Origin of the sequence: Polaribacter sp. ALD11 (assembly GCF_002831685.1) — a bacterium.
Taxonomy (GTDB): domain Bacteria; phylum Bacteroidota; class Bacteroidia; order Flavobacteriales; family Flavobacteriaceae; genus Polaribacter.
The window spans coordinates 669,386-784,728 of the sequence record NZ_CP025119.1 but is presented as its reverse complement, the minus strand read 5'-3'; the positions used below and the strand labels follow the sequence as shown (position 1 = coordinate 784,728).

Sequence of the window (115,343 nt, the reverse complement as noted above, 5' to 3'; positions counted from 1 at the left end):
CTAAATTAAATATTCTTTTAATAACTTTATTATCAGAAGCTAAGATTTTTTCGTTCATTTTAGAACGGTAATCGTTAAACTCTTGGACTTTTTTGTGCATCTTTTTGTTGTTTTTTGATCACCATTTTAGAGACTTTAATACTTATTTCATATAAAATAAGTATTGGTATTGCTACAATAACTTGACTAGCAATATCTGGAGGCGTAATAATTGCTGCTAAAATTAAGACAACTACTAACGCATGTTTTCTGTATTTTTTTAAAAATTCTGGAGTTACCAAACCAATTTTTGTTAGAAAATAGATTAATACTGGCAATTCGAAAAGAATAGAAACTCCTAATAACATATTTGTAACCAGACCAATATGAGAATCTAATGTAAAGTTGTTCTGTATTAAATCTGAAATTTGATAATTGTATAAGAAATGTATGGATATGGGTGCGATTACATAAAAGCTGAAAGCGATTCCACAGAAAAATAAAAAAGACGCAATAAAAATAAAGCCTTTAGAATTCTTCACCTCTTTACTTGTTAATCCTGGCGAAATAAAACGCCAAAGTTCCCACAATAAATAAGGAAATGATAAAATAATACCTAAAATAAATGAAGACCAAATAGCATTCATTAATTGCTGTGTAGGTTTTAAACTGATTAAATTATCGTTAAACTCTACATTACAAAAAGTACTGTCCATTCCTATTAAATTGAAGAAATCACAAAAGAATTGGTATGTGATAAAATCTGGCTTTCTATGTGCTAACAAAAAGTGCTCATAGACTTCTTTTTGAAAAACAAATAATAAAATACCAATAATAAATATTGCAGCTGCACTTCTTACTAAGTGCCATCTTAATTCTTCTAAATGCCCTAAAAAGGACATTTCTTTTTGTTTTTCTGCCATTAGAAAATTCCTTCTTTAATTAAATCATGTAAATGAACTACACCAGCGTATTTTTCTTGTTCATCAACTACTAATATTTGAGTAATACTATTGTTCTCTAATTTTTCTAAAGCTTCAATAGCCATTGCATCTTGTTGTACTGTTTTTGGGTTTTTACCCATAATGTCTTTTGCGGTAACGTGATTAATATCTGTTGTTTTGCTCAACATCCTTCTAATATCACCATCTGTAATAATACCAATTAAATTTTCATTTTCTAAAACAGCCGTAACTCCTAATCTTTTTTCAGAAATTTCTACAATTACTTTTGCTACAGAATCATTTACGTCAACTTTAGGAGTTTGATTGTTCTTTATTAAGTCTGAAACTCTCAAATACAAACGTTTTCCTAACGCTCCTCCAGGATGATATTTAGCAAAATCTTTACTAGTGAAGCCTCTTAAATCTTGCAAACAAACAGCCAAAGCATCTCCCATAACTAATTGGGCAGTTGTGCTGGATGTTGGAGCCAAATTATTAGGGCATGCTTCTTTTTCTACAAATGTATTTAAAGGGAAATCTGAATTTTTTCCTAAAAAAGAATCTACATTACCGGTAATTGCAATTATCTTATTTCCATAATTTCTAATTAACGGAACTAGCACTTTAATTTCTGGTGTATTTCCACTTTTAGATAGGCAAATAACAACATCATTTTCTTGCACATTTCCTAAATCTCCATGAATAGCATCTGCTGCATGCATAAAAATTGCAGGCGTTCCTGTAGAATTAAAAGTAGCAACCATTTTTGTTGCAATGTTGGCACTTTTCCCGATTCCGGTTACAATAACTCTTCCGTTAGAATTTAAAATAAAATTAACTGCATTTTCGAAGTTTTCATCTAATAAATTTGCTAAATTCGCAATAGCACCGCTTTCCAATAAAATGGTTTCTTTTGCTGTTTGTAATATAGGATTTGAGTTTTTCAATAGTTTGGTATTTTATCAGAATAAAAAAAAGTTATATCTTTAGATTAAGAAACAAGCAAATTTACTACAAAAAAAAGTTACAACCAATATTATAGAAGGTTTGTGCGTTGTTTTTAATGTTAAACGAATATTTGATAAGATGGATTTACATGGTCCTCTAAAAAAGTTCTTTGGATTTAATAAATTTAAAGGCTTACAAGAGCAAGTTATTAAGAGTATAGTAGACAGAAATAATACCTTTGTTATTATGCCAACAGGAGGTGGTAAATCTCTTTGTTATCAGTTACCTGCATTAATGCAAGAAGGTACAGCAATTGTAGTTTCGCCATTAATCGCTTTAATGAAAAATCAAGTAGATGCCATAAGAGGTATTTCAGAACATAACGGTGTCGCTCACGTTTTAAATTCTTCTCTTAATAAAACTGAAATTGCTCAGGTTAAAGAAGATATTACAAACGGTATTACAAAACTCTTATATGTTGCGCCAGAATCTTTAATAAAAGAAGAATATGTGCTTTTTTTAAGAACACAAAAAATATCTTTTGTTGCTATAGACGAAGCGCATTGTATTTCTGAATGGGGACACGATTTTAGACCTGAATACAGAAATTTAAAGCACATTATTAAGGCCATTGATGATGTACCGGTTATCTGTTTAACAGCAACCGCTACAGAAAAAGTACAAGAAGATATTTTAAAAACGTTAGGTATTACAGATGCAAATAGGTTTAAAGCTTCTTTTAATAGGCCTAATTTATTTTATGAAATAAGACCAAAAACCAAAGAAGTAGAAAAAGATATTATTCGTTTTGTAAAACAACGAATAGGAAAATCTGGAATTATTTACTGCTTAAGTAGAAAAAAGGTAGAAGAAGTTGCTCAGATTTTACAAGTAAACGGATTAAATGCCGTTCCTTATCATGCTGGTTTAGATGCTAAAACACGTGTAAAACATCAAGATATGTTTTTAATGGAAGATTGTGATATTGTTGTTGCAACCATTGCATTTGGTATGGGAATTGATAAACCAGATGTTCGTTTTGTAATTCATCATGATATTCCTAAAAGTTTAGAAAGTTATTATCAAGAAACAGGTAGAGCTGGTCGTGATGATGGAGAAGGTTATTGTTTGGCTTTTTACGCTTATAAAGATATAGAGAAGTTAGAAAAATTTATGTCTAGTAAGCCTATTGCAGAACAAGAAATAGGGCATGCGTTGTTACAGGAAGTTGTTGGTTATGCAGAAACCTCTATGAACAGACGTAAATATTTGTTGCATTATTTTGGTGAAGAGTTTGATGAAGTAAATGGAGATGGTGCAGATATGGATGATAATTCTAGAAACCCGAAGAAAAAACATGAAGCAAAAGAAGATGTTGTAAAATTACTAACTGTAATTAAAAAAACGCTTCAAAAATATAAATCTAAAGAAGTTGTAAATACTTTAATTGGTAAAGAAAATGCTTTATTAACGTCACATAAAACACATTTACAACCATTTTTCGGAATTGGAAAAGATAAATCTGCCGCATATTGGATGGCGTTAATTCGTCAGATTTTGGTTGTTTATTTTATTAAAAAAGAAATAGAACAATATGGTGTTGTTAAACTGACAGATGAAGGTAGAAGATTTATAGCTGAACCAGCTTCTTTTATGATGACAGAAGACCACTCGTATTCAGAAGAAAATGACAATGCAATTATAACAAATGCTAGGTCTGCTGGTGGGGTTTCTGATGTAGTTTTGGTAAAACTATTAAAAGATTTACGTAAAAAGGTTGCTATAAAACAAGGAGTTCCTCCATTTGCTGTTTTTCAAGATCCATCTTTAGATGATATGGCTTTAAAATATCCTATAAACTTAGATGAAATGTCTAAAGTTCATGGAGTTGGAGAGGGTAAGGCAAGAAAGTTTGGTAAAGATTTTGTTTCACTAATTACTACGTATGTTGCTGAAAATGATATTTTAAGACCAGATGATTTAATTGTAAAAAGTACTGGAGTTAATTCTGGTTTAAAATTATACATCATTCAGAATACAGATAGAAAATTGCCTTTAGAAGATATTGCTAAGTCTAAAGGGAAAGAAATGAATGATTTAATTAAAGAAATGGAAGCGATTATCTATTCTGGTACGAAACTGAATATAGATTATGCTTTAGATGACTTGTTAGATGAAGACCAGCAAGAAGAGATACATGAATATTTTATGGAAGCTGAAACAGATAATATACAAGAAGCTTTAGATGAATTTGATGGAGATTATGATGAAGATGAGTTGCGTTTAATGCGTATTAAATTTATAAATGAAGTGGGAAATTAAAAATAATGATTTTGGTACAAAATTGTTCCTAAAAATAAATATTACATTTTTTTATTTGAAAAATAGTCCATTAGAAAAATGTAATATTTGTTATAAATAAGCTTTAAAAGTGTACTCTTTTTTGAAAAAACAATATAACAAACTACAAAATAAATTTTCAATATTATCTAGCTAAACACCATTTGCTAATACCTTGTATTGTTTCACCCTGTTTTTATGGATATAATTTTATCTAAAAACTATTAGTCTAATCAGTTGCTTAAAGTGAAATATATAACTTACAAAGTAAAAACAGTAAGTAAAACTCCTAAAAGAATAGCCATAAATTTCTGCAAGTTAAAGGTGTGATTCTCTGAGCTTTCAAAAAGAATAATCGTAGAAATATGTAAGAAAACACCAATAATAAGTGCCGTAATTTCTGTGTAATAGTTGGTGAAAAAATCAATTTTATCTCCTAGTAAAACTCCTAACGGACTCATAAATCCGAAGAAAAAGAGAAAACCAAAAACTATTTTTTTAGAATATTTTGTTTGTATTAAAAAGGTAGTTAATACAATAGCAATCGGAATTTTATGAACAATAATTGCCCATAACAAATTATCGCCTGCATGGTGAATGGGCAAACCTTCAGAAAAAGCATGCAAGCACAAACTCACAAAAAGTAAAGAAGGAAACTTTTTACCATCTGAATGAATGTGAATATGACCATGTTCTGCACCTTTAGAAAAAGATTCTAAAACCGATTGTAAAATAATACCAATAAGAATAAAGATGCCCACTCTTTTTGAATCTGTAGTCTCTGTATATACTTCTGGTAAAAGGTGTAGAATAGTTACAGATAAAAGATAAGCGCCACTAAAAGCCAATAGTAAACGCACAATTTTATTACTAGGTTTTATAATAAAAACTAGTAATGCACCTAAGATTACAGAAGCAATTAGTAAGATGTAATTCATTTCGCAACTATAATTAATCTATTAGAATTTTTAGGATTGAAGGTATTTAAATGATAATCACCAAAAGTATGTTCAATTTTAAAACCAACTTCCTCTAAAAATAAAGTCATTTTTTCTAAATCTAAATATTTCACACGCTCCGTGTAAGAATGTTCTTCATCATCAGCAAAAAAAGAAATATGTTTTAAAATAAAACCATTTGTAATCTCTCTTTTTATATTAAAAGTAATGTTATCTACAACTTTAACTTCTTCTTCAACCAAGTTTTCTTTTACTAATACCGCATTTAAAAAATCGAACACGAAAAAACCATCTTTTGTCAATCCGTTTTTAATATTCTGTAAAATTAAAATATCCTCCTTGTCATCTTCAAAATAACCAAAGCTTGTAAACAAGTTAAAAACAGCGTTGTACTTATTGTTGAAAGTAGCACGCATGTCATGAACTTCAAATTTTAGAGTATCATTTTCAAACTTTTTAGCTGCATTAATACTATTTTTAGATAAATCTGCACCTGTAACATTATAACCCAAAGAATTCAAAAACACAGAATGACGACCTTTACCACAAGGTAAATCTAAAATGTGAGAAGTTTTTTTTAAACCAAGAAACTCAGTAATATTTTTCATAAATAACTGAGCTTCAAAGTCATTTCTTTCTTTATAAAGAATGTGATAATACTTTGTGTTAAACCAATCTGTAAACCAATCTGTTGTTTTCATAAGTGCTTTCAGTCTGTAAAAGTAACCAAATCTTACGTTCTGTAAAATGAAATTATAACAAACTATTTTTTTTATAAAAAACAGAAGATTTCTTAAAGTCATAAAAATAAATAAGTACAATTTTATTGTATTATTTTAAGTGAAAACTTCCTAGTCCTAACTTCATCATTTTAAACAATAAAACGTATTTTTGCAACCAATTTTATACGTATGGAAAAAGATTTTAAAATGACGGCAACAACACTTTTCGGTTTAGAAGGTGTTCTAGCAGAAGAACTAAAAAACTTAGGAGCTCAAGATGTAAAGGAAGCTGTAAGAAGCGTTTCTTTTAGAGGAGATAAAGGTTTTATGTACAAAGCAAATATTGCTTTAAGAACTGCTGTTCGAATTTTAAAACCTATAAAAGTTTGTAAAATTTACGATGAAGAAGATCTTTACGATTCTATTCAGAAAATAAAATGGGAAAATTATTTAGAAGTAGAAGGCACGTTTGCAATTGGTGCAGTTGTAAACTCTAAGAATTTTACAACCAACTCGCATTACATTTCTTTAAAATCTAAGGATGCCGTTGCAGATTATTTTCGTCATAAATATAGTAAAAGACCAAATGTAGATTTAAAATATCCAGACGTTAAAATCCATATTCATATTCAGAAAGATGTATTAACCGTTTCTATCGATTCTTCAGGAGACTCTTTGCACAAAAGAGGGTATAGAACTGCTACAAACATTGCGCCAATTAATGAGGTTTTGGCTGCAGGTATGGTCTTATTATCTGGTTATACTGGTGAAGAAAACTTTATAGATCCAATGTGTGGTTCTGGTACCATTTTAATTGAAGCAGCAATGATTGCCAATAATATTCCGGCAAACATCAATAGAAAACTCTTTGCTTTTGAACACTGGAAAGATTATGATGAAGATTTGTATTTTACAATTCAAGAATCTTTATTAAAGAAAATTCGTTCTTCTCATTTTAAAATAATGGGATTTGATAAAGCACCTTCTGCAGTTGAAAAAGCAATTGCCAATGTAGAAAATGCAAATTTAGACGAATTTATTGGCGTGCATCATGTTAACTTTTTTAACTCTAAAAAAGAAGTTTTTGGTAACACAACTATTTTATTTAATCCGCCTTATGGCGAGCGTTTAAATATCGATACAGAAGAATTTTATAAGAAAATTGGCGATACACTAAAAAATAATTATCCAGGTTCTACGGCATGGTTAATTACGTCAGATTCAGACGCTTTAAAAAGTGTAGGTTTAAGAACCTCTAAAAGAATTGCATTAAAAAATGCCGATTTAGACTGTAAGTTTGTAAGATATGATTTGTATGAAGGAACTCGTAAGTTTAAAGAACGTAAAGAAGAAACAACTTCAGAAATAGAAAACGATTTAGAAGATTAGTTTTTTTAGAAGCTATTTCCTGCTTTACGCACTCGCTTTTTTTCGTACCTCAAAAAGAGCTCAAACAATTGCTACAATCAGGGCTAAACATATTAACCAGCAAAAATTAGAATTAAAAAAAGGAATTGCTTTCTTATTTTTAGTTCTAATTTTTATTAGTTTTGATTTTACTATAAATAGTAAAACCTATATTATTAGTTAATTAGCGAATTCTAAATAAAAAATGCACTTTATAGACGTCATATTACCAATCCCAATTCAGAGAACGTTTACGTATGCTGTAACAGAAGGAGAAGCAAATTTCTTACAAAAAGGAATGCGAGTAGCGGTTTCTTTTGGTAAATCTAAGATGTACACAGGCTTGGTCCTTAACATTCATACAAATGCACCAACATTATATGAAGCCAAAGAAATTCACCAAATATTAGATGAAATACCATTAGTAAATGAAAGGCAATTGCAACATTGGCAGTGGATTGCTAATTATTACATGTGTTCTTTAGGTGATGTTTACAGAGCATCTTTACCATCGGCTTTTTTATTGGAAAGCGAAACGGTCATTTTTAAAAATGATGCTTTTTTAGACGATGCTATTTTAGCAGATGACGAATTCTTAATTTTTGAAGCCTTACAGCATCAATCTCAGTTAACAATTCATCAAGTTATTGCAATTTTAGGCAAGAAAAAAGTAATGCCCATTGTAAATGCGCTTATTAAAAAAGAGGCAATTACTATTAAAGAAGAAATTTACGAACAATACAAACCAAAATTGGTAAAATATGTTCGTTTACAATCAAAATATAGCTCAGATGATTCTTTAGGAAAATTATTAGAAGAATTATCAAGAGCAAAAAAACAACGAGATGCTGTTTTAACTTTCTTTCAATTATCATCTACCAAAAAACCAATAAAAGCTAAAGATTTAGAAGAAAAAGCAAAGGTTTCTGCTACTATTTTAAAATCTTTGGTAGACAAAGAAATTTTCGAATTTTATCATATTCAAATTGATCGAGTTCAATTTAAAGGTGACACTAACGACTTAAAAAAATTGAATGAATTTCAGGAAAAAGCACTTTTTGAAATTAAAGAAACGTTTAAAGAAAAAGACGTTACACTTTTACATGGAGTTACAAGTTCTGGGAAAACAGAAGTGTATACAAAACTGATTCAAGAAGTTCTAGACGAAGGTAAACAGGTTTTATTTTTATTGCCAGAGATCGCTTTAACCACACAAATAATTACACGTTTGCAGTTTTATTTTGGAGAACAAATTGCTGTTTTTCATTCAAAATACTCGGTTAATGAAAGGGTAGAAGTATGGAACAATGTTTTAGAAAACAAGCCAAAAGCACGTATTGTTTTAGGGGCAAGATCTGCTGTTTTTTTACCTTTTTCTAATTTAGGATTAATTGTGGTTGATGAAGAACATGAAACTTCTTACAAACAATTTGAACCTTCACCAAGATACAATGCAAGAGATTGTGCTATTGTTTTAGCTAAAATTCACAAAGCAAAAATAGTATTAGGTTCTGCAACGCCTTCTTTAGAAACGTATTTTAATGCACAAGAAAACAAATACGGATTCGTGGCATTAAATAGGCGTCATGGAAACGTACTATTGCCAAAAATTGAACTAATTGACGTTAAAGAAAAGCAGAAGAAAAAGGAAATGAAAGGCCATTTTTCTGACAGATTGCTAAAATTAATTCAAGAAGCTTTAGATTTAAAAGAACAAGTTATTTTATTTCAAAATAGGCGTGGTTATTCTCCTGTAGTAGAGTGTAAAACTTGCGGAGTTTCACCAGAATGCCCAAATTGTGACGTTACTTTAACGTATCATAAATTTAGGAATGAACTGCGTTGTCATTATTGTAATTACCAGCGTGCAATGCCAAATAGTTGTGGTGCTTGTGGCAGTAATACTCTAGATACAAAAGGTTTTGGTACAGAACAAATAGAATTAGAATTAACAACTTTATTTCCCGATTTTAAAATCGGTAGAATGGATTTAGATACTACGCGTGGAAAATACGGGTATCAGAAAATAATTGGTGCTTTCGAAGCCAAAGAAATAGATGTTTTGGTGGGTACGCAAATGTTATCTAAAGGTCTAGATTTCGAAAATGTTTCTTTAGTAGGAATTTTAAATGCCGATACCATGCTCAATTTTCCCGATTTTAGAGCGCATGAACGTGGTTATGATATGATGGTACAAGTTTCTGGTAGAGCAGGAAGAAGTAAGAAACAAGGGCGTGTAGCTATTCAAACCTATAATCCTTACCATCAAATATTGCAACAAGTTTCTACTACAAATTATGCGGAAATGTATAAGGAGCAAATGCAAGAACGTTGGCAATATAAATATCCGCCGTATTATAGAGTGATAAAAATCACGTTAAAACACAAAGATTATAACAAAGTTGATAGCGGTGTAAATTGGTTATTTAAGGCATTACAGACTTCTTTTGGAGAAAATGTTTTAGGCCCAACAGCGCCATCTGTTTCTAGAGTTAGAAACCAATATATTAAGAATATTGTAATTAAAATTCCGCCAAAACAAAGTTTAGCAAACACTAAAAGTCAGATTACAAAAATTAGAAATACGTTTGAAGCTGTAAAAGATTTTAGACCAATAAGGTTTATTATTGATGTTGATGCGTATTAGACAAGTTGGTAGTTTTTAGTTTGCTTGTTTGTAAGAAAAACAGACAAAAGTTCATCAGTACTTAAATAAATAAAAACATGAGTTTCAAAAAAGAATACGATTTAATCTGTGTTGGTGGTGGAATTATGAGTGCAACTTTAGCACTTATTACCAAGTTATTAAAACCAGAAATGAATATTCTAATTTTAGAAAGATTAGATAAAGTTGCACAAGAAAGTTCTGCGGCTTGGAACAATGCAGGAACAGGCCATTCTGCTTTGTGTGAGCTGAATTATTGTCCGGAAGAAGATGGGGAAATTTCAATAAAAAAAGCCATTGATATTTGTACACAATATGAAACTTCGAAACAGTTTTGGTCTTATTTAGTAAATAAAGGCTTACTTAAAAATCCTAATGAATTTATTGCCACCGTAAAACATCATAGTTGGGTTTTAGGAAAAGAAAATGCCACTTATTTAGAAAATAGATTTCATGCAATGAAAGATCATTTTATGTTCGATTCTATTAAGTTTACAAGAGAAATTAACAAAATGAAAGCGTGGTTTCCTTTAATTGCAAATGATAGAACGGAAGACGAAATTATGGCAGCCTCTAGAATTGATAGAGGAACAGAAATGAATTACGGTAGCTTAACTGAAAAATTATTTTCAATCTTAGAAAATGAATTCGATACGCCAGTGCATTGCAATATGGAAGTGTTGGATATTGATCCGGATACCGATTTAGATTGGACAGTAGAAGTTAGAAATTTAAAAACGAAAGAAGAATATCAATTAGAAGCGGAGCATGTTTTTATTGGTGCTGGAGGAGGAAGTTTATTACTACTTCAGAAAGTAGAAATTGAAGAAAAAGAGGGGTATGGAGGTTTTCCTGTAAGTGGAGAATGGCTGGTTTGTACGAATGAAGATATTATAAAACAACATGACGCAAAAGTATATAGCAAAGCCGGACTTGGAGATCCACCAATGTCTACACCACATTTAGACACCCGTTATATTGATGGAAAACGTCAACTGATGTTTGGACCTTTTGCAGGTTTTAGTCCGAAATTTTTAAAAGAAGGGTCTAATTTAGATTTGTTTAAATCTATTCAATTTGATAATATTCCCGCTATGTTTGGCGCTTTTTGGCACAATTTACCCTTAACTAAATATCTCATTGAGCAAGTTTTAATGAGTAAAGAAGACAGAATGAATTCTTTACGCAAATTTGTAAAGAATGCGAATGCAGAAGATTGGGAAATTATGGTTGCAGGTCAAAGAGTTCAGATTATTAAAAAGGATGAATTTGAAGGCGGAATATTGCAATTTGGTACAGAAGTAATTTCTAGTAAAGATGGCAGTATTACGTGTTTATTAGGCGCATCTCCAGGAGCTTCCACAGCAACTTCTATTATGTTAGAAGTAATTGAAAAAGCATTTCCTGAGTTAACAAATTCTATTAAAGGAAAACAACTTTTAAAAGAAATGGTACCTTTTTATAAAACAAATGTAACTAAAGAATTGTTTGATGAGCAGTTGGAGAAGAGTAAGGTTTCTTTGAGGTTGTAATTATCCTTCCACAGGAAAGGAATACTCTAGTATTCATCTATAATATATTTTTTATTAATTTTCTTTATATAAATATGTTCTTTTAAAAGAAGATTAAATTTTTAAATAGTTTTTAGAATCTTAAGAATTAACCCAGAATTTAAAGCTTCAATAATTGCTCCATCATAAAACCTATCATTTCTAACAATTGCAGTTAATAATTTACATTTAGTTTCAAAATTAATAGTAGAATAATTAAAATTTTTGTTTCTAGAAATTATTTTTCCTTCATCCCATATAGTCCAATCAAAAATAATTTGCCAATTATGTTTTCTATATAAGGTTATAAAATTATTTCTTATTTTATCATCAGCTCTATATAAATTAGGGAAAACTCCATTCTCAATTTTAGTTTTTTCTATAGCTTCAATAAGATTAATTTTCATAGTTGTTTTTCGAATAAAGATAAAACTAAAAACCAATCACTTAAAATTATTAACTAAAAAAAAGTTCAAAAACTTTTTTTCCTCCAAGCAACCTTTTTAAAACTTCTGTAGTCTATATATTTGTAAGGCAGTAAAAACAGAAAAGAGAGGCTTGAAAATTATACCATTACATAACAAACAAAAATTGTTAATTAAAAAAGCGATTGCCAACAATAGGGAAGCACAACAACAATTGTTCGAGCAGCATTCACCTAAAATGTTGGGCGTTTGTAGACAATATGTAAAAGACTTACATCATGCAGAAGATTTAATGTTGCAAGGTTTTCTAAAGGTTTTTACCAACTTAGACAAGTTTAAAGACGAAGGTAGTTTCGAAGGTTGGATTCGTAGAATTATGGTAAATACTTGTATTTCTTATCTCCGTAAAAAGAACTTGGTAGATTTATCTGACAAAGATTATGTTTTTAATGATGCTGCTACAGAAAGTTTAGAAAACACTTCTGTTGAAGATATTCAAAAATTGATTGACAAATTACCAGAAGGTTACAAAATGGTGTTTAATTTATTCGCCATAGAAGGATTTAAACATTCAGAAATAGCAGCCAAACTAGGCGTTTCTGAGAGTACATCGAAATCGCAATTATTTAAGGCGCGTAAATTATTGCAAGCAAATTATTACAAAATGAATAAGACAATTCATGAAAACAAATAAGTTAGACAACAGCATAAAAGAAAAGTTAGCTAATAGATCTATAGAACCATCGGTTTCTGCCTGGGAACGTTTGTCTGCACAATTAGACGAACAACCAAAGCAAAAAAAGAAAGGTTGGTTTTTTTATATAGGCTATGCAGCAAGTATTTTGGCATTAGTTTCAATAGGAATCTATACTTTTTCTAATGAAAAAAAAATAGAGAGTCCGAAACAGATTATTGTAGAAGGAGTAATAGATACAATAACAATATTAAACAAGATTGATAAACATTTTAATGAAATACCTGTTGAAAAAGCAATTGTATTAACAGAAAAAGTAGAAGAGCAGCAAGAAAATAAAAAGAAGATTAATAAGAACTTCATTATAAATAAAAGCAAAAATACCCGTTCGAGTGCTGTTAAGAACTTAAAAAATGAACTAATTATTAAAACTCAAAATAAAACAATCATTTCAAAAGTTGAAGAGAATGATAAAAATAATATTCCTAAAGTCGAGGACATAGCAAAAACTAAGCGAACGGAAAAAACAAGAATTAAAGTAAGTGCAGACGATTTGTTATTCGCGGTAACAAATACATCCAAAGAAATAAAAGAAAAAGACATAAAAAACACAATGAGTAGAGAGGTTCTTTTGCAGACGATTAAAATTGAACTTAAAAAATCGAACTTAAAAGTGAATCCTGAAACCATTTTAGCGGAAGTAGAACGAACTATAAATGATGATGCTTTTCAAAATAATTTCTTAAAATCATTAAAGAAAAAAATATCTAATATTGCTACAGCAATTGCTAGTAGAAATGATTAATTCTAATTAAAACACAAAACAATTCAAAATTATAAAAACATGAAAAAAGTTACCATATTATTACTCTTGTTTGTTACTATAGCTGTTACAGCACAAGAAAAAAGAACTTTTGAAAAAGAAGTGATTAAGATTTCTGAAAAGATAGAAATGATTACAAAGACTCAGAAAGATTCTTTGAAGATGGAAGTGATTGTTATTGATGGAAAACTTAAAAAAGGAGAAATTACAAAAAGTACAGCAGAGCTATTAAAGAAAGAAATTGCTAATTATCATGCAAAGCAAATAGAAACTAAAGTTAGTGAACAAGAACACTTGTTACAGGTTTTAGTGCAAGAAAAAACAGATGGTAAAATTTTAAGTTCTAAAGAAAGTAATCTTAATGATGATGAAGTTAATACCTTTAAAGTAGGGAGTAAAACTTTTAGCTTTACTGTAAGTAATAATGATACTATTGATAAAAGTAAGCAAGAAAAAAGATGGAGACGAAATGGAAAAAGCAATAGAAGAACTACCACCCAGTTTGTTTTTGCGTTAGGAGTAAACAATGTTTTAAAAGATCATAAGTTAGGTTCTTTAAGTGATTCGGAATACAAAGTATGGGCTTCTCATTTTTATGAATTGGGTTTTACTTGGAAAACTAGGGTTAAAAGAGAAGCTTCTGAATTATATTTTAAATATGGATTGTCTTTCCTTTGGAATAATCTAAGATTAGATGACAATCAGCATCATGTGAAAAATGGAGACAAGACAGAATTAGAAATATATACTCATAACCTAATAGAAAGTAGGTTGCGTCATGTGCAAATGAATTTACCTTTACATTTAGAATGGGATTTTTCTAAAAATAAAAAATACAAAGATGGTTTTATTTACGACAGAACAAACAGGTCTTTAAGAGTTGGTGTTGGTGGGTTTGTAGGTATTAAGTTAGGTACAAGACAATATTTAGAATATGAAGATACTAGAAGAGTAGAAGTTAAAGAAGTACAATTTAATAACTTTAATATGAATACTATAAATTATGGTTTAAGTGCTTATGTTGGTTATCAGTCTACAAGTTTATACATAAAGTATGATTTGAATCCTCTTTTTAAAGATACTGAAATTAGAAATATTTCAATGGGTATTCGTTTAGATTTAAATTAAAAGCACCTATTTTATATAAAGTCGATTGGAACTAAAATTCTTAATTCCAATCGATTTTGCATTTCTATAAACTAGTTTTGTCTTTCCACTCTTTTCTTAAGTGTGATGATAAAATACTTGTTCCGTCATGTTTCCAACCTGGAGGTTTTATTAGATATTTAAATCTATTTTTTAAAGAAATTTTTGAAGTAGAAAAATCAGTAAACATTGCATGCCATTCTATAAAAGCAACTTTTACAGGATTGTAAGTTTCAATGTTTTTTACCAAACCATAAATAGGTCTTTCTGCTTCTGGTTCGAAAGTACCAAATAATTTATCCCAAATAATAAAAATTCCTGCATGATTTCTATCTAAATATTGTGGGTTGGTGGCATGATGTACTCTATGATGACTTGGCGTATTAAAGATCGCTTCAAACCATTTTGGCATTTTGGTAATAAGTTCTGTGTGAATCCAATATTGATATAACAAACTAATAGACATTTGTACGAACACCATAATAGGGTGGAAACCTATTAAAATTAGTGGAATCCAGAAAATAAAAGTATAAAAACTACCTGTCCAAGTTTGTCTTAAAGCTGTACTTAAATTATATTTTTTAGAAGAATGATGCACAACATGGCTTGCCCAAAAAAATCTACTTTCATGTGCAATTCTATGGTTCCAATAGTAGGCAAGATCTTCTGCAAATAAAAGAATAACCCAAGCCCACCAAGAAAATGGAATTTCAAATAAATGATAAAAGTTATAAATGAAGAAAAATAAACCTAAAACGACTCCTTTGGTAAGTAAACCAATAGCCACGTTGCCTAACCCCATTAAAATAGAAGTTCCTGCGTCTTTAAATTCATAATCTTCTAACTTTACTTTTACTGTTAAAATAACTTCAATAAGAACTGTTATTATAAAAAAGGGAATAGCGTAATGAATTAAATTCGGTATTTCTGGTATTTGCATAAGAGTATTTTTAATTGGTTGAAATCCATAATAATAGTTTTAAATTTATAATCTAAAAAATGTGCTTTTAAATCTAAAAAAGTTATTATATTTGCAGCCTTAAAAATAAACAATAAATATTTAATTTATGAATCATTACGAAACTGTTTTCATTTTGAATCCCGTTTTATCTGATACTCAGATAAAGGAGACAGTACAAAAGTTTAATGACTATTTGGTTTCTAGAGGTGCCGAAATGATTTCTAAAGAAGATTGGGGCTTAAAAAAATTAGCGTATCCAATTCAAAAAAAGAAAAGTGGTTTTTATCACTTATTTGAGTACAAAGTTGCTGGAGAAGAAATTTCTGCATTTGAGTTAGAGTTTAGAAGAGATGATAGCGTTATGCGTTACCTTTCTGTTAGATTAGACAAACATGCTGCTGCTTGGGCAAAAGTTAGAACTGAACGTGTTAAATCTACTAAAAAATAAGAAATGGCATCAATAGAACAACAAGCAAAAGGTGGTAAATCTGCTGACGTTAGATATTTAACGCCATTAGATATAGACACAAAGAAAGAAGCAAAATACTGTAGATTTAAGAAGAAAGGTATCAAGTATATCGATTATAAAGATGCAGACTTCTTAATGTATTTAGTAAACGAACAAGGTAAAATTTTACCAAGACGTTTAACAGGAACTTCATTAAAATATCAACGTAAAGTTGCGCAAGCAATTAAAAGATGTCGTCATTTGGCATTAATGCCTTACGTTGGAGATTTGTTAAAATAATAAAGACGTAGAACATGGAACTTATATTAAGACAAGACGTAGAAAATTTAGGATTTAAAGATGACATCGTAGACGTAAAAAACGGTTATGGTAGAAACTTTTTAATCCCTACAGGAAAAGCATCTTTGGCTACTTCATCTGCAAGGAAAGTTTTAGCAGAGAATTTAAAACAAAGAGCTTATAAAGAAGCTAAATTAATTGAAGATGCTAGTAAAATAGCAGAAACAGTTAAAGGATATGAAATTAAAATTGCATCTAAAGTTGGTTCAGGAGACAAATTATTTGGTTCTGTAAACAACATCGATTTAGCTGCAGCATTAGCAAAAGCAGGAACAGATTTAGATAAGAAATTTATTAAAGTTGTTGGTGGTTCTGTTAAAAGATTAGGTAAATACGAAGCTGCTGTAAGGTTACACAGAGCTGTAGTTGCTGATATTACTTTTGAAGTTGTTGCTGAATAGTAATTTACTTTAATACTTTACAAAAAGCTCGTTAGAAATAACGAGCTTTTTTTTTATTTTTGACTTTGAATTTATAAAAATGAAATACAGACAACTTACCAAAGAACAATTTGAAAGTTTACACGAAGACTTTGCGCGATTTTTAGCAACCCAAAGTATCGATGCTAAAGAATGGAATCAAATTAAAAAAGAAACACCCAATGTTGCAGAAGATGAAATGAATGTTTTTTCTGATGTTGTTTGGGATGATGTTTTAACAAAAACCGCTTACGTAGAACACTTTTCTAAAACATCTGTAAATTTATTTAAATGCGATGCAGAAGAAATTCATAGAATTGCAATAAAAATAACTTGGGATATTAATCTATTAGAACAAGAAGGATTTGAATGGTTAATGCAAAATCCTATGGATAATTCTGTTGAAATTTTTAAAGGAACAAAACCTTATAATAAAGATGAAAGAAATGTAGAAATTTTTGATTTGATAGAAAAAGGAAGTTCAATTTCTAAAGGAGAAATTTTCGAGTATTTTAATCAGTTAGTTTCTTAATTTTTTTAGAAGCTATTTCCTGCTTTCCGTTATATCTTTTTTAAGAAAAATAAAAAAGGATACCACTTCAATCAGGGCTAGAGTTGTTTGCTAATGACATTCAAAATACAAAAAAAAAATAAATTTTAAAAAAGGCACTCAACCAAAGAATGAGTAAAAAGCTCTTAATTGTATTTTTTTTATCTCAATTCAAAATGACATTTTGAGAGAAATAATTGATGGATTAAAAAGTTAACTCAATAAACGAATCAATTTATTAGTGCCAGAACTGGCTACATCTTCAATAATTGTTAAGTTGTTGTAATTATTTTCTGAAACAGATGGTTTTGGATCAATAAAATAAATGGGTGTATTTGGTTTTACATAATCAATTAAACTTGCTGCCGGATATACTTGCATAGAAGTCCCAATAATTACTAGAATGTCTGCTTTTTGAGTAATTTCAACGGCTTGTTCTAACATTGGCACCATTTCTCCAAACCAAACAATATGTGGTCTTAATTGACTATTTCTTCTACATAAATCCCCTAAAACCAACTCCTTTTTCCATTCTAAAATATCATTTTCGTCAATAGAACTTCTTACCTTTAAAAGTTCGCCGTGTAAATGTGTCACTTTAGCGCTTCCTGCACGTTCGTGCAAATCGTCTACATTCTGGGTGATAATTTCAACATCAAAATCAGTTTCTAATTTTAATAAATTAAAGTGTGCTTTGTTAGGAGAAACTTCCAATAGTTGTTTTCTGCGTTTGTTATAAAAACCTAAAACTAAGGTAGGATTTGCTTTATAACCTTCGGGAGAAGCAACTTCCATTACATCGTGACCTTCCCACAAACCGTTAGCATCTCTAAATGTTTGTATACCACTTTCTGCCGAAATTCCTGCTCCTGTTAAAACAACTAGTTTTTTCATTTAATTGAAGATTTGAGTATTTTTGTGAATATATTTCAAGGAAGACAAAAATAATAATTTTAAATTTGTATTTATGATTGATGAAAATTTATTAAATTATTTTGAAGGCTTTCTTACTGATAAAAGAAAAAATCTATTTAAAAAAGTACTAGAAGAAAGAACACGCCATTTTACAGTAGTTTTAGAAGATATTTTTCAACCACACAATGCTAGTGCTGTGGTTAGAACTTGCGATATTTTTGGCGTACAAGATGTACATGCAATCGAAAATAAATATAATAATAAAGTTTCTAGACATGTTGCTAAGGGCTCTCAGAAATGGTTAAATCAATATAGATATCGAAAAGATGGTGATAATTCGAAACCTTGTTTAGATGAATTAAAAGCAAAAGGATATCAAATTATAGCAACTACACCTCACAACGATTCTTGTTTGCTACAAGACTTTGATATTACAAAAAAATCTGCTTTTGTATTCGGTGTAGAAGCAGAGGGTGTTTCTGATACTGTGATAGAAAATGCAGACGGCTTTCTTAAAATACCTATGGTTGGTTTTACAGAAAGTTTAAACATCTCTGTTGCCGCAGCTATTATTTTGCAAGATGTTACTACAAAGCTTAGAAATTCAGATATTGAGTGGCAATTATCTGAAGAAGAAAAAGAGATCTTGTATTTTGATTGGGTAAAGAAAACGATAAAAAATGTAGCTAAAATTGAAGAGCATTATCATCAAAATTTAAAAACTGATTGATCTTATAATTTTAAATAAAACCGAAACTTTGTTTAGGAATAAGTGATATCTGTTTAAAATATAAATTGTTTCGTTACTCTTTTTAGTAAAGAAGTTATACTTTATTCAATAATAATTTTTTCAATTGTAGCAGTCGAATCACAACGCTTTACTAATAAACTAACGTTTTTTAGCTCTTTTTTTCCTGTAACATAATATTTAGCACAAGGCTTTTCTCTAGGACTTCCTTTTCCAAAATCTACATCACCCGTCGTTAAAATCGTCGATATTTTTAAAGTATCAATTTCAAATTTTTGCATTGCAGTTTTTGCATCGTCAGAAAATAATCGTTTCTTAATTCGAATGGTTTTTAGCGTTCTTGAGTCCATTCCATAATCAAAAGTCGCATTTTTCTTTTGCCAGAAGAAATAAACGGCAATGGAACCTAGTGATAATCCTACTAAATAATAAAAAATTCTCTTTACTAACATGTTCAAATTTTGAAATGCAAATTTATGGAAATTGAGTTGTTTCTAAAGCTATTATTGAAAGTTATTTATAGAATAATCTAAAGGAATTTTAGTGATCTAAACCCATTTTATTTTTCAATATTTGTTAATGAAAATTGTGCTAAATTTAAAGAATCAATAAGTTAATATCTCTAAAAGGCAAATCGAACCAGTCTGCAACGGTTTTGTTGGTTAAAATTCCGTGATAGAAATACATTCCGTTGCGCAAACTTTTATCAAATCTTGCCGTATTTTCAAAACCACCTTCTTCTGCAATGTTTAATAAATACGGTGTAAAAATATTACTAATAGAAACCGAAGCTGTTCTTGCGTAACGTGCAGGAATATTAGGCACACAATAATGAATTACACCATGTTTTACAAAAGTGGGCGATTTGTGAGTGGTTACATTCGAACTTTCGAAACAACCACCTCTATCTATACTTACGTCTACTATAATAGCGCCTTCTTTCATTTTTTCAATCATTTCTTCGGTAGCACAAATTGGAGATCTATTCTTACCACGAATTGCACCAATAGCAACATCACATCGCATTAATGCTTTTAAAATAGATTTAGGTTGTAATGTAGATGTATAGATTGGTGCGTGTAAACAATCTTGTAGTTTTCTTAATTTACTAATAGAATTATCAAAAACTTTTACTCTTGCACCTAAACCTATAGCAGTTCTTGCGGCATATTCACCAACGGTTCCTGCACCAAAAATAACAACACTTGTTGGTGGAACTCCGCCAATATTACCAAATAATAATCCGTTACCTTTATTAACACCACTCATTAATTCGCCGGCAATTAAAATAGAGGCGGTTCCAGCAATTTCACTTAAAGATTTTACAATTGGGTAGGTTTCTTGCTCATCTTTTATATAGTCGAACGCAATTGCTGTAATTTTCTTTTTAGCTAGACATTCAAAGTATTTTTTGTTTTGTGTTTTTAATTGCAATGAAGAAATTAAAATTGCTTGCGGACTAATGTATTCAATTTCATCTTCTGTTGGTGGCGCAACTTTTAAAATAATATTACATTTAAAAGCTTCTTCTACGTTATAAGAAATTTTTGCACCAGCTTCAGAATATTCTTTGTCTGTGAAATTTGCGCCATCTCCAGCGCCTGTTTCAACAACAAGACGATGACCATTTGCGGTTAAAGCGCCAACAGCATCTGGAGTTAAACAAACACGTTTTTCACTTAAATAAGTTTCTTTTGGTAGACCTATAAACAATTCTCCTTTCTGTTTTTTTATCTCTAACATTTCTTCTTGAGGAAGCAACTCTTCTTTACTAAACGGAGAAAATGAACTCATAACTTGGTTATTTTAATTGCATATTACGTTGTCCGTTTTCTAAAGTAGATAAATGGATTTCAACAGACTCTAAAGGTAGTAAATTTTCGACATTTTGTGGCCATTCGATAAGGCACCAATCGTTATTATACAGATACTCTTCAATTCCCATGTCTAAAGCTTCTTCTTCGTCTGTAATTCTATAAAAATCGAAGTGAAAAATCTTTTCTTTTTTTGAAGTTTCATATTCATTTACCAACGAAAAAGTAGGAGAGGAGATAGTATCTAAAACACCTAATTGTTTACATATTTCTTTGATTAAAGTTGTTTTACCAACGCCCATTTCTCCATAAAACAATAATGTTTTATTTTTTACTGATGTAATAATTACAGTTGCAATTTCAGAAAGGTTTTCTAAAGAATAGTTTGTATTCATGTTGCAAAAATAACAAATCTGACAAGTTATTTAGACTTGTCAGATTTTTTTATTTTAAATGTCGTTAGCATGCAAGTTTAGCCCTGATTGAACGGTATGTTTGAGTTCTTTTGAGGTACGAAAAAAGCGAGTAGTGAAAGCAGGAAATAGCTTCTTATTATTTTACTTCGGACTATAAACCGCACAAGGAATAATCATTTCTTCTAAAGAAACACCGCCATGTTGATACGTGTTTTTAAAGTATTTTACAAAATGATTAAAGTTGTTTGGGTATGCAAAAAACAAATCTTCTTTAGCAAAAATAAACGGACTATTCATAGCCACTGTTGGTAAGAATATGTCTTTTGGGTTTCTTACTGCATACACATCTTTTTCTTCGTAAGACAAGCTTTTACCCGTTTTGTAACGTAAGTTAGAACTAATGTTTTTATCACCAATAACTTTTGTTGGGTGTTTACAATTAATGGTTCCGTGATCTGTAGTGATAATTAATTTCTGACCTAAAACTTGTGCTTTTTGAATAATTTCAAACAAAGCAGAATTCTTAAACCAACTTAAAGTTAAGCTTCTATATGCTTTATCATCTCCGGCCAATTCTTTAATTACTTCCATTTCTGTTTTCGAATGTGAAAGCATATCTACAAAATTATAAACTACAGCAGTTAAATCGTTTTGTTTGGTTCCATTATAATTGTCTGCCAATTCTTTTCCGCTTTTTAGCGAAGTAATTTTATAGTATTCATATTTAATATTTAAACTTAAACGTTTAATTTGTGCTGATAAAAACTCGTTTTCAAACAAGTTCATTCCACCTTCATCTGTGTCGTTTTTCCATAAATCAGGATGTCTTTTTTCCATTTCAGAAGGCATCAATCCAGAAAAAATAGCATTTCTAGCATACTGAGTTGCTGTAGGTAAGATAGAGAAATAAGAATATTCTTCATCCTTCTTATAATGATTATTAATTAATGGCTCTAAGATTCTATATTGATCGTACCGCAAATTATCAATCACAACCCATAAAACAGGTTGGTTTTTTTTTAATTCTGGTACCACATAATCTTTAAACAATGTATGAGAAAAAGTAGGTTTGTCATGGGCTGTTAAAAAATCTTCATAATTTTTTTTAATAAATTTAAAAAATTGCGTGTTTGCTTCTTGTTTCTGACTTTCAAGAATACCTAACATTCCAGGATCGCTAATATTTTCTAATTCTAATTCCCAATGCACTAGTTTTTTATAAAGCTCGATCCATTCTTCATAAGAATTTACCATCGCTAAATCCATAGAAATTTTTCTAAACTCTTGCTGATAACTCGAAGTGGTTTTTTCTGAAACCAAACGAGAATGATCTAAATTCTTCTTTAAGCTCAATAAAATCTGATTCGGGTTTACGGGTTTTATTAAATAATCTGCAATTTTAGAACCAATTGCTTCTTCCATAATATATTCCTCTTCACTTTTAGTAATCATAACTACCGGTAAATTGGCTTGTTTTTGTTTGATTTCTGAAAGTGTTTCTAAACCAGTTAAACCCGGCATATTTTCGTCTAAAAAAACAATATCAAAGTTTTTTTCATCTACTAAATTAATTGCATCTGCGCCATTGGTACAAGTAGTAACTTTATAATCTTTACGCTCTAAAAATATAATGTGCGGTTTTAATAATTCAATTTCATCATCTACCCATAGAATTTGTATGCTCATATATTTTGTTTTATTTCTTTAACGTTAAAATTAGGGTTTTGTTATTTTTTTTGCTCCGCTAAAATGATAAAATATTGCCAATTTTACAAATTAAATGGACTACTTGTAAATTTCTGAATTAAATTTATAATTTTACGCTTATAAATATTGTATTTTGCAGGTATACATTGAAAAACTTTTACCTTTTGAAGAAAAAAGCAGCAAACAAACTTAAGATTTTAAATGATCCTATTTACGGATTTATACAAATACCAAACTCTTTAATTTTTGATATTATAGAACATCCTTATTTTCAGCGCTTAAGAAGAATTGCACAAATGGGCTTTTCTAATTTAGTGTATCCTGGAGCTAATCACACTCGTTTTCATCATGCTATTGGTTGCATGCATTTAATGCAAAAAGCCATACGTGTTTTGCGTTTTAAACAAGTTGAAATCTCCAATGAGGAAGAAAATGCTTTGTGCATTGCTATTTTATTGCATGATATTGGTCATGGTGCATTTTCACATGCCTTAGAACATAGTATTGTAAGTGGAGTTAGCCATGAAGAAATTTCTTTAAAATTTATGAAGAAATTAAATGAGGAGTTTAATGGAGAATTAACGTTAGCAATCGAAATTTTTGAAGATAAAAATCCACGTAAATTTTTAGGGCAATTAATTTCTAGTCAGTTAGATATAGACCGCTTAGATTATTTAAAAAGAGATAGTTTTTATACAGGTGTTACAGAAGGAAATATTTCATCAGACAGATTAATTGCCATGATGAATGTTAAGAATGACGAATTGGTTATTGAGCAAAAAGGGATTTATTCCGTAGAAAATTTCTTAATAGCTAGAAGATTAATGTATTGGCAAGTATATTTACATAAAACAGGTTTAGTAGCAGAAAATATTTTAGTAAATATTTTAAAAAGAGCCAAAGAGTTGGCAGAAAAAGGAGTGGAGTTGTATTGTAGTTCTGCTTTAAGATATTTTTTATTTAATCAGATTTCTACCACTAATTTTACAGATGAAACGTTAGAAATGTTTGCTAAATTAGATGATTATGATGTATTGTCTGCCATAAAAGAATGGGTAAATCATGATGATAAGGTGCTCTCATTAATAGCAAAAATGATTGTTGATAGAAAATTATTAAGAATTGAAATTCAACAAGAAGGTTTTAAAGAAGGCTACATCAATAAAAAGAGAGATAAAGCAATTAAAAAATTAAATATTACAGAGAAAGAAGCTAGTTATTTTGTTTTTCATCAAGAAATTAGCAATCAAGCTTACAATTTAAAGTCTCCAATTTATATATTAAATAAAAAGGGTAAAATAAAAGATATTGCAAAAGCATCTGACCAATTAAACTTGCAGGCGCTAACAATACCCGTAGTAAAACACTTTATTTGTTATCCAAAGTAAGATGAGATTAGAGAAAACGGTATAATTTTTATATTTTTGCGCTTGATGAAATTTAAAGCACAACAAATAGCAGATATTTTAGAAGGTGATGTAGTAGGTAATCCTGAAGAAGAAGTATCTAAACTTTCTAAGATTGAAGAAGGAGAAAAAGGATCTCTAACTTTTCTATCGAACCCTAAATATAATTCTTATTTATACACAACAAATGCTTCTGTAGCTATTGTTAATAAGAGTTTTGTTCCAGAAAAGGAAGTGAAAACAACATTGATTAAAGTAGCCGATGCTTACAAAGCTTTTTCTAAGTTATTAGAATTTTATAACGAAGTCAAAAATAATAAAACAGGCAGAGAACAACCTCATTATATTGCTGAATCTTCTAAAATAGGAGAAAACGGATATATTGGTGCGTTTACTTATATAGGAGAAAATGTAGAAATTGGTGATAATGTTAAAATTTATCCAAATTCTTATATTGGAGATAATAGCAAAATTGATGATAATACCGTTATTTTTGCTGGCGTAAAAATATATTCAGATACTCAAATTGGTAAAAACTGTAAAATTCATTCTGGTGCCGTTATTGGTGCAGATGGTTTTGGTTTTGCACCTGATGAAAATGGAGAGTACAAAGCAATTCCGCAAATAGGAAATGTTATTATAGAGGATAATGTAGATATTGGTGCTGCTTCTACAATAGATAGAGCTACTTTAGGGTCTACTATTATTAGAAAAGGTGTTAAATTAGACAATCAAATACAAATAGCTCACAATGTAGAAGTAGGCAGAAACACTGTAATTGCTTCTCAAACAGGTATTTCTGGGTCTACTAAAATTGGTGAAAACTGTATGATTGGTGGTCAAGTAGGTGTTGCAGGCCACATTAAAATAGGAAATAATGTAAAGATTTTAGGTCAAACTGGTATAACGAAAAGCTTAAAGGACGATGAAATGGTCTATGGAACACCAGCTTTTAAAGTACAAGATTTTAATAGAAGTTATGTGCACTTTAAAAATTTACCGAAAATAATATCAAAGATCAATCAACTAGAGAAAGAGTTGAAGGCTCAAATAAAAGAATAATGAGTAAGAAACAAAAAACAATACAAAAAGAAATTAGTTTATCGGGTGTAGGTCTACATACTGGTAAAACTGTAAAAATGACTTTGAAACCTGCACCTATAAATCATGGTTTTGCGTTTAGCAGAGTAGATTTAGAAGGCTCGCCAATAATAGCGGCAAAAGCAGAATATGTTGTAAACACACAGAGAGGTACTAATTTAGAGAAAAACGGAGTACAAATTCAAACTTCAGAGCACGTTTTGGCTGCAGCTGTTGGTTTAGATATAGACAATCTATTAATTGAAATTGATTCTTCTGAACCACCAATAATGGATGGTTCTTCTAAATTTTTTGTGGAAGCTTTAGAGAAAGCAGGAATCGAGGAACAAGATGCCGATATTGAAGAGTATGTAGTAAAAGAAATAATTTCTTACAGAGATGAAGCTACCGGAAGTGAAATCATTTTAATGCCTTCAGAAGAATATCAAATAACAACTATGGTAGATTTTGGTACTAAAATATTAGGTACACAAAATGCTACTTTAGATAAAATGTCTGACTTTAAAGAGGAAATTGCAGATGCTAGAACATTCAGCTTTTTACATGAAATTGAAATGTTACTCGAGAATGATTTAATAAAAGGTGGCGATTTAAATAATGCAATTGTATATGTAGACAAAGAATTGTCTGAAAATACGATGCAAAAATTAAAAGAGGCTTTTAATAAAGAAAATATAGCAGTAAAACCAAACGGAATTTTAGATAACCTAACTTTACATTGGGCAAATGAAGCTGCAAGACATAAATTATTAGATGTTATTGGAGATTTAGCTTTGGTGGGGATTCGAATTAAAGGAAAAGTAATTGCTAATAAACCAGGTCATTTAATTAACACATTATTTGCAAAGAAACTTGCAAAAATTATTAAGGCAGAAAAAAGAAATAATGTTCCTTCTTATGATTTGAATTTACCTCCATTATTAGATATTCATCAAATTATGGAAATTCTTCCTCATAGACCACCATTTTTATTGATTGATAGAATTATAGAACTTTCAGATACACATGTTGTTGGTATGAAGAATGTTACAATGAATGAAAACTTCTTTGTTGGACATTTCCCCGGAGCACCAGTAATGCCAGGTGTTTTACAAGTGGAGGCAATGGCACAATGTGGTGGTGTTTTAGTTTTAAATACAGTTCCAGACCCAGAAAATTATTTAACATATTTCATGAAAATGGACAATGTTAAATTTAAACAAAAAGTTTTACCAGGAGATACTATTATTTTTAAATGTGAGTTAATTTCACCTATAAGAAGAGGAATTTGTCACATGCAAGCGTATGCTTACGCAAACGGAAAACTAGTTGCTGAAGCAGAATTAATGGCTCAAATTGCTAGAAAAAAATAAAATATGAATCAACCATTAGCGTATGTACATCCGCAAGCAAAAATAGCAAGAAATGTAGTAATAGAACCTTTTACTACAATTCATAACAATGTAACCATTGGTTCTGGAACTTGGATTGGTTCTAATGTTACTATTATGGAAGGTGCTAGAATTGGTAAAAATTGTAGAATTTTTCCAGGAGCAGTAATTTCAGGAATTCCACAAGATTTAAAATTTGATGATGAAGAAACTACGGTAGAAATTGGAGATAATGTTACTATACGAGAATGTGTTACTATCAATAGAGGTACTTCAGATAGAATGAAAACTAAAATTGGTGACAATTGTTTGATTATGGCATATTGTCATATTGCACACGATTCTTTTGTTGGTGATAATTGTATTTTTTCAAATAACACAACACTTGCTGGTCATGTAACTATTGGAGACAATGTAGTTTTGGCTGGTATGGTTGCAATACATCAATTTGCATCTGTAGGTAAACACGCATTTGTAACTGGTGGTTCTTTAGTTAGAAAAGATGTTCCGCCTTATGTAAAAGCGGCACGTGAGCCTTTGTCTTATGTTGGTATAAACTCCGTTGGTTTAAGAAGACGAGGATATACCACCGAAAAAATCAGAGAAATTCAGAATATCTACAGAATATTATTTCAAAAAAATTACAACTATACCCAAGCAATAGATATAATTGAAGCTGAAATGGAAGCAACTCCAGAAAGAGATGAGATTATTCAATTCATAAAAGATTCTCATAGAGGAATTATGAAAGGGTATTTTAACTCTAACTAAATTTCAAACAAAATAAATAGAAGTAAAAATTACAATAATTTTATTAAAATTATTAATTTAATATAAAAACTACAAATGGCAACAACATCAGATATTAGAAACGGATTGTGTATAAAATATAACAACGACATATATAAAGTCGTAGAATTTTTACACGTGAAACCAGGAAAAGGACCTGCTTTTGTAAGAACAAAATTAAAAAGTGTTACCAATGGTAAAGTAATTGATAATACATTTCCTGCTGGAAGAAAGATAGATGACGTAAGAGTAGAAACACATAAGTTTCAGTTTTTGTATCATGATGGTGAGTTCTACCATTTTATGAATGAAGCAGATTACACTCAAATTCGTTTATTGGAGGCTGCTTTAGATAATCCTGGATTGATGAAAGAGGGAGAAATTGTTACGATTATTATTAATTCTGAAGACAATATGCCCCTTTCTGTAGATTTACCAGCAAGTGTAATTTTAGAAGTAACACATGCAGAACCAGGTGTTAAAGGAAATACAGCAACAAATGCAACAAAGCCTGCTACTGTAGAAACAGGAGCATCTGTAAATGTACCTTTGTTTATTAACGAAGGAGATAAAATAAAAGTAGAAACTACAAAAGGAACATATCAAGAACGTATTAAGGAATAATTTCTAATGTCTAAAACTAGAAAAGAAATTAATGAGACTGAAAAGGATTACTGGAATGAAGGTAAATTAGACAGAACAAAAATTAAAAAACTAAGAAGGCATGCTTTTTTTTATTCTTATAAAAGGGAAAAGAAAATATTAAACACCCTTCTAGAAGATTTCAATGGACAAAATGTTCTAGAAATAGGCTCCTATGTTTGGGCAGCCTGGTTTAACGAAAATACGAAACCAGAAAAATTGTCTTGTATTAATATTTCTGAAGTAGAATTAGAAAGTGGTAAAAAGCATGCTGCAACAAAATCTTTTCCAATAGAACATTACCTAATGGATGCTAATGATTTAACCTTTAAAGATGAAACTTTTGATGTTGTTTTTGGTGGTGCAATATTACATCATTTAGATATAGAGAAATCTATCGGGCATATTCACAGAGTTTTAAAGCCAGGAGGAAAAGTTATTTTTCTTGAACCTTTAAATATGAATCCTTTTTATAAGATTTATAGAAAAATGAATCCACAAGAAAGAACACCAGATGAACATGCATTGGTTTCTTCAGATTTTAAAATTATTCGAGATAAATTTACTTTTGATCATTATTTTTTCGATTTTTTTAGTGTCATTTTTGGTTTTATTTCTCTAAAAATATTTGGTGATAAAAATTACGATAATTGGATTAACAAATTTGGTTATAATTTAGATGTTTTTTTCTCTAAAATCTCTTTTTTTCATCCACTTTTTGCAAGAGTAATTATCTACGGAAGTAAAAAATAAGCTTTTATGAAATTCAAAAAAATTCAAAGTCTTAAAGAAATTGCATTATTAATTAATGTTGATTTTATTGGTGACGAAAATTTTGAAATTTTAGGAATTAATGAAATTCACGTTGTAGAAAAAGGGGATATCGTTTTTGTAGATCATCCGAAATATTATGACAAAGCATTAAGTTCTGCAGCAACTACTATATTAATCAATAAAAAAGTAGCTTGTCCAGAAGGGAAATCTTTATTAATTTCTGAAGACCCTTTTCGAGATTTCAACAAAATAACAAAACATTTCAATCCGTTTATTGCATCAAAAGCTAGTATTGCTGTAAGTGCAATAATTGGAGAAGGAACAGTTATTCAGCCAAATGTTTTTATTGGAAATAATGTTATTATAGGTAAGAATTGTGTGGTTCACCCAAATGTTACTATTTATGATAATTCTGTAATAGGAAATAATGTTACCATTCATGCAAATACAGTTTTAGGAGCAGATGCGTTTTATTACAAAAATAGACCAGAAGGATTTGATAAATTGATTTCTGGTGGAAGAGTAGTATTAGAAGATAATGTAGATTTAGGTGCTTCTTGTACCATAGATAAAGGAGTTTCTGGAGATACAACGATCGGAGAAGGAACAAAAATTGACAATCAGGTTCATGTTGGGCATGATACAAAAATTGGAAAAAAGTGTTTAATAGCATCACAAACAGGTATTGCTGGTTGTGTAATTATTGAAGATGAAGTAACTATTTGGGGACAAGTAGGTACAAATAGCGGAATTACAATAGGTAAAGGAGCTGTAATTCTTGGGCAAACAGGTGTTACAAAGTCTGTAGTAGGAGGAAAAAGTTACTTTGGTACTCCGGTTTCAGAATCAAGAGAAAAATTAAAAGAAATGGCAGAAATAAAACGTTTTTTGAAAGAGAGAAAGAATTCTTAAAAAACTTTTTTAGAAAGAAGCAATAAACTATTTTTGCGTAACAAAATAAAATATTAAACCAATGAGTGTTTTAGTAAATAAGAATTCAAAAATTATAGTTCAAGGTTTTACAGGTAGTGAAGGTACTTTTCACGCAGGTCAAATGATTGATTATGGAACGAATGTTGTTGGAGGTGTAACTCCAGGTAAAGGAGGACAAGAGCATTTAGGAAAACCAGTTTTTAATACAGTTAAAGAATCTGTAGATAAAGTTGGCGCAGATACTTCAATTATTTTTGTACCACCAGCTTTTGCTGCAGATGCAATTATGGAAGCTGCAGATGCAGGAATCAAAGTAATTATTTGTATTACGGAAGGAATTCCTACTGCAGATATGGTAAAAGTGAAAGCTTATATTGATACTAGAGATTGTAGATTAGTTGGCCCTAACTGTCCAGGTGTAATTACGCCAGATGAAGCTAAAGTTGGTATTATGCCAGGTTTTATCTTCAAAAAAGGAAAAGTAGGTATTGTTTCTAAATCTGGTACTTTAACATACGAAGCAGCAGACCAAGTTGTAAAACAAGGATATGGAATTACGACTGCCATTGGTATTGGAGGAGATCCTATTATTGGAACTACAACAAAAGAAGCTGTAGAGTTATTAATGAATGATCCAGAAACGGAAGCAATTGTTATGATTGGTGAAATTGGAGGGAATTTAGAAGCTGAAGCTGCACAATGGATTAAAGCTGATGGAAACAGAAAGCCAGTTGTTGGTTTTATTGCAGGTCAAACTGCACCAGCAGGAAGAACAATGGGGCATGCAGGAGCTATTGTTGGTGGAGCTGATGATACAGCACAAGCAAAAATGAAGATTTTAGCAGAAAACGGAATTCACGTGGTGAGTTCACCAGCTAAAATTGGAGAAATGGTAGCGAAGGTTTTAGGTAAAAAATAAAGCATTGTTATTTATTTATAATGAGATAATCTTTTTATAAAATTGATTTTTTTGTTATAAAAACAATGGCAATAACATAAAATTCCCGTGAAAGCGGGAATTTCTTTTTTATATTTGAATATCAACTAAATACTATAATATGAAATTATTAGAAAATAAATCGGCAATAATTACTGGAGCAACAAGAGGAATCGGACGTGAAATTGCGTTAGAATTTGCAAGACAAGGCGCAAATGTTGCTTTCACCTATAGTTCTTCTGTAGATGCTGCAAACGTATTAGAAGAGGAATTAAAATCTTACGGAGTTTCAGCAAAAGGATATCAATCGAACGCAGCAAACTTTGATGCCGCGCAAGAATTAGCAAAAGAAGTTCACAAAGAATTTGGTGCTATTGATATTTTAGTAAATAACGCAGGAATTACAAAAGACAACTTGTTAATGCGTATTTCTGAAGATGATTTTGATAAAGTTATAGAAGTAAACTTAAAATCGGTTTTTAACTTAACAAAAGCAGTAATTAGACCAATGATGAAGCAGCGTTCTGGTTCTATTATTAACATGAGCTCTATTGTTGGTTTAAAAGGAAATGCTGGTCAATCTAATTATGCAGCATCCAAAGCTGGTATTGTTGGTTTTTCTAAATCTGTAGCTTTAGAATTAGGTTCTAGAAATATTAGAAGTAATGTAATTGCTCCTGGTTTTATAGAAACTGAAATGACGGCAAAATTAGATGAAGCAACAGTTCAGTCTTGGCGAGATGGTATTCCTTTAAAAAGAGGAGGGCAACCAATTGATATCGCAAATGCATGTGTATTTTTGGCTTCAGACATGAGTACTTATATTACTGGACAAACATTATCTGTAGATGGCGGAATGTTGACTTAAAAAATAATTACTAATGAAAAAATTGATTAAGTTCTTATTTTCTCCATTAGTGTTATTCTTTTTAATCTATGTATTTTTAATTCAAGGCCTATTTTTACCAGCAAAATTACAGTTTTACAGGTCTTCTGAAAATCATATCTATAGCTATGGAAATTTTATCTCTAGAAGTTTAGTTTATGTAGCTTTTGTATTGTCTTTTTTTTATCCTTTGATTATATGGCTAAAAGAGAAAGAGAATTTTAGAGGGAAATTACTCATCGTTTTTTTGGGAACTTTACCAGCATTATATTATTTTGTTCTTATTTTACTGACAATTCTGAAGAAAATATTAAAATGGAGTATTTAATAAATATATAAAACCTGTAACAATTTAACGTTACAGGTTTTCTTTTTTTAGATAGTTCTTTATATCTTTCACACAAATAAAAAATAATTGCAAACTACAACCATTTTATACATCATAATAGCGCTATTACTAAGTATTGCTGCTGCTTATTTTCAATATTTTTATAAGGCGAAAAGTAAAGCTAAAATCCATATTTTACTTTTTACTCTAAAAACATTTTCGTTGTTTTTATTGATACTTCTATTGATAAATCCGAAAATAAAAACAACGGAATTAGAAAATATAAAACCTACACTATCTGTTTTGGTTGATGATTCTAGTTCAATTCCTTTTTTTAACGAAGAAGAAAATGTTAAAGAATTTATATCTAAACTAAAGACTAATAATAAATTATCGGATAACTTTACTATTGAATTTTTTAATTTTAGTACTAATTTAGAAATTTCTGATAGTTTATCTTTCTTAGGAAATGAAACAAATATCTACAAAGCGCTTACAGCAGTAAATAAATTGAATGATAACAAGAATGCCCCAATTTTATTATTAACAGACGGCAATCAAACCATTGGTAATGATTACGAGTTTATCAACTCTAAACAAACAATTTATCCAGTAGTTTTTGGAGATACTACAAAATATAAAGATTTAAAAGTAAGTCAGGTAAACGTTAACAAATACAGTTATATTAAAAATAAATTTCCTGTAGAAGTCATATTAAATTATGATGGAAACGAAACTGTTCAAACGAGGTTTTCAATTTTTTGTAACCGAAAAATGATATTTTCTAAAAAAGTACAATTTTCGAAAGACGTAAACTCTCAAATAATTACGACAAATTTAACTTCAACAAAAGAAGGTGTTAACTATTATACAGCTTCTATTCAGAAAATAAAAGACGAGAAAAACATCAAAAATAATAGTAAAAATTTCTCTGTAGAAGTTATTGATGAGCAAACAAAGATATTAATTCTTACTGCTGTTTTGCACCCAGATATTGGTGTTTTTAAAAAGGCAATAGAGAGCAATAAACAACGCTCTGTAGAAATTATTATGATTGATAAATTTAAAAATCAATTATCTGATTTTCAGTTAATTATTTTATACCAACCAAATAATAAGTTTAGTGTTGCTTTAAATGAAGTTAAACAATCAAATTCTAATTATTTATTAGTTTCTGGTGCAAATACAGATTGGAGTTTTATAAACAAACAGCAACTCGATTTTTCTAAAAAAAGCATCAATCAGACAGAAAATTATAGTGCAATTTATAATGGATCTTTCTTAACTTTTTTACAAAAAGATATTGGCTTTAATCAATTTCCCCCCTTAAAAGATAAATTTGGAGAAATTGCTTTTTCAAGAGATCATCAAGATTTGTTGCTTCAAAATATAAACGGACTGCAAACACAGCAGCCACTAATTTCTGTATTAGAAAAAAATAATCAGAAAATAGGTGTAATTTTTGGTGAAGGAATCTGGAAATGGAGAGCTTCTAGTTATTTAAATACGAATTCCTTTCAAGATTTTGATCAATTTATAGGAAACTTAATTCAGTATGTTTCTTCCACAAAAAAAAGAAATCGTCTAGAAGTGAATTCAGAAAATTTATATCCTGCCAATGCTGTTATTAATATTTCTGCTTTTTATACAGATAAGAATTATCAGTTTGATGCAAGGGCTTCTTTAGAGATAACTATTACTAATAAAGAAACCAAAGAGGTTACAAAACTCCCTTTATCGTTAATAAACAACGCGTATCAAATAGCAATAGAAAACCTTTCTTCTGGTGAATATGGCTTTAAAGTAGCCGTTTTAGGTCAGAATATTACTAAATATGGTAGCTTTAAAATAACTGATTATCAAATTGAAGAACAATTTACACATGCAAATGTAGCGAAGTTAACAAAATTAGCATCTAAGGCAGGAGGAGAGTTGTTTTATAAAAATGATTCAGAAAAATTAATTAAAAATTTACTTGAAAACAAAGCTTATTATACAATTCAAAAACCAACAGTTAAAGAGCAAAATTTAATAGATTGGAAATTGATTTTATTCTTTATAGTTTCTTTATTAACTGCAGAATGGTTTGTTAGAAAGTATTATGGTAAAATATAATTCTATGAACTATTTTTATACATAACTTCTTTTTAATATTGTACTTATACATTGCGTTTCCTAAAGATATATTGTAAATTTGAATGAATTTAAAATAAAAACAAATGGCAAACAATCAAATGGATATTAAGTTTCCAAAAGGTGGAATTTTCTTTATAATATTAGCAGTAGCTGTATTAATTTTATTCTCTAAATCTACCGTTACAATTGGTCCGGGTGAAGGAGGTGTTCTCTTTGAAACTTTAGGAAGTGGTATTAATACAGAAAAAACATATGGTGAAGGTTTTCACATTGTTGCACCTTGGAATAATATGATTGTAAGAAAAGTGCGTCAGCAATCTATTTCAGATGAAATGAATGTACTTTCTGTTAACGGATTAGAGGTTAAAGTAAATGGAACAATCTGGTACGAACCAGAATTTGCTAATTTAGGTTTCTTAATAAAAACAAAAGGAGAAGATTATGAGCGTGAATTATTAGATCCGGCAATTAATGCAGCAGCAAGAAGTGTTGTTGGGCGTTACACGCCAGAACAGCTTTATTCTAGTAAAAGAGACGTTATTGAGCAAGAAATTTTAGATGAAATTCAAATAGTTTTAAAAGATCAATATCTATTAGTAAAAAGAGTTTTAGTAGAAGATGTGAAATTACCAAGTACTATTAGAATTGCGATTGAAACAAAATTAAAACAAGAGCAAGAGTCTTTAGAGTATGAATTTAGAATTTCTAAAGCTAAGAAAGAGGCTGAAAGACAAAGAATTGATGCAGAAGGTAAGGCAATAGCAAATAAAATTTTAAGTGCTTCTTTAACTGATAAAATTTTACAAGAAAAAGGTATAGATGCAACTTTAGAGTTATCTAAATCACCAAACAGTAAGGTAGTTGTAATTGGTTCGGGTAAAACTGGAATGCCAATTATACTTGGAAACCAATAAGAAATTCAATTTATTAAAGAAAAAAATCCAGCATTTGCTGGATTTTTTTTTGATTAAAAATTTTAAGTCGTTTTGCCAAAGTTTTGTTAAACAAAAAAGAAACTGTAACTAATTAGGTTTTTAATCGTCATATAGATGTAAATAAAGATAGAAGAAGATATTTATAGGACAACATTTAGGACAACATTCATTATTTATAAAAAGATATTAAAAAGCAGGCAAGGTACAATCTAAGACAACAAATATGTTGTACCTATACAGAAGTATAACTATAAATGCATAACAACTGTGTTTATAGTTAGTAATTAGTTAGTTTTTAATAGTTGATTAAGGTCAGAAATGTAAAGTTTCTGGCCTTTTTCAATTTATTAACTTAATTCTTTACAGGGATTTTATTACGCTCTATTTTACCGTTCTTTAAGGCTTTGTAGTTCTCATAACAGTCTAAAACAGCTTCTATCATTTGTAAGTCTGAAGCTTTTTTGATAAAATAGTCAGAATAATTACAATCTGTTAGTAATTCAGAAAGTTCTTGCCTGTCCATATCTAGATATTCCATCATAACTTCTCTGTCAAACTTACCAGCAAGCATTTTACGTAAATCGTCTTCTTTTTTTAGTTTCTGAAGTTTCTTTAACTGCTTTGGTTTCTTTCCGAAAAGATTATATAAAAAATCTACGGGTTGAAACAATGCAGCAATAGGAGAGGAGAAGCTTTTGCTTTTAGGTTTACCAACTTCATAAGTTTGTGGTAAGCCATTTATATGTATTCTGGTAAATCTATCTTTAGGTACTTGCTTTATATCAATTTCTAAAACACCAATTAATTTAGTAGATCTTATAACAACCTCTCTAATTTCCTCTGGTTTTTCATACAACGCAATTTCTAATTCGTTTCCTTTTAATAAATCATTTGTAATTTTTAATTTAATAGAAGAATATCCTAAATATGAAACTAAAATAGTATCATTTAATTTAGTAGGTAGTTCAAAGAAACCTTTGTCATTTGTAATGGTTCCTGTAACTGTGTTTAAGTTTAATACATGCGCAGCACTTAAAGCACTCTTATTTTCTGCATGAATAATCTGCCCTTTTAAAACTTTAATACTTAATGTATCTATCTGAGAAAACGTGCTTAAAGAGGCAAACAAGCACAAAATAATAATCAATTTTTGCATGTTGTAAAATTAATGATAATCTATTATAAATTGGTTAATTATTTGTGAAAGAAGTTAAAAGTTCCCACAATTGTTGTCACGAAACATTACGTACTGGATGTAAAGTGTTTGTTGTGAGTTTAATAGGTACTTAAAAAGTGCGCACGAGAATAGTCAAACCTTTAATTTTGTTTAATACTAATTATTACACAAACACACTGTTTATAGTACATTATGACTGACTTTACAAATGTATTTATTTAACTTAATTCTAATAAATGTAGATATATTAATCATAAACGGGGTTAAATTGGGGGTAATGTATTATATTTGAATAAAATAATATTATGGCTTCAATAAATTATCGTATAAAAACTAAAAGTGATTGGAACTCAATATATATAAGGTTTAAGCCAGGTAATAAAAAAGATTTTGAAATTAATACTGGGCTAAAAGCACCAAAGAATAGATGGAGTACTTCTAAGCAAGAGGTATTATCTACAACTAAGATTAGTTCTACTAAAGTAAATATAAAGCTTAAAGAGTTAAAAACCTTTATTACAAGAGAATTTGAAGATTCAAAAACAGACGGCACTTTAATTACAACAAAATGGCTTAAAGAACAGACTGCAACATTTTTAAATAGAGAAACTAAAAACTCACAAATTGATAATAAAATATTCTTTGTTAATTTTATTGATGATTATATAATAAAGTCTAGAACTAGGAAAACAAAGAAAAATACTCCTGTTGCTAAACGTACAATACAGCATTATGAAACTACAAAACGAAAAGTAGAATCATTAGAAAATAAAATTAATAAAAGATTTAAGATTACTGATATAGATTTAGATTTTCATTCTGATTTTTTATTGCATTTAAGAGACGACCAATACTTAAGAGATAGTACAATCGGTGGTTATATTGATGATATTAAATTATTTATTAGAACAGCAGATAATAAGGGTATTAAAGTAGTTAATGATTATAAATTAAATGAGTTTTTTTCTCCAAGCTATGAAACTGATGATATCTATTTAAATTCAAAAGAGATTAATAAAATTTATGAAACTCAAATTGATAATGAAAAGCTAAGTAACGCCAAAGATTGGCTTATTATTGGTTTATATACGGGTTTGAGAGTATCTGATTTAACTAAACTAACATTAAAAGATATTAATGATGACTTTATATATAAGAAAACTCATAAAACTAAATTTCCTGTTATTATACCAATTCATAAACATGTTAGAGAAATTTTAAACAAAAAGAAAGGTAAGTTTCCAAAGAAAATAAGCGACCAAAAATTTAATGATTACATAAAAGAAGTTTGTAAAATAGCTGGAATTACAGAAGTTGTAGAAGGTGCTAAAATTTGTCCCTTAGAAATTGAAGAAAATGGTAAGAAAAAAATTATACATAGAAAAAAAGATGGTAAGTTTCCTAAATATGAACTTGTTACTAGTCATACTTGTAGAAGAAGTTTTGCTTCTAATTTATATGGTAAGCTAGATACTTTGACAATTATGAACATTACAGGGCATAAAACAGAATCTCAATTTTTAGATTATATAAAAATAACTCCAAAGGAATATGCTATTAAGTTAAAAGGTTATTGGGATAAACATAAGGATTTGTTTGACTAAACCTATTAAAAGCTAATGTTAAAAAAAAAGTAATTTAAAAATTTAATAATTCATCAAAACTTATTTCAAATATTTTTGCAAATTTAATTACTGTAGATAATTTAGGTTCTTGAAGTCCTTTTTCATATTTTCTTACATTTTCTCTATCTATATTCAAAGCTGCACCTACATCCATTTGGCTCATTTTTCTTTCTATACGTAATTCTTTAATTTTTTTACCGAAATTAATTACAACTAAAGGAATCGGTGTTTTACGTTTTCTTGGCATTTAGCAAAGTTGTAAAATTACAGTTGTTTGTAAGGGATTGTATGGAAGGGGTTGTATGCACGCATTTTATTTTTATATTTGATAAAATTTAAAAAAAAATATTTATGAAAAAATTAATTGCTTATACATTACTGTCAACTTTACTTGCTTGTGGTTCTGTTACTAGAACTGTTTTTGGTACAACTGAAAAAAATCTTATTAAAACTGTTGCTATTGAACAAAATTGCTCGAAAGAAAAAATTAAGATTATTGATAAAATAAAAGGTTTACACGGTGCAACATATTCTTTAGACGTTTGTGGAAAACGTATCGTTTATAAACAAGTTGGTTCTGTTTTTATGGAATCTTCAAAGGCAGACAAAATGGTTAAAGACTTTTCTAATTAATTACACTAACTTATGGAAAGCCGTAAGGTTTTGAATATTAAAAGAAGTTAATTTGCAATTAAACCTAAATTATGAAAAAAAATACACTCCTTTTTTGCTTCGCTTTATTATTTATTAATTGCTCATCTTCAGATGATGACTTACAAAATTCGAACTCTATAAATCCTCCTAGTTGGATTCAGGGTACTTGGCTAATAGAAGGAGTAACTACAAACTCTGGTTTTAGATTTTCAAATAATGATTTCTGCTTGGTTATATTAACTGGTCAAAGTTGCTTTAAGGAACAATTAAATCAACTGAATAAATCAGGAGCAACAACAAAAGTAAATGAAATGACTGTAAACAATAGTTATAATATTGATATAACTTTAAGTAACCAAATTGTAACTTATGAATTTAAACAAATTTCAGCTACTAAAATAGAATGGATTAACGACCCTTTAGGTGATTTGGCTGAAACTATTTACAAAAAACAATAAAACCAATTTTTATGTCAATAGGTGTAGTTTTAGTCGGAATAATATTTTTTGGTTTAGTGGTTAATAATTTAATAAAGGATAATAAACCTTATGATGATATACCAAAAAAGCAAAATCAGCAATCAAATCGTATTGTTTTTAACGAAAGAGAATCAAAACCTTTTACTAATAGAGATATTAAAGAATTTGAAGATATGATGGAAAAAAGTTTTTATAGAAATATTAATTATACTATAAAACAAATTCCAAGTAATTCAGTAGACAATCCTCAGGCGATATCATTGGCTATTGAAGTTGCTATAGGTAGTACTTATAAATCCTTAAAGGAAAAGTTATTAAATGATCCTCAAGTTAATTCTGTATTATCTAACCAACAAGTTATTAATAGTCTAAATAAAGTGAGAGATAGAGTTCTTCTAAAACACTTTTAATTATTTAGTACTTAATTTTAATCTATAAAAGGTTTTATAATAAATTTGAATAGTATGAGTTGTATTTATTATAAATTTATTTAAAAAAAAAATTATGATTATTGTATTAAGTATTGCTTGTGCGATTATTTGTTTAGTTTTATATAACCTATATTTTAATATTAAATACTCTGAAGGAGATAGAATGATGATGCAACGTGAAATAGAGGTTAAAAAATTAAATAAACAAATTAATAATTTGGCAAGTAATAGTTATTTGAAAGACATTAACTATAATCAAAATTTTTCTAAAAGCGAAATTTCTAAATCTATCAAAATAAATACTTTTTATGCATTCACTTCAACATTAGATAAAATCGAACATAATACTAAATGTGTCTTTTATCATCATAAATTTGAAGATGGAACTAGTGAGATTGTCATTAATATTTCGGGTCAAACTATTATGAAATTTAATTTAATTAAAGAACCACATGAATTAGGTGAAAAAGTTTTTTTCATGATGTCAGTTACAGAAGGTGATATTGAAGGTATTAATATGCTTATGTCAGATAATTCAGCTCATATTACTTTTCCAGATGGAAATATAATTACGTTTTTAAGTAAGGAATTTATAAAATAAAAATATGGAATTAAGTTTTTTTAATTCTAAAAAAAAATCAAATGTTTTTTTGAAATTCAGTAAAGTTGCTGATATTGAAAAAGGTGGATTTACTAATTTAGAAATAAATGATTTAGAGTTTAAGGAAAGTAAAATAATTGTAAAACGGAGTACAAATCTTGTAAGCGATGTTTTATATTTTACTAGAGACAATCAATATGAAACCAAATCAAGTAATAGCTTCAGTTTTTTTGGAAATGATTCAATTATAGTTGAACCATATATTTCAGATGGGCAATATTCTAACTCAATATGTGAAATGAAATTCGATTTAATAGAGTTAGTTACATTTAAGGATGGTTTTTATACATACGATTTAAAGCAAAAAATTGTTGTAGAGACGTCATCTAGAAAATACATTTATAAGGTTAAAAAGATTTATCTCATTACTAATATGGAAGTTGCTTATTTAATCTATCCAAATGGTATGGGGCGAATTTATAAAAAATAAAAAATGGATTTAGTCTTTCAATTTTGTGTTGACTTATTGAGGTATTTTGCAAACTTAATTGGCATATCATACCAAAAAATAAATGTTTGGTTATTTGTAATAATTCATCCAATAATAACTGTTTATTTCTTTTATTTATATAGAAAATATAAAAAATTAAGTCAAAATAAAATAAACTCATAAGGAAAGAGGCATTGTCGATAAAACTACGACCTAAATTTCTATTATTCCATTTTTAAGAGAGCAGTAAGGGTTAAGATATTTAATTATTATTATTATAAATAATATTATCAATTTAATATTCTATATTTCTTAATATATAAGACTAATTGTAAGTTATATATTTACAAACAATTAGTCTTAAGTATTTTTAAGCAACATCTTTTAATATCTCAATATCAGAATTCATTAATTCCTTATACTTTTCTGTCAGAAGATATTTTAATTGCATCTTTTTTTTGAGCAGAGAATTAGATTTAAGAAAATTTTCAAAATCATTTTTAAATTTGAATTTTGTCTTTTTATTTTTATTAATTCTTTTCCAGTAATTTGGGTTTATTCCATTTTGATATAATATCATTTCATCCATTCTATCTGTGTTTTTTAAGCATAACCTATCAACTATTAATAATTTATCAAAGTGCTCTAAAAGCTTATTAAAAAGTAGTTGAAATCTATTTCTATCTAGGTCATTAAGGTTATATATTTTAAAATGCTTTTTCAAATACCTAGACCCAATAATTTTTAATTCGATACGTAATAAATTTCTATCTTTTATAGAGTTTTGTTTTGACTTATTGTAGATTTTTAGACTATAATCAGTGGTCTTATATTCTATATAATCACCTTTACCACGAAATTTATCATTCCGATTAGGTAATTTATAATCATACATTAAAATATGATTGTCAATTAATTCTTGAGGATCTTCTTCGATTTCAATATTTAAGCCAAACTCTAAATTTGTAACATCAGTTTCACAATACTCAATATCAAATGAATTTTGTAAATGGTATAGAGCAAGTTTAAAATCACGATAACTAAAATCATTGTAATTTTGATTTCCTAACTTTTTGATTATGTTATAATATTTATGAATACTACCTTTTAAGGATGCTCTATTATTTGTAATATTGATAAATATAGATTCATTATAATATGCTGTTTGTTTATCTGAAATCACTGCTGTTTCTGTATTTACAGTTGTTCTTAAATCTACTTTATCTGAATTTTTGATAGTTTCAATGAATTTATCTTTTTTAACTATATAATATTTTAATAAATCTATCATTACGCTACATTGTTTAAAAGGTTATTTAAATCTTTTTTTGAGTAGTAAACTCTTCTACCAATTTTTTGTTTAATTTTTAAAGTTCCTTCGTTGTTAAATTTCCATAATGTTGGATAACTAACTTTTAGAATGTTTTTAACTTCCTCCCGTGTAAGTATGTCATCCTCAGGGTTTGAAACATTATTTAGTGAAATAATTTTAGCGCTGTTTTTTTGCTGTTGAGGAATAACCGATTTAACTGCATTTGTAATCATTTCTTTAAAATCTTCCATTGATAATTGAAAGCATTGCACAAATTGTTTTTCTTGTTGGTTTACGACCATTGTTCTATTGTTTTTCATTATGTCGATAAGTTTATCCTATCGTTCTTGAATGCAAATATTGGAACATTTCTTAATTCAACTTTTAGTCTGGACTAAATATAAATCACTCTCAAAAGAGCCAATTAATTTAGTATAAGGGTATTGGTGCACTAAAAAAAATATTTTAAATAATACCAAATAGACTAAATAGAGACTAAACTTTTTTTGAGAGTTAAAGAGGTGTTAAATTCTATAAATATTTTTAGGAAAATTTATAAGTAGAGTTTATTGTGTTTTTAAGAAAATAATATTGATGTTTATTTTTCTTGTTTTCTTGTAATTGTCTTTTATCTGGAGCATCTATATTATTACTAATGTGAAAATTATATAATCTTCTTAAAAGAGATACTCCATCTTTACTTTTTTTAAATTCTTTTTTGAAAAGGTTCTTTGCTTCACAATAATTATAGAATCTAATAAAACTTGAAGGATTTTTTAACCATTCATTTTTATCTTTACTTAAAAATTCATTATCAATTAGTTTCAACTCGTATTCTTCAAATATTTTTTGCTCTTTCAAACCGATAAATAAATAATGTGATAAAGCATCATTTGAAGTTGTTTTAATAACTTTTTCATTTAATGAAGCTTCTTTTTTATCAAATAACTCTGGAAATATATCTTTAAAATAAGAGGTAACACCATCTAACATAACTTCATTAAATCGTATAAAAATCTCTATTACCGTTTTTTGAATTTCATTTAAAGGCTCATTTTTGTGTGAACTATATGTAATGTTTTCTAATGAGTTTTTACTTCCTTTTAAGGTTTGTAAAATTTTTCTAATTTTTAACTTTTTACCACCATCCCCTTCGGTTTCTTGAACCCATTCAATTGCAGAAGGAAGAAATGCTTTATTATAGTGAAAGTTTAACAACCAATCGTCATCATACCTTTGTAAAAGTTCATCTAAAGGGAATTCATCTTCAAAATCTTCATAATTTAATCTTGTAAAACATAAACTATAACCTTGTTCTTCTTTATCTAAATAATCTTTAGTACTTATTTCTTCTTCTTCACATTTATTTTCACTTACTCGAAAAACTTCATAAGAATAACGTTTAGCTTTACCTACATCCCAAATATCTATTGCATTACTTGACTTGATTTTATCAACCTCTCTTAAAACAAACTCATCAACATCATAAATGCTAAACAATAGATAGTTTTTAATTAATTCTTGGTTAAAAAATTCAGTATCAGTCATAAATTATTTAAAGAAATTTTAATTTGAGTGTATCAATTACAAATATATAAAAACCTTGAATAGAATCGATGTACCATAAAACCCAATAAATTGGCTAATTTAGAATGATGGAAATTTATAAACAATGTTGTTAAAATTTACCTTACGCGCATGTATACCTTTTTTGTATATAAATGTTTTATTAATAATTATTACTTTTAATTGAATAGAGTGGGGTATATGCTCTTTTTTGAATAACAAAGTACTTCACTATAATTATTGATTTTTATATTTAATATATTTTTAAAAAAAAATATTTGAGCGCCCATCTATTATACCACCACCTAGTTGTTAATATATATAATAGACTTTTTTGAGGTGTTCCCCGTGTCTTAAATTATAAGCTCTTAATTACATGAACATAACCTTGATAAAAAAATGAGTTTTAAAAAGTATTAATTCTATAGAGTTAAAATAGGTTAAGGTTATAAAAGTGGGGTGTTTATGGGGGTAAAAATTAAATAATAAACAGGTATTTCGCTTATTATTAGTTTATTGAGTAAATTAAAAGTGCGCACGAGAAGACTCGAACTTCCACGAACTTGCGTTCACAGCCCCCTCAAGGCTGCGCGTCTACCAATTTCGCCACGTGCGCAAATTATATTAAAAAAAAAAGTTAAGCCTATTAAGCTTAACTTTTTGTGACCGGGCTGGGGCTCGAACCCAGGACCCTCTCCTTAAAAGGGAGATGCTCTACCAACTGAGCTACCAGGTCTTTTTCTTAAATCGACTGCAAATATACTATCAAACATTGGAACTATTAGCATAAAATTGATTTTTTTTTATCGATATTTGTAAAAAACAAAAAAAAAATGAAAATTATACTCTTAGGCTACATGGCTTCAGGAAAATCTACTATAGGTAAAGAGGTTTCTAAAAAGCTGTGTATGAATTTTATAGACTTAGATGATTATATTTCTGAGCAAGAAAAAATGAGTATTTCAGAAATCTTCAAAATCAAAGGAGAAATTTATTTTAGACGAATTGAGAACACCTATTTACAAGAAATTCTAAATTCTAAAGGTAATTTTGTGCTTTCTTTAGGAGGAGGAACACCTTGTTATGCCAATAATATGGAATTAATAAATAATTCTGAAGCAAAATCTATTTATATAAAAGCAAGCATATCTACTTTAGTTACTAGATTAATAAAAGAAAAAAGTAAAAGACCTTTAGTAGCTAGCTTAGAAAATGAAAAAATAACAGAATTTGTGGCAAAACATCTTTTTGAAAGAAGGTTTTTCTATGAACAAGCTGAAATTGTTATGAACACAGAAGACAAGTCTATTGAAGAGATTGTAAAAGAAACGATAATTATACTACACTAAATAAGCAATGGCTCCTTTTTCATTAAATTCTACTTGTACATGCTCTTTTATTGATGTTGATAAAGAAATACCTTTAAAATCTGCTTTTACAGGGTATTTTTTATGATTTCTATTAACCAATACTGCCGTTTTAAATCTTTTTAATGGGACTTCTAAAAAGTGTTTAATTCCGTAAATTAGAGTGGTGCCAGAATTTAGAACATCATCAACTAAAATTAATGGTTTGTTTTTATAGGCATCAACAGAAATAGACGTAGTTATTGGTAACAATGGTTTTTTCTTATTAACAACTACTTCACAAAGGGTAACTTTTATAGTTGAAATTTCTTCTAAAACTGCTGCTATTCTTTTCGAAAACGTAAATCCGTTACCAATAATACCAGCAATAACAACTTCTTTTTCAGAACTATTGCTTTCGTAAATTTGATACGCTATTCTTTTTATTTTCTGATTTATTTGAGTATTGTCTAATATAATGTTGTTTTCTGCAATCATAAATCTTCCGTTGTATCTTCTTGATAATTATCTAAATCTCTTCTATCTTTTTTGGTTGGCCTTCCAATACCTTTCTTTCTATAATGATCTTTGGCAAATTTTAAAAGTTCTGTTTTCTCAAACTCTTCTTTTGGTGTAACATCTTTTCTATATTGATCTACCAATTTAGCACCAACTCTACTTTCTGGTAAATCTAAAGCTTTTATTTGGTAATTAATCTGATTTTTTCGAACGACGATTAATTCCCCTCCAAAAATTTCTCGAGAAGGCTTTACACTTTTTGCGTCTATCTTAACTTGCCCTTTTTTACAGGCTGTTGTTGCTATAGTTCTCGTTTTAAAAACGCGAATACACCATAAATATTTATCAATTCTCATAAAAAAAGTTAAAATATAATGTTTGTCTTTTTACAAAGGTATAAAAATGGTAAATTGCAGGCTTAAATTTTAAGATTAAATGAACAAAATAAAAAATATTTTTTTGCTGCTTTTATTAGGAATAGGTGTAATATACTCTTGTGATGATGATAATAACGGTTTTGTAAACCCATTTGCGAACATTAATTACGAAGAATTAGCTATTTCTGATAACGATTCGATTGTAAAGTTTTTAAAAAACAACTACTATGATGTTTCGTTAGATTCTGTAAAAACGTTGGTTTCTGGTAAAACGTCTTTATTTGATGATACAGATAATTTAAAATCTATGAAAATTATAGATAATGATATAGAACATACGTTATATGTATATACGAGAAAAGAGGGAATGCCTAATCCTGTAAAAGAAAACCCTACAGTAATGGATTCTGTTTATGTAAAGTATTCGGGGCAAGCTTTAATGAATACAGAACTTTTAACTTCTAACTTTGATAAAAATGACACTGGAGTTTGGTTTACCTTAAATGCAGTTATTAAAGGATGGACTTATGGTTTTACAAGAATGAAAGGTGGAGAATTAGAAAAAGAGGCTAACGGAGATCCTATAAACGGACCAATTAACTACTTAAATACTGGTAAAGGTATTTTATTTATTCCTTCTGGTTTGGCGTACCCTTCAAGTAACACAAACAACTTTAACAGTAATCTTGTGAACACAAATTTAATGTTCTATATAGAGTTATTAGATTTAGTAGAAGATACAGATCATGATAATGATGGTACAGCTTCTATAGATGAAGATGCAGATGGTGATGGAGATCCTACAAATGATTTTAGTGACAAAAGAAATCCTGGTTTACCAGATTACTTAAACCCTAGCATAAAATAAAAGAATATTTTTTATACTAAAGACTCTTGAGAAATCAAGAGTTTTTTTTATTGTAAATATTATTGTTTACAAAAACAATAATATTCTGATATACAATTATGTTAAATTCTATTCTTGAAGTTAAGTAGCGTAAAACTTATTTCCCTGCAAAGACAAATTATAGTTCCTCATAATTAATATTAAGCATACTTTATAGTATTTGTAAACGAATCACCAATATATATCTTGTAATTATTTTTAAGTGATGTAAGCAACTCTAAATTGCGTTATTTCGGGTCTTGTAATTAAATAGAAAGGCATTTTTTAGTATAAAAAAAGGCTCTTGAGATATCTCAAGAGCCTTTTTTATTTAATAGTTTATTTAGTTATAACTTTAAAGAAAGACCAAATATTATTTGATTTGTTCTATTATCAACAGTTGCAATATTAGCAAATTTTGCTTCCGTTTTAGATAAACCTCTTTCCCAACGTACATCTACACCAATTCTACCTAACTCTACACCAACTCCCATTTGAAGACCAACTGAAAATTTATCAAATTCGTCTGCAGTTACATCATTAAATTTAAAGTTATCTTCAATTATATATTGAAAAGAAGGGCCAATAAACGCATTTGCAATACCTAAAAATTTCTTTCCTATTAAAACAGGAACATCAATTTTCTTAAAATCATAATCTGACGTTTTACTATTATTAATGTATTCACTTTTTACTTGTGTGTAAACTATTTCTGGTCTTAAGTATAAACCAACTACTGGAATTTTACCTCTAAACCACAAACCTGCATGATACCCAGATTTAGCTTTCGCTCCATCTGCAATATCATTTTTAGCATTTTTAAAAGAGTCCTTTCCTGCATTATTGTAGTTAATTCCACCTTTTATACCAAAATCTATTTGTGCATTTGAAGTTTGACTAAAAGCAAATGCCAAACACATTACTAAAATTACTTTTTTCATCTTTTTTTATTTAAAATTAATATTAAAAACTCTTTAAAGTTTAAAACGAAATTATTTTCTAGAAATTACTTTTTTAACAGCTTTTACAACTGCAGCAGCATCTAAACCATATTTCGCCATTAATTGTTCAGGTGTTCCAGATTCACCAAAAGTATCATTTGTTGCTACAAATTCTTGCGGTGTAGGATTGTTTAAGGCTAATGTTCTTGAAACACTTTCTCCTAAACCACCTAATTTATTATGCTCTTCAGCAGTAACAATACAACCTGTCTTTGCAACAGACTTTAAAATAATATCTTCGTCTAAAGGTTTAATTGTATGAATATTTATTACTTCTACAGAAATACCTTCTGCTTCTAATTGTTCTGCAGCTTGTAAAGATTCCCAAACTAAATGCCCAGTTGCAACAATTGTTACATCTGTACCTTCTGTTAGTTGAATTCCTTTACCAATTACAAATTTTTCATCTGCTGGCATAAATACAGGCACTTTTGGTCTACCAAAACGCAAATAAACAGGTCCGTCAAAATCTGCAATTGCAATAGTTGCTGCTTTTGTTTGGTTATAATCACAAGGATTAATTACCGTCATTCCAGGTAACATTTTCATTAACCCAATATCTTCTAAGATTTGGTGTGTTGCGCCATCTTCACCTAAAGTAACTCCTGCATGAGATGCACAAATTTTTACGTTTTTACCAGAATATGCAACAGATTGACGAATTTGATCGTAAACTCTTCCTGTAGAGAAGTTTGCAAATGTTCCTGTAAAAGGAATTTTGCCACCAATTGTTAAACCAGCTGCAATACCAATCATGTTTGCTTCTGCGATACCAATTTGGAAAAACCTTTCTGGATTTTCTTTAATAAATTGATCCATTTTTAAAGAACCAATTAAATCTGCACATAAAGCAACCACATTTGGGTTTGTTCTACCTAATTCTGTTAAACCGTCACCAAAACCTGAACGTGTATCTTTTTTTTCTGTGTACGTGTATTTTTTCATTATAAAGTTGTAAAAATGTTGTGTTGTAAAATTTCCGTAAAAATAAACTTTTATTTTTCTATAAAGTAAAGAAAATAGAGAATAGAAGCAAAAAATTTAGCATTGTAAGAGAAAACCTCTTAAAACAATTTATAGAATTGAATAAGTTGATGGATTTTATAAATTCATTAACTCTTTATAAAGTTTATGAACAGGCAAACCAACTACATTAAAATAGCTTCCTGCTATGTTTTCAATTCCAATATAACCAATCCATTCTTGTATTCCGTATGCACCAGCTTTGTCAAATGGTTTGTAGTTATTGATGTAGTAATTAATTTCATCATCAGATAATTCTTTAAAAGAAACCGTTGTTACATCATTTATAATTTTCTGAAAAGAAAGGCTCTTAATAGATATAGATGTAATTACTTCGTGTTTTTTACCAGATAAGGCTTTTAACATTGTAAAAGCGTCTTTCGCATCTTTTGGTTTTCCTAACGCTTTACCTTCTAACCAAACAATGGTATCAGAAGTAATAAGGACGTCTTTTTCCTGTAAATCTGTAAATGCCTTCGATTTTAAATTGGCTAAAAAATCGGTGATTTCTATACCTTTTAATTCCTTCGGATAAATTTCTTCAATCTCCTTTAATTGGATAGAAAAATCAATATCTAAATCTTTAAAAAACTGATGTCTTCTTGGAGAGCCAGAAGCAAGAATTACATTGTAAGGTTTTAACTTTTGTTTAAGCATCGTTTTAAATTGTCTTTAAAAAAGAAACAAATCTAGTTATAAATATAAAAGAGGCTTCAATAAACTACCTAAAATATGATATGAGTTCATAATAGAATCGTTTACGCAAATAATGTTTAAGAAGTATTGGTAATTTTACGTTAGAGAGTTTAATTATTAACTAAAATGTAAGAGATTATGAATATTAATTTTGAATACCACGATGTAGAAGCGAGTGAAAGATTAGAAGCATTTGCTACAGAAAAATTAGGACACCTGTACACAAAATTTCAGATGATTATAAGAGCAGATGTTTTCTTTAAAATAGAAAATACTTCTTCAGATGAAACAGGGAAAATTTGTAGTATTCGTTTGAGTGTACCAGGACCAAGGTTATTTGCAGAAGCAAGTCATGATAATTTTGTAAGTTCTATCACCGAAGCTATTAATGATTTAGACAAACAATTGACAAAGAAAAAAGGTAAAATGATGAGCCATTAAGTCTTCTTATCTACCTGAACATTAGTGAATCAATAATTTTAAATTACAAAACAGAAAAGATGATAAAACCAAGAGAAAAAGCACCCGAACTAACAATCAATTTAGTAAACGATACAAAGTGGAGTTTGCAAGAACAAAAAACTGAAAACTTTACATTAATAATATTCTACAGAGGGAAACATTGCCCTGTTTGCAAAAAACAATTAGAGCAACTACAAAACAACGTAAATAACTTTAAAGAAAGAGGTGTAAATGTAATTGCAATAAGTGCAAATACAGAGAGTCTTGCAAAAGAAACTTATAAAGATTGGAATGTAAAAGACCTGCCAATAGGTTATGATTTTACAATTGAAGAAGCAAGAAAATGGGGCTTGTTTATTTCAAACGGAATTAGCCAGAAAGAACCAAAAGAATTTATAGAACCAGGACTATTTTTAATTGACAAGGAAGGGAAAGTATATTGGGAATCGATACAATCGATGCCATTTGGTAGACCAGAATTTAAAGATGTTTTAAACGGAATTGACTATATTCTAAAAGAAGATTATCCTGCTAGAGGTGAAGCTTAAGATAGAACTTAAACTTCCAACTTCCAATTTCAAATTTTGAGTTTTGAAATTGGAAGTTTTTACTTTGATAGAAACCTCATTAAAGACTACGAAGCATTAATTAATAGAAGAAAAATTACTTATATTAATGAGAACCTTCAACAATTAAAAATAAATAATATCAATGCATATTAAAGAAGCAATAAAAAATCTTCCTAGTTTATTAAAAAAAACAGGAAATAATTGGATTGATAGCGAGCCTTTCGAACTAAGCGCAATTGTGGCATATTACGCCATTTTATCTTTACCTGCTTTAATTGTAATTATTCTAAATTTAGTTGGAAATATCTGGGGAAGAGATATTGTTCAAGGAGAGTTGTTAGATGAAATAACGCAAGCTGTTGGTGTTCAAACGGCAGAATCTATTCGTGTGATGATGTTAGATAGAGGAGATGAAACGGTGTCTATTTTTACAACTATTATTGGTTTTAGTACGCTATTATATGGTTCTACAGGTGTTTTCTATCAATTACAAGCTGCTTTTGATAAGATTTGGAAAGTTCCAGAAAATAAAAACGCAAACGGATTCTTAAAAATGATCTTTAGTAGAATTAAGAGTTTTGGTTTTATATTAATTATTGGCTTTTTGTTGTTAATTAGTTTTGTGTTAACGGCATTAATTAGTGCTTTTAGCAAGCGAATAGAGAAATTTGTACCCGAAAAGTTATTTGAATACATTTATCTTCTAGATTTTTTGGTGTCCATTCTTTTTATTTATGTTCTATTTGCTGCAATGTTTAAGTATCTACCCAGTAAAACAATTCGTTGGCGTGCGGTAAGAGCCGGTGCCGCTTTAACGGCTATTTTATTTGTAATTGGTAAATATTTGTTGGCTTGGTATTTTAAAGAAATGGATCCAGGTTCTACGTATGGCGCTGCTGGTTCTGTTATTTTAATTATGCTTTGGGTTTCATATTCTAGTTTGATTCTTTTTTTCGGAGCACATTTTACCAAAGTATATTCCGATGTGTATTTAATAGAAGATAAAATTCCGTTGGATACTAAGGTGAACGGGAAATAGTGTTTTTATCGGTGCGTTTAAATTTATCAATTTTAAAACTCTTTTAAAGTTGAATTTCACACTGTTTTATTCTTTTTTTAATACTCACATCCTTTATTTTATTGAAAAAAATACAATTTTTTAACAATTTTATCCAATACGAGCTAAGTCTAACTATCTTTGTGCCATATTTAAAAAAAAGTAAACACCAAAGTAATGGCGAATCATATAAAAGGACAAGAAGAAATATTACAAAAACTGAATATTAGTCAGTTAAATCCTATGCAAGAGGAGGCTATTGCTACGATAAAGAAAAATGTAAACACCATTTTATTGTCACCAACAGGAACAGGAAAAACGTTAGCTTTTTCTTTACCTTTATTAGAGTTTTTAGATCCTAATGTTGAAGAAATTCAAGCTTTAATCTTAGTGCCTTCAAGAGAATTGGCAATTCAGATAGAGCAAGTAATTCGTTCTATGGGTTCTGGTTATAAAGTAAATGCTGTTTACGGAGGTAGACCAATGTCTAAAGATAAAATAGAATTGAAGCATTTACCAGCGATTTTAATAGGAACTCCTGGAAGAATTTCAGATCATTTTGCAAACGAAAGATTTTCTAAAGACCATATTAAAACGTTAATTTTAGATGAGTTTGACAAGTCTCTAGAAGTTGGTTTTGAGTATGAAATGAGAGGTGTTATTAACCAATTAACAGCTTGTAATAAAAGGATATTAACTTCTGCAACACAAGGTGTTGAGATTCCTGATTTTGTAAGACTAGATAAACCAAATACGGTTAACTATTTAAAAGCAACTACTTCTAAATTACAAATTAAAACAGTTGTTTCTCCTGCGAAAAATAAACTAAATACGTTATTACATTTATTAAATCACTTAGGAAATCAGCAAGGAATTATTTTTTGCAATCTAAAAGATACTATTAATAATGTGAGTGCCTTTTTAGAAAGTAAAGGTATTAAACATGGTAATTTTAGTGGAGGAATGGAGCAAAAAGATAGAGAACGTTCTTTAATTAAGTTTAGAAACGGTACCAATCAACTTTTAATAGCAACAGATTTAGCTGCAAGAGGAATTGATGTTCCAGAAATGAAATACATCATTCATTATGAGTTGCCAAAGGAAGTAGAAGAATTTACGCATAGAAACGGTCGTACAGCAAGAGTTTCTGCAAAAGGAACTGCATATGTATTAAAATGGAAAGAAGAGCGTTTACCAGACTTTATGAAGCATGCCGATTTAGAGAATATTTCTAAACAAGCAGAAAGAAAACCTATTTTCTGGGAAACATTATTTATTTCTGGTGGTAGAAAAGACAAAATTTCTAAAGGAGATATTGCAGGTTTGTTTATCAAACAAGGAAAATTAACAAAAGATCAACTAGGAGATATAGAACTAAAACAAGATTGTGCATTTGTGGCAGTTCCTGCTAGTTTGGCTTCAGAATTAGAAGAAAAGTTAAATAATTCTCGTTTAAAAAAGAAAAAAGTTAGAATTTACGGTGTGTAAATATTTGTAAATCAGTTGATTTGTTGGTAATTAACTAATAAAACTTAGAAATATGAGGATAATTAAAAGTTTTATGAAATTTATGACTGATATCTAATTTATTGGTACCATCTTTGCAATATAATATTACAAATTAAATTATAATAAGATGAGTAAAGGTACAGTAAAGTTTTTCAATGAGTCTAAAGGATTTGGATTTATTACAGAAGAAGGAGTTGATAAAGATCATTTCGTTCACATTTCTGGATTAGTAGATGAAATCAGAGAAGGTGACCAAGTTGAATTTGACTTACAAGAAGGAAACAAAGGATTAAATGCAGTTAACGTAAAAGTTATCTAATATAAATTCATATATTTTCAAAGAAAGCCCATCTTTAAAAGATGGGCTTTTTTATTGCTTAAAATTTAGAGCTTATAATTCTTAGTATAGGTGCTTAACTTTTATTCTGAATAAAAACTATTTAGAATGTATCAACAAAAAACACAACACAAAGAGAAATAATACTGTCTATAAATAATACAATCAATTAAAACAGTTATTATCTTTGCACAAAAATATTTTCATGTCAAAACAGTTTTCAGATTTAGGAATTAATAAAGAATTGCAACAGAGTTTAGCTGATTTAAAGATCATTATACCTACAGAAATTCAAGAAAAAGTAATTCCTATTGTTTTAAATCAGCAACAAGATGTTGTTGCGTTAGCAAAAACAGGAACTGGTAAAACTGCAGCTTTTGGTTTGCCTTTACTGCAATTAATTGATGTTGAAAACGACAATATACAAGCAGTAATCTTAGCACCAACAAGAGAATTAGGGCAACAAATTTCTAGTAATTTAGAATCTTTTGCAACAAATAGTCCTAATATTTCGATTGCTACTATTTGCGGAGGAATACCAATTAAACCTCAGATAGATCGTTTAAAAGAAGCAACACATATCGTGGTAGCAACTCCAGGACGTTTGGCAGATTTAGTAAAAAGAGAAGCCATCAGTATTAAAAACATTTCTTACTTTATTTTAGATGAGGCAGACGAAATGGTCACTGCTTTAAAAGAAGGTTTAGATAGTATTATTGCAGAAATTCCGAAGAAAAGAAGAACGTTATTATTTACAGCTACAATGCCAGGAGCCATTAGGCAAATGGTAAATAATTACATGGCAAAAGAGGTAGTTACCATTGAAGCCAATATGGAAACTCTTGGTCACCAAGGTATCGATCATCAATATGTAGTGGTAGAACCGATTGAAAAGTTAGAAGTGCTATTGCATTTTTTAAATTCACAAGCAGGAAAACGAGGAATTATTTTTTGTAAAACGAAAGCAGCCGTTAATAAATTAGCCAAAAACTTAGCAATTAATAAATTCTCTTCTGGCGCAATTCATGGTAGTTTAACACAAGGAATTCGTGACCGTATTATGGACCAGTTTAGAGAAGGACATGTAGATATCTTAGTAGCTACAGATTTAGCAGCACGTGGTATTGATGTAAAAGACCTTTCTTATGTTGTAAACTATCACTTACCAGATACGTACGATGCGTATGTGCATAGAAGTGGTAGAACTGCTAGAGCAGGAGCAAGCGGATTGTCTTTAACCATTATTCAGAAGGAAGAAAGACAAGATATTGGCGATTTTGAAAAAGCTTTAGACATTCGTTTTGAAGCTTATAAAAAAGCAGATGCACAAAGTATTGAAGAAAGTAATGGAGTAATTTGGGCAAATAAAATATTTAAAACAAAGCCAAATCGTACAGTATCAGAAGATTTTAAATCGCAAATAAAAACCATTTTTCATCATTTAACAAAAGAAGAATTAGTAGACAAAATATTAGCGAATTACTTAGCCAATACAAAAGCTATGAATTCAAGTTCTGAAGTTACAAAAAAGAAGAAAAAGAAGTAATTTTATCAGTATTATGAGCGATAAAAAAGAGAACACAGAAATAGCATCTTGCATTGTTACGATTCAGAAATTATTGGAAGATACCAATCAGCTTTTTGAAATTCCAGAAGCACAAAGAGTCGCACTTTTTAAGGTTGCAGGTGAATTATCTAGACCCAACCGTGATGAATTTCAACGCAGAAGAAAAGACGCTAAAAAAGCAGCTAAACGTAAGCAAATAGAGAGTGACAAGCATGCTAGAAAATCAACCGGAATTCGTTCTGCAAGAGAATCGGCTCTTTTTGTGGCTCCTAAATTACTAGCTGCTGCTTCAATTACTGAAGAAACACCAGAATTAGAATCTCCAAGAAACTGTTATGTTTGTAAAACAGTTTTTACCAAGTTGCATCATTTTTATGATACCATGTGTACAGATTGTGGCGATTTAAATTATGCAAAACGTTTTCAAACCACAGATTTAAAAGATCAGGTTGCTGTAATTACAGGTTCTCGTTTAAAAATTGGGTATCATATTACGTTAATGTTATTACGTTCTGGCGCAACTGTTGTTGCAACTACGCGTTTTCCTGCAGATTCTGCCATTCGTTTTTCTAAAGAGGAAGATTATAAAGATTGGAGCGATCGTTTGCACATTCATGGTTTAGATTTAAGACACATACCAAGTGTAGAGATTTTCTGTAATTACATTGAACAAAAATACAATCGATTAGATATTCTAATTAATAATGCGGCACAAACCGTAAGAAGACCATCTGGGTTTTATTTCCATTTAATGGAAAATGAAAAGAAACCAATTGACCAATTACCAAAATTAGCTCAGAGCTTATTAAAAGAACATGCAGATTGTTTGGTTGAACTTTCTAGTTTAAGTGTTTCAACATCAAAAACAAGTAAGAATAACGTGTTGCCTGTTACTTGGCACGGACCAGAACCAGGAATTGGCTTGCGTAATTCTGCAGAATTATCTCAAATTCCGTATAGTTTTGACAATTCTTTGCAAACAGCAGAAGTTTTTCCTGAAGGAGAATTAGATGCCGATTTACAACAAGTAGATTTAAGAAAAACAAACAGCTGGCGTTTAAGATTAGGCGAAATTGAAACCACAGAAATGGTAGAAGTACAGTTGGTAAATGCTGTTGCTCCTTTTGTTTTATGCAATCGTTTGTCTAATTTAATGATGAAAGAAAACACGGGTAAAAAGCACATTATTAATGTTACTGCCATGGAAGGAAAGTTCCATAGATTTAAGAAAGTAGACAGACATCCGCATACAAATATGGCAAAAGCTGCTTTAAATATGTTAACGCATACTTCTGCTTCTACATTTGCAAAATCTGGTATTTATATGAACGCTGTAGATACGGGTTGGGTTACAGATGAAGATCCTGCAGAATTGTCTAAAAAGAAACAAGACGTTCACGATTTTCAGCCTCCGTTAGATATTGTAGATGGTGCCGCTAGAGTTATGGATCCTTTAATTGACGGAATTAATACGGGTAAACATTGGTCTGGTAAATTCTTAAAAGATTATTTTCCTATTGATTGGTAGGGGAAATATTTTTATTAAGAATAAATAAGATTGGAGTAAGAATAATTCATCTAAAAAGTTATTTTTGTTTTTGAATAAGAAAAATTAATTTTGATGAAATTACGAAAAGAAGCTATCCTATCTTTTTTTACATTAATTACTACTTTTTTAAATGCTCAGTATAAATATCCAATAACAAAGAAAATTCCTGTTGTAAATATATACCACGGTATAAAAATTACAGATAATTATCAATGGTTAGAAAATACAAGTGATATTGAAGTTAAAACTTGGGTAGAGGATCAAAATAATATTTCCACAAAGTTTTTGAATAAAATATCAAAATCGATGGGTTCTAAATCTAAATTAAAAGCATTTAGATGGAATGAAGTGGACTATGATAATAACAGTCTTCCTGTTGAAAATGATAAGGTGTATTATAAATTAATGTATCCAGGAAAAAATTCTCCCTTAAATATTTATTATGCAAAAGGAACTAAGGGGAGGTTTACTAGTTTAATTTCTGCAAATTCAATTTCAAAAAAAGATAGAATTATATTTAATGGTTTATACCCATCTGGAGATGATCGTTTTTTAGCATATGGGTACAATAGAAATGGAAGTGATTGGAAAGAAATTAAAATTGTAGGAATAAAGAAAAAACATTTTTTTAAAGAGACTCTAAAAGAACTGTTATCACCACAAGTAAATTGGTACGGACAAGGTTTCTTTTATATTAAAAATACATACAACCCTGATGATATAAGTAGAAGTTTTCCCGAGATTATGTATCATAAATTAGACACGGAACAGTCTGAAGATGAAAAAATATTTAATGTTGATAATGAAAATGAATCTTTGCGCATTTACGGTAAAGACAATCAAAGTGCTTTTGGCATAAAAAAATCAGATAAATCTAAAAATAAATTTAGTTACTATTACTTGAAGCCTAAGGATGGTAAAAAAGAATTTAAATCTTTATTTATAAATATTAAATATGATATGGATTTCCTTAGGGTTGATTCTGATACAATTATAGCGATAACAAATATTAAAAATAAAAGACAAATAATTAAGTTTCCTATAACTAATCCTAAAAAATGGACTTTATTAACGCCATCTTATAAACATGCTGTTCTTACAGGTTATGAGTTTGCAGATAATAAAATAATTACTTCATTTCAATCAGAAAAATCTTCAATAATTGTAATAACAGATTTTAAAGGAAATCTTTTAGGAGAAACAATTACACCAGAAGGATTAAGTGTAAGTAAGTTGGCATATGGAAAAAAGGAAAAGAAATTATTGTTTAAATTGTCCTCTTATTCAGTGCCACCAGTTACTTGTCAGTTAGATTTACTAGATTATTCTTTTAAATATTTAGGAAAAACGAATGTTGTTTTTGACGCATCAAAATATAAGTTTATGAGAAAAAAAATTACTTCTCATGATGGCACCAAAATTCCAGTTTTTATTGTTTACAAAGATTCTATTCGTAAAGATGGCAACACTCCTTTTTTATTAAAAACTTATGGTGGTTATGGAAGTATTGCAAAACCAACTTTTGATCCTGGTATTATTTACTTTATAGAAAACGGAGGTGCTTTTGCTTATGTTCACATTAGAGGAGGAGGAGAGTTTGGGTTTGATTGGTGGCAAGCTGGAAGAAAATTAAAAAAGAAAAATGGTATTTTAGACTTTACAGCAGCAGCTGAATACTTAATTAAAGAAGGATATACCAAAGCAAAAAAGATCGGCGTTATGGGAACTTCACATGGTGGATTAATTACTGCTGGGGCAATTATAGAAAAACCAAGTTTATTTGGTGCAGCAGTAATAAACGTTGGCGCTTTAGATATGTTACGCATGGAGAGAACCGAAACAGGTTCTATGTATGTAAATATTAATGAATTCGGAACTGTTAAAAAGGAAGAGGAATTTAAAAACTTACTTTCATATTCTCCATTTCATAATATTAAAGAAACTGTAAATTATCCTTCAACTTTAGTTATTACAGCAGATAATGACACAAGAGTTCCCCCATATCAATCGTATAAGTTTGCAGGGAAATTACAAAATGGTGAAAATCAGAAAAATCCGATTCTATTGTGGTCTCAAAGTAAAGCAGGCCATTTTGGTGCGAATCAATATACAGAGATTATAAAGGAAACTAGTTTTATCTATAACTTTTTAATTAATGAGTTAACTAAGAATAAATAATTAAGACGAATAAATTCAATAAAAAATAAATCTAGAACCTATAATTTATTAGAACAGGAAGCAATAAAAAGAGAAGCCTATAACATTATTCTTTAATAGTAACTGCCTTCAACTTAATGAAACCGAGAAAATCTAAAACTCTAATGATTAAGTAAGTTACATCTACTTCGTGCCATTTTACGCCAAAGTTGGCGCTACTTGCATGTTTATGATGATTGTTATGATATCCTTCACCCATCATTAAGAAATCGAAACGGAAAAGGTTTTTGCTTGTATTAGACATTTTATAATTTACATAGCCATAAATATGACCAAACCAATTGATAATTACTCCGTGAATTGGTGCCATTAATAAAGCAATTGGTAATAAAGCCCATTGCCATAAAGCAGTTGTAAAATAAGCGAAAAAAGCAATATAAAAAGTAATCCAAAGCAATCTAGAGAAACGAGAACTTGCAAAAGCATCAAAGCTTTTCCATTGTGGTACGTTTTTAGTGAACTTTGCATCTACTTCAATATTTTGATCATTTATATCTTGATAAATGGTTTTTGTTTTCCACATCATTGCAAATAAATTAGCATCATAAGACGGCGAATGAGGATCTTTTTCTGTATCTGTATACGCATGATGCATGCGGTGCATAATACCGTAACCATAAGCACTTAAGTAACTAGAACCTTGAAAAAACCAGGTTAAAATAAAAGTAATACGCTCCATTGTTTTAGACATTGTAAAAACTTGGTGCGCTGCGTAGCGATGTAAAAAGAAAGATTGAAAAAACAAACCTCCGTACCAAAGCACTAAAACAAATATAATTATAATCATTTATTTTTTTTACAAAGATAGTTTGATGTTAAGCGTTAAACAATGAACCCAAGTCAATAAAATAAGGTTTATAAACGCTTTCTAATTCTACTTAAAGCTTGTGCAGTAACACCAATATAAGAGCTAATATATTTTAAAGGAATTATTTTTATAAGCTCTGGGCGTTCTTTAAATAATTTTAAATACCGTTCTTCTGCAGTAAGATTTAATAAGTTTTGTTCTCGTTTAGATTTTATTAGAAAAAGACGTTCAGCGGTTAATCTTCCAATTAAATTACCAATTTGAGTTGTTTTGTAAACCTCTTGTAAATCTTGGTATGAAATACTTAAAAGACTTGTTTCTGTAAGTGCTTGTAATTGATATAAAGAAGGTTTTTGAGTTAAAAAGGAATCGTAAGCACTTATAAATTGATCTTTAAAACTAAAACCAAAAGTAATTTCTTTTTCAGGATTTTCTTTAGGAATGTATAAACGCACAACACCAGATTCAATAAAAGAAATATGATTTTCTATTTCATTTATTTTTAAAAAGATAGTTTTCTTCGGAATTGTGCTACGTTTTAATTTAGACGCAAAGAAAGTCCAATCTTCTTTAGATATCGTCGCTATTTGATCTATGTATGCCTTTATTTGCTCCAAAATTTAATAATAGGTCTAATTGAGATGCTAAGATAAGGCTTCAAGCAATTTCAAAAGTGATTTATGAAGTTTAAAATTATAAAATTAATAGGATTTTTTAGGAGCTAGCGGAATATAAAATCAAAAATATTCCAATCATAATACCTGCTAATGGTACTAATTTTTTACGTTTATTTTTCTCTTTAAATAACAAACCACCAACAACTACCGCAATTATTAACTGACTACGTTTTATTGCAGATAATAACATAATTAATGCATCTGGATCTTGTAGTGCTTTAAAATAAAAATAATCTGCAGCTTGTAATAAAATTCCTACAGCGATAATAGTCCAGCGGAACTTGAAAGCCTTTCTTTTTACTGCATAAGGAAACCAAGTAATCGATAAAATAACGAACAAAATTAAAACGGTATACCAACAAAACCAAAATTGTAATGTCTGCGGATTCAAGGCCAAACTCTGAATTAAAAATTTGTCATACAATCCACTAGAAGCACCTAAAAAGGTTGCACCAATAATAGCGAATATCCATTTATTTCGTTTAAAAATAATACCTTCTTTTTTTCCTACTCTAGAATAGAGTAATACAGATAAAATGATAAGAAAAAAACCAATCCATTGTAAAAAAGTAGGTTGTTCGTTATAAATTAAAATAGCACCGATAAATGTAAAAAACGGACCCGCAGAACGAATAGGAGCAACAATGGTAATAGGTAAGTGTTTTAAAGCTTGATACGCTAAAATCCAAGAAGCTGCCATAATCATCGATTTTATAAAAATAAAACCATGTGTTTTCCAAGGAAGTGTAGTTATATGAAACCCTATTTCCTTTGTAAATTCAGGATAATAGAGAGAACCTATAAAAAAAGGAAGTAATAGTAAAAAACCAGAAAGAATTGTTCCAAAAAGTACCGGAAAAACTTCATTTCCTTGTACTGCATGTTTCTTACATAAATTGTGTAATCCTAAAAAAAGTGCTGCTAATAAACCTAAATACATCCACATAATGGGCGCGAAGATACTTTTAAAAGCGATTACAAAATAAAATTATTACAGCTATTTTTAGAGTGTTATTTTATGATTTTAACAAACAAAAAAAAGGTTGTCTCTTATGACAACCTTTTTCACTAACTAACTAACTAACTAACCAAAAATTATTTTAAACTTTCTAGTAATTTTTCAGCAACTAATTCAGAGGAAGCAGGGTTTTGACCTGTAATTAAATTTCCGTCTTGAATTGCGTAAGCTGCCCAATCTTCTTTTTTAGAATAGATTCCGCCATTTTTAGTAAGCATATCTTCAACTAAAAAAGGAACAACTTCTGTTAAACCAACAGCAGCTTCTTCTGTATTGGTAAAACCTGTTACTTTTTTACCTTTCACTAAAGGTGTACCATCAGTATTCTTTACATCTTTTAAAGCAGCAGGTGCATGACATACAAATGCAACTGGTTTTTCTTGACTATTAAATTTTTCAATTAAAGCAATTGAAGTAGCATCGGTTGCTAAATCCCATAACGGTCCGTGACCTCCAGGATAAAATACGGCATCAAAATCATCAGCATTCATGTCAGATAATTTCTTAGTATTTGCAATTCTTTCTTTAGCTTCTGTGTCTTTATCAAAACGTGCAGTTGCCTCTGTAGCAGCATCTGGCGAATCGCTACTTGGATCGATAGGTGCAGCGCCTCCTTTTGGTGTTGCAATTGTAATTGTAGCGCCTTTATCTAGTAATGTATAATATGGGTTTGCGAATTCTTCTACCCAAAATCCTGTTTTTTTTCCTGTATCTCCTAATTTATCATGAGATGTTAAAACAAATAATATGTTCATTTTTTTATCTTTTTTAATTGTTATTTCTTCTTCTGAAACTTTTTCAGAAGCTGTTTTATTTTTTGAATCTTTACAGCTAGATGCTGTTACAATTGTTAGCGCTAAGGCTATTATTTTTGTTATTTTCATTACTTTCTAATAAGACATTTTTACAATTGCTGCTACTTTTTCTGGTGATAAGTTTTGGTGTTCTCCTAAGCCTAACCAACCACGATCTGTAAAACGTTGTGCTATTTTTTCAGCAGTTCCTTCGTAATCGTTTGTATAATCAGATAATTTTGTGTCGATACCTAATTCATGGAAAAAGTCTACCGTTCTTTCGATAGCAGCATTTGCTTTATCATCAATACTTCCTTCGGTAATATTCCAAACACGTTCACCGTATTGTGCTAATTTTTCTTTTTTAGCTTCAAAATTAAATTTGTAGTGACTTGGAGCAATTACCGCTAAAGTACGTGCATGATCGATACCAAATAAAGCCGTTAATTCATGTCCCATTGCGTGCACCGCCCAATCTGTAGGAACTCCTTTCTGAATTAAGCCGTTCAAAGCCATCGTACAACTCCACATAAAATTAGAAGCCGCTTTATAATCTGTAGGATCTTTTAATACTTTTGGAGCAACTTCAATAATTGTTTGCAAAATACTTTCCGCAAAACGATCTTGTAAAAGTGCACCATTCGGGTACGTCATATACTGCTCTAAAACGTGTGTAAAAGCATCTGTTAAACCATTTGCTAATTGACGTTCTGGAATAGAACTAATAACTTGGGGATCTAAAATAGAGAACTCTGGAAATAACCCAGGTCCGCCCATTGCTAGTTTCTCTTTGGTTTCTGCTCTTGTTATTACGGCACCAGAATTCATTTCAGAACCTGTTGCTGGCAATGTTAAAACGGTACCAAAAGGCATTCCTTTTTCTGTTCGAATGTTTTTTGATAAAATATCCCAAGGCGTTTCACCCTCATAGATTGCAGCAGCAGATAAAAATTTAGTTCCATCGATTACAGAACCTCCACCAACAGCTAATAAGTATGTAATGTTTTCTTCTTTGATAACGTTCAATGCCTCCATTAAAACGGAGTATTCCGGGTTTGCAGGAATTCCGCCAAACTCAACAACCTCAACACTCGTCAATGCTTTTTTTACTTGTTCGTAGATACCATTTTTTTTGATACTTCCTCCACCATATAATAGTAATACTTTGGCATTTTTAGGAATTTCACTTTCTAATTTTTCAATTGAATCCTTTCCAAAAATAATTTTAGTCGGATTTTTAAATTCAAAATTGTTCATCTTCTTTTCTTTATTATTTTATTAAAATTAAATCTTAACAACCATTTTCCCTTTGTTTTTACCTTCAAATAAGTCGATAAAGGCATTCGGAATAGTATCAAAACCATCTACAATAGTTTCTGTGTATGTTAACTTTCCATCTGCTAACCAACCAGATAAATGCTGCATTGCTTCTGGAAATTTATCAGCGTAATTAGAAACAATAAAACCTTGCATTAGTGCACTGTTTTTAACTAAAAATGGTTGTACGCTCACACTTTTTGGAGTCTCAGTACTGTTGTAAACAGAAATAGCGCCACAAACAATAATTCTTGCAAACCTGTTAATATTAAATAATACCGCATCAGATATTGGTCCACCAACATTATCAAAATAAATATCTACACCATTTGGCGCAGCTTCTTTAATGTCTGCATTTATATCTTTACTGGTGTTGTAATTGATACCAGCATCAAAACCAAACTTTGTTTTAAGCATTTCTATTTTTTCATCTGTACCAGCAATACCAATAACTCTAAGACCTAGAATTTTTGCTATTTGACCAACAACAGATCCTACAGCACCAGCTGCACCAGAAACAACAATTGTTTCTCCTGCAACAGGTTTACCTATTTGGTTTAAACCTAAATAAGCCGTTAAACCTGTCATTCCTAAAACACCTAAATAGGTGCTTAAAGGAGCTTTAGAACCATCAACCTTTAAAAGTCCTTCACCATTAGAAACTTGTTTTGTTTTCCATGACAACATTCCAGAAACAAAATCACCTTTTTTAAAGTTGTCGTTTTTAGATTCGATAACTTTAGCAACAATACCAGATTGTACAGGTTTATTTAATTCAAAAGACGGAACATACGATTTTGCAGCACTCATTCTTCCTCTTAAATATGGGTCTACAGAAACATATGTTGCTTCTAATAAAACCTCTCCTTTGTTAATTGTTAGGGTTGTGTCTTCGGTAATAAACTCAAAATTTGAAACAGTAGGTTTTCCTTCAGGTCTATTTTTTAATACTATCGTCTTTATCATAATTTCTTTTTTTAGTCTATTACAGTTACTAAATCTTTCATTGGTTTTCTAACTTTTACTAAGTTCACCAACCAATCTGCATCTTCTGCTCTATAACCTAATGGTAATAAAACAGCACTACGCAATCCTTTTTCTCGTAAGCCTAAAATTTCATCTACAGCAGCAGGATCAAAACCTTCTAAAGGCGTTGCATCTACACCTTCATAAGCAGCAGCAATTATAGCATGAGCAAAAGCAATATATGCTTGTTTTGCAGCATGGTTAAAGTTTTCTTCTGCATCCTTTTGAGGATATGTGCTTAATAACATTTGACGATAATCTTCCCAACCTTCATTTTTAAAACCACGAATTTCATTGGTTAAATCGAACATATAGTTAATACGTTCTGGCGTATACGTATCCCAGGCAGCAAATACAAGCAGGTGAGAACAGTCTGTAATTACAGATTGATTCCATGCAATGGGTTTAATTTTTTCTTTTACTTCTTGGTTTTTCACAACAAAAATTTCAAAAGGTTGCAATCCGCTTGAAGTTGCTGCTAAACGAGCCGCTTCTAAAATACGTTCAATTTTATCTTCTGCAACAACTTTACCATTCATTGCTTTTGCAGCATATCTCCAATTTAATTTATCTAATAATTCCATATTTTTTAATTCTATTTTTATTAATTTTAATTCATTACTCTTATACTGTTCCAAGCAGATTGATAGGCTTCTTCTAAATGTGTTTTATCTAACTTGAAAGTACCTCTTTTTTCTGACATCATTAAAAACGATAACGGATTTATCGAATATGCATATAACAAATAATCTGACATCGGTTTAATAATGTCTTCATTCTTTCCACGATTCCAAAGATCGAGTAGGGGTTGTAAGTGTTTAATTCCTTCTTGTCTACTAATTTCATCAATTACAGGTGTGTTGTCACATTGTGCCAAAAACATTGCATTTTCACAATCTTTTAATTTAAAATCTGCAATGCGTTTCCAAATCAATTCAAATCCTTTTTCTACAGACATGTTCACATCATAGGTTTCAAAAGCATAATCAGTGTATTTTGCTTTCACTTCTATGTATGTTTTATTCACCAAATCTTGTTTATTTTCAAAATATAAATAAATAGTAGCAGGAGAAACATTCGCCATTTTTGCGATTTTACTCATAGGTGTCGCATGAAAACCATTATTGTTCACCAACTCTATAGTCGCTTTAATTAGCGCATTCCTCTTGTCTATACTCTTTTGAAGTTTCGCCATTATTTGTTGTTTTTTTTAAGTTTATAAGCCAATGCTATTAGCACAAACTGCATTGGTAAACGTATGATTGCTGCTTTATGGCTACCAATAGCAGGTGTTTCAGAAAAAACATCCCAAACATGTATTGGCAAAAAGAAGATCATTAGAAAGAAGATTCCTGTTGCTGCTATATGTTTGTATTTTGGTATAAGTAAGAGTATTGCTAAAAGAACCTCTATGATTCCTGATACATAAATAATAGCCGTTTTATAGATTAAAAAATCAGGAACAAATGCATTAAAAAAATCTGGTTTCATAAAATGTTGCATTCCTGCATACAATATAAAAATTGCTAATATTACTCGTAAAATATTCCAAAAAAGTTTCATCTATTTGTTTTTAGATTACAAAGGTATAAAAAAAGAATGAACATTCATTTTTTAGGTATCATATTTATTTATCGTATAATAGATGAATAAATATGCAACTAATAAGAAATATTATTATCAAGTTTAAAAAATATGCATCTTTGTATAATGCATCAGTCAATAACAAAACACATACAAAATCATATACATTTAACAAGTTTAGATGTAGATAAATTGAATGCTGTTTTAAATGAAATATCTGTATCTAAGGGGCAATTTTTATTAAAACCAGGAACAAATGTTAAGCACGAATATTTTGTTATTAAAGGATGCTTAAAAGCATATTATATGGATGATAAAGGGAGTAAGCATATCATTCAATTTGCGGTAGAAAATTGGTGGGTTGGCGATTTTGATGCTTTTTACAACCAAATACCTTCAAAATTATACATAGAAGCCATCGAAGATTCTCAATTATTATCAATTACGTATAATAGTCTTCAAAAAATTTATGAAGAAGCTCCAATTTTTGAACGTTATTTTAGAATTTTAACAACACAAGCATTTATCTCTCAGCGTAAAAGAATTTTGTCTACACTCGAAAAAAATACACAAGAGCGGTATCTCGAATTTTGTACTTCATACCCTAAGATAGAAGAACGAGTTGCTAATTATGACATTGCAAATTATTTAGGTGTTTCGCCGGAAAATTTGAGTCGTGTAAGACGACAAATGAAAAGTTAAAGATCTCTTAATTGATATAGGTCAATGAGATTGATTGTGATGTAATGTATTTTTGTTCTTATTCACTTTATAAAAAAAAATTACATGAGCAAGCAACACCTATTAACACCATATCATAAAAATATTAATTTAGCAAACAGAATTGTCATGGCACCTATGACGCGTAGTAGGGCAGACAACGAAGGCAACGTACCAACAGACAGTTTACATGGTTTGTATTACGAGCAACGTGCATCGGCAGGTTTAATTATTACAGAAGGTTCGCAGGTTTCTAAAAAAGCGGTTGGTTATATTCATACTGCTGGTATTTATTCTGACGAGCAAGTTGAAGGTTGGAAAAAAATAACAAAACGTGTACACGATAAAGGAGGGAAAATATTTATTCAGTTATGGCATGTAGGTAGAATGTCGCATCCCGATTTTCATAATGGCGAATTGCCCTTTTCAGCTTCAGCAATCAACCCCAACGCACAATCTTATACTCCAGAAGGCTTTAAAGATACGGTTACGCCAAAAGAAATGACTCTTGAAGATATTAAAACTACCGTTAAAGATTTTAAGAATGCTGCAGCAAATGCAGTTAAAGCAGGTTTTGATGGTGTAGAGATACATTCTTCTAACGGGTATTTGTTTCATCAATTCTTCAACAATACTTCTAATAAAAGAACCGATGAATATGGCGGAAGCATAGAAAATAAAACCCGTTTCTTTTTTGAAGTTTTAGATGCGATGAAAGAAGTAATTCCGCAAGAGAAAATAGGCGCACGTTTTAATCCGTCTTTAAATGGTTTATTCGGAATGACGATGGATGAAGAAACGATTCCTACTTTTGAGTATATTATTAAGAAATTAAATGATTATAACTTGGCGTATGTGCACCTTTCGGAACCGTTTACAGATGTTTCTGAAGTTCCGTTTGCTGTAACAGAAATTGCTAAACATTTCCGACCTTTATACAACGGAACCTTAATGATTAATACCGCATTCGATCAAGAAAAAGGAAATAAAGTAATTGAAGAAGGTTTTGCCGATTTAGTTGCTTACGGAAAACCTTATATCTCGAATCCAGATTTAGTAGAACGTTTTGAAAATAATTTGGAATTAGCATCATGGGATGAAGATACGTTCTACACCACAGGAGCTAAAGGATACACAGATTACCCGAATGCTTCAAAATAAACAGTTTAACTTAAAATACACAGATTATGAAATTTACAAGAAAAGCAAGTGCAGCGTGGAAAGGTAGTGGAAAAGAAGGAAAAGGAAGTATTACTACAGGAAGCAAAGTTTTAGATAAAACACAATATTCGTTTCATACACGTTTTGAAGATGAAAAGAAAGGAACCAATCCAGAAGAATTAATAGGAGCAGCACATGCAGGTTGTTTTGCAATGCAATTAAGCTTCTTATTAAACGAAGCTAAATATACAGCAACAACTTTAGATGTAGCTGCTACAGTTGCTTTTGAAGATGGAGCGATTACCAAAATTACTTTAAATTTAGAAGGAGATGTGCCAGAAATTGATGCTGAAGAATTTCAGCAAATAGCACACAAAGCGAAAGAGGTGTGTCCTATTTCAAAATTATTAAACACAGAAATCGAATTAAAAGTCACTTTAAAAAACGCATAACAATGGCAACTACAACAATAAAAGCATACGGCGCAACAGCCGCAACAGAAGATTTAAAACCTTTAGCAATTCAACGAAGAGCTGTGGGAGCAGAAGACGTTAAAATTGATATTACGTATTGTGGTGTTTGTCATAGTGACATTCATACCGTAAGAAATGATTGGAAAGGATCTACATATCCTGTAGTACCAGGACACGAAATTATTGGTCGTGTAACAGAAGTCGGTAACGGTGTAAACAATTATAAAGTAGGCGATTTAGTAGGTGTAGGTTGTCTGGTAGATTCTTGCCAAACCTGTTCTTCTTGCGAGCAAGATTTAGAACAATTCTGTGAGAAAGGAGCAACATTTACTTACAACAGTCCAGATAAACATAACGAAGGTGCTCAAACTTATGGAGGTTATGCTACGTCTGTAGTTGTTGATGAAAAATTTGTATTACGCATTCCAGAAAATTTAGACGAAGCAGCCACTGCACCTTTATTATGTGCAGGAATTACTACATGGTCTCCATTAAGTCACTGGAAAGTGAAAGAAGGAGATAAAGTTGGTGTAATTGGTTTAGGAGGTTTAGGGCACATGGGCGTAAAGTTTGCAAACGCATTAGGCGCACATGTGGTTATGATTACTACGTCTCCAGAAAAAGGAAAAGATGCAAAAAGATTAGGAGCTCATGAAGTGTTAGTCTCTAAAGATGCAGACGACATGAAAAAGCATCAAGGAAGTTTTGACTTCATCTTAAACACCATTCCTGTTGGTCATGAAATGGATCCTTACTTAGGGTTACTTAAAATTGATGCAACGATGGTTTTAGTGGGGGCAGTTGAGCCTTTGAAACCATTTCATGGAGGAAGTTTAATTGGAGGTCGTAAGCGCATTGCGGGTTCATTAATTGGTGGTATTAAAGAAACGCAAGAAATGTTAGATTTCTGTGGAAAACATAATATTACAAGCGATATCGAATTGATAGATATGCAAGATATTAACACTGCTTTTAAACGTGTTACAGCAAATGATGTGAAGTATCGATTTGTAATTGATATGAAATCACTTAAATAAAAAGTTTTTTATTTCGTTTTAAGAAGCAGCATTTAAAGTAATTTTAGGTGCTGTTTTTTAACGAAATATTAAGTTGATTGAAAACTAAAATAGTTATTTTAAAGTAGGAAGCTTATAATCGATTAAATGCATTTTATGAAAACTAAAAACACAGCTTATTCCATCTTAGATCTTGCTTTAGTTTCTGATGGTCATACACTAAAAGAAACCTTTAATAATGCCCTAAAATTGGCACAACATGCAGAAGCATTTGGGTACACACGTTATTGGTTGGCAGAACACCATAATTCGCCTAATATTGGTAGTAGTGCAACTTCTATCTTAATAGGATATGTTGCGCAAGGTACAAGTACGCTTCATATTGGTTCTGGTGGTATTATGTTACCGAATCATTCTCCATTAATTATTGCAGAACAATTTGGAACCTTAGCTTCTTTGTATCCTAATCGGATAGATTTGGGTTTAGGAAGAGCACCAGGAACAGACAGACAAACGGCACAAGCAATACGTTCAGACTTTATGGAAGCGGCACATTCTTTTCCACAGGAATTAGACAAAATACAAAAATATTTTTCTAAAGAGAACGCAACTTCAAAGGTACGTGCAACAGTAGCAGAAGGAGTAGAAGTACCAATTTATGTTTTAGGTTCTAGCACAGACAGCGCACATTTGGCGGCCAAAAAAGGATTGCCTTACGCTTTTGCAAGTCACTTTGCAACAACACATTTACTGGAAGCTTTGGCTATTTACAGAAATGAGTTTCAACCCTCAAAAGACTTAAAAGAACCGTATGTAATTGCAGGTGTAAATACAATAATTTCAAATTCAGATGAAGAAGCCGAACGTTTATCAACTTCTTTAATAAAAATGATTGTGGGGATATTAACAGGAAAACGAGATTTTGTACAACCACCAACAGACATGACAGATGAATTTAGAGCATTGTTACAAAACCCTCAAATTCACCAGATGTTAAAATATTCTTTTGTGGGAAGCAAAGCCACTGTAAAACCTCAGATAGCAGCTTTTATAGAGCAAACGAAAGCAGATGAGATTATTGCGGTTACAAATATTTATGATATAGAAGACAGAATTAGGTCTTATGAATTATTTTCTGAAATTATGAAAGAGTTCTCATAAACAACAATGGCACAAGAACTTTAGATGTTTGATAAAGTTCTTGTGCCATTTTTTCTATTTTAAGAAGGTGAATTATTCTTTTGAATTGAAAAACTAGAATTACTAGGCAATTCAAAAATTTCTAAATTAAAATAAGGAACAGCTGCAATGATATGATCGAAGATATCAGACATAATGTATTCGTAATTTTTCCAACGTTTATCATTACTAAAAGTATAAATCTCTAAAGGAATTCCTTGGCTTCCTGGTTCTAGTTGACGTACCATAATCATCATTTCTTTATTTGTACCAGAATGATTTTCTATATAAGTTTCAATATATTTTCTAAAAACACCAATATTGGTAAGGTTTCTACCATTTAAAAGTAATTCTTTATTGATGTTATTTTTCTTGTTATAATCGTCAATATTTGCCTGACGAGTTTCTAAGTAAGTGGTAATCGATTGAATTTTCTTAAAATTATCTACTTCCTCTTTAGATAAATAATGAATACTATCTAAATTAATATTTAAAGATCTTTTAATACGCCTTCCATCAGAATCTTCCATTCCTCTCCAGTTTTTAAAGGAATCAGAAATTAAAGCGTATGTAGGAATTGTAGTAATGGTTTTATCAAAATTTTGAACTTTTACGGTAGATAGATTAATTTCGGTAACATCACCATCTGCACCATATTTTTCAAACGTAATCCAATCTCCAATTCTTACCATGTCATTAATAGAGACCTGAATACTAGCAACAAAACCTAATATGGTATCCTTAAAAATCAAAATAATTACTGCCGAAGCAGCTCCAATAGTGGTAATAAATTTGATAAATTCTATGCCTGTAATAATCGCAAAGGCAGATAAAATTCCGAAGGTCCAAGAAAAAATCATAAATACCTGAATGTAGCTATCTATAGGTTTGTCTTTTAAACGAGGTACTGTTTTTAAGTAATCTTTAAGAGAACTTAATAGGCTTCTTACAATCCAAAGTATAAGTACAATTGTAAAAACTTCCAATCCTTTTTGAACTATATTTTCAATATACGGATAATCTATAAACACGAAGGGTACGCACTCTAAAGCAAAAATTAAAGGCATGATATGCGCTATATTCCGTGGCACTTTATTTTTTATTAATAAATCATCGAAATTAGTTTTACTTCTAAGAGCAAACTGCGAAAATAATTGTAGAATAATTTTTTTAATGATAAAATCGATTAAAAATGAAATTATTAATACAGCTATTAGTAAAGCAAACATATTTAGATATGTGGCAGATGCCTCTGAAATTCCTGTTGATACTAAATAATCGTATAATAGGTGAGCAATTTTCATGGGTATGCAATTTTCGAAGAAACTTTCTTCGTTTTAAAATAGATTTTTCTACTACTTAAAAAGTATGACGTTGTTCATCTATAGCTGATGCGCTTAATAGTTGATTAAACTCTTTAATGCTGTCAAAATTTTTGGTAATTTCTTCAGATACTGCAACTCCAGAAATACCAGTTTCTAAAATAGCAGTTACATCTGCAGTAGCAATACCACCAGCACCAATAATTGGAGTTTCTGTTTTTAAAGCGTCCATAATTGCAGTAAAGCCATGCAAACCTAAAACGGTAGGTACTTCTTCTTTGGTTTCTGCTCTTCTAAACGGACTTAAACTAATATAATCTACTTTTTTACTAATTAAAGTCTTACAATCTTGCAAAGTATTTGCGGTTCCACCAATAATTTGCCAAGTAAATAAGTGCTCTAGTGCAGTTGTAGCACAGAAATCTGTATTTTCTATATGAACACCATCTGCCTTTACTTCTTTTGCTATTTTGTAATTATTGGTTAAAATTAATCTTGTTTGAAAATGAGAAGTAATTTCTCGAGCTTCAGTTGCAATTTTTAAATATTTTTTTTCTGAAACAGTATTCAACCGCAACTGTACTAATTCTGCACCAGATGAACATGCTTTTTGAATGTTTTCTAGATGTTCTTTTGGAGAGTTTCCTTGAGAAATATAATGTAGTTTAGGTATCATAAAGTATTCGTTTTTTATTAGAAATTTAGAGTACTATAAAAGTATAAATTTGCAGAAGCCTAAATTGCTACTGTTTTAGAATACTCCATAAATTGAGTTTCCAAGCGTTTTAACATTGGATTTATTTTTTCAGAATAAATTACATACTGGCATTTGTAAATACTCTGTGTAATTGCCATAAGATCTGTATATGCCTTTTTTTGGACTAAAAACTCAGCATCATCAATATTAAAAATCTTTAGCTGTGTCATATTTAGGCCTTCTAATAAAAGCAACTTACAAACCGTTTTAGGAGTCGCGATAAGAATATCTACTCCTTCAAAAATTTCTGAGGTAAGTACTTCAATATGTAACTTATCATCACAAGCATATACACGAAGAGAAGAATGTCTGGTGTACTTTAAAAAGATTTCATTTAATTCTAAAACTTTTTCTCTGTTTTCAACTAAAACGATGGCTCTTGGCGCAACGCCAACTTCTTCACACTTTAACTTTTGCATGGTTGTAAGAATAAGCGCTGTAGTTTTACCACTATCTTTTGGCGCAATACAGTACAAATTAGCACCACTTTTTATAACAGGAATACTCGCCTTTTGAAATGGCGTAGGTGTACTTATTTCTAGAGTTTCTAACTTCTCTTTTATATCTAAATGTAATTTTTTAAAAGGCATAAGAATTATAGCGATAATTATTTAATGATATAACGATATTAAAAGAGGCAAAGATACAATTAAATTGACGTATTTATTACTACAAATAGCTACTTAGAATGTACTTAGTTAAATGTATTTATCATTTTTCTTTTAGTAAAAAAGCAGTATAAAATTCATACCCAATTATACCTTATGAAATGATGAATTTGTTGCCATAAACCCTCCTCAAAACAGCGCTTTTTATTGATGAAATTCACTCAGTTTTAGCATAAAACTTATCAAAAGATAAAATCACAATCCTTTTGCAACCGAGTTGCACTAAAATTATTTTATCTTTGTAAAGTGAAAATACTTACAATCATATTGTCTTTTTATTTACTAGGGCTCAACTTTGCACCTTGTGGAGATACGGCTGTAAATAAAAGCGATATCAATTCAGAAATTTCACAATTAATAGATTCAGATCACGGGCATTCTACAATTGATACCTGTTCTCCTTTCTGCCATTGTAACTGCTGTCATGTTCATACAATTGCTTTTGATATTTTAAAGTTTAAGCCTATAAAGCTTTTGATGCCTCAGCTACATACCAAATACTTTGATGGTAGAAACAAAGGGTATCAAAACTCACTATTACAACCACCACGCGTATAATTCAGTTTTTTAGAGGATACTTATATCCAATTTCGAACCATCGTTGGTTCTATTCATTTCGAAGTGTTCTAATTTTTATATCAGAATTACTTTGAAAACGAACACTGAATTAAACATTTTCTATGATTAATAAAATCATTGATTTTTCAATCAATAACAAATTTATAATTGGTTTGCTAACGCTTACCATTGCAGCAGCAGGAATTTGGAGCATGACCAAAGTTCCTATAGATGCTGTGCCAGATATTACAAACAACCAAGTACAAGTAATTACCCAAGCACCTAATTTAGGTACAGAAGACATTGAACAAATAGTTACCTATCCGGTAGAAGTTGCGATGAGCAATTTACCAGGTGTTCAAGAAATTCGTTCTGTTTCTCGTTTTGGCTTATCAGTCGTTACCATTGTTTTTAACGACGATATGGGTACTTATTTACCGCGTCAATTAGTAGCCGAAAAATTAAACGAAGTGCAAGGAGAAATTCCATCCGGATTTGGAGAACCTTCCATGGGGCCTATTTCTTCTGGTTTGGGAGAAATTTATCAATACACACTTGAAGTAGCCCCAGCATTTAAAGACACGTATTCAATAACCGATTTACGAACCATGCAAGATTGGATTGTACAACGTCAAATGGCGATGGTTAAAGGTGTGGTTGAAGTAAACGCCATTGGCGGAAAAATTAAGCAATATGAAGTAGCAGTAGATCCTGATGAATTAAAAGCTATCGGGGTAACCATTACGGATGTTTTTGAGGCATTAGAAGCGAACAACCAAAATACGGGTGGTGCGTATATTGAAAAAAATCATCAAGCTAATTTTATTCGTGGAGAAGGATTGGCAAGAAGCTTAGATGATATCAGAAAGATTGCGGTTAAAAACACGAATAACATTCCGATTACTATTGGAGACATTGCAACGGTTCAATTTGGTGCTGCCATCCGATATGGTGCAATGACCCAAGATGGTACTGGCGAAGTTGTTGGCGGCATGGTAATGATGCTTAAAGGTGCAAATTCTAACGATGTAATAGCTAATGTAAAGCAAAGAATGCTAGAAATTGAAAGTTCTTTGCCAGAGGGTGTTACTATCGAGCCCTTATTAGATCGAAGTAAATTAATAGCCGAAACAACTACTACGGTTTCTAGAAATCTTATGGAAGGCGCATTAATCGTTATTTTTGTGCTGATTTTTCTATTAGGAAATTGGCGTGGTGGTTTAATTGTCGCTTCAACTATTCCGTTGTCTTTATTGTTTGCTTTTATTTTAATGAATGCCTTCGGTGTTTGGGCAAACTTAATGAGTTTAGGTGCTATCGATTTCGGAATTATTGTAGATGGTGCTGTAATTATTGTAGAAAGCACCGTTTTTCTAATAGCTTCACAAATATTAAAAAAGAAGAAATTAACGAGTAAAGAGCGCGATGGTGTTGCTTCAAAAGCATCAAAAAAGATGATGAATGCGGCCTTCTTTGGGCAACTTATTATTCTAATTGTTTTCTTACCAATTCTAGCATTAGAGGGCATTGAAGGAAAAATGTTTAAACCTATGGCGTTGACTTTCATTTTTGCTATGATTGGTGCCATGATTCTTTGTTTAACGTATGTACCAATGATGTCTGCCTTAATTTTAAGAGCTCCAAAATCTGACAAAAAATCGTACGGTGATAAATTTGTACATTGGGTAGAACGCAAATACCAACCATTATTAGAAAAAGCTTTAAAAAAAGGCAAATGGATTGTGGGTGTTGCGGTTGTTTTATTCGGAATTACAGTGTTTATGTTTTCTAAAATGGGAGGTGAGTTTATTCCACAATTAGACGAAGGTGATATTGCATTTCATGCCATTTTAAAACCAGGAAGTTCTCTTACAGAAACTATTGAAACAACCACCAAAATAGAGCAAATTGTAAAAGCGGAATTTCCAGAGGTTAAAAAAATAGTAAGTCGTATTGGTGTTGCAGAAATACCAACAGACCCAATGCCAATGGATATTGCAGATGTTTTTGTAATTCTGAAACCCAAAAGCGAGTGGACTTCTGCTACTTCTAAAGATGAGCTGATCGATAAAATTAAGAAAGCTGTAGAAATTATTCCTGGTGTAAATTATGAATTTAGTCAGCCTATTGAAATGCGTTTTAATGAATTATTAGAAGGTGTAAGAGAAGACATTGCTATTAAAATTTATGGAGAAGACATTAATGTGCTCTCTCAAAAGGCACAAGAAATTTCAAAAATAATAGCAGGAACACCAGGTATTGGAGATATGAAGGCAGAAGCTACCACAGGCTTACCACAAATGACAATTACCTACAATAGAAATAAATTGGCACAATATGGTTTGCAAATAAATACACTGAATCAAATGGTGCAATCTGCATTTGCAGGAGGAACCGCAGGTATTATTTTTGAAGGTGAAAAACGTTTCGATTTAGTAGTGCGTTTAAATTCAGCAAATCGTAAAGACATTTCAGATATAGAAAATTTGTATATCAATTTGCCATCTGGGGCACAAATTCCGCTTCGTGAAGTTGCAACTGTGAGTTACAAGTCGGGGCCGATGCAAATTAGTAGAGACAATACCAACAGAAGAACCTATGTGGGTATTAATGTAAGAGGTCGCGATGTAAAATCGTTAGTAGAAGAAATAAAATTAAAATTAGATGCACAACTAGAGTTGCCTTCTGGTTATTTTATTCGTTACGGAGGCGCTTTTGAGAATTTAGAACGTGCTAGTAATCGTTTACAAACCGTGGTACCAATTGCGTTACTTCTTATTTTTGTATTGATTTATTTTGCCTTAAAATCGTTGCCACAAACGTTAATGATCTACATCGCAATTCCAATGGCAACCATTGGGGGTGTTGTGGCATTATGGCTTAGAGACATGCCTTTTAGTATTTCTGCAGGTGTTGGTTTTATTGTGCTGTTTGGTGTTGCTGTTTTAAACGGATTGGTAATGGTTAGCGGCTTAAATGAATTAAAAGAAGAAGGTGTTACCAATTTAAAAGATCGAATTATCGAAGGTACAAAACGTAGAATCAGACCAATTATGTTAACCGCTTTTACAGATGTTTTAGGTTTTTTACCCATGGCAATTTCAGCATCAGCAGGTGCAGAGGTACAACGTCCTTTAGCAACGGTTGTTATTGGTGGTTTATTAACATCAACATTATTAACCTTGTTTGTTTTACCAATATTATACCATTGGGTAGAAAATAAAACGTTCCATTTTAAAATGAATAAAAAAGCAATTACAGTTACAGCAGTTTTCGTATTTATATTCTTTTTGCCAATTTCTTCAAATGCACAACAAGCTACGGATGGATTGCAAGTGATTTCTCTAGAAGATGCCGTGAAATTATCAAAAGAAAACTATCCGAGTTTAAAAGAAAGTCAGTTAGAAATAAAGAAGCAACAACTATTAAAAAGTACTGCTTTCGATTTTGGAACTACACAAGTTTTTACTGGAGGAGAAGAATTAAATAATGGAACAGGAATTTATACAACCATTGGTGTTGGTCAATCTAATATTGATGTTTTTGGAATTTCATCAAAACTAAAACTACAAGAACAACGGATTCAACTTGCAGAAAAAGCGTTTTTACTCACAGAATTAGATTTAGAATTGCAAGTTAAAAAAGCTTGGGTAAAAACCCTTCAGACGAAAAGGAATTATAATTTGTATAAAGAATTGGATGCTATTTACATTAATTTTGAAAAATATGTAGCATTAAATTATGAAGTGGAGGCTATTTCTAAATTGGAATATTTAGCAGCAAAAAACCAAGCACTACAAATTCAAAATAAAACAAAAGAAGCTTATAGCGAATACATTATTGCGCTACAACAGTTAAATTTGTGGTTTGGTACAGATGCATTTTATACCGTTTCAGATGCGTTTGATGTTGTGAATGAAATAGACTTAAATATTTTTAAAGCCATATCACATCCGTTATATCGTCTTTCTAAACTAAAAGTAACGGAAGCAGCAGCCAATTATAAAGTAGCAAAAGCAGCCAATTTACCAAAGTTTAATTTGCAAGGAGGTTTGCAAAAAGTAAATGGCAACTCAGGGTTTTATACGTATCAAGTTGGTATTTCTATTCCGTTTTTATCTGGTAGTACAAAAGCACAAATTAAAACGGCAAAGATTGATACTGAAATAGCGAAGACAAATGTTCTGTTTAAGCAAAAGGAAGTAGAGTCTCAATTACTGCAAACCAAAGAGAAGTATAAAAAATGGAAAACTTCTTGGACCTTTTATAAAGAGAAAGTGTTGCCGCTTACCAAAGAACAGAGAAAAGGTGCTTTATTTGCTTACAAAGAAGGAGAGATTGATTATACAACCTTTACACAGCTTATAAAAGAAGCCATTCAATCTGAATTAGAAGCACAAAAAGCATTCATAAATTATATCGAAAGTACTTTCGAATTACAATATTTTAAAAATTAAGAAAAATGAAATTCAAAATATATACTATTTTAGCAATTGCAGTATTTTCAATGTTATTAACAGCATGTGGTCATAAAAAGGACGACGATCATTCACATGAAGAAGTCCTTAAAACAGAGGGGAAACAAGAAAAAAAAGAAGTAAAAGTGGAAGAAGCGATGCTTTCTGCAAAACAATTTGAAGCTTTACAAATGAAAGTAAGTACTGTTGCTTCTAGACAAATGAGTGGTTATGTGGAAGCAAACGGAACCTTAGAAGTGCCACCACAAAGTGAAGCAGCAATAACTTCGGTTGTTGGTGCAAATGTGGTTTCTATAGAAGTTATTGAAGGTGATAAAGTACATAAGAATCAAGTTGTGGCGTATTTATCGCATCCTACTATTATAAAAATGCAAACCGATTATTTAAATGCATTTAGCAATCGTAATTTCTTACAAAAAGGGTATGAGCGTCAGCAAAAATTATATGATGCAGGTGTGGGTTCTGGTGCAAATTTTCAAGAATCGGAAGCAGCATATAACGCTTCAAAAGCGTTAGTAAACGGAATGGGAGCACAGTTAAAACTATTAAATATAAATGCAACCGCTGTTCGTAGTGGTAAAATTTTGCAACGCATTGCTTTAAGAAGTCCTATTGAAGGTTTTGTGCAAAAAGTGGCTGTAAAAACAGGGCAATACGTAGAACCACAAACAGAATTATTCGAAATTGTAAATACACACCATGTGCATGCAGATTTAATGGTTTTCGAAAAAGACGTTTATAAGGTGAAAAAAGGACAGAAAGTAACATTTGATGTTCAGTCTATTCCGAATAAAGAATTATCAGCAGAAATTTATTCCGTTAGTAAAACTTTTGAAGACAATCCGAAAGCAGTTCATGTACATGCAGAAATTGAAAATAAACAAGGACATTTAATTCCGGGTATGTATATTAAAGGTCGAATTCAGGTTGAGAATACAAAAACATTGGCATTGCCAGAAAGTGCAATTACAAAAGAAGGAGATCGTTTTTATGTGTTTTCAGTAGAAAAGGAAAATGAAGATTGGAGTTTTAAACCCATTGAAGTAATTTTAGGTCAGAAAGATGGAGAATGGATCGCTGTTAAGTTTCTCAAAGAGATTTCAGAAAGCACAAAATTTGCATACAACAATGCGTATTACCTAATTGCAGAAATGAAAAAAGGAGACACAGCACACGAACACTAGTATATGAAAACAATAGAAGAACTATTCGCGTCAAAAAATATTCGTATTACAGCAATGCGTTTATTAATTTATAAGTTTCTTGCACAAAAACAAGTAACCGTAACTTTAAGTGACATTGAAAATGCTTTTGACAAAGCAGACAGAACCACGTTGTACAGAACCGTAAAAACGTTTGAAGAAAAAGGTATTGTACATCAAGTAGATGATGGTACAGGTATTACAAAATATGCACTTTGCGAACAGGGTTGTAGTTGTACAATTGAAACAGATTTACACCTGCATTTTCATTGCAATAATTGCAATACAACCATTTGTTTAACAGATCATAAAATTCCACAAATAAAAGTACCAGAGGGTTTTGTATCTGAAAATGTAAACTTGGTTGTAAAAGGTATTTGTGATAAGTGTAGTAAAAATTAATGCACTTCCATTGCATAGTCTTTTAAGGTAAATTTGAAGTATCTAACAAGAAATACATGATACTATGACTTTTAATTTTAAAATAACGAAACACTTAAAATCAATTTTTAAGGTGGAGTACGTATTGTATGAAAAGGCTATGCATACCCAAAATTTAGAATTGGCCTGGTATCATTTAGAAAGGCTACACATTATTGGGCAGTCTTACCCTTTAGAGCATTCCTATTCTCATTGGTTAATGTTAAAATTTGGGTTTCGTCAGAAAAATGTAAAAGAAGTTTTTGGTCAAGTTATTAGATTATTAGTAGGTGGTTGGAAATCTTTTATAAACCAGATTCCTACAGGAAACTCAGGTGGGGCAAATGTTCATCCATTAAAGAAAATGGAGTTACCAGATGATCTAAAATTAGTATTCAAATACAATAAAGAATAACGAATGAAAAAAGAGCAACTCAATTTAAGAGACATAAAACCGAACGCTAAAGAAGAACACAACCATGATGATGGGCACAATCATGATGGAGATTCAGGTGGATTTAAAGCCTACATTCCAGCAATTGTAAGTTTTACAATGTTGATGATTGGTATTGGGTTCGATTCTTTTGATATTGCTTTTTTTAAAGACTGGATTCGTATTGTTTGGTACGGAATCGCATACATACCTGTCGGACTTCCGGTAGTTAAAGAAGGGTGGAAAAGCATTTTAAAAGGAGATGTTTTTACCGAATTCTTCTTAATGTCTATTGCAACCATTGGTGCATTTGTTATTGGAGAATACCCAGAAGGTGTTGCAGTGATGTTATTTTATGCAGTAGGTGAATTGTTTCAAAGTGCTGCGGTAAACAAAGCAAAAGGAAACATTAAAGCCTTGTTAGATGTAAGACCCAAAGAAGCCAATGTTTTTAGAAACGGAAACACAAAGAGCGTTCCTCCAGAAACTGTTAAAATCGGAGAGAAAATCCAAATTAGAGTAGGAGAAAAGATTCCACTAGATGGTATCTTAATTTCAGAAAAAGCATCTTTAAATACGGCGGCTTTAACAGGAGAAAGCAAGCCAGATCGTATTAGAGAAGGAGCAAATGTATTTGCGGGAAGCATTAATTTAGAGAGTGTTATAGTGGTTGAGGTAACCAAAGAATTTAAGGACAGTTCTATTGCTAGAATTTTAGATTTAGTGCAAAATGCAACCGCTAGAAAATCTAAAACCGAATTATTTATTAGAAAATTCGCACGTATTTATACACCAATTGTTGTCTTTTTAGCGATTGGCGTAACCTTATTTCCTTACTTTTTTGTAGAAGATTATGTCTTTAGAGATTGGTTGTATCGTGCTTTAATCTTCTTAGTAGTTTCTTGTCCTTGTGCTTTGGTTATTTCTATTCCGTTGGGGTATTTTGGCGGACTAGGTGCAGCGTCTAAAAACGGAATTTTATTTAAAGGGGCTTCTTATCTAGAGGCAATGACCAAAATAAATACGTTGGTGCTAGACAAAACAGGTACCGTTACCAAAGGTGTATTTAAAATAACAGCAGTAAAGGCAGTTGGTTTTGATGAAACTGAGTTTATGAAATACCTCATGGCAATGGAAACACAATCTACACATCCTATTGCCAAAGCTATTTTAGAATACAAAGCAGAAGGAGTTCCTTTTAAGGCTACTGACGTCTCTGAAATTGCAGGAAAAGGTTTAAAAGGAGTTATCAATGGTAAAACGGTTTTGGTAGGAAACAAAGCTTTAATGACAGCGAATAATATTGAAGTGCTGCCAGAAACAGCATCTATTGTAGAGTCTATTGTTTTGGTAGCTATTAACGGTAAGTTTGCGGGCTATGTAGTACTTGCAGATGAATTGAAAGAAGATGCTAAAGAAACCATTATCAACTTACAAAAGGTGGGTATTGATACTATTATAATGCTTTCTGGTGATAAAGATACTATTACTCAAAAAGTAGCTGCCGAATTGAATATTAAAATAGCAAAAGGCGGCTTGTTGCCAGAAGACAAGTTAAATGAAGTAGAAATTTTAAAACAGCATCCGAAAAATAAAATTGCTTTTATAGGTGATGGAATCAACGATGCCCCTGTTTTAGCAGCAAGTGATGTTGGTATTGCCATGGGGGGGTTGGGTAGTGATGTTGCTATCGAAACAGCAGACGTTATTATTCAAACAGATCAACCATCTAAAGTGGTAAAAGCGATAAAAATTAGTCGTTCTACTAGAAAAATTGTTTGGCAGAACATAACGTTGGCTTTCGGAGTTAAAGTAATTGTTCTAATTTTAAGCGCAGGAGGTTTGGCAACTATGTGGGAAGCAGTGTTTGCAGATGTTGGTGTGGCTTTGTTGGCCATATTAAATGCGGTGAGATTGCAAAGAATGAAATGGAACTAGCTTTAAAGCGAATTCTAAGATGCTCTAAAAAGTTATTTTTTTACTATTAAAACTGAAAATCTCATTTATTTTTTAAATGAGATTTTTGTAGTATAAAGTTCTTTTTTAAGAGGTTTTTTATTGTTTGAATTTAAGAACGATGCTGTTATTCGTTAAAACAAATTTTATGGTTTTTAGCGGCAAATAACACTAACAGAAAATTAAAGCTAAAAACAGTTAAATTCTCCATCAAAATAACATTTTTAAAGAAATTTAAAGAAATAATACCAGCTATTTTAAAGTAGATTATTTATAAAAAACTTAAAAATGTTATTGCATTCATAGATTAATTTCATTTTTTTTACACATAACTTAATATTCGTCTTAAAATTTATTATTTTTAGCTATCTTATAAAATTAAAATTACTTTGAATATAAAGAAGTAATTTTGCTTTTTTTTTAAGAGAAATAATTTTACAATAAATGGAAAATTTAATTACATTTTCAATTACCGTTTTTACAGGTTTTTTTGCGATTACAAACCCAATATCTAACATGACTGTTTTTTTGTCTTTAACCAGAGGTGAAGATAAAAAAACAAAGGCAGACATTAATAAAAGAGCAAATATAATAGCGTTTATAATTGTTACTGTTTTTATTCTTTTGGGTAAATATATTTTTGAATTATTCAACATTAGTATTCCTGCATTTAAGATAACAGGTGGTATTTTAATCTTCTTTATTGGGTTCGATATGCTACAATCTAAACAATCTAATGTAAAAAGTCTAGAGAGTGTAGATGAAGATGAAGATATAGCGGTATCGCCGCTTGCCATTCCTATTTTAGCGGGTCCAGGTACAATTGTTACTGCCATGAACTTTGTTTCTAATGCTGGTAATTTGCAAATTTTCTTGGTAATCGCTATTTTCGGACTCATGAGTTTAATTACCTTTTTTACCTTTAGATTAAGTGATCTTGTTGTTAAAATAGTAGGTAATAACGTAATTTCTGTAATTGGAAAAATAATGGGATTAATTATTGCAATTATTGGTACCGGTATGATTATACAAGGAATTAAAATTTCTTTCGATTTAATTTCTAAATAAATCTAGTATTTAATATAAAATAAAAAAGCCCTGATATAAATCAGGGCTTTTTTTTATGAAGTAAATAAATTATTATTTCTTACTAGCATTGTTAAACTGGTAAGTAACACCAAAATTAATTCCGAAAGAAGAATAAGGTACTTTTTGTGATAATTTTTTAGAAGCATCTCTATTGCCATTCGGTAAATTATCTACGTATGTAGTTTTCTTTACAAAACCTGGAGGTAAATTATCTAAAGACTTATAACCAGCTACTGCAACAGTACCATCTGGTAAAACAATATCTGTATTAAATGCTGTAATTTCAGAATCTTTTCTTTTCAAACTAATTCCGTAATATTCTGCTTCAGCAAAAAGAGAAAAATGAGTATTTAAGTCAAACTTATACCCAAGTGCACCAACAAAACCTAAAGGAAAATGTCCGTGGTAATCTTCTACATAATTTGTTTCAGAATAAGAACCTAACGGTAGCTTTAAAGCGTTTGCTTCTGCTTGCGAAAAAACAGATTTTTTATACACAACTGCCTCTGTTTTACCACCTACTTTTATTAAAGCACCAAAACGGCCATATAAATTATTAGTAAATCGATACACTATAGAAGCAGATGCACCAAAAGCACGTGCTCTAGCAACAGCATCTATATCTACATTTGTGTTAAGATCACCATTTTCGTAAAACTCATAACCTTTAGATATAGTTTGATCTGCACCTCTTAAATACCCAACAGCTAGATCTACACCAAAAGATTCATTAAAAAAATAACTTCCTCTTATTTGAATATTGGCTCCTTCACCATAACTACCATAGCTATTTTCTGTTTCAGAGATATTAATTTCTTCTCCTAACTTCATTCCGGCACTACCAAAAGCATACCCAGAGCTAACAGAAACTTGATATTGCCCGTAAGACATTGTGCTTATTAAAAGGGCTGTAAATACTGTGATTAAATGTTTCATAATGTAATAAATTTGAATTTTTTTTAAATAAAAAGGTTAAAATACTTTTCTCTAATAAAAGATGCTTAGAGTGTATAAATGTAAATATTTTCGCATAGAAATGTGCTATTTATTTGAAAATATTATCAGTAATTTCTCTAACAAATTGTACTACTGAACTGTAGCTTTTTTTTAAGACAATTCCTTTTGTGTTGTTAAAAAAAGGCCTTTTTCACTTAATGTATTGGTAGCTAGAGAAATTGCAAGAAAGAGTAATAGGTACCATTATTAAAACTTAGCAATCACACTATTTTAAAATCATAATTATTGGTTTATTAGAAAGCCTTAAACTATAAATTATCCATTGGGTGGCCCAAATTTTAAAATAAAAGATAATTGAATTGATTTGCTCGAAATAATAATAGAAGTTAAGTGGTTATATCTGCTTGAAATATTATTAAAATAAAGTAGGTTTCAAGAGTACCAATCTAAATATTATTTACACCTCGTTTTTCTAATATACCTACTAGAAGTTTAATCACTTCAGATGTAAGACGTTTAAAACAATAGGTCTTAGAGTGTTAATTGAATTTATGGCGTTTTAAGCATCCGACCATAAATTACTATTAAATAGGATTATGCTAAAAAAATGGTTTTCTAATATAAAACTTTTACAAAGAGAATTAAAGCCACTAATTAAGGTGAAACTTAAGGAAACATAAAGTGTATTGAAAAATGTAACCTGATTTTAAATTTGTCGTGTATTTTTAATTTCATAAATTTGAATCTAAATCATTAAAAAATATGCTCGCAATATATAACACCTTAATCTTACAATTACCAATAGGTACGCCAAATCCAGACGATAACCAACCGTTAGATTTTACAGATCCATTTGAAGTGATTGTAATTATCATTATGCCTATTTTAGCTTTTTTATTTTATATTCTTTGGAGAAAGAAGCGAAAGAATAAAAAATAATTTTAGCTACATATAGGTTCGATACGTAAAGCATCTTAATGGCTTTATTTAAGTAAAGGCGCTAAAACAGCCCAAACATTTTTAGCCAATATTTGATGTCCTTCTTTTGTTGGATGAATACCGTCTGACTGATTTAAAGCGGCAGTACCACCAACATTTTCTAATAAAAAAGGAATTAAATACACCTCATTTTTTTTTGCCAATGCAGGAAATATATTTTTAAATTCAGAAGTATAATCTTGTCCCATATTAGGCGGAATTTGCATGCCTGCTAAAACAATTTTTGTAGTAGGATACTTGTTTTTAACTGCAGTTATAATGGCTTGTAGATTTTCTTTTGTTTGTTTTAAAGGAACACCTCTTAAACCATCATTTGCGCCCAATTCTAAAACAAAAATGCTTGGTTTTTCATTTAAAACCCAATCGATTCTATTTTTTCCACCCGAAGTAGTTTCTCCACTTACACCAGAATTTACAATACTGTAATCTAATTGTAAAGAATCTATTTTATGTTGAATAATTCCAGGAAAAGCATCGGTAACATCTGTTAAACCGTAACCAGCAGTTAAACTATCACCAAAAAAAACAATTCTTTTAACAGCATTTTTTTCAGGTTGCTTAATTTGAGTTTTAGGAGTCGTGGTTTCTATAGTTGTTGCTTTTTTAGGAACATCCGATTTACAAGCGCAAAGAAATACCAACAAAGAAAAACAACAAAATTTTAAGAAAACATTTGGTATTCTATTGTTGGTATGTTTCAGTAATTGTTTATTTTTCAACATCAGCATATTTTAGATAAAAATTAAATAAAAATAATGTCAAATATATTAAAGATTAATGATTTAGAGAAAACGTATAGCAGTGGATCTAAAAAATTAACAGTAATTAGTCATATTTTTTTTGAAGTAGCAAAAGGAAGTGTTTTTTCAATTGTAGGTCCATCTGGAAGTGGTAAAACTACGTTATTAGGCTTGTGTGCAGGTTTAGATTACCCAAGTTCAGGAACCGTTGAACTATGCGGCATCCCTCTACAGAATTTAAATGAAGATGAACGTGCGGCATTAAGAAACAAAGAAGTAGGCTTTATTTTTCAGAACTTTCAACTGCTTCCTACATTAACCGCTTTAGAAAACGTCATTGTACCTTTAGAATTGCAAGGCGAAAAAAATGCAACTAAATTTGGTATCGCTTTATTAGAAAAGGTAGGGTTAGCAGATCGTTTGCACCATTATCCGTCTCAATTATCTGGCGGAGAACAACAACGCGTGGCATTGGCAAGAGCTTTTTCTAACAAACCGTCTATTTTATTTGCCGATGAACCCACCGGAAATTTAGACGAAGAAACAGGCGAAAAGGTAATTCAATTACTTTTTGAATTGAACAAAGAAGCCGGCACTACTTTGGTAATTATTACACACGATTTAGATTTGGCAAACAGAACACAACAAATTTTACGCTTAAAAGGAGGGAAGATTACTTCAAACGAAAAAACCAACACTATTTAATGAGCAAGATCAATTCTAAAGCAAATTTTAAATGGCTTTTAAAAATGGCTTGGAGAGACGGTAAAGCAAGCCTTTCTAGATTAATGCTCTTTATGGCATCTATTATATTAGGCATTGCAGCAGTGGTTTCCATTCAATTATTTAGTGATAATTTAAAACAAAACATACAACTACAATCGAAAGCCTTAATGGGTGCCGATTTTATTATTGATAGCAAACAAATTCCTTCTAAAAAAGTACAGGCAATTATAGATTCTTTAGGAGCAACTGCTTCTGAAGTGAACTTTGTTTCTATGGCTGCTTTCCCTAAAAATAATGGCACCAAATTAGTAAAAGTAAGGGCTATTGAAGGTGCGTTCCCTTTTTACGGAGATTTAGCAACAGATCCTGTAGCTGCTGGTAAAAATTATCAAGAAATAGGCGGTGCATTGGTAGATGCTACGTTGCTATTGCAATACAATCTAAATCCGGGCGATTCAATAAAATTAGGCAAACTTACAATTCCCATTTTAGGTGCTTTAAAATCAATTCCGGGTAGTACAGCGATTTCATCTTCTATAGCACCAACCGTTTTAATTCCTTATCGTTTTTTAGAAGAAACCGCATTGTTGCAAGTAGGTAGTAGAAAAGAATACCAATACTTTTTTGAAGCTCCAACAACGGATTTAGAAAGATTGGATGAAAAAATAAATCCAATTCTTAAAGCTGAAAATGCTGATTTAGACACCCATACAAGTACAAGCGAACGTTTGGGAAGAAGGTATGATAATGTGAGTCGGTTTTTAAATCTAGTTGCTTTTATTGCCCTTTTATTAGGGTGTATTGGTATTGCGAGTTCTGTACATATTTATATCAAAGAAAAACTAAAAAATGTAGCTGTTTTAAAATGTTTAGGAGCCTCTAGAAAGCAAACATTTTTAATGTATTTGCTTCAAATTATAAGTATCGGGTTTATTGGTGGTGTAATTGGGTCTGCCATAGGAACAGCTTTACAATATGCATTCCCTTATATTTTACAAGATTTTTTACCCTTTAATGTAGCCGTATCAATTTCTATTTGGCCTATAATTATGGGGGTTGCTTTGGGTGTTGTAATGTCTGTTTTATTTGCATTATTACCATTATTAGGCACTTGGTATGTATCGCCATTAGAAGTTTTAAGAGGTGCTGAAGACAATTTACAAAAGCCTAAAATAGCACGAATTGCAGTAGGGTTTTTAATACTACTTTTTATCTTTTTGTTTTCTTTTTGGATTCTAAAAGATGCCCTAAATGGTTTGTTTTTTACACTTGGTATTTCTATCACATTTGCTATTATGACAGGTGTAGCGAATATCTTTATTAAGCTAATTAAAAAATACTTTCCAAGTTCTTGGGGCTATACCAATCGCCAAAGTTTGTTAAACTTATTTCGCCCCAACAACCAAACCATGGTGCTTGTTTTGGCTATTGGTTTTGGTACTTTTTTAATAAGTACGTTGTATTTTACCAAAGATATTTTACTTGTTAAAACGGCTATTGAAAATAAAAAAAGTGATGCCAATATCATTTTAATGGACGTGCAAAGTACTCAAGAAACGGCACTTTTAGAAACCTTTAAAAGCAAAGGCTTAGAAGTAATCGATAACATACCCATCATTACCATGCGCATGCAAAGCATTCGAGGTACATCTGTAAATGAGATTCGCAAAGACAGTACGGTTAAAATGCGTAAGTGGATTTTAAATAGAGAATTTAGAGTTACCTACAGAGATGCTTTATCTGCAACAGAAGAGATTGTAGCGGGCGATTTTACAAGAAAAAGAACACCAGGAACGCCTATTTATATATCTATTGCAGACAATATTGCCAGAGATGCAAATTTAGAGGTAGGAGATGCCGTTGTTTTTAATATTCAAGGAGTATTGATGGAAACGATTGTAGGGAGTATTCGAAAAGTAGATTGGAGTAGTATGAAGGTCAATTTTTCAATTTTATTTCCAACCGGAGTATTAGAAAATGCACCGAAATTTAATGTGATGACCACACATGTCTCTAACAAAGAAGATTCCGCAGCCTTACAAAGAGACTTGGTACAACAATTCCCCAATGTAACTATTTTAGATTTAAGACAAGTATTTACGCTTGTAGAAGGTATTTTAGATAAAATCTCATGGATTATTAATTTTATGGCATTTTTTAGCATTTTAACAGGTTTTATTGTGCTCATAGGTGCTGTTAGAAACAGCAAATACCAGCGAATTAAAGAAAGTGTTTTGCTAAGAACTTTAGGAGCAAAAAGCAAACAAATTTTACAAATTACAGCCTTAGAATATGTCTATTTAGGAATCTTAGGAAGTTTAACAGGTATTTTATTGTCTTTAATTGGGAGTCAGTTATTGGCCACCTTTTTATTTAAAGAACCTTTTATACCCTCCGTAATTCCTTTTCTAGTCTTTTTACCTGGAGTTACTTTTTTAGTGGTACTTATTGGTATCAGTAATTTAAAATCGGTTTTAAGAAGTCCGCCTTTAGAGGTGTTGAGAAAAGAGGTGTAAAGTTTTTCATTTATAATAGTCATTGCGAAGCATGAAGCAATCTCACGTAAAGAGGAGAACGCAACAGTAAGAATAGGGTACGAGTGTCATTGCGAAGCATGAAGCAATCTCACGTAAAGAGGAGAACGCAACAGTAAGAACAGGGCACGAGTGTCATTGCGAAGTATGAAGCAATCTCACGTAAAGAGGAGAACGTAACAGTAAGAAAGGGTATGAGTGTCATTGCGAAGTATGAAGCAATCTCACGTAAAGAGGAGGACGCAACAGTAAGAACAGGGTTTGAGTGTCATTGCGAAGTATGAAGCAATCTCACGTAAAGAGGAGAACGCAACAGTAATAACAGAAAGAATAGAACGTTCTAATTAACAGATTGCTTCGTGCCTCGCAATGACGAGTGTAAAGAACAAATTCTGAGTGTCATTGCGAAGTATGAAGCAATCTCACATAAAGAGGAGAACGCAACAGTAAGAACAGGGTACGAGTGTCATTGCGAAGTATGAAGCAATCTCACGTAACGAGGAGAGCATAACAGTAAGAACAGGGTACGAGTGTCATTGCGAAGTATGAAGCAATCTCACGTAAAGAGGAGAACTCAACAGTAATAACAGGAAGCATAGAACGTTCTAATTAACGGATTGCTTCGTACCTCGCAATGACGAGTGTAAAGAACAGGTTCTGAGTGTCATTGCGAAGCATGAAGCAATCTCACGTAAAGAGGAGAACGTAACAGTAAGAACAGAAAGCATAGAACGTTCTAATTAACAGATTGCTTCGTACCTCGCAATGACGAGTGTAAAGAGCAGGGTATGAGTGTCATTGCGAAGTATGAAGCAATCTCACGTAAAGAGGAGAACGTAACAGTAAGAACAGGGTTTGAGTGTCATTGCGAAGTATGAAGCAATCTCACGTAAAGAGGAGAACGTAACAGTAAGAACAGGGTACGAGTGTCATTGCGAAGTATGAAGCAATCTCACGTAACGAGGAGAGCATAACAGTAAGAACAGGGTACGAGTGTCATTGCGAAGCATGAAGCAATCTCACGTAAAGAGTAGAACGCAACAGTAATAACAGAAGGCATAGAACGTTCTAATTAACAGATTGCTTCGTGCCTCGCAATGACGAGTGTAAAGAACAAATTCTGAGTGTCATTGCGAAGTATGAAGCAATCTCACATAAAGAGGAGGACGCAACAGTAAGAACAGGTTCTGAGTGTCATTGCGAAGCATGAAGCAATCTCACGTAAAGAGTAGAACGCAACAGTAAGAACAGGAAGCATAGAACATTCTAATTAACAGATTGCTTTAGCTTCGTACCTTGCAACAGGCTGTACCTCGCAATGACGAGTGTAAAAAAAACCTCGCAATAACAGATACGAATATAATTGAAAAGATGAAACCAGGCTTTATATACATACTAACCAATAAAAATAACACCACACTATATGTTGGTGTAACATCTAATTTAGAACAGCGAATAAAACAACACCGCAATAAGGTTGATCAAAAATCGTTTACGGCTCGGTATAATTTAGATAAACTGGTGTATTTTGAATCGTTTCAAATGATTGGTGATGCTATTGCAAGAGAAAAACAATTAAAAGCGGGTAATAGAGCAAATAAAGTAGCATTAATAGAAAGTATGAATCCTAATTGGAAGCATCTGTTATAGTTATTGCAAGCAGTGTGTTATTTCGAAGAATGAAGCAATCTCACACAAAGAGTAGATTTTGAGTTAGAGTTATTCATAGAGATGAAATTAACATTATTTATATTTTACAATTATGATCTAAAATAAAAACAGCGAGAAGTAAAAAAGAACTGATAGAAAAATCTATTGAAGAAATTTCACTTTTTATAGATACCTATAATTATCCGAATTGAATTGTAGTAAAATTAAAAGAAATTACTCAATTTCTTTTAAAAGCAACACATGGTAACTTTTAGAAAAAAGGCCACTTTTATTAAAAAGCAACAATCGCGTATTTATACCTATAAAATTTTATTTATATTAGCGCATAAAACACTCAATTTCAACAGGGTACATTGCTAAGAAAAAATACTTATGAAAAAAGAAAAAAAAGACCAACCCGTTTTACAAAACAGGCATTTAGAATTCGATGCCCATTTATTCGAAAATGAAGTATGGCTTACTACAGAAGAAGCCATGGCACATTTAAATGTAAGCCGCAGCACCATGTACAGGTTGCGAAAACACCACAACATACCTAGTTTTAAATTAGGTCATAGCCCCATGTACCCCAAACACTTATTAAATAAGTTGTTTATACACAAGGCGCTTAGAAATGTAAATAATTCGTAAACAATTAGCAAACGGTTCGCAGTCTTTTTAGAAATTGTACAACAAAAATAAGGATTGAAAAAAAACGTGTGTACGCATAACATTTTGTTGTTATACGCAAACACGTTCTAAATAACCTGTGTATGAATGCTGTTTTTACAGTACGGTAACAGTACCCATATAGGTGCTTATTGCCGCAAAATTGGTTTCTGGCTTGGTAAAAGATGCCCAAACTTCCACCTCAAAACTTGCCATAAAATCGGGTAATGTTACGGTTGCCGTTGTGGCATCTCTGGTGGCAACTGCCAAATTGCTATAAAACAAATTTAGGTCGGGTGCATAGACCACCACCATAAAAGCATCGGTAGTTGTGGCTTTCCCTTGGCCGCTATTGTCTTGCCATCCAAAATTTAGAATGCGTCCGGCTGCTGCAGTCATAGTACCACCATCAATTCCTCTTAAATCTCCTTTGCTTACCAATACTTTGGCATAATCCATTACCATGCCCAATGGGCTGCTTACTACTGCATTTTTAAGATGATAAGAAGTTGCCAAGTTAGAACGCGATTTATCGCCCTGTGTATTCCCAAAATAACGATTTAATATCGCTACAATCGGACTTAAAAAACCAATAACGGTTTTAAATTTTTGACGTTGTTCTTCCTGTTTTGCGGTAGCTGTATAATTACCACGCTGTGGTAAACTTCGCATTACATTTTTACCTCGCCATCTAGCGCCTACTACGTTGCCTACTTTGCCAGAAAATCCGCCAAGTATTCCTTTTTCAAATGTTGCCATAATTTTTTTTTATGATTAATAGATGTCAAATCTAAAACCTAAAACTCACACTTACAAACACTTGACACTTGCTGACATGTATTGACACAAACTGACGGTTTGTAAACGGTACTGACCGCTACTGACACATTTAGACACGGTATAAAACATAATGACCGCTGCTGACACGTAATGACACAAAAACAACCTTTTTAGAGGGTTTTGTTCGGGTTTGGTTCGGGCTTGGTTCGAAGACTGGAAGTCCTTATTTTTTAAAAATGGACTTTTTAGGGAGCAAACCCGAGGCAGATTCGAGGTAGGTTAAATGGATTCGAGTGTCATTTCGAGGGGGAACGACGTGGCAATCTCACATAAAGAATGGCAGTTAAGAGTGCACACAATAAATAAAATGCAATAATAAACAGATTGCTTCGTGCCTCGCAATGACAGATTCGAGTGTCATTGCGAGTAGCTACGACGTGGCAATCTCACATAAAGAATGGAAGGTAAGAGTGCGTACACAATAAATAGAATGCAAAAATAAAGAGATTGCTTTTGCTTCGGCTTCGCAATGACGATTCGAGTGTCATTGCGAAGAGAAACGACATGGCAATCTCACGTAAAGAATGGCAGTTAAGAGTGCGTACACAATAAATAGAATGTAATAGTAAACAGATTGCTTCGTGCCTCGCAATGACAGATTCGAGTGTCATTACGAGGAGGAACGACGTGGTAATCTCACATAAAGAATGGAAGATAAGAATGCGTACACAATAAATAAGATGTAATAGTAAACAGATTGCTTCGTGCCTCGCAATGACAGATTCGAGTGTCATTGCGAAGAGAAACGACATGGCAATCTCACGTAAAGAATGGCGGTTAAAAGTGCGTATACAAAAAATAGATGTAATAGTAAACAGATTGCTTTTGCTTCGTACCTCGCAACAAGCTGTGCCTCGCAATGACAGATTCGAGTGTCATTGCAAGGAGGAACGACGTGGCAATCTCACATAAAGAATGGCAGTTAAGAGTGCGTACACAATAAATAGAATGCAATAATAAACAGATTGCTTTTGCTTCGGCTTCGCAATAACAGATTCGAGTGTCATTGCGAGGAGGAACGACGTGGCAATCTCACATAAAGAATGGAAGGTAAGAGTGCGTACACAATAAATAGAATGCAATAATAAAGAGATTGCTTTTGCTTCGTACCTCGCAACAAGCTGTGCCTCGCAATGACAGATTCTTAAAACCTACTACTTACCTAAAAAATAAAGTTGAAAAAAAACACGCTTTTTTTAGGACATGTATGAAAACTTTGTATATTCGCAATCTTTAAAAAAAACAATGCATTACGAGAGTAATTTGCACGTTCATTGAAACAATAAATGATAGGGGAGATACTCAAGCGGCCAACGAGGACGGACTGTAACTCCGTTGACTACGTCTTCGCAGGTTCGAATCCTGCTCTCCCCACAATTTAGCTGTTCTGCACTCTAAAAGGAATTAAATTTCTTCTTAATGCTAAGGAACTAATACTCTTATTAATTATCGACTAAAAGTACTATTTTGCTGATTTTTATTGAGGGATTACTTTGCTTGGGTGCTATTGCCTTTTCTTTTCGTTACAAAAAAGAGAATTTATTTTCAAGTTCAATTAACCATTTTTCTCTTTTCTCTTTACTAACTTGCTTTACTTGATTATAACTTATCCATTTTCTATTCTTAAAACCTATTTTCCAAAAAGTACCTAAAAGCATTGCTTTTTTTATGGCGTTCCCAAATAAAAATCGATATAAATAATTTGGCGTATTCATTGTCGTTATCATTGTAACTCCTTTTAACTTGTTCCATAAAGGCATCATTCTTGTATTCTTTGCATTTGTATAGTCGTAAGCAGTACCAGGAAAAATTACTTTGTCTACAAAACCTTTTGTTATTGCAGGCATTAATTCCCACCAAATAGGGAAGATAAACACTAAATGGTCTGCATTTTTTATTCTATTGCTATAATCAATTACTTTTGGGTCAATTGGTTTTTTATCACGAAAAGCTCTTAAATCTTCTGCTGTCATTACAGGATTAAAGTTGTCTTTGTCTAAATGAATAAGGTCAATTAGGTGATTCCCTTTTGTAAGTCCGTTTGTTACCGATTGCAAAATGGCATTACAAAAACTACCCTTATAAGGGTGATTAAATACGATTACTACTTTCATTTTATAATGTTTTAAATTTATATTACAAAAGTGGGCAGGTCTAAATAAGTAAACGATAACAATTGTAAAGAAATGCGTTTACTTTCGGTTTCGTATACGACTTAATGAAACAGGTGTAATTCCTAAAAAAGAAGCAATATAATGCTGTGGAACTCTCAATAGAATTTCAGGGTTCTTTTTTAAAAGTTCTAAATATCTTTTTTCTGGATTGTCTTTGATTCTTGAAAGAAATAGTTTTTGATAAATAATGAGCCGCTTAAAAGTGTGTTCTTCTATTTGCTGTTTAATTTTTGTTGATGTGTTAATAATTGTCTGTAAATCTCTTTTAGAAATTGAATGTATAATACACTGTTCTACACTCTGAATTGTAAATAAACTTGGCTGGTGCGTTCGAAAACTTTCAATTGAAGAAACGCTTTCTCCTTCAAAGAAAAACTGAAAAGTAATATCTTTTTCATCATTATTAAAACACACTCTTAAACAACCTTTCTCAATAAAGAATGCTTGTTTAGCAATTTCTCCTTCATTTAATAAAATTGTCTTTGCAGGAATTTCTTGTTTTTTAAAAAGGTATTTGAATTTATTCCACTCGGTGTGTTCTGTTTTAAAGCCTTCCATTTTTTAATTATTTCTCTTTTTTTTCAAGATTCTGATAGGGGTGAAGCTAATGGTTTTATGTATGGTTTGTTAGGTGTTTTAAGCACTTAATTAAAATTATGACAAATATTTCTTAGATATAGCTATTCTTAGCGACTTGTTACCTTTTTAATTTTTCCAAGCTGCTCCTAAAGCCAATGCATAAAGAGCGAATATGCCTGTTATAATTAGTAATATTATTGAAATACTAAGTATTATTTTAGCAAATATATTTTTCTTGTTCATTAAAGATAATACAGACAATATTAAAGGGATAAAAAATAATAAAGGAAATAATATTACTGAATCTCCTGGTAAAAGTGCCCAACTCAAAGGACTATCTTGAATAATTAATGCACAAATAAATAGTAGAATTAATAAAGTTATTATAGCTATGATATTTAATTTTCTACTTTTGTTTTTCATAATGTTTTCTTATTTATCGTATTTTAATTATTTATTTTTATTTACAATATTTATTTTGCATTTCAAAAATAAATTAAATAAATAGGAGAGAAGTTCTCGTTTTATAGCAACTATTTTCTAAACAGTAAAGTAAAGAAATAAATTACTTTGTAATTGATTCAGAACTTTCTTTTTGGCTAAAAGCAATATTTTTTCCAATAATAGATTCAGTATTTTATTCTCTTTTTAGTTTTTGAGAAAAATTAGCGACAATGAAAGTTAACGTGTTTGTGTATTGAAAGTTGCGTTTTTAATGAACGGCTATTTTCCGTAGGAAAATTGAAGTGAGTAAAAATGCAACTACTTTTGGTTAAGTATTAATATAGCAATTTTTAATACACGGTGTTGTAAAATGCGTATTTAATTTTTCCTTTTCAATTTTCGATAATTTATATTTTCCATTTTTTATATTTTCAAAATTCAGATTTGAGTAAGAATTCCGCAATTTGATTTTCAGAGTTTGAGTAAATTCACACCTTTTTTAGAATTTAGTTTTACTAACTTTAAAAACCAAATGTTAACAGAAAAGCATAGACTTTGTAGTTTGCACTTGAAAGCTACTTTTTATATACTGTGTTGTAGTTTCTATTTTTCCAAAAACTTTTTATTCCATTCTCATTTAAAATTAATATACTATCATTAATCCGTTCTATTTTATAAAATATTTTTTTGTTTTTTATTGGAATTCCAGAAGGTATGTCGCTTAAAAAAACATCAATAGCATAATCTCTATGTGATTTTAATTTAATTTCAACAGAATTGAAACCTAAATTCCGTAATTTAATTTTTATAGAATCTTGATTTTCTTTTTTTAAATAGACTATTCCATCTTTATTTAAATTTAGGTAAACTTTTTTTTTAATTTCAATATTTCCATTATAAGGATAAGGTAGAATACCTTCACTATCTTTAACAATAAACTTTAATTGTATAGAATCCTTACAGTTTTTGCTACTACTTATTATTTTGTACCTATATTTATTTCTGTTTTTAGTTTTATTAAAATCTAAAGTTAACAAAGAATCTTTACTTATTTGATAGGTACCTTCTCCATAATATGTGGAACTTATATGTCCAGAAGATTCATAACTAAATATTCCATTAATGAAATTATAACAAGTGCTTAAATCTGCATATTTATCATAATTACAATATTCTCCTTCTATTCTTATTTGAGAAAAAGTTTTAATACCAAATAAAAAAATTAATGAAATTATAACATTATACTTAATCATCTTATGCGTTTTAAAATTCACTTTTATTTCAGTATTTAGTTTTATAAATTAGAAAAAACCAAAAGTTAACTTTAATAACTTATTTATTTCTGGCTCAATTCCGTAGTTTTTTACAACGTGTTTGTACAAGGTTAGTTGCGTGGTTTAGCAATAAAGTTAATAAATAATTACTGACAAAGAAAATCCGCGAGGATTTTCGTAAGTGAGCAAAAAGCAAGCAATTAATTTTATACGGTGTTGTAGTGCGTTATTTTTTCGTTCAGCTTTTCAATCCACTTTTCTCGTTCATTAACAACAAAATCAAATTCATTTCCTCCATTGGTTTTTATTCGAATTCCGTTGTCAATTATTTTAGCTGTCTTTCTTTTTATTATTTCCGTAATATTCTCGTAAAGAATATCAGTTTGTCCTTTTTGGATATTTATTTTATGAGATTTAAAAACTACTTTTTTATCAGTTAAAAACAATTTTCCACCAACACCTTCCATTCCACGGAATAAGTTTGCGGGACCTTCAATTTCAATATTTTCGTCTTGTGCCAATTCAGGTTTAATGTTTTTTCCGATTTTAGAAGTGAATTTTGTTCCGAATTTTTGCGTTACATACGGAAATCCAATTCCCATAAAAATCCCGAAAAATATTCCTTGAAACAAGTAACTATTCAGACTTTGAAATTCTCCATCTAAGAAATAATCCATAAGACACATAATTCCAATAAATAAAAGTCCAGTTAAAATTGCTGACACAATTCTAAATTTCCAATTAAGTTTTATCAATTTATTTCCTATTTCCATAAAGTTTGGTTTTAATGCACTACAACGATTTGTGTAAGAATAGTAAGGGATTAAAATGTATTTACTTTTTGGTTTAGCACTTAGCCAAATTTACAATTTTTACCGTTATTTTTCTTTTAACCGTCAAATTGTAAATTTGGCGGACTTTGTTAATATGCACCAACTTTGAGCATAATACTTAACCCTTATTATTTTTACACCTTGTTGTGTGGCGTTTTTATAAATAGACTACTCCGTATTTTTCTTCTATTAATTTCAAATCCATTTTACCACTTTTCACTTGTCTACTTGTTTCAGCCATAAAATCTTTCGCCCAATCTCCAGGAATTATGTAACTAATAAGTTTAGCATTTTCATTTCCTATGTTTTTCATATAGTGAGATATTCCTCTTGGGCAATGTATTGAATCTCCAGACTCAATTACGAAAGTTTCATTTCCAATTTTCGCTTCTAATTTCCCTTCGATTACGTGAAATGTTTGATCTTCCCATTTATGATAATGGTCGGGAACAAAACCATTCGGTTCAATTATTCCGTCAGTAATTGCGTATTCAGAATTTGTGGCTTCTTTTCCGACCACTATACTCGTAAATTCTCTTTCAGTCATCCAGAATTTTTCATTTTCATTAGAATTCCATTTTTTTACAACTGGTTTTTTGTTTGTTTCTAGGGTCTTTTTATTCACTTTATGATTGTTTTTTAATGACACACAACGTGTTTGTATATGGTTTGTTGCGTGGTTTAAGCAACTAATTTAGTAAATAATTACCCACCAAGAAAGTCCGCGAGGACTTTCGTAAGTAGGCAATAAGCCAGCAATAAATTATATACGGTGTTGCCAACTGGCTTTATCCTATAATTTCTATTAATTCGTAACTTATCTTTTCTCTTCCAGTAACAAATGTTGTTTTATTGACAGACAGATGAATTCGACATTCTTTATTTAAAAAGTTTCTATCATATTCAATCAGTTGTTCTTCTGTTAATTCTGGATTAATAATTCCATTTATTAAGTTTCCTTCATCAGTTACCATTTCGAACTTTCCAGAATCTAATAAAATACCTCTTAAAATACCATTTATAAAAATTTCGTCTTCTGCATTATTTGTTGCATTGACTCTTTCAAAACCTTCTTTTACTTCTTTTTCTGAAATACTTACACCAAAACTACCAGTTTCTAATTTTAAAATAGAATTAGCATCAGATATTGTTTTAAGTAATGACTTTAAATTTGCTAGATTCCTTTTTGGTGTATTTTCAATTGCTTTTTCAAATTCTTCATCACTTTCAGTCGAAGCCTCAATTAATTCTACAACTTGTTTTATTGCATTAGAAACATCTTCTTCGTCAAATAAATCATTATGTTCAAGTTGGGATAATTCTACACCAAAAGAACCTGTTGGTAAAGCTGTTAGATATAATTCTGAATTTGCTGATTTTTTTGCTTGTCCACGTTTACCAACTCCACCAAATCTAACTAATGCTGTTTGCGTTTTAATTAATTCTTGAATTGGTTTCATCGTTTTACTTACAAATCTCGATTTTATTCCGATTGAACCTTTGACAGCATTTCCGCTAAAAAGCAATCTAATTTTTGGTTCAATTAAATCTTTTGGGAAATTAGCAAGCCTTTCTTTTAGCGAGTTTAATTTGTCTTTTAAACTATCTGACATTATTGGATGTTCGCCAACTAATTTAAGCATACGTTCAGTATCCAAAATTTGGGATTTAATTCTTTCTATTTCTGAAAATATGCTCATAACTCTATATTGTTTAAATAGGTTAAAGCTTCTTGGTCAATTTCAGCTGTATTTAATTCTAATCTTAGTATCCCTTTCCACACACCAAGTCTATTATGTGTAAAAAGTTGAATCCAATATCTAGTCATTTCTACTGTAACTTCGGGTCTATAGCAATAGTCAACTGCATAATGGTCTAATTTGTAATTGTTTTTAGCTAAAGAAGGATTAAAAAACTCAACAAATTCTCCTCTTTTAACTTGCTGTTCTTCTATTGTTAAACCTCCAAAGAAAGTTACTAAATCTAAATCATTTGGCGGACGGTTTTCTGTAATTTCTATATTTTCAATAAAACTTCCATCAAGCCATTGAAATCCATCAATGATTCCATTTTCTATCATTCGTTGCCTAAAAACTATTAAACCTTTTAGTATTTCTACACGTTCTTTTGTAGTTCCTAATTTTTGGCAAATTTCCAATGTATTGCAAGGGTAAGGACTTAAATCAGTCATTACTGCTGGATTTCCCAAGTGTGGTGGGATTACATTATTATGGTCGAAGTCTGGTATCAATATGTTCGTTTTTTAGCTTGTTGGCAACGTTTATTATACCATCAAATATATTGCATTTTGTTATTATTTTTCTTAATAAGACAACTTTTTTATAGTTTATTTAGTTTTTTAGGTTACTATTTACATAAAATAGATATTGTTTGTATGTCTGCATAAACTGTACTATAGTACTTTATTGAAAGAGATTAGACGTTTACAAATTGAAGAACAGAAGGATTTAAATGTACTTCAGCAGGTTGTCTTAAAACTAGGTTCTTAAATTATTATAATTCCATTTTGTGCGTTTATTTTCGCCAGGGTTCTTTTTGTGTTTTCATAAGTGACTATAATTAAGTGTTTAATTTTTAGTCAACCTATTTCAGGAAAGTACAAGGGGCAGAATGTTGGTAACGGTTTTGTGTAAGAATAGTAAGGTATTAAAAAAGCAGTTAATATTCAGTTTATTGCTTAGTGAAATTTACAATTTTTATTTTAAAAAATAGCCCGCAAAATTGTAATTTCTGCGGACTTTGTTAAAAACACTAAACTTTGGGTTAAGCACTAAAACCCTTATTATTTTTACACATTGTTAGCCACTGTTATTTTTCTAATTTGTATTTCGAAATATGACCAGACACATCTCCACCAAGGTAAAGATATCCATTATGCTCTTCAACAGAGGTTGCTTCTGCCACAAACTCTCCGGTTGTATCGTAATATGTTTTTATAATTTCTCCATTGCTACTTAAATGCATTAACATTCCGTAAGGTACTGCCTTGGGTTGCATAAAAGATGGTAGGCCGTAAACGATTTTTTTAACTAGTGGTTTTGAATGTATTTCATCTAAAGATTTATCTCTCTTAGTCGAAAACCCAAGCCAAAAACTACCATCTTTACTTCTAGAAATTCCATTTGGAAAACCTGTTAAATTATCTAAAAATATATCTGTAGTTCCTTTTTTATCGCCTTTAAGCCAATATCTACGTATTCTGTATTTTCCTAAATCTACCATTAATACAAAATCATCATTTTGAGAAACAGCAACTCCGTTTCCAAAATATGTTCCGTTAATTAGCGTTTTTACTCGTTTGGTTTTTGGGTTGTAACTGTAAAGCCCGCCATCTGGTCTAGCTTCCATTAATAACTTCCAGATATGTTTACTACTAAAACTCACTTTTGATGATGTATTTGTAAAATAGATCATTCCGTCACTAGCAATATCCACATCGTTAGGTATTAAGAACTTGTTACCGTTTTCATCTTCACTTGCCAAAGTTTTAATATGACCATTTTGGTCTATACTTATTAAACCTCTTTCTAAGTCGCCAGCGATTAGATTTTGATTACTATCAAAATGCATTCCTGTAACCCAAGATTCTGAATTTGCAAATACGCTAACTTTTCCAGACGTATCGATTTTTAAAACGCGACCATCTGTGAAATCTGTTTTAGAAATATGTACTCCACAATATAAATTTCCTTGATTATCTATTGCTATGTCTTCTGGACCAAACCAACCATTTAAATCAATCTGCTCTATTGTGCTTAATAATTCATTTTCTGCAAGTACGCCCTCTAGTTTTGGAATTGTTGGTGGCGACCAAGCTAAAGGACTAATTGACCAAGAATTATATGCTACATTAATAATAAATAAAGCAAATAATACAAGTATTGAAACAATTGATATTTTTAATTTTTTTGGTATTTTCATTGTGTTTATTTTTCGATTTATAAAGCACAAAGAAACGACAGGTTTTAATATTTATATCTTGACATTTGTTATGAAATGAAAATTTCTCTTCTAACTCGACTTAACGATTCGGAAGCTATACCAAGAAAACTCGCAATTTGATATTGAGGAACTCTACTTACAATTTTTTTGTTGTAATTTTTTAAAAAATCTAGGTATCTTTTTTTAGCAGATTTTGTCTGCATTGTTAAGGTTCTTTCTAAAGCACAAAGATGATTTTTTTCGGCTAAAATTCTACCGAATTTTTCAAATTTTGAAGATTCTTTATAAAGCTGAATTAAGCTATCTGAAGATATTTTATAAACGATGCTATCTTCAATAACTTCTAAGTTTTCTGATGAAGTTGTTTGATTTATAAAGCTGTTAAAAACCGTTATAAATTGATTATCACAAGCGAAGTAAGTAGTAATATCTTTTTCATCTAAATTTTTATATGTTCTAAATAGTCCAGATTCAATAAAGTACAAGGACTCTGCCGTATTTCCTTCCTCAATTAATATGGTTTTCGCTTTATACTCTTGTCTTTTTAGTTGTTTAGAAAATTCTTCACATTCACTTTCTGTTAACCCAATTAATTCTTTCAGTATTTTATTTAGTTCCTTCATTTATTTTAATTATGGCTAACGTTGTTCTATAAGTTTTGTGACGTTAGTTTAGTAGTAAAGTTAGTAAATAATTACCGACAAAGAAAGTCCGCTAGGATTTCCGCAAATAGGCAAGGAGCCAGTAATAAATTATATACGGTGTTTTAAAAAACGAAACACACCAACTGTAATTATCTCAATTATTTTTTCAAATCAGATTCAGCATGGTAATTTCTTCTAAACCTCAAAAAACCATCAAGCATAATACTAGTTCTATCTTACAATAAAAAATAGTGTATAAATACCTATTTTACAAGGTGATTTTAAGTTGTAAGTGCTATTCCTTGGTATTGTTACGCCAAACCAAAGTAAATACAAATTAAAGCAATGGTATCAAAAAAACCGTGTACAGCAATAATAAACCACAAATCGTATTTACGCAAGTAGAATATTAGAGCTAACAACGCTCCAACAAACCCTGTTACAAGTTGGCCTGTAATTCCTTGATAACTATGCATAAAGCCAAAAAAACAAGCAAATAAGACAATATTAAGTACAATGCTGACTTTACTTTCTCCAAAGAATTTTACAAACTGTCGCATAAAATAACCGCGAAAGATAATTTCTTCTCCAAACCCCGCAGTAGCCCACACTACTAATAAAGCAGTTAAACAGGCTGAAAGATTCCCTCTCAATTGTTCAAAATTAGAATAGTCGATAGCAACTCCTGTAAGTTTTGTAATTCCAGGAACCAATGCAAAGACATAAAAAACAAAGAGCCCTAGTGCAACTAACGGAGCAAGTACAAAGATGTTTTTAAATGTGAATTTTTCACGTTGAAAACCAAGTGCTGAAAATGGTTTTCCTTTGTATTCTATATAATTCGCTATAATGATTACTATAGAAATAATGATATTTTCGATGTAACTTATACGGATTGGTCCAAACCATAAAAAGCAAATGATTGCAAAGGTAATTAATGGAATTAATGTTTGTCTTAAGGTAATTTTATTCATTCTTTTAGATTTTAAATTCTAAGCGAAATAATGAACAAATTCTCTAAAAATCCCTTTAAATAGGTGTGTTTTTACTGAATGGTCGTAAATTTATAACTGAATAGTCGATAGTTTTTGGTTTCTTTTATTGAAACCAACTCATAAATGCTTTTCGCTTGTATCGACTAATATTGATTTCTGGAATCGCATTGTTTTCAATGGAAGTTTTTAACCGAATACGTAACTTGCCATTTTCAATCTTTTCAATTTGGTCGATAGCATCTTTGTGAAAGATAATTTGCCGATTGGCTCTAAAAAACAATTGATCGTTTATTTTTTCTTCAAGCTCATTCAATGTAAAGTCGGTGCTAATTGTTGTGCCGTTATTTTGCACAGTATACACAATTTTGTTTTCGATGTAAAAGCACGCAATATTTTCATAAGTAAGTTTCGTCATTTTCGCGCCGCTTTCAATAGTAATTTCAGCACCTTTTATAGATAACTGATATAAATTGTATGTGTCTTGTGCATACCATAAACCTATGAGAATAAAACTTAATAATAAAGTAATTAGCAATCCTATTAATAAATAATAGAACTCTGTCTGTGCACCTACAACTATATTTAAAATAATATTTACAGGAATATACATGATTGTAATATATCCTAGAGTAGAAATCAGATACCATATAATAGTAACAATTTCTACTTTTTTAGAGAAATACTTTTTCTTGTAATATTTAAAATTAAGATGCGCTATGATTCCAATAAAAACACATAAAACAATAGACGACAGAAAACCTTCTATAGGAAATCTATAGGTTTCACCACCAGGAAAACTTTCGCGCTTAGTTAAGTGATTTGCTACTAAAAATAAAATGGATAATACAATTGCTTTCTGAAACCAACGCCATGTAGCACTATCGGTAAATATATGCCATACTGTTTTTACTGTATTCTTGGTTGGTTGTGTAGTACTCATAAATTAGAAGTTCTTTTTTGTCAGATTCAAAAGTAAAGAATAATTTCTCTATAGATTGTTTACCAAGAATATTGCTCATCATTCAGATTGAATACCGAATTTAATAAATAAAAACTGAATAGAAAATCTGCGAGTATTTTTGTAAGTAGACGATAAAAGAATTAGTCATACACGGTGTTGGCAACTGGCTTTATTCAATTTTTAAGGTAAGGTAAAATATATTTTTCAAAAATCATTTCAGGTTGTTGTGTTTTTCCATTTCTGTAATTTCCAGCAGTTATAACTAGAACTGTTTTTAAAGAAGGAAGAACAAAAATATACTGTCCTCCATTACCTCTTGCTTCAATAGATTTTATGCATTTTCCTTTAGTTTCGTATGTATTGTGCCACCATAAATAACCATATCCATTTTTTTCTGGCACGTTTTCTAAATTTCTATAATTTTTAAAGGAATTTTTAACCCATTTTTTTGATAGAATTCGTTTTGATTTCCATTTCCCTCTATTAAGATATAATTCCCCAAATTTGAGCATATCTTTTGGCGTGAGATACATTCCACCACCAAAGTATGGGTTTCCTTTTAAATCTGATTGAATTACGTAATTTGAAATTTTAAGTGGTTGAAATAAATTTTTATCCATAAATAATGCTAATGATTCTGAAACTATTGAGTCCATTGCCACACCAAGAAGATATGGATTTGCAGAACCATAATTGGCTTTCGTATTTGGACTATTAATCATTTTAGAGTTTAATATTGTTTCTGTCCAGTCTTTTGTCATTTGAAAATTATCTTCTACAGCAGGTGATTTTGGATTGGCGTTAATACCATAATCAATAGCATCTATTCCAGAACTCATTGTTAAAAGGCTCTCTATATTTATTTTCAGTTTTAAACTGTCTTTATGACTTTGATATTTTTTAGGTAAAAACTCGAAAATTGATTGCTTAACATTTTTAAATAAGGATTTGTCTTTTGCTATTCCAACTATGGCAGACGATATACTTTTTGAAGCTGATTTCATCTGATGAGGAATATTTGAGTTATAACCATCAAAATAGTTTTCGTATACAACTTTACCTTTTCTTGAAATTAAAACTGAATGTGTATTAGGAAAGCTGTCTTTTGCGATAAGCTTTTCCATTTCTTTAAGTTCAAGGTTATTAGTCTTTTTATCAATTTTATTGGTGTCAAACAAGCCTATCTTCCAATCTGTGTTAGATTTTTTTAAATCAATTTGAGAAACTAAACCATCGTCTATATAAATTCCTAAACTAATTTTTTGAGGTAGTAATTTTCCTTTAAACTTTAATCCTGTTTTAAAATCTTCAAAAAATAAATTATCATTTTCTTTTTGAAAATTAGTACACCAAGTTCCTGTAAATGTATTATCGCCAAAAAAAGGATAAGCCTCATAGTCGTTTCCTGATCCATTTTCTAGACTTAAATAGAATTTTTCAGATTTTAATTTATCTACCATTAATATATTCCAAACACCTACAAACGAATTGCGGTTTGATAGTGTCAATTTCAAATGATAGAGTAATAAACCCGATTTAATAAAACCGTTAATCTCTTTTCCATTTTCAGAAAGTACACCTTCAAAAGAATAATTTTCTGCAAAAGGTATTGTAATTATTGATTTACTTATGGATTCAAACGAATAGTCAATAATGCTTTTATCGTTAGAAATTTTGAATCTAGTTTTTTCAAGTCCTAGATTTTCTATTTCAACTTTTAGATTGAATGATTTTAAATTTTCAATTTTGCCTTCCCAATTGCTTGTGTAATCTTGCATATTCTGACCATAAATACAATTGGTAAGAAATGTAAATAAGAGAATTAAAATACTTTGTAGCTTCATTTTTTAATTGATTTTGATGAACTGCAAAAATAGTGTTATCTTATATCTCAAAATTGTATATAATTAACATTAGGAAATATCCTTTAAAAATTTTGATGGTGTTGTCTTATATATTTTCTTAAAATTTGAAATGAAATGACTTTGGTCGTAAAAATCACATAGATAGCAGATTTCACTCATAGAAAATTTGTTTGAAGTTAGTAAGCAAAATGCTTTATTAAGTTTTATTAATCGAATATAATTACCAAGACTTGTTCCGAAATACCGGTTAAATTCTCTAGACAAATGAACAGGGTGTATTTCTAATTTTGAACTTAAACTATTTAAAGAATAGTCTATTTGTTCCTCATTCAACAATTCTTTTAGTTTATTTGCCCAATCTGGTTTTCTTAAATTTCTTTCTTTACTTTCCTTAATTGTATTGAAAATTTCAATCAAATCACTTTCAATACTTAAGTTTGAATACTGGTCGTTAATTTTAGTTTCAACAAATATATGGTTCATCAAGTTCTTTATTATAGGATTCTTTAAATTGATGCTTCCTTCAAAATTTGTTATCTGAATATCAAAGTTTGAAAACCAATTCTTATTCAATTCAATGTGAAAACCTCTTGTAAATTCAGGTGGTTTTATATTATAATGTGAGTCTTGCCAATTATGAAATAGTAGGTTTCCTGGTTCTAAATAGTAGGATTCTTTTTTGTTAGATTCAAATAACTTCCCTTGAAGTAAATAAGTAAAATATGGATTTTCGTGATAGTGCCAATCAACTTTACTGTGTGTATATTCTGTATCGGTAATTATTAGATTTTCAAAAGCTGATTTTTGGTAATGTGTTCCGTAAAACTCTCCTGTTTTTAGTTTATTCATTCTTTTTTTTCAGCTTGTTGCTAACGTTGATGTATATGGTTTTTTGCGTGTTTTAGGCATCTAATTTAGTAAATAAAAACCGAATAGAAAATCCGCGAGGGTTTTCGTAAGTAGGCGAGGACTAGCAATTAATTTTATACGGCTTAAGTTTGTATTTCATTAAATTAGACAAATAAACAGAAAGCACAAAAGAGAGGAATAAGGTTATTATATACGTAGAGACTTTAGATCTCGTTAACATTGAAAATCCCCTATTTTTTCTACACAGATTTCGTACAGTTCTATGAGGCTTTTAGACCTCGATTTTAAGTCGTTGAAACTCGCGTAGCTTGTCCTTTCAAAAAATATTTTCTTATGAATAAAGGTATAAAATATTTTGGACTTGACATCAGTCATTTAGTTTTTGATGTTACCGATTCCATTGGGAATTATTACCAATTTAAAAATAGTATTTCGGGCTTTAAGAAGTTCGTAAAATTGTTAGATATTAATAGTCATTGTGTGCTGGAGGCTACGAGTTATTATCATTACCAGTTAGCCTATTATTTACAAGAACAAGGTGTTAAAGTTTCAGTAGAGAATCCTTTGTCTGTAAAACGGTTTATTCAGATGAAGCTGTCTAAAATTAAGACAGATAAAAGCGATTCGAAGTTAATTTGTGAGTATGCCAAACAAGTTGAATTAAAACTTGTTTTAACGGATGGTTTTGATCGCTTTACAAGTGGAAGTGAACTTTGTAGTTATGTTGGTTTAACTCCCGTAATACGACAGAGTGGAAGTAGTGTAAAAGGACGTCCTCGAATCAGTAAAATAGGAAATCAAAAGCTTCGAAATTTACTATTTATGTGCAGTTTTAATGCCTGTAAATATAACCATGCCTGCAAAGCAATTTATGATAGAATAGTCGCTAAGGGAAAGAGCAAAAAACTAGCCTTAATAGCAGTTTGTAATAAGCTATTAAAACAGGCTTTTGCTATCGCTAAATCAAGATTAACTTATGATAATAATTATAGAAGTGCTTTAGTGAAAAATTAATGAGTTTTTACTTGTTTTTTGCCACAGTACTTTGTTATCCACTGGCTTTATTTTTCGTTCTGCTTATTAATCGGAAGTTTAATATTAGAACGTATTTATTTGCAGGCAAAGGCATACTCTTTTGCAATTTTTGGCTCGTGTGTCGGCTGATGCGAATTGAAAATGTGTACGACTTTTAGCGTTGGCTTTTATATCAATGTCAATATGTATCCAAATAATGCTCCGCCAATTACTATAAATGCACTATTCATTTTCTTAAAAATAAAAACACATATTAGGCTTATAGTCGCAATGAGAATTGTCCTCCAATCAGTTAACGTTTCTTTTCCCATTTCTACACAAACTGCTATAATAACAGCAACAGCTGCAATATTTACGGCATCTAAAAATGCAGAAAATATTTTAGATTTCCGCATTTTAGGAACAAATGGATTTAGAATAGAAACAAAGATAAATGAAGGAAGAAAAATTCCAATTGTTGCAGCAATCGCTCCCCAAAACCCACCTAATTGCCATCCAATAAATGTAGCGGTAGATAAAACAGGTCCTGGTGTAAATTGTCCTACTGCTACAGCATCTATCAATTCTTGTCTGGTTAGTAAACCTGTTGTAACTAATTCCGCATCTAAAAAAGCAAATAATACATAGCCACTTCCATAAAGTAGTGCACCTACTTTAAAGAAAGTCCAGAGGATTTTCAGGGTACTTGGTGTTAGTATAACTTGCAGTAAAACGAGCGGAGTAAAACTGTTTAGATTGTTCTTGGAGTTTAGGGTGAAATATAAAATTAACCCCATCAATCCACAGGCAAACAATGCTAAAATTTCATTTACTCCAAGTAAACAGGCAATCAAAGTTAACGCACCTAAAACCCCAAGTTCTACATTTTTTAGTGCTTTTTTACCAAGTCTGTAAACCGCACCAAGAATAATAGCAATTACAGCTGGCTTTATTCCGTAAATAAAAGGTTCAACTTTAGGTAATTGTCCGTATTGTTGATACAGCCAAGCAAAAACCATTGTAATAACTACAGCAGGAAAAACAAAACAAGCACCAGCCACTATTAATCCTTTCCAACCTGCTCTTTCGTGTCCGCAATGCATTGTCATTTCGGTGGAATTTGGGCCTGGGATTAAATTAGTAGCACCTACTAAATCGAGAAAATGTTGAGATGTCATCCACTTTCTTTTTTTTACAACTTCATTTTCCATCATTGCTATATGAGCTGCAGGACCTCCAAATGCAATGCTTCCTAATTTAAAAAAAAGTTTTGCGACTTCTTTTAAGTTTTTTTTACTGTCCATTTTGTAGAAATTGGTTTAATTAAAAGGCTTAACATAAAACTGATTATAATAGCGGTTAATATATCTGTTAAGTAGTGAGCTCCCAATATCATTCTTGAATAGGCAACGAGAAAAGCCCAACAAAAAACAGGAAGTAAGTATATTTTTTTAAAAGAAATGAATAGCATTCCGAATGCCAAAGTGAAGGCAATTGTTGTATGACCAGATGGAAATGAAAAATTGCTTGTTTCAGATAATTGAATGATGTCAGGATTTGTAATAAATGGTCGTGGTCTCTTAACAGTGTATTTCAAGAATAAGCTAATAAAAGAGGAAGCTATAATTATGAGCAATAGACTATAATATTTTATATTGAAAGGCTTTGGTTTCTTTGTAATATACAACCAACCAATAATTCCTAAAGTTATAATGGAAACAATGAATGTAGATGAAGAAATCCAATAAAAGAATACGTCTAGAAAATCTATTCTATTAATTTGAACCCATTTTAAAAGCTCATAGTCGTATTTTGGAAAGGCACTCATTTAGTGATGTGAATTTTTGCGGTCAATTGACCAGAATCCACCACCTTTTATAAATAGAAATAAACCACCCAACCACATTGCAAAGTCAGTTCGCATTTCGTGTGCCATACTCCAAAAGCCATAAGTTTTAAGCTCGCGTAGCACGAATGAACCAAAACTTTCATCAAAAGCAATCGGAATTTTGGTTACAATTATGGCTACCGTCATATTGATGAGCATTGCAAAAGCTGCAGCACGAGTTAAAAGACCTACGAGTAATAATAAGCCGCATAGAATCTCGAATACACCAACAAAATGTGCTAAAAAGTCAGGATTAGTGAAACCCATTTTTTCAAACCTTCCTGTTCCTCTTGCTATTGGATATAAAAATTTTTGAATACCTTCTGAAAGGAAAACAGAACCCACCATTAGGCGAATAATAATCGTTGTTTTGGAATGGTCTGTTTTAATTAATCTATGTAACATTTGTAATTGTTTTTTTAATAAAAATAGGATTAAAAACTTTGTAAAGTTTAGAAACTATTAAAGCTATAGGAATACTTAAAATTATAGGAACGAGTATATCCGTTGGATAGTGAACGCCAAGGTAAATTCTGCTAATGCTAACAAAAATTGCCCAAGGAATAAGGACGAAAGGTATCCATTTTAGTTTTTTACGAGCTACTAATGTTAGATAGAATGCTAATGAAAAAACATTGGCTGCGTGAGAAGATATAAAACCGAATTTACCACTCTTATAATTATTAACAAAATGAAGTTTTCCTTCTAAATCAGGATTCTGACTTGGTCGTAATCTCTCAAAAAATGGTTTAAAAAATCCTGAAGCCAATTGGTCACTCATTGTTATAAGTATGCCTATCAGTAAAATCATTAAGATAGAGTTTTTTTTATATTTCCATATTAAGAACGAAGCTAATATCAAATAAAAAGGTAGCCAAGTCCATTTTCCAGAAACAATCCACATTATATGATCCCAAAATTCATTGTGATTACCATTTATCCACAACAGAATATCAGTATCTATTTTTTTGATTCTTTCTATCATTTTTTTCTTATTGGTGATTGTTCTGGCAAGAATAAAGTAAAAATAAACTGATATTAAAAATTATCCATTTCATATTTCCTATTCTAAATTGATTGTGTAAAAATATACAATACAATGATAAAAAAATGGTCTATTTGAAAAATTGATGGTACTTACTTGTTTACTCTACGAAATTCATTAGGAGTATTTTTAACGTGACGTTTGAAGTATTTAGAGAAATGAGAATTATCGTTGAAATCAAGTTTATTGGCAATTTCACTTACCGTGAAATCGGTGTAAAGTAAAAGTCTTTTTGCTTCATTAATTATGTATACAGAGAGAGTCTCACTTGCAGAGTGATCTGTTTCTTTTCTGCAAATTGCATTTAAGTTTTGGGGTGAGGTGTTTAATAAATTTGCATAGTGGCTTACCTTATTGGTCAGTTTGTTTTCTTGATTTAAAAGGTTAATAAATTTATGGAAGATAGTGTTATTGGCATTTTTAGAAGGAGTAATTTTTGCAGATTCAAGAAGTTTTGCTAAAAGAGCTTTTAATAATCCATTTATTATTGGTCGTTTAGACGTTTTCTTTTCTTGATGTTCATTATATAAAATCTTAAATATGTCAATTGCGATATTGTCTTTTGGGAAAAGGCAATTTTGTGCGCTTAATTCTGAAATTAAACGAATTATTACTTTGTCCAAACAATCGTCAATAAAGGGTTTTTTAATTATGAGTACAAATCCTTCTGGTTCTGATTTGATATCCCAAAAATGTACTTGCTCTTTTCGGATGGTAAATATTACAGGTGTTTTTATTTCGTATTGTTTAGCGTCAATAGTATGCGAACCTTTTCCTTTAGTCAAGTAAATTATTTCAAAATAGTTGTTGTGTTTATGTGGAGATGTCTTTCTAACATCTTTTCTAAAAAATTCAATTTTGATAGATGGATTTGTTTTTGCTTTATCTTTTATTTTTATGTTTGAATTCATAGTTGTGCGTTGGCTATTTTAGCTCTTTTGGTTTTTTAGGGCAATGGCTTGTGCGATGAGAAAAACCAAATGTGCTAAAATGAGCTGTGGCATTTTTTATTTCGGATTTTTAATGTTTCACGGTTTTTTAGCTTGTGGGTAACGTTTTTGTATAAGATAAGTTACGTGTTTTAAGCACTAAAGTTAGTAAATAAAACACAGATTTAAAGTCTGAGAGAACTTTCGTAAATAAGATAAAACCAGCAATTAATTTTATATGGTGTTAGCCATAGGATTTGGTTTTATCATTTAGTAAAAATGTCTTTTCAACTTTAAAAATTGTTTTTCAAATAAATGATATGAGGTTATACTAATGCCGATTGTTATAATTAAAGATGTTATTCCTAATAAATACCAATTAGAAAAAGATAGATACTTAAAAACCTGAATTAGTAATAATACTATGATAGTATGATATAAGTATAATCCATATGTATAAATACCTAATTTGCTAAACCATAAATTGTCATTTATGTGAATAGAATTATTTCCTAATGTGAATAGTATAGTAACTGAAAATAAAAGGCTCAAGATAAAAGGTGATAAATGCTCAATAAATACGAAGTTAATATTTGGGATTATAAAAACGATTGCAACGTTTAAAATTAAAAAGATATATTTAAAATATCTTGGAATTTTTTCTAAATAATTTATGAAACTTTTTTTATGTATCAAAATATATGCAGGTATTGCTCCAAAGGCAAAGTAATCAAGATGAGAAAATATATCAATATGACTTATTCCAAAATGAGTGTAAATTTGCCGAGAGATATTAGCAATAATAATGCTGGATATAATAAGATGCGGGATTTTTTTTGCAGAAATAAAATAGAGTAATACTGCCCACAGAATATAAAAATGTTCTTCAATACAAAGTGACCACATAACCCTTAAAGGTGCTCCATCAGGAAATGTATTTGTCATCATCATTTTATAATTCTCACCAAAGAATATTGATGTCAATAAATCAGGTTTGTATCCTTCATTGTTAAAAGGCAAGTTTAAGGCATTCAATATATATGGAGATAAATATGCAAACGCTATCATAAGGTAAAATAATGGCCAAATTCTCAGAATACGTCTGGCGAAAAATTTCTTTAGAGATATTTTATTATGGTGTTTTTTTTCATAGAGTAAAATATAAGTAATTAGAAATCCGCTTAACACAAAAAAGAATGTTACACCAATTCCTCCACTTTTAAGAAAGAAATCAATATATATGTTTCCCGTCTTTGGTAAGTGTAATAAAAAAACCAAAAGAAAAGCGAAAAATCTTAAAGCATCAAATGTGTGAAAGTGTTTTCTACTCATTCTGTATAAATATTGTTCGGTTTAACATCTTATGGCCAACGTGTTGGTGTATGATTAGTTGCGTATTTCGAGCACCTAATTTAGTAAATAAAAGCGTAGTAGAAAATCCCCTAAGGTTTTTCGCAAGTAGGCAATAAGCCAGCAATAAAGTTTATACGTCTTAAGTTTGTATTTTATTAAATTAGACAAATAAACAGAAAGCAAAAAAGAGAGGAATAAGGTTATTGGCTTAGCACAAAAGCCCTATGTTTTTTATACATTGTTGGCAATTGGCTTTTAAGTAGTTTATGATTTAGTCTTTATTCTACTTCAAAAATAGCTTGAATTTCTACAGAAGAATTTACAGGAATCGATGATGCTCCATAAGTAGCTCTTGCATGCTTCCCTTTTTCTCCAAAAACTTCAACCATTAAATTTGATGCTACATTCATTAAGTTTGCATGTTTAGTGTAATCATCTGTAGTGTTAAAGATACCTGTTAGTTGAACACATTTTTTTACTTTATTTAAATCGCCACCAACAGCATCTTTTAAAACAGCTAAAACATTAAGCATTGTAGTTCTTGTAGCTTCATTTACCTGCTTTTCATTTATATCTAATCCTAATTTACCGGGGTTTACAACTTTTCCATCTTTAAAGGCAACTTGATTAATAAATACCAAATTTCCTGACCTTACATAAGGTTCATAGCTCCCAGCAGGTTTAGGTACTTTAGGCAATTCAATTTTCTTATCTTTTAATACTGTATTAACATCTATTTTTTTATTATTCTCTTTTATTGCTATAGTTGTTGGAAATGTACCTTTTAATGCATGCGCTACTTTAGCAAAATTTTGTCCTTGAAGATTCGCTAGAAAACGTTCACTTTTTGTTGGTCTTTCTACATTCTTAAATGAAGCTAAACTAGTTGTTCCTAAAACAGTATTACCTTGAGGGATGGTTTTATCAATGTTTTTAGTACCTCTAATTCCGTTGGAAACCAAAATCATTCCGTGTACTGCTAAACTATTCCAAAAAGATTGTATTGCAAGTTCTTTTCCAGCTCCACTACCTGCAGACATAAATACCGTTGCTGGCATTCCTTCTAAAGCATGATTGCTCCATAATTCTACCGTTTTTGATAAAAACTCACTCATTGCTGTACTAATATTTCCAAAATATATTGGCGAACCAAAAGCAATACCATCATATGTAGTTAATTCTTCAATGGATGCTACGGATATATTTTTTAAAGATGGGTTATTAGAAGCCTTTACCAATTTTATATAAGCCTTAACTTCTCCCTTGGCTTCAATTCCTTTTGCAATCTCTTGTGCTAATTTATAAGTTCCTCCATTATCTGAATGAATTAAAACAAGAATTTTGGTTTTTTGGGCTTGAATGGTGCTCATAAACAGGATGGTTAAAATTAATAATGTTGCGCTGTATAATTTTTTCATTTTGTTTTTTTAGATGAATATCAAGTTTTCTAAATTCAATTTTTAGATACTTATAAGTATAATTGTTTGTATAGCCATTACGATTCAAAACATTATGTTGAAAATAAAGGATATATTTTCAGCAAAAATATCTTAAATAATAGGATGTATTGTGATTTCGATTGTCAATATTTTGTTAAATGATTAACGAAATTTTATAGCTTGTTGCTAACGGTTAGTATAAGATTAGTTGCGTATTTTAAACACTAAAGTAATCAAATAAATTACAGATAGAAAGTCTGTGAGGACTTTTGTAAATAAGCTAAAAGCCATTATAGAGTGTTGGCAATAGTTTTTAGTAATTTCTTGAATATTCGTTCTTCTCTATTAAATATTCAGTCTTTTTTCCTTTTTCTGTTAGGAACTTTGTTTTTATAGTTTTTCTTTCATTTAATTTTTGGTTGAACACTACTAAATGTAAATGTGGACCAGTGCTCCATCCAACATTTCCGCTATAAGCAATTAATTGACCTTTAGAAATTTTGTCTCCAACTTTAACTTTTGACCCATTTTGTTTTATATGGGCATATTCTGCAAAAGTTCCATCTTTATGATAAATTATAATGAAATTATTATACTTTTGACATTCTTTTTTTCCACAGTTTTTATTATTCTTATCTGTAACCCTAATAACAATTCCTTCTCTAATTGCAGTTA

The 115,343-nt window shown here is 30.4% G+C and carries 117 protein-coding genes and 3 tRNA genes (2 of these 120 running past the window's edge); 59 read left to right on the top strand and 61 right to left on the bottom strand.

Annotated features, from left to right (window positions below; genetic code table 11):
- The 3 genes in view from CW731_RS03405 to CW731_RS03395 are tightly spaced (each overlapping or abutting the next) and all read right to left on the bottom strand, a layout consistent with a single transcriptional unit that may run on beyond the window.
- Nucleotides 1-100, bottom strand: the beginning of a protein-coding gene (locus tag CW731_RS03405) for a carboxymuconolactone decarboxylase family protein (protein WP_100945410.1). It extends 251 nt beyond the left edge of the window; 100 of the gene's 351 nt are visible here — the first part of the coding sequence; its start codon is at nucleotides 98-100; its stop codon lies beyond the left edge, outside the window.
- Complete coding sequence (gene tatC / locus CW731_RS03400; RefSeq protein WP_100945409.1) at nucleotides 75-902, bottom strand: twin-arginine translocase subunit TatC; 828 nt, start codon at nucleotides 900-902, stop codon at nucleotides 75-77. The genes CW731_RS03405 and tatC overlap by 26 nt, the downstream gene beginning before the upstream one ends.
- Nucleotides 902-1,870, bottom strand: a complete 969-nt coding sequence (locus CW731_RS03395; RefSeq protein WP_100945408.1) for an SIS domain-containing protein — start codon at nucleotides 1,868-1,870, stop codon at nucleotides 902-904. The genes tatC and CW731_RS03395 overlap by 1 nt, the downstream gene beginning before the upstream one ends.
- Nucleotides 1,871-2,009: 139 nt before the next feature.
- Here CW731_RS03395 and CW731_RS03390 point away from each other — a divergent pair, with 139 nt between their 5' ends.
- Nucleotides 2,010-4,193 (top strand): ATP-dependent DNA helicase RecQ, encoded by a 2,184-nt coding sequence (locus tag CW731_RS03390; RefSeq protein WP_100945407.1) that lies wholly within the window; start codon nucleotides 2,010-2,012, stop codon nucleotides 4,191-4,193.
- Between the two features lie 278 nt (nucleotides 4,194-4,471).
- Here the strand turns inward: CW731_RS03390 and CW731_RS03385 are convergent, their stop codons facing one another.
- Together CW731_RS03385 and CW731_RS03380 are read right to left on the bottom strand one after the other, a co-directional pair.
- Nucleotides 4,472-5,149, bottom strand: coding sequence for a ZIP family metal transporter (locus CW731_RS03385; RefSeq protein ID WP_100945406.1), 678 nt, complete (start codon nucleotides 5,147-5,149; stop codon nucleotides 4,472-4,474).
- On the bottom strand, nucleotides 5,146-5,871 hold the full coding sequence (locus CW731_RS03380; RefSeq protein ID WP_100945405.1) for a class I SAM-dependent methyltransferase: 726 nt from the start codon (nucleotides 5,869-5,871) through the stop codon (nucleotides 5,146-5,148). Before CW731_RS03380 ends, CW731_RS03385 begins: the two co-directional genes overlap by 4 nt.
- 210 nt (nucleotides 5,872-6,081) lie before the next feature.
- Here CW731_RS03380 and CW731_RS03375 point away from each other — a divergent pair, with 210 nt between their 5' ends.
- The 3 genes from CW731_RS03375 (at nucleotide 6,082) to mqo (ending at nucleotide 11,496) form a co-directional block, all read left to right on the top strand.
- Nucleotides 6,082-7,281 carry a class I SAM-dependent RNA methyltransferase gene (locus tag CW731_RS03375; protein WP_100945404.1) on the top strand — a complete coding sequence of 400 codons (1,200 nt, stop codon included), beginning with the start codon at nucleotides 6,082-6,084 and terminating at the stop codon, nucleotides 7,279-7,281.
- Nucleotides 7,282-7,504: 223 nt separating this feature from the next.
- Nucleotides 7,505-9,946 carry a primosomal protein N' gene (priA, locus tag CW731_RS03370; RefSeq protein WP_100945403.1) on the top strand — a complete coding sequence of 814 codons (2,442 nt, stop codon included), beginning with the start codon at nucleotides 7,505-7,507 and terminating at the stop codon, nucleotides 9,944-9,946.
- A gap of 77 nt (nucleotides 9,947-10,023) precedes the next feature.
- Nucleotides 10,024-11,496 carry a malate dehydrogenase (quinone) gene (gene mqo / locus CW731_RS03365; protein WP_100945402.1) on the top strand — a complete coding sequence of 491 codons (1,473 nt, stop codon included), beginning with the start codon at nucleotides 10,024-10,026 and terminating at the stop codon, nucleotides 11,494-11,496.
- Between the two features lie 101 nt (nucleotides 11,497-11,597).
- Here mqo and CW731_RS03360 read toward each other — a convergent pair whose 3' ends face one another.
- On the bottom strand, nucleotides 11,598-11,921 hold the full coding sequence (locus CW731_RS03360) for a DUF6508 domain-containing protein (RefSeq protein WP_100945401.1): 324 nt from the start codon (nucleotides 11,919-11,921) through the stop codon (nucleotides 11,598-11,600).
- A gap of 151 nt (nucleotides 11,922-12,072) precedes the next feature.
- On the opposite strand from CW731_RS03360, the gene CW731_RS03355 reads away from it, so the two are divergent.
- Genes CW731_RS03355 through CW731_RS03345 form a run of 3 tightly spaced genes read left to right on the top strand, consistent with a single transcriptional unit; the run spans nucleotide 12,073 to nucleotide 14,584 of the window.
- Nucleotides 12,073-12,633, top strand: coding sequence for an RNA polymerase sigma factor (locus CW731_RS03355; protein WP_100945400.1), 561 nt, complete (start codon nucleotides 12,073-12,075; stop codon nucleotides 12,631-12,633).
- Nucleotides 12,620-13,438: a hypothetical protein gene (locus tag CW731_RS03350; protein WP_100945399.1), complete on the top strand. Its 819-nt coding sequence runs from the start codon at nucleotides 12,620-12,622 to the stop codon at nucleotides 13,436-13,438. Before CW731_RS03355 ends, CW731_RS03350 begins: the two co-directional genes overlap by 14 nt.
- Before the next feature lie 39 nt (nucleotides 13,439-13,477).
- Nucleotides 13,478-14,584, top strand: coding sequence for a hypothetical protein (locus tag CW731_RS03345; protein ID WP_100945398.1), 1,107 nt, complete (start codon nucleotides 13,478-13,480; stop codon nucleotides 14,582-14,584).
- A 64-nt stretch (nucleotides 14,585-14,648) separates the two neighbouring features.
- Here CW731_RS03345 and CW731_RS03340 read toward each other — a convergent pair whose 3' ends face one another.
- A complete protein-coding gene (locus CW731_RS03340; RefSeq protein WP_100945397.1) occupies nucleotides 14,649-15,542 on the bottom strand; it encodes a sterol desaturase family protein in 894 nt (297 codons plus the stop codon).
- 127 nt (nucleotides 15,543-15,669) lie between these two features.
- Between CW731_RS03340 and rpsF the strand changes: the two genes are divergently transcribed.
- The 4 genes from rpsF to CW731_RS03320 all read left to right on the top strand — a co-directional run bounded on the left by rpsF (nucleotide 15,670) and on the right by CW731_RS03320 (nucleotide 17,322).
- Complete coding sequence (gene rpsF, locus CW731_RS03335; RefSeq protein WP_100945396.1) at nucleotides 15,670-16,011, top strand: 30S ribosomal protein S6; 342 nt, start codon at nucleotides 15,670-15,672, stop codon at nucleotides 16,009-16,011.
- A gap of 3 nt (nucleotides 16,012-16,014) precedes the next feature.
- Nucleotides 16,015-16,311 (top strand): 30S ribosomal protein S18, encoded by a 297-nt coding sequence (gene rpsR / locus CW731_RS03330; RefSeq protein WP_100945395.1) that lies wholly within the window; start codon nucleotides 16,015-16,017, stop codon nucleotides 16,309-16,311.
- Nucleotides 16,312-16,325: 14 nt separating this feature from the next.
- Nucleotides 16,326-16,772, top strand: a complete 447-nt coding sequence (gene rplI / locus CW731_RS03325) for a 50S ribosomal protein L9 (RefSeq protein ID WP_100945394.1) — start codon at nucleotides 16,326-16,328, stop codon at nucleotides 16,770-16,772.
- Between the two features lie 79 nt (nucleotides 16,773-16,851).
- Complete coding sequence (locus CW731_RS03320) at nucleotides 16,852-17,322, top strand: DUF6495 family protein (RefSeq protein ID WP_100945393.1); 471 nt, start codon at nucleotides 16,852-16,854, stop codon at nucleotides 17,320-17,322.
- Between the two features lie 231 nt (nucleotides 17,323-17,553).
- Here CW731_RS03320 and CW731_RS03315 read toward each other — a convergent pair whose 3' ends face one another.
- On the bottom strand, nucleotides 17,554-18,234 hold the full coding sequence (locus CW731_RS03315; protein ID WP_100945392.1) for an NAD-dependent deacylase: 681 nt from the start codon (nucleotides 18,232-18,234) through the stop codon (nucleotides 17,554-17,556).
- A 73-nt stretch (nucleotides 18,235-18,307) separates the two neighbouring features.
- Between CW731_RS03315 and CW731_RS03310 the strand changes: the two genes are divergently transcribed.
- The gene (locus CW731_RS03310; protein WP_100945391.1) at nucleotides 18,308-18,985 is read left to right on the top strand and encodes an RNA methyltransferase; all 678 of its coding nucleotides are present in this window, start codon (nucleotides 18,308-18,310) and stop codon (nucleotides 18,983-18,985) included.
- A 101-nt stretch (nucleotides 18,986-19,086) separates the two neighbouring features.
- Here CW731_RS03310 and CW731_RS03305 read toward each other — a convergent pair whose 3' ends face one another.
- From CW731_RS03305 to CW731_RS03290, 4 genes are all read right to left on the bottom strand, one after another.
- Nucleotides 19,087-19,455 carry a DUF4258 domain-containing protein gene (locus CW731_RS03305; protein ID WP_100945390.1) on the bottom strand — a complete coding sequence of 123 codons (369 nt, stop codon included), beginning with the start codon at nucleotides 19,453-19,455 and terminating at the stop codon, nucleotides 19,087-19,089.
- 145 nt (nucleotides 19,456-19,600) lie between these two features.
- Nucleotides 19,601-20,797, bottom strand: a complete 1,197-nt coding sequence (locus CW731_RS03300; protein WP_100945389.1) for an alanine dehydrogenase — start codon at nucleotides 20,795-20,797, stop codon at nucleotides 19,601-19,603.
- 7 nt (nucleotides 20,798-20,804) lie between these two features.
- Entirely contained in the window at nucleotides 20,805-21,212 is a 408-nt protein-coding gene (gene tsaE / locus CW731_RS03295; protein WP_100945388.1) for a tRNA (adenosine(37)-N6)-threonylcarbamoyltransferase complex ATPase subunit type 1 TsaE, read from the bottom strand.
- 162 nt (nucleotides 21,213-21,374) lie between these two features.
- Complete coding sequence (locus CW731_RS03290) at nucleotides 21,375-22,919, bottom strand: bifunctional response regulator/alkaline phosphatase family protein (RefSeq protein ID WP_100945387.1); 1,545 nt, start codon at nucleotides 22,917-22,919, stop codon at nucleotides 21,375-21,377.
- A gap of 185 nt (nucleotides 22,920-23,104) precedes the next feature.
- Here CW731_RS03290 and CW731_RS03285 point away from each other — a divergent pair, with 185 nt between their 5' ends.
- The 12 genes from CW731_RS03285 (at nucleotide 23,105) to CW731_RS03230 (ending at nucleotide 35,156) form a co-directional block, all read left to right on the top strand.
- Complete coding sequence (locus CW731_RS03285) at nucleotides 23,105-24,328, top strand: HD domain-containing protein (RefSeq protein WP_232734712.1); 1,224 nt, start codon at nucleotides 23,105-23,107, stop codon at nucleotides 24,326-24,328.
- 45 nt (nucleotides 24,329-24,373) lie between these two features.
- Complete coding sequence (lpxD, locus tag CW731_RS03280) at nucleotides 24,374-25,408, top strand: UDP-3-O-(3-hydroxymyristoyl)glucosamine N-acyltransferase (RefSeq protein ID WP_100945385.1); 1,035 nt, start codon at nucleotides 24,374-24,376, stop codon at nucleotides 25,406-25,408.
- Nucleotides 25,408-26,799, top strand: a complete 1,392-nt coding sequence (locus CW731_RS03275; protein WP_100945384.1) for a bifunctional UDP-3-O-[3-hydroxymyristoyl] N-acetylglucosamine deacetylase/3-hydroxyacyl-ACP dehydratase — start codon at nucleotides 25,408-25,410, stop codon at nucleotides 26,797-26,799. The genes lpxD and CW731_RS03275 overlap by 1 nt, the downstream gene beginning before the upstream one ends.
- Before the next feature lie 3 nt (nucleotides 26,800-26,802).
- Nucleotides 26,803-27,588: an acyl-ACP--UDP-N-acetylglucosamine O-acyltransferase gene (gene lpxA, locus CW731_RS03270; RefSeq protein ID WP_100945383.1), complete on the top strand. Its 786-nt coding sequence runs from the start codon at nucleotides 26,803-26,805 to the stop codon at nucleotides 27,586-27,588.
- A 75-nt stretch (nucleotides 27,589-27,663) separates the two neighbouring features.
- The gene (gene efp, locus CW731_RS03265; protein WP_100945382.1) at nucleotides 27,664-28,230 is read left to right on the top strand and encodes an elongation factor P; all 567 of its coding nucleotides are present in this window, start codon (nucleotides 27,664-27,666) and stop codon (nucleotides 28,228-28,230) included.
- Between the two features lie 6 nt (nucleotides 28,231-28,236).
- Nucleotides 28,237-29,001, top strand: a complete 765-nt coding sequence (locus tag CW731_RS03260; protein ID WP_100945381.1) for a class I SAM-dependent methyltransferase — start codon at nucleotides 28,237-28,239, stop codon at nucleotides 28,999-29,001.
- 6 nt (nucleotides 29,002-29,007) lie between these two features.
- Nucleotides 29,008-29,934, top strand: a complete 927-nt coding sequence (locus CW731_RS03255; RefSeq protein WP_100945380.1) for a UDP-3-O-(3-hydroxymyristoyl)glucosamine N-acyltransferase — start codon at nucleotides 29,008-29,010, stop codon at nucleotides 29,932-29,934.
- A gap of 61 nt (nucleotides 29,935-29,995) precedes the next feature.
- Nucleotides 29,996-30,874 carry a succinate--CoA ligase subunit alpha gene (gene sucD / locus CW731_RS03250; protein WP_100945379.1) on the top strand — a complete coding sequence of 293 codons (879 nt, stop codon included), beginning with the start codon at nucleotides 29,996-29,998 and terminating at the stop codon, nucleotides 30,872-30,874.
- 139 nt (nucleotides 30,875-31,013) lie between these two features.
- A complete protein-coding gene (gene fabG, locus CW731_RS03245; RefSeq protein ID WP_100945378.1) occupies nucleotides 31,014-31,760 on the top strand; it encodes a 3-oxoacyl-[acyl-carrier-protein] reductase in 747 nt (248 codons plus the stop codon).
- 13 nt (nucleotides 31,761-31,773) lie between these two features.
- Nucleotides 31,774-32,106, top strand: coding sequence for a hypothetical protein (locus CW731_RS03240; RefSeq protein WP_100945377.1), 333 nt, complete (start codon nucleotides 31,774-31,776; stop codon nucleotides 32,104-32,106).
- A gap of 87 nt (nucleotides 32,107-32,193) precedes the next feature.
- Nucleotides 32,194-34,221: a VWA domain-containing protein gene (locus CW731_RS03235; protein WP_232734711.1), complete on the top strand. Its 2,028-nt coding sequence runs from the start codon at nucleotides 32,194-32,196 to the stop codon at nucleotides 34,219-34,221.
- Between the two features lie 104 nt (nucleotides 34,222-34,325).
- Complete coding sequence (locus tag CW731_RS03230) at nucleotides 34,326-35,156, top strand: prohibitin family protein (protein WP_100945376.1); 831 nt, start codon at nucleotides 34,326-34,328, stop codon at nucleotides 35,154-35,156.
- A gap of 373 nt (nucleotides 35,157-35,529) precedes the next feature.
- Here the strand turns inward: CW731_RS03230 and CW731_RS03225 are convergent, their stop codons facing one another.
- Nucleotides 35,530-36,333, bottom strand: a complete 804-nt coding sequence (locus CW731_RS03225; RefSeq protein ID WP_100945375.1) for a carboxypeptidase-like regulatory domain-containing protein — start codon at nucleotides 36,331-36,333, stop codon at nucleotides 35,530-35,532.
- 326 nt (nucleotides 36,334-36,659) lie between these two features.
- Between CW731_RS03225 and CW731_RS03220 the strand changes: the two genes are divergently transcribed.
- On the top strand, nucleotides 36,660-37,958 hold the full coding sequence (locus CW731_RS03220; protein ID WP_100945374.1) for a tyrosine-type recombinase/integrase: 1,299 nt from the start codon (nucleotides 36,660-36,662) through the stop codon (nucleotides 37,956-37,958).
- Between the two features lie 34 nt (nucleotides 37,959-37,992).
- Here CW731_RS03220 and CW731_RS03215 read toward each other — a convergent pair whose 3' ends face one another.
- A complete protein-coding gene (locus CW731_RS03215; RefSeq protein ID WP_100945373.1) occupies nucleotides 37,993-38,226 on the bottom strand; it encodes a helix-turn-helix domain-containing protein in 234 nt (77 codons plus the stop codon).
- A gap of 104 nt (nucleotides 38,227-38,330) precedes the next feature.
- Here CW731_RS03215 and CW731_RS03210 point away from each other — a divergent pair, with 104 nt between their 5' ends.
- From CW731_RS03210 to CW731_RS03190, 5 genes are all read left to right on the top strand, one after another.
- Nucleotides 38,331-38,612: a hypothetical protein gene (locus CW731_RS03210; RefSeq protein ID WP_100945372.1), complete on the top strand. Its 282-nt coding sequence runs from the start codon at nucleotides 38,331-38,333 to the stop codon at nucleotides 38,610-38,612.
- A 71-nt stretch (nucleotides 38,613-38,683) separates the two neighbouring features.
- Nucleotides 38,684-39,091, top strand: coding sequence for a hypothetical protein (locus CW731_RS03205; protein WP_100945371.1), 408 nt, complete (start codon nucleotides 38,684-38,686; stop codon nucleotides 39,089-39,091).
- 11 nt (nucleotides 39,092-39,102) lie between these two features.
- Nucleotides 39,103-39,522 carry a hypothetical protein gene (locus tag CW731_RS03200; RefSeq protein ID WP_100945370.1) on the top strand — a complete coding sequence of 140 codons (420 nt, stop codon included), beginning with the start codon at nucleotides 39,103-39,105 and terminating at the stop codon, nucleotides 39,520-39,522.
- 94 nt (nucleotides 39,523-39,616) lie between these two features.
- Nucleotides 39,617-40,144 carry a hypothetical protein gene (locus CW731_RS03195; RefSeq protein WP_100945369.1) on the top strand — a complete coding sequence of 176 codons (528 nt, stop codon included), beginning with the start codon at nucleotides 39,617-39,619 and terminating at the stop codon, nucleotides 40,142-40,144.
- Between the two features lie 49 nt (nucleotides 40,145-40,193).
- Entirely contained in the window at nucleotides 40,194-40,634 is a 441-nt protein-coding gene (locus tag CW731_RS03190; RefSeq protein ID WP_157812179.1) for a hypothetical protein, read from the top strand.
- Nucleotides 40,635-41,004: 370 nt separating this feature from the next.
- Here CW731_RS03190 and CW731_RS03185 read toward each other — a convergent pair whose 3' ends face one another.
- The 5 genes from CW731_RS03185 to CW731_RS03165 form a co-directional block, all read right to left on the bottom strand.
- Nucleotides 41,005-41,925, bottom strand: a complete 921-nt coding sequence (locus tag CW731_RS03185) for a hypothetical protein (RefSeq protein ID WP_100945367.1) — start codon at nucleotides 41,923-41,925, stop codon at nucleotides 41,005-41,007.
- Nucleotides 41,925-42,266, bottom strand: a complete 342-nt coding sequence (locus tag CW731_RS03180) for an AlpA family transcriptional regulator (RefSeq protein ID WP_100945366.1) — start codon at nucleotides 42,264-42,266, stop codon at nucleotides 41,925-41,927. The genes CW731_RS03185 and CW731_RS03180 overlap by 1 nt, the downstream gene beginning before the upstream one ends.
- A 223-nt stretch (nucleotides 42,267-42,489) precedes the next feature.
- Nucleotides 42,490-43,494: a hypothetical protein gene (locus tag CW731_RS03175; protein ID WP_100945365.1), complete on the bottom strand. Its 1,005-nt coding sequence runs from the start codon at nucleotides 43,492-43,494 to the stop codon at nucleotides 42,490-42,492.
- Nucleotides 43,495-44,044: 550 nt separating this feature from the next.
- Nucleotides 44,045-44,128: transfer RNA gene (locus CW731_RS03170), tRNA-Leu, on the bottom strand.
- Nucleotides 44,129-44,175: 47 nt separating this feature from the next.
- Nucleotides 44,176-44,248 (bottom strand) — tRNA-Lys (locus CW731_RS03165).
- 97 nt (nucleotides 44,249-44,345) lie between these two features.
- Here CW731_RS03165 and CW731_RS03160 point away from each other — a divergent pair.
- Nucleotides 44,346-44,861: a shikimate kinase gene (locus tag CW731_RS03160; protein WP_100945364.1), complete on the top strand. Its 516-nt coding sequence runs from the start codon at nucleotides 44,346-44,348 to the stop codon at nucleotides 44,859-44,861.
- Here CW731_RS03160 and CW731_RS03155 read toward each other — a convergent pair.
- Nucleotides 44,853-45,356, bottom strand: coding sequence for a phosphoribosyltransferase family protein (locus CW731_RS03155; protein WP_100945363.1), 504 nt, complete (start codon nucleotides 45,354-45,356; stop codon nucleotides 44,853-44,855). The genes CW731_RS03160 and CW731_RS03155 overlap by 9 nt on opposite strands.
- On the bottom strand, nucleotides 45,353-45,733 hold the full coding sequence (locus CW731_RS03150; protein ID WP_100945362.1) for an RNA-binding S4 domain-containing protein: 381 nt from the start codon (nucleotides 45,731-45,733) through the stop codon (nucleotides 45,353-45,355). The genes CW731_RS03155 and CW731_RS03150 overlap by 4 nt, the downstream gene beginning before the upstream one ends.
- A gap of 79 nt (nucleotides 45,734-45,812) precedes the next feature.
- Between CW731_RS03150 and CW731_RS03145 the strand changes: the two genes are divergently transcribed.
- Nucleotides 45,813-46,622, top strand: coding sequence for an FKBP-type peptidyl-prolyl cis-trans isomerase (locus tag CW731_RS03145; protein WP_100945361.1), 810 nt, complete (start codon nucleotides 45,813-45,815; stop codon nucleotides 46,620-46,622).
- A 365-nt stretch (nucleotides 46,623-46,987) separates the two neighbouring features.
- Here the strand turns inward: CW731_RS03145 and CW731_RS03140 are convergent, their stop codons facing one another.
- From CW731_RS03140 to CW731_RS03130, 3 genes are all read right to left on the bottom strand, one after another.
- Entirely contained in the window at nucleotides 46,988-47,581 is a 594-nt protein-coding gene (locus CW731_RS03140; protein WP_100945360.1) for a porin family protein, read from the bottom strand.
- 51 nt (nucleotides 47,582-47,632) lie between these two features.
- The gene (locus CW731_RS03135) at nucleotides 47,633-48,586 is read right to left on the bottom strand and encodes a transketolase family protein (RefSeq protein ID WP_100945359.1); all 954 of its coding nucleotides are present in this window, start codon (nucleotides 48,584-48,586) and stop codon (nucleotides 47,633-47,635) included.
- Nucleotides 48,587-48,742: 156 nt separating this feature from the next.
- The gene (locus CW731_RS03130) at nucleotides 48,743-49,321 is read right to left on the bottom strand and encodes a Maf family nucleotide pyrophosphatase (RefSeq protein WP_100945358.1); all 579 of its coding nucleotides are present in this window, start codon (nucleotides 49,319-49,321) and stop codon (nucleotides 48,743-48,745) included.
- Nucleotides 49,322-49,498: 177 nt separating this feature from the next.
- Between CW731_RS03130 and raiA the strand changes: the two genes are divergently transcribed.
- From raiA to CW731_RS03090, 8 genes are all read left to right on the top strand, one after another.
- Nucleotides 49,499-49,801 (top strand): ribosome-associated translation inhibitor RaiA, encoded by a 303-nt coding sequence (gene raiA / locus CW731_RS03125; protein WP_100945357.1) that lies wholly within the window; start codon nucleotides 49,499-49,501, stop codon nucleotides 49,799-49,801.
- A 59-nt stretch (nucleotides 49,802-49,860) separates the two neighbouring features.
- Nucleotides 49,861-50,370: a peroxiredoxin-like family protein gene (locus tag CW731_RS03120; protein WP_100945356.1), complete on the top strand. Its 510-nt coding sequence runs from the start codon at nucleotides 49,861-49,863 to the stop codon at nucleotides 50,368-50,370.
- 163 nt (nucleotides 50,371-50,533) lie between these two features.
- Entirely contained in the window at nucleotides 50,534-51,430 is an 897-nt protein-coding gene (locus CW731_RS03115; RefSeq protein WP_100945355.1) for a YihY/virulence factor BrkB family protein, read from the top strand.
- A gap of 195 nt (nucleotides 51,431-51,625) precedes the next feature.
- Nucleotides 51,626-52,936, top strand: a complete 1,311-nt coding sequence (locus tag CW731_RS03110) for a DEAD/DEAH box helicase (protein ID WP_100945354.1) — start codon at nucleotides 51,626-51,628, stop codon at nucleotides 52,934-52,936.
- 148 nt (nucleotides 52,937-53,084) lie between these two features.
- Nucleotides 53,085-53,276 carry a cold-shock protein gene (locus tag CW731_RS03105; RefSeq protein WP_004570569.1) on the top strand — a complete coding sequence of 64 codons (192 nt, stop codon included), beginning with the start codon at nucleotides 53,085-53,087 and terminating at the stop codon, nucleotides 53,274-53,276.
- 223 nt (nucleotides 53,277-53,499) lie between these two features.
- The gene (locus CW731_RS03100) at nucleotides 53,500-54,840 is read left to right on the top strand and encodes a DEAD/DEAH box helicase (protein ID WP_100945353.1); all 1,341 of its coding nucleotides are present in this window, start codon (nucleotides 53,500-53,502) and stop codon (nucleotides 54,838-54,840) included.
- A 13-nt stretch (nucleotides 54,841-54,853) separates the two neighbouring features.
- A complete protein-coding gene (locus CW731_RS03095) occupies nucleotides 54,854-56,389 on the top strand; it encodes an SDR family NAD(P)-dependent oxidoreductase (protein ID WP_100945352.1) in 1,536 nt (511 codons plus the stop codon).
- A 93-nt stretch (nucleotides 56,390-56,482) separates the two neighbouring features.
- Nucleotides 56,483-58,588 carry a prolyl oligopeptidase family serine peptidase gene (locus CW731_RS03090; RefSeq protein WP_100945351.1) on the top strand — a complete coding sequence of 702 codons (2,106 nt, stop codon included), beginning with the start codon at nucleotides 56,483-56,485 and terminating at the stop codon, nucleotides 58,586-58,588.
- Nucleotides 58,589-58,673: 85 nt separating this feature from the next.
- On the opposite strand, the gene CW731_RS03085 is transcribed toward CW731_RS03090, so the two are convergent.
- From CW731_RS03085 to CW731_RS03045, 9 genes are all read right to left on the bottom strand, one after another.
- The gene (locus CW731_RS03085) at nucleotides 58,674-59,414 is read right to left on the bottom strand and encodes an acyl-CoA desaturase (RefSeq protein ID WP_100945350.1); all 741 of its coding nucleotides are present in this window, start codon (nucleotides 59,412-59,414) and stop codon (nucleotides 58,674-58,676) included.
- A gap of 68 nt (nucleotides 59,415-59,482) precedes the next feature.
- The gene (locus CW731_RS03080) at nucleotides 59,483-60,052 is read right to left on the bottom strand and encodes a Crp/Fnr family transcriptional regulator (RefSeq protein WP_100945349.1); all 570 of its coding nucleotides are present in this window, start codon (nucleotides 60,050-60,052) and stop codon (nucleotides 59,483-59,485) included.
- Between the two features lie 97 nt (nucleotides 60,053-60,149).
- Nucleotides 60,150-61,058: an EamA family transporter gene (locus CW731_RS03075; protein WP_100945348.1), complete on the bottom strand. Its 909-nt coding sequence runs from the start codon at nucleotides 61,056-61,058 to the stop codon at nucleotides 60,150-60,152.
- A 149-nt stretch (nucleotides 61,059-61,207) separates the two neighbouring features.
- A complete protein-coding gene (locus tag CW731_RS03070) occupies nucleotides 61,208-62,014 on the bottom strand; it encodes a type 1 glutamine amidotransferase domain-containing protein (RefSeq protein WP_198519843.1) in 807 nt (268 codons plus the stop codon).
- 6 nt (nucleotides 62,015-62,020) lie between these two features.
- On the bottom strand, nucleotides 62,021-63,181 hold the full coding sequence (locus CW731_RS03065) for an iron-containing alcohol dehydrogenase (protein ID WP_100945347.1): 1,161 nt from the start codon (nucleotides 63,179-63,181) through the stop codon (nucleotides 62,021-62,023).
- Between the two features lie 27 nt (nucleotides 63,182-63,208).
- The gene (locus CW731_RS03060; protein ID WP_100945346.1) at nucleotides 63,209-64,207 is read right to left on the bottom strand and encodes an NADP-dependent oxidoreductase; all 999 of its coding nucleotides are present in this window, start codon (nucleotides 64,205-64,207) and stop codon (nucleotides 63,209-63,211) included.
- A gap of 11 nt (nucleotides 64,208-64,218) precedes the next feature.
- A complete protein-coding gene (locus tag CW731_RS03055) occupies nucleotides 64,219-64,851 on the bottom strand; it encodes a nitroreductase family protein (protein ID WP_100947608.1) in 633 nt (210 codons plus the stop codon).
- Between the two features lie 26 nt (nucleotides 64,852-64,877).
- Nucleotides 64,878-65,462 carry a TetR/AcrR family transcriptional regulator gene (locus CW731_RS03050; protein WP_100945345.1) on the bottom strand — a complete coding sequence of 195 codons (585 nt, stop codon included), beginning with the start codon at nucleotides 65,460-65,462 and terminating at the stop codon, nucleotides 64,878-64,880.
- Nucleotides 65,462-65,830 (bottom strand): MauE/DoxX family redox-associated membrane protein, encoded by a 369-nt coding sequence (locus CW731_RS03045; protein ID WP_100945344.1) that lies wholly within the window; start codon nucleotides 65,828-65,830, stop codon nucleotides 65,462-65,464. Before CW731_RS03045 ends, CW731_RS03050 begins: the two co-directional genes overlap by 1 nt.
- Nucleotides 65,831-65,977: 147 nt before the next feature.
- On the opposite strand from CW731_RS03045, the gene CW731_RS03040 reads away from it, so the two are divergent.
- The 5 genes from CW731_RS03040 (at nucleotide 65,978) to CW731_RS03020 (ending at nucleotide 70,382) form a co-directional block, all read left to right on the top strand.
- The gene (locus CW731_RS03040) at nucleotides 65,978-66,553 is read left to right on the top strand and encodes a Crp/Fnr family transcriptional regulator (RefSeq protein WP_100945343.1); all 576 of its coding nucleotides are present in this window, start codon (nucleotides 65,978-65,980) and stop codon (nucleotides 66,551-66,553) included.
- Between the two features lie 84 nt (nucleotides 66,554-66,637).
- On the top strand, nucleotides 66,638-67,732 hold the full coding sequence (locus CW731_RS03035) for an alkene reductase (RefSeq protein ID WP_100945342.1): 1,095 nt from the start codon (nucleotides 66,638-66,640) through the stop codon (nucleotides 67,730-67,732).
- Between the two features lie 26 nt (nucleotides 67,733-67,758).
- A complete protein-coding gene (locus CW731_RS03030; protein WP_100945341.1) occupies nucleotides 67,759-68,184 on the top strand; it encodes an OsmC family protein in 426 nt (141 codons plus the stop codon).
- Between the two features lie 2 nt (nucleotides 68,185-68,186).
- Complete coding sequence (locus CW731_RS03025; protein ID WP_100945340.1) at nucleotides 68,187-69,242, top strand: NAD(P)-dependent alcohol dehydrogenase; 1,056 nt, start codon at nucleotides 68,187-68,189, stop codon at nucleotides 69,240-69,242.
- A 135-nt stretch (nucleotides 69,243-69,377) separates the two neighbouring features.
- Nucleotides 69,378-70,382, top strand: coding sequence for an LLM class flavin-dependent oxidoreductase (locus CW731_RS03020; RefSeq protein ID WP_100945339.1), 1,005 nt, complete (start codon nucleotides 69,378-69,380; stop codon nucleotides 70,380-70,382).
- 59 nt (nucleotides 70,383-70,441) lie between these two features.
- Here CW731_RS03020 and CW731_RS03015 read toward each other — a convergent pair whose 3' ends face one another.
- From CW731_RS03015 to CW731_RS03005, 3 genes are read right to left on the bottom strand one after another with little or no spacing between them, the layout of a single operon-like run.
- On the bottom strand, nucleotides 70,442-71,704 hold the full coding sequence (locus tag CW731_RS03015) for a mechanosensitive ion channel family protein (RefSeq protein WP_100945338.1): 1,263 nt from the start codon (nucleotides 71,702-71,704) through the stop codon (nucleotides 70,442-70,444).
- A 55-nt stretch (nucleotides 71,705-71,759) separates the two neighbouring features.
- Nucleotides 71,760-72,398 carry a thiamine phosphate synthase gene (locus tag CW731_RS03010; protein ID WP_100945337.1) on the bottom strand — a complete coding sequence of 213 codons (639 nt, stop codon included), beginning with the start codon at nucleotides 72,396-72,398 and terminating at the stop codon, nucleotides 71,760-71,762.
- 59 nt (nucleotides 72,399-72,457) lie between these two features.
- Complete coding sequence (locus CW731_RS03005; protein WP_100945336.1) at nucleotides 72,458-73,069, bottom strand: DEAD/DEAH box helicase; 612 nt, start codon at nucleotides 73,067-73,069, stop codon at nucleotides 72,458-72,460.
- 324 nt (nucleotides 73,070-73,393) lie between these two features.
- On the opposite strand from CW731_RS03005, the gene CW731_RS15545 reads away from it, so the two are divergent.
- The 7 genes from CW731_RS15545 to CW731_RS02975 all read left to right on the top strand — a co-directional run bounded on the left by CW731_RS15545 (nucleotide 73,394) and on the right by CW731_RS02975 (nucleotide 83,262).
- A complete protein-coding gene (locus CW731_RS15545) occupies nucleotides 73,394-73,705 on the top strand; it encodes a DUF6660 family protein (RefSeq protein ID WP_157812178.1) in 312 nt (103 codons plus the stop codon).
- A 122-nt stretch (nucleotides 73,706-73,827) separates the two neighbouring features.
- Nucleotides 73,828-78,162 (top strand): CusA/CzcA family heavy metal efflux RND transporter, encoded by a 4,335-nt coding sequence (locus CW731_RS03000; RefSeq protein WP_100945335.1) that lies wholly within the window; start codon nucleotides 73,828-73,830, stop codon nucleotides 78,160-78,162.
- 5 nt (nucleotides 78,163-78,167) lie between these two features.
- Nucleotides 78,168-79,367, top strand: a complete 1,200-nt coding sequence (locus tag CW731_RS02995; protein WP_100945334.1) for an efflux RND transporter periplasmic adaptor subunit — start codon at nucleotides 78,168-78,170, stop codon at nucleotides 79,365-79,367.
- A gap of 3 nt (nucleotides 79,368-79,370) precedes the next feature.
- Nucleotides 79,371-79,787, top strand: coding sequence for a Fur family transcriptional regulator (locus tag CW731_RS02990; protein WP_100945333.1), 417 nt, complete (start codon nucleotides 79,371-79,373; stop codon nucleotides 79,785-79,787).
- A 64-nt stretch (nucleotides 79,788-79,851) separates the two neighbouring features.
- Nucleotides 79,852-80,220 carry a DUF3703 domain-containing protein gene (locus CW731_RS02985; protein WP_100945332.1) on the top strand — a complete coding sequence of 123 codons (369 nt, stop codon included), beginning with the start codon at nucleotides 79,852-79,854 and terminating at the stop codon, nucleotides 80,218-80,220.
- A gap of 3 nt (nucleotides 80,221-80,223) precedes the next feature.
- Complete coding sequence (locus CW731_RS02980) at nucleotides 80,224-82,176, top strand: heavy metal translocating P-type ATPase (protein WP_100945331.1); 1,953 nt, start codon at nucleotides 80,224-80,226, stop codon at nucleotides 82,174-82,176.
- Between the two features lie 462 nt (nucleotides 82,177-82,638).
- Entirely contained in the window at nucleotides 82,639-83,262 is a 624-nt protein-coding gene (locus tag CW731_RS02975; RefSeq protein ID WP_100945330.1) for a MarC family protein, read from the top strand.
- Nucleotides 83,263-83,334: 72 nt separating this feature from the next.
- Here the strand turns inward: CW731_RS02975 and CW731_RS02970 are convergent, their stop codons facing one another.
- A complete protein-coding gene (locus CW731_RS02970) occupies nucleotides 83,335-84,219 on the bottom strand; it encodes an outer membrane beta-barrel protein (RefSeq protein WP_100945329.1) in 885 nt (294 codons plus the stop codon).
- A gap of 783 nt (nucleotides 84,220-85,002) precedes the next feature.
- Here CW731_RS02970 and CW731_RS02965 point away from each other — a divergent pair.
- On the top strand, nucleotides 85,003-85,179 hold the full coding sequence (locus CW731_RS02965) for an adenylosuccinate synthetase (RefSeq protein ID WP_100945328.1): 177 nt from the start codon (nucleotides 85,003-85,005) through the stop codon (nucleotides 85,177-85,179).
- Nucleotides 85,180-85,223: 44 nt separating this feature from the next.
- Here the strand turns inward: CW731_RS02965 and CW731_RS02960 are convergent, their stop codons facing one another.
- Nucleotides 85,224-85,961 carry an arylesterase gene (locus CW731_RS02960; protein WP_232734710.1) on the bottom strand — a complete coding sequence of 246 codons (738 nt, stop codon included), beginning with the start codon at nucleotides 85,959-85,961 and terminating at the stop codon, nucleotides 85,224-85,226.
- A 33-nt stretch (nucleotides 85,962-85,994) separates the two neighbouring features.
- Between CW731_RS02960 and CW731_RS02955 the strand changes: the two genes are divergently transcribed.
- From CW731_RS02955 to CW731_RS02940, 4 genes are all read left to right on the top strand, one after another.
- Entirely contained in the window at nucleotides 85,995-86,684 is a 690-nt protein-coding gene (locus CW731_RS02955) for an ABC transporter ATP-binding protein (RefSeq protein WP_100945326.1), read from the top strand.
- Nucleotides 86,684-89,221 carry an ABC transporter permease gene (locus tag CW731_RS02950; RefSeq protein ID WP_232734709.1) on the top strand — a complete coding sequence of 846 codons (2,538 nt, stop codon included), beginning with the start codon at nucleotides 86,684-86,686 and terminating at the stop codon, nucleotides 89,219-89,221. Before CW731_RS02955 ends, CW731_RS02950 begins: the two co-directional genes overlap by 1 nt.
- A 1,389-nt stretch (nucleotides 89,222-90,610) precedes the next feature.
- Nucleotides 90,611-90,889, top strand: coding sequence for a GIY-YIG nuclease family protein (locus CW731_RS02945; protein WP_100947606.1), 279 nt, complete (start codon nucleotides 90,611-90,613; stop codon nucleotides 90,887-90,889).
- Between the two features lie 393 nt (nucleotides 90,890-91,282).
- Entirely contained in the window at nucleotides 91,283-91,540 is a 258-nt protein-coding gene (locus CW731_RS02940; protein ID WP_100945325.1) for a helix-turn-helix domain-containing protein, read from the top strand.
- Nucleotides 91,541-91,675: 135 nt separating this feature from the next.
- Here the strand turns inward: CW731_RS02940 and CW731_RS02935 are convergent, their stop codons facing one another.
- Nucleotides 91,676-92,317: a DUF6266 family protein gene (locus CW731_RS02935; RefSeq protein WP_100945324.1), complete on the bottom strand. Its 642-nt coding sequence runs from the start codon at nucleotides 92,315-92,317 to the stop codon at nucleotides 91,676-91,678.
- A gap of 1,373 nt (nucleotides 92,318-93,690) precedes the next feature.
- On the opposite strand from CW731_RS02935, the gene CW731_RS02930 reads away from it, so the two are divergent.
- A tRNA-Tyr gene (locus CW731_RS02930) sits at nucleotides 93,691-93,772 on the top strand.
- 149 nt (nucleotides 93,773-93,921) lie between these two features.
- Here CW731_RS02930 and CW731_RS02925 read toward each other — a convergent pair.
- The 14 genes from CW731_RS02925 to CW731_RS02860 form a co-directional block, all read right to left on the bottom strand.
- Entirely contained in the window at nucleotides 93,922-94,512 is a 591-nt protein-coding gene (locus tag CW731_RS02925; protein WP_100945323.1) for an NAD(P)H-dependent oxidoreductase, read from the bottom strand.
- Between the two features lie 78 nt (nucleotides 94,513-94,590).
- The gene (locus CW731_RS02920) at nucleotides 94,591-95,130 is read right to left on the bottom strand and encodes a Crp/Fnr family transcriptional regulator (protein WP_100945322.1); all 540 of its coding nucleotides are present in this window, start codon (nucleotides 95,128-95,130) and stop codon (nucleotides 94,591-94,593) included.
- A 147-nt stretch (nucleotides 95,131-95,277) separates the two neighbouring features.
- Entirely contained in the window at nucleotides 95,278-95,574 is a 297-nt protein-coding gene (locus tag CW731_RS02915; RefSeq protein ID WP_100945321.1) for a hypothetical protein, read from the bottom strand.
- A 596-nt stretch (nucleotides 95,575-96,170) separates the two neighbouring features.
- Entirely contained in the window at nucleotides 96,171-96,848 is a 678-nt protein-coding gene (locus CW731_RS02910; RefSeq protein WP_100945320.1) for a hypothetical protein, read from the bottom strand.
- 227 nt (nucleotides 96,849-97,075) lie between these two features.
- A complete protein-coding gene (locus tag CW731_RS02905; RefSeq protein ID WP_100945319.1) occupies nucleotides 97,076-97,642 on the bottom strand; it encodes a GRAM domain-containing protein in 567 nt (188 codons plus the stop codon).
- 217 nt (nucleotides 97,643-97,859) lie between these two features.
- Complete coding sequence (locus tag CW731_RS02900; RefSeq protein WP_100945318.1) at nucleotides 97,860-98,327, bottom strand: cupin domain-containing protein; 468 nt, start codon at nucleotides 98,325-98,327, stop codon at nucleotides 97,860-97,862.
- 163 nt (nucleotides 98,328-98,490) lie between these two features.
- Complete coding sequence (locus CW731_RS02895; RefSeq protein ID WP_157812176.1) at nucleotides 98,491-99,345, bottom strand: hypothetical protein; 855 nt, start codon at nucleotides 99,343-99,345, stop codon at nucleotides 98,491-98,493.
- A gap of 53 nt (nucleotides 99,346-99,398) precedes the next feature.
- On the bottom strand, nucleotides 99,399-99,953 hold the full coding sequence (locus tag CW731_RS02890) for a hypothetical protein (RefSeq protein ID WP_100945316.1): 555 nt from the start codon (nucleotides 99,951-99,953) through the stop codon (nucleotides 99,399-99,401).
- Nucleotides 99,954-100,531: 578 nt separating this feature from the next.
- Entirely contained in the window at nucleotides 100,532-101,644 is a 1,113-nt protein-coding gene (locus CW731_RS02885; protein ID WP_100945315.1) for an SMP-30/gluconolactonase/LRE family protein, read from the bottom strand.
- Between the two features lie 68 nt (nucleotides 101,645-101,712).
- A complete protein-coding gene (locus CW731_RS02880; RefSeq protein ID WP_100945314.1) occupies nucleotides 101,713-102,288 on the bottom strand; it encodes a Crp/Fnr family transcriptional regulator in 576 nt (191 codons plus the stop codon).
- A 332-nt stretch (nucleotides 102,289-102,620) separates the two neighbouring features.
- Nucleotides 102,621-103,283, bottom strand: a complete 663-nt coding sequence (locus CW731_RS02875; protein WP_100945313.1) for a CPBP family intramembrane glutamic endopeptidase — start codon at nucleotides 103,281-103,283, stop codon at nucleotides 102,621-102,623.
- A 124-nt stretch (nucleotides 103,284-103,407) separates the two neighbouring features.
- A complete protein-coding gene (locus CW731_RS02870) occupies nucleotides 103,408-104,244 on the bottom strand; it encodes a LytTR family DNA-binding domain-containing protein (RefSeq protein ID WP_100945312.1) in 837 nt (278 codons plus the stop codon).
- A gap of 194 nt (nucleotides 104,245-104,438) precedes the next feature.
- Complete coding sequence (locus tag CW731_RS02865) at nucleotides 104,439-106,109, bottom strand: serine hydrolase (RefSeq protein WP_100945311.1); 1,671 nt, start codon at nucleotides 106,107-106,109, stop codon at nucleotides 104,439-104,441.
- 69 nt (nucleotides 106,110-106,178) lie between these two features.
- Nucleotides 106,179-106,979, bottom strand: coding sequence for an AraC family transcriptional regulator (locus tag CW731_RS02860; RefSeq protein ID WP_100945310.1), 801 nt, complete (start codon nucleotides 106,977-106,979; stop codon nucleotides 106,179-106,181).
- Between the two features lie 354 nt (nucleotides 106,980-107,333).
- Here CW731_RS02860 and CW731_RS02855 point away from each other — a divergent pair, with 354 nt between their 5' ends.
- The gene (locus CW731_RS02855) at nucleotides 107,334-108,014 is read left to right on the top strand and encodes a transposase (protein WP_100945309.1); all 681 of its coding nucleotides are present in this window, start codon (nucleotides 107,334-107,336) and stop codon (nucleotides 108,012-108,014) included.
- 188 nt (nucleotides 108,015-108,202) lie between these two features.
- Here the strand turns inward: CW731_RS02855 and chrA are convergent, their stop codons facing one another.
- The 8 genes from chrA to CW731_RS15865 form a co-directional block, all read right to left on the bottom strand.
- Nucleotides 108,203-109,318 carry a chromate efflux transporter gene (gene chrA, locus CW731_RS02850; protein ID WP_100945308.1) on the bottom strand — a complete coding sequence of 372 codons (1,116 nt, stop codon included), beginning with the start codon at nucleotides 109,316-109,318 and terminating at the stop codon, nucleotides 108,203-108,205.
- Entirely contained in the window at nucleotides 109,297-109,842 is a 546-nt protein-coding gene (locus CW731_RS02845) for a phosphatase PAP2 family protein (protein WP_100945307.1), read from the bottom strand. The genes chrA and CW731_RS02845 overlap by 22 nt, the downstream gene beginning before the upstream one ends.
- Nucleotides 109,843-110,307, bottom strand: a complete 465-nt coding sequence (locus CW731_RS02840; protein ID WP_100945306.1) for a DoxX family protein — start codon at nucleotides 110,305-110,307, stop codon at nucleotides 109,843-109,845. It lies immediately after the preceding gene.
- Complete coding sequence (locus tag CW731_RS02835; RefSeq protein ID WP_232734708.1) at nucleotides 110,297-110,887, bottom strand: phosphatase PAP2 family protein; 591 nt, start codon at nucleotides 110,885-110,887, stop codon at nucleotides 110,297-110,299. The genes CW731_RS02840 and CW731_RS02835 overlap by 11 nt, the downstream gene beginning before the upstream one ends.
- 152 nt (nucleotides 110,888-111,039) lie before the next feature.
- On the bottom strand, nucleotides 111,040-111,858 hold the full coding sequence (locus tag CW731_RS02830; protein ID WP_100945305.1) for a helix-turn-helix domain-containing protein: 819 nt from the start codon (nucleotides 111,856-111,858) through the stop codon (nucleotides 111,040-111,042).
- Between the two features lie 288 nt (nucleotides 111,859-112,146).
- Nucleotides 112,147-113,208, bottom strand: coding sequence for an acyltransferase (locus CW731_RS02825; protein WP_100945304.1), 1,062 nt, complete (start codon nucleotides 113,206-113,208; stop codon nucleotides 112,147-112,149).
- Between the two features lie 299 nt (nucleotides 113,209-113,507).
- Nucleotides 113,508-114,647, bottom strand: coding sequence for an Atu1372/SO_1960 family protein (locus tag CW731_RS02820; RefSeq protein ID WP_100945303.1), 1,140 nt, complete (start codon nucleotides 114,645-114,647; stop codon nucleotides 113,508-113,510).
- A 334-nt stretch (nucleotides 114,648-114,981) separates the two neighbouring features.
- Nucleotides 114,982-115,343, bottom strand: the final stretch of a protein-coding gene (locus CW731_RS15865) for a M23 family metallopeptidase (protein ID WP_100945302.1). 451 nt of this gene lie beyond the right edge of the window; the window shows 362 of its 813 coding nt (coding positions 452-813); its start codon lies beyond the right edge, outside the window; its stop codon occupies nucleotides 114,982-114,984.

Coding starts and splice junctions, on each gene's coding strand:
- CW731_RS02935 (WP_100945324.1), bottom strand. CDS start 92,317: ATGGCAACATTTGAAAAAGGAATACTTGGCGGATTTTCTGGCAAAGTA.
- CW731_RS02905 (WP_100945319.1), bottom strand. CDS start 97,642: ATGGAAATAGGAAATAAATTGATAAAACTTAATTGGAAATTTAGAATT.
- CW731_RS02860 (WP_100945310.1), bottom strand. CDS start 106,979: ATGAATAAACTAAAAACAGGAGAGTTTTACGGAACACATTACCAAAAA.
- CW731_RS03230 (WP_100945376.1), top strand. CDS start 34,326: ATGGCAAACAATCAAATGGATATTAAGTTTCCAAAAGGTGGAATTTTC.
- CW731_RS03185 (WP_100945367.1), bottom strand. CDS start 41,925: ATGATAGATTTATTAAAATATTATATAGTTAAAAAAGATAAATTCATT.
- CW731_RS03200 (WP_100945370.1), top strand. CDS start 39,103: ATGTCAATAGGTGTAGTTTTAGTCGGAATAATATTTTTTGGTTTAGTG.
- CW731_RS03155 (WP_100945363.1), bottom strand. CDS start 45,356: ATGATTGCAGAAAACAACATTATATTAGACAATACTCAAATAAATCAG.
- priA (WP_100945403.1), top strand. CDS start 7,505: ATGCACTTTATAGACGTCATATTACCAATCCCAATTCAGAGAACGTTT.
- CW731_RS03060 (WP_100945346.1), bottom strand. CDS start 64,207: ATGATAAAGACGATAGTATTAAAAAATAGACCTGAAGGAAAACCTACT.
- CW731_RS03205 (WP_100945371.1), top strand. CDS start 38,684: ATGAAAAAAAATACACTCCTTTTTTGCTTCGCTTTATTATTTATTAAT.
- CW731_RS03085 (WP_100945350.1), bottom strand. CDS start 59,414: ATGATTATAATTATATTTGTTTTAGTGCTTTGGTACGGAGGTTTGTTT.
- CW731_RS02825 (WP_100945304.1), bottom strand. CDS start 113,208: ATGAGTAGAAAACACTTTCACACATTTGATGCTTTAAGATTTTTCGCT.
- CW731_RS02830 (WP_100945305.1), bottom strand. CDS start 111,858: ATGAATTCAAACATAAAAATAAAAGATAAAGCAAAAACAAATCCATCT.
- CW731_RS02985 (WP_100945332.1), top strand. CDS start 79,852: ATGACTTTTAATTTTAAAATAACGAAACACTTAAAATCAATTTTTAAG.
- lpxA (WP_100945383.1), top strand. CDS start 26,803: ATGAATCAACCATTAGCGTATGTACATCCGCAAGCAAAAATAGCAAGA.
- CW731_RS03360 (WP_100945401.1), bottom strand. CDS start 11,921: ATGAAAATTAATCTTATTGAAGCTATAGAAAAAACTAAAATTGAGAAT.
- CW731_RS02835 (WP_232734708.1), bottom strand. CDS start 110,887: ATGATAGAAAGAATCAAAAAAATAGATACTGATATTCTGTTGTGGATA.
- CW731_RS03070 (WP_198519843.1), bottom strand. CDS start 62,014: ATGAAAATAACAAAAATAATAGCCTTAGCGCTAACAATTGTAACAGCA.
- CW731_RS03315 (WP_100945392.1), bottom strand. CDS start 18,234: ATGAAAAAACTAGTTGTTTTAACAGGAGCAGGAATTTCGGCAGAAAGT.
- CW731_RS02820 (WP_100945303.1), bottom strand. CDS start 114,647: ATGAAAAAATTATACAGCGCAACATTATTAATTTTAACCATCCTGTTT.
- CW731_RS03375 (WP_100945404.1), top strand. CDS start 6,082: ATGGAAAAAGATTTTAAAATGACGGCAACAACACTTTTCGGTTTAGAA.
- CW731_RS02955 (WP_100945326.1), top strand. CDS start 85,995: ATGTCAAATATATTAAAGATTAATGATTTAGAGAAAACGTATAGCAGT.
- tatC (WP_100945409.1), bottom strand. CDS start 902: ATGGCAGAAAAACAAAAAGAAATGTCCTTTTTAGGGCATTTAGAAGAA.
- CW731_RS03095 (WP_100945352.1), top strand. CDS start 54,854: ATGAGCGATAAAAAAGAGAACACAGAAATAGCATCTTGCATTGTTACG.
- CW731_RS03055 (WP_100947608.1), bottom strand. CDS start 64,851: ATGGAATTATTAGATAAATTAAATTGGAGATATGCTGCAAAAGCAATG.
- CW731_RS03305 (WP_100945390.1), bottom strand. CDS start 19,455: ATGTTAGTAAAGAGAATTTTTTATTATTTAGTAGGATTATCACTAGGT.
- CW731_RS02895 (WP_157812176.1), bottom strand. CDS start 99,345: ATGCTTAAATTAGTTGGCGAACATCCAATAATGTCAGATAGTTTAAAA.
- CW731_RS03210 (WP_100945372.1), top strand. CDS start 38,331: ATGAAAAAATTAATTGCTTATACATTACTGTCAACTTTACTTGCTTGT.
- CW731_RS02840 (WP_100945306.1), bottom strand. CDS start 110,307: ATGTTACATAGATTAATTAAAACAGACCATTCCAAAACAACGATTATT.
- CW731_RS02980 (WP_100945331.1), top strand. CDS start 80,224: ATGAAAAAAGAGCAACTCAATTTAAGAGACATAAAACCGAACGCTAAA.
- CW731_RS03110 (WP_100945354.1), top strand. CDS start 51,626: ATGGCGAATCATATAAAAGGACAAGAAGAAATATTACAAAAACTGAAT.
- CW731_RS03145 (WP_100945361.1), top strand. CDS start 45,813: ATGAACAAAATAAAAAATATTTTTTTGCTGCTTTTATTAGGAATAGGT.
- CW731_RS02855 (WP_100945309.1), top strand. CDS start 107,334: ATGAATAAAGGTATAAAATATTTTGGACTTGACATCAGTCATTTAGTT.
- CW731_RS03130 (WP_100945358.1), bottom strand. CDS start 49,321: ATGCTTAAACAAAAGTTAAAACCTTACAATGTAATTCTTGCTTCTGGC.
- CW731_RS02865 (WP_100945311.1), bottom strand. CDS start 106,109: ATGAAGCTACAAAGTATTTTAATTCTCTTATTTACATTTCTTACCAAT.
- CW731_RS03320 (WP_100945393.1), top strand. CDS start 16,852: ATGAAATACAGACAACTTACCAAAGAACAATTTGAAAGTTTACACGAA.
- rpsF (WP_100945396.1), top strand. CDS start 15,670: ATGAATCATTACGAAACTGTTTTCATTTTGAATCCCGTTTTATCTGAT.
- CW731_RS02885 (WP_100945315.1), bottom strand. CDS start 101,644: ATGAAAATACCAAAAAAATTAAAAATATCAATTGTTTCAATACTTGTA.
- CW731_RS03015 (WP_100945338.1), bottom strand. CDS start 71,704: ATGAAAATTGCTCACCTATTATACGATTATTTAGTATCAACAGGAATT.
- CW731_RS03225 (WP_100945375.1), bottom strand. CDS start 36,333: ATGCAAAAATTGATTATTATTTTGTGCTTGTTTGCCTCTTTAAGCACG.
- CW731_RS03340 (WP_100945397.1), bottom strand. CDS start 15,542: ATGCAAATACCAGAAATACCGAATTTAATTCATTACGCTATTCCCTTT.
- CW731_RS03215 (WP_100945373.1), bottom strand. CDS start 38,226: ATGCCAAGAAAACGTAAAACACCGATTCCTTTAGTTGTAATTAATTTC.
- CW731_RS03020 (WP_100945339.1), top strand. CDS start 69,378: ATGAAAACTAAAAACACAGCTTATTCCATCTTAGATCTTGCTTTAGTT.
- CW731_RS02940 (WP_100945325.1), top strand. CDS start 91,283: ATGAAAAAAGAAAAAAAAGACCAACCCGTTTTACAAAACAGGCATTTA.
- lpxD (WP_100945385.1), top strand. CDS start 24,374: ATGAAATTTAAAGCACAACAAATAGCAGATATTTTAGAAGGTGATGTA.
- CW731_RS02880 (WP_100945314.1), bottom strand. CDS start 102,288: ATGAAGGAACTAAATAAAATACTGAAAGAATTAATTGGGTTAACAGAA.
- CW731_RS03005 (WP_100945336.1), bottom strand. CDS start 73,069: ATGCCTTTTAAAAAATTACATTTAGATATAAAAGAGAAGTTAGAAACT.
- tsaE (WP_100945388.1), bottom strand. CDS start 21,212: ATGAATACAAACTATTCTTTAGAAAACCTTTCTGAAATTGCAACTGTA.
- CW731_RS03275 (WP_100945384.1), top strand. CDS start 25,408: ATGAGTAAGAAACAAAAAACAATACAAAAAGAAATTAGTTTATCGGGT.
- CW731_RS02920 (WP_100945322.1), bottom strand. CDS start 95,130: ATGGAAGGCTTTAAAACAGAACACACCGAGTGGAATAAATTCAAATAC.
- CW731_RS03010 (WP_100945337.1), bottom strand. CDS start 72,398: ATGATACCTAAACTACATTATATTTCTCAAGGAAACTCTCCAAAAGAA.
- CW731_RS03100 (WP_100945353.1), top strand. CDS start 53,500: ATGTCAAAACAGTTTTCAGATTTAGGAATTAATAAAGAATTGCAACAG.
- efp (WP_100945382.1), top strand. CDS start 27,664: ATGGCAACAACATCAGATATTAGAAACGGATTGTGTATAAAATATAAC.
- CW731_RS03040 (WP_100945343.1), top strand. CDS start 65,978: ATGCATCAGTCAATAACAAAACACATACAAAATCATATACATTTAACA.
- CW731_RS02875 (WP_100945313.1), bottom strand. CDS start 103,283: ATGAATAAAATTACCTTAAGACAAACATTAATTCCATTAATTACCTTT.
- CW731_RS02950 (WP_232734709.1), top strand. CDS start 86,684: ATGAGCAAGATCAATTCTAAAGCAAATTTTAAATGGCTTTTAAAAATG.
- CW731_RS03065 (WP_100945347.1), bottom strand. CDS start 63,181: ATGAACAATTTTGAATTTAAAAATCCGACTAAAATTATTTTTGGAAAG.
- CW731_RS03255 (WP_100945380.1), top strand. CDS start 29,008: ATGAAATTCAAAAAAATTCAAAGTCTTAAAGAAATTGCATTATTAATT.
- CW731_RS03090 (WP_100945351.1), top strand. CDS start 56,483: ATGAAATTACGAAAAGAAGCTATCCTATCTTTTTTTACATTAATTACT.
- CW731_RS02960 (WP_232734710.1), bottom strand. CDS start 85,961: ATGTTGAAAAATAAACAATTACTGAAACATACCAACAATAGAATACCA.
- CW731_RS02870 (WP_100945312.1), bottom strand. CDS start 104,244: ATGAGTACTACACAACCAACCAAGAATACAGTAAAAACAGTATGGCAT.
- CW731_RS03180 (WP_100945366.1), bottom strand. CDS start 42,266: ATGAAAAACAATAGAACAATGGTCGTAAACCAACAAGAAAAACAATTT.
- rpsR (WP_100945395.1), top strand. CDS start 16,015: ATGGCATCAATAGAACAACAAGCAAAAGGTGGTAAATCTGCTGACGTT.
- CW731_RS03115 (WP_100945355.1), top strand. CDS start 50,534: ATGCATATTAAAGAAGCAATAAAAAATCTTCCTAGTTTATTAAAAAAA.
- CW731_RS03300 (WP_100945389.1), bottom strand. CDS start 20,797: ATGAGTTCATTTTCTCCGTTTAGTAAAGAAGAGTTGCTTCCTCAAGAA.
- CW731_RS03160 (WP_100945364.1), top strand. CDS start 44,346: ATGAAAATTATACTCTTAGGCTACATGGCTTCAGGAAAATCTACTATA.
- CW731_RS02845 (WP_100945307.1), bottom strand. CDS start 109,842: ATGAGTGCCTTTCCAAAATACGACTATGAGCTTTTAAAATGGGTTCAA.
- CW731_RS03310 (WP_100945391.1), top strand. CDS start 18,308: ATGATTGATGAAAATTTATTAAATTATTTTGAAGGCTTTCTTACTGAT.
- sucD (WP_100945379.1), top strand. CDS start 29,996: ATGAGTGTTTTAGTAAATAAGAATTCAAAAATTATAGTTCAAGGTTTT.
- CW731_RS02945 (WP_100947606.1), top strand. CDS start 90,611: ATGAAACCAGGCTTTATATACATACTAACCAATAAAAATAACACCACA.
- CW731_RS02910 (WP_100945320.1), bottom strand. CDS start 96,848: ATGATTAAGTATAATGTTATAATTTCATTAATTTTTTTATTTGGTATT.
- CW731_RS02975 (WP_100945330.1), top strand. CDS start 82,639: ATGGAAAATTTAATTACATTTTCAATTACCGTTTTTACAGGTTTTTTT.
- CW731_RS03140 (WP_100945360.1), bottom strand. CDS start 47,581: ATGAAAAAAGTAATTTTAGTAATGTGTTTGGCATTTGCTTTTAGTCAA.
- CW731_RS02915 (WP_100945321.1), bottom strand. CDS start 95,574: ATGAAAAACAAAAGTAGAAAATTAAATATCATAGCTATAATAACTTTA.
- CW731_RS03260 (WP_100945381.1), top strand. CDS start 28,237: ATGTCTAAAACTAGAAAAGAAATTAATGAGACTGAAAAGGATTACTGG.
- CW731_RS03025 (WP_100945340.1), top strand. CDS start 68,187: ATGGCAACTACAACAATAAAAGCATACGGCGCAACAGCCGCAACAGAA.
- CW731_RS02970 (WP_100945329.1), bottom strand. CDS start 84,219: ATGAAACATTTAATCACAGTATTTACAGCCCTTTTAATAAGCACAATG.
- raiA (WP_100945357.1), top strand. CDS start 49,499: ATGAATATTAATTTTGAATACCACGATGTAGAAGCGAGTGAAAGATTA.
- CW731_RS03390 (WP_100945407.1), top strand. CDS start 2,010: ATGGATTTACATGGTCCTCTAAAAAAGTTCTTTGGATTTAATAAATTT.
- CW731_RS02925 (WP_100945323.1), bottom strand. CDS start 94,512: ATGAAAGTAGTAATCGTATTTAATCACCCTTATAAGGGTAGTTTTTGT.
- CW731_RS03135 (WP_100945359.1), bottom strand. CDS start 48,586: ATGAAAAAATACACGTACACAGAAAAAAAAGATACACGTTCAGGTTTT.
- CW731_RS02965 (WP_100945328.1), top strand. CDS start 85,003: ATGCTCGCAATATATAACACCTTAATCTTACAATTACCAATAGGTACG.
- CW731_RS03290 (WP_100945387.1), bottom strand. CDS start 22,919: ATGAGCATACAAATTCTATGGGTAGATGATGAAATTGAATTATTAAAA.
- CW731_RS03380 (WP_100945405.1), bottom strand. CDS start 5,871: ATGAAAACAACAGATTGGTTTACAGATTGGTTTAACACAAAGTATTAT.
- CW731_RS03000 (WP_100945335.1), top strand. CDS start 73,828: ATGATTAATAAAATCATTGATTTTTCAATCAATAACAAATTTATAATT.
- CW731_RS02990 (WP_100945333.1), top strand. CDS start 79,371: ATGAAAACAATAGAAGAACTATTCGCGTCAAAAAATATTCGTATTACA.
- CW731_RS03045 (WP_100945344.1), bottom strand. CDS start 65,830: ATGAAACTTTTTTGGAATATTTTACGAGTAATATTAGCAATTTTTATA.
- CW731_RS03120 (WP_100945356.1), top strand. CDS start 49,861: ATGATAAAACCAAGAGAAAAAGCACCCGAACTAACAATCAATTTAGTA.
- fabG (WP_100945378.1), top strand. CDS start 31,014: ATGAAATTATTAGAAAATAAATCGGCAATAATTACTGGAGCAACAAGA.
- CW731_RS03030 (WP_100945341.1), top strand. CDS start 67,759: ATGAAATTTACAAGAAAAGCAAGTGCAGCGTGGAAAGGTAGTGGAAAA.
- CW731_RS03105 (WP_004570569.1), top strand. CDS start 53,085: ATGAGTAAAGGTACAGTAAAGTTTTTCAATGAGTCTAAAGGATTTGGA.
- CW731_RS03175 (WP_100945365.1), bottom strand. CDS start 43,494: ATGACTGATACTGAATTTTTTAACCAAGAATTAATTAAAAACTATCTA.
- CW731_RS03195 (WP_100945369.1), top strand. CDS start 39,617: ATGATTATTGTATTAAGTATTGCTTGTGCGATTATTTGTTTAGTTTTA.
- CW731_RS03240 (WP_100945377.1), top strand. CDS start 31,774: ATGAAAAAATTGATTAAGTTCTTATTTTCTCCATTAGTGTTATTCTTT.
- CW731_RS03385 (WP_100945406.1), bottom strand. CDS start 5,149: ATGAATTACATCTTACTAATTGCTTCTGTAATCTTAGGTGCATTACTA.
- CW731_RS03350 (WP_100945399.1), top strand. CDS start 12,620: ATGAAAACAAATAAGTTAGACAACAGCATAAAAGAAAAGTTAGCTAAT.
- CW731_RS03075 (WP_100945348.1), bottom strand. CDS start 61,058: ATGTGGATGTATTTAGGTTTATTAGCAGCACTTTTTTTAGGATTACAC.
- mqo (WP_100945402.1), top strand. CDS start 10,024: ATGAGTTTCAAAAAAGAATACGATTTAATCTGTGTTGGTGGTGGAATT.
- rplI (WP_100945394.1), top strand. CDS start 16,326: ATGGAACTTATATTAAGACAAGACGTAGAAAATTTAGGATTTAAAGAT.
- CW731_RS03050 (WP_100945345.1), bottom strand. CDS start 65,462: ATGGCGAAACTTCAAAAGAGTATAGACAAGAGGAATGCGCTAATTAAA.
- CW731_RS03035 (WP_100945342.1), top strand. CDS start 66,638: ATGAGCAAGCAACACCTATTAACACCATATCATAAAAATATTAATTTA.
- CW731_RS03345 (WP_100945398.1), top strand. CDS start 13,478: ATGAAAAAAGTTACCATATTATTACTCTTGTTTGTTACTATAGCTGTT.
- CW731_RS03220 (WP_100945374.1), top strand. CDS start 36,660: ATGGCTTCAATAAATTATCGTATAAAAACTAAAAGTGATTGGAACTCA.
- CW731_RS03150 (WP_100945362.1), bottom strand. CDS start 45,733: ATGAGAATTGATAAATATTTATGGTGTATTCGCGTTTTTAAAACGAGA.
- CW731_RS02995 (WP_100945334.1), top strand. CDS start 78,168: ATGAAATTCAAAATATATACTATTTTAGCAATTGCAGTATTTTCAATG.
- chrA (WP_100945308.1), bottom strand. CDS start 109,318: ATGGACAGTAAAAAAAACTTAAAAGAAGTCGCAAAACTTTTTTTTAAA.